General features: G+C 37.4%; 117 protein-coding genes and 1 tRNA gene (2 of these 118 cut by a window edge). 62 read left to right on the forward strand and 56 right to left on the reverse strand.

Annotation, left to right across the window (positions count from 1 at the left end; translation table 11 throughout):
* Positions 1-2,112, forward strand: partial view of a bifunctional aconitate hydratase 2/2-methylisocitrate dehydratase gene (locus tag D9O48_RS15425; protein WP_126973883.1) — the 3' portion only. It extends 687 nt beyond the left edge of the window; 2,112 of the gene's 2,799 nt are visible here — the last part of the coding sequence; its start codon lies beyond the left edge, outside the window; the stop codon is at positions 2,110-2,112.
* Positions 2,113-2,460: 348 nt separating this feature from the next.
* Positions 2,461-3,672 carry a S41 family peptidase gene (locus D9O48_RS15430; RefSeq protein ID WP_126973884.1) on the forward strand — a complete coding sequence of 404 codons (1,212 nt, stop codon included), beginning with the start codon at positions 2,461-2,463 and terminating at the stop codon, positions 3,670-3,672.
* On the opposite strand, the gene D9O48_RS15435 is transcribed toward D9O48_RS15430, so the two are convergent.
* The gene (locus tag D9O48_RS15435; RefSeq protein WP_126973885.1) at positions 3,669-4,355 is read right to left on the reverse strand and encodes a hypothetical protein; all 687 of its coding nucleotides are present in this window, start codon (positions 4,353-4,355) and stop codon (positions 3,669-3,671) included. The two genes, D9O48_RS15430 and D9O48_RS15435, sit on opposite strands and share 4 nt — an antisense overlap.
* A 479-nt stretch (positions 4,356-4,834) precedes the next feature.
* Between D9O48_RS15435 and D9O48_RS15440 the strand changes: the two genes are divergently transcribed.
* On the forward strand, positions 4,835-5,305 hold the full coding sequence (locus D9O48_RS15440) for an META domain-containing protein (RefSeq protein WP_126973886.1): 471 nt from the start codon (positions 4,835-4,837) through the stop codon (positions 5,303-5,305).
* A gap of 85 nt (positions 5,306-5,390) precedes the next feature.
* Here D9O48_RS15440 and D9O48_RS15445 read toward each other — a convergent pair whose 3' ends face one another.
* Together D9O48_RS15445 and D9O48_RS15450 are read right to left on the reverse strand one after the other, a co-directional pair.
* The gene (locus D9O48_RS15445) at positions 5,391-5,777 is read right to left on the reverse strand and encodes a DUF5856 family protein (RefSeq protein ID WP_126973887.1); all 387 of its coding nucleotides are present in this window, start codon (positions 5,775-5,777) and stop codon (positions 5,391-5,393) included.
* Between the two features lie 47 nt (positions 5,778-5,824).
* Entirely contained in the window at positions 5,825-6,034 is a 210-nt protein-coding gene (locus D9O48_RS15450) for a hypervirulence associated TUDOR domain-containing protein (protein WP_126973888.1), read from the reverse strand.
* 359 nt (positions 6,035-6,393) lie between these two features.
* Here D9O48_RS15450 and D9O48_RS15455 point away from each other — a divergent pair, with 359 nt between their 5' ends.
* The 8 genes from D9O48_RS15455 to D9O48_RS15490 all read left to right on the forward strand — a co-directional run bounded on the left by D9O48_RS15455 (position 6,394) and on the right by D9O48_RS15490 (position 14,264).
* Positions 6,394-7,308 carry a DnaJ C-terminal domain-containing protein gene (locus D9O48_RS15455; protein WP_126973889.1) on the forward strand — a complete coding sequence of 305 codons (915 nt, stop codon included), beginning with the start codon at positions 6,394-6,396 and terminating at the stop codon, positions 7,306-7,308.
* Positions 7,309-7,313: 5 nt separating this feature from the next.
* On the forward strand, positions 7,314-7,610 hold the full coding sequence (locus tag D9O48_RS15460; RefSeq protein WP_126973890.1) for a chaperone modulator CbpM: 297 nt from the start codon (positions 7,314-7,316) through the stop codon (positions 7,608-7,610).
* A gap of 116 nt (positions 7,611-7,726) precedes the next feature.
* A complete protein-coding gene (locus D9O48_RS15465; protein WP_126973891.1) occupies positions 7,727-8,383 on the forward strand; it encodes a DUF2461 domain-containing protein in 657 nt (218 codons plus the stop codon).
* A gap of 277 nt (positions 8,384-8,660) precedes the next feature.
* Entirely contained in the window at positions 8,661-9,530 is an 870-nt protein-coding gene (locus D9O48_RS15470; protein ID WP_126973892.1) for a DMT family transporter, read from the forward strand.
* Between the two features lie 131 nt (positions 9,531-9,661).
* Positions 9,662-10,012 carry a hypothetical protein gene (locus D9O48_RS15475; protein ID WP_126973893.1) on the forward strand — a complete coding sequence of 117 codons (351 nt, stop codon included), beginning with the start codon at positions 9,662-9,664 and terminating at the stop codon, positions 10,010-10,012.
* 91 nt (positions 10,013-10,103) lie between these two features.
* A complete protein-coding gene (locus tag D9O48_RS15480; RefSeq protein WP_126973894.1) occupies positions 10,104-10,952 on the forward strand; it encodes a DUF3347 domain-containing protein in 849 nt (282 codons plus the stop codon).
* A 52-nt stretch (positions 10,953-11,004) separates the two neighbouring features.
* Entirely contained in the window at positions 11,005-13,257 is a 2,253-nt protein-coding gene (locus D9O48_RS15485) for a multicopper oxidase domain-containing protein (protein ID WP_126973895.1), read from the forward strand.
* 308 nt (positions 13,258-13,565) lie between these two features.
* Entirely contained in the window at positions 13,566-14,264 is a 699-nt protein-coding gene (locus D9O48_RS15490) for an SMUG2 DNA glycosylase family protein (protein WP_126973896.1), read from the forward strand.
* Between the two features lie 69 nt (positions 14,265-14,333).
* Here the strand turns inward: D9O48_RS15490 and D9O48_RS15495 are convergent, their stop codons facing one another.
* Positions 14,334-14,726: a DUF1398 domain-containing protein gene (locus tag D9O48_RS15495; protein WP_126973897.1), complete on the reverse strand. Its 393-nt coding sequence runs from the start codon at positions 14,724-14,726 to the stop codon at positions 14,334-14,336.
* A 138-nt stretch (positions 14,727-14,864) separates the two neighbouring features.
* On the opposite strand from D9O48_RS15495, the gene D9O48_RS15500 reads away from it, so the two are divergent.
* Entirely contained in the window at positions 14,865-15,668 is an 804-nt protein-coding gene (locus D9O48_RS15500; protein WP_126973898.1) for a DNA alkylation repair protein, read from the forward strand.
* Between the two features lie 86 nt (positions 15,669-15,754).
* Here D9O48_RS15500 and D9O48_RS15505 read toward each other — a convergent pair whose 3' ends face one another.
* Positions 15,755-17,017 carry a DUF2264 domain-containing protein gene (locus tag D9O48_RS15505; protein WP_126973899.1) on the reverse strand — a complete coding sequence of 421 codons (1,263 nt, stop codon included), beginning with the start codon at positions 17,015-17,017 and terminating at the stop codon, positions 15,755-15,757.
* 2 nt (positions 17,018-17,019) lie between these two features.
* On the reverse strand, positions 17,020-18,216 hold the full coding sequence (locus D9O48_RS15510) for a glycoside hydrolase family 88 protein (protein WP_233589258.1): 1,197 nt from the start codon (positions 18,214-18,216) through the stop codon (positions 17,020-17,022).
* A 396-nt stretch (positions 18,217-18,612) separates the two neighbouring features.
* On the opposite strand from D9O48_RS15510, the gene D9O48_RS15515 reads away from it, so the two are divergent.
* Genes D9O48_RS15515 through D9O48_RS15525 form a run of 3 tightly spaced genes read left to right on the forward strand, consistent with a single transcriptional unit; the run spans position 18,613 to position 20,132 of the window.
* Positions 18,613-19,059 carry a MarR family winged helix-turn-helix transcriptional regulator gene (locus D9O48_RS15515; RefSeq protein ID WP_126973900.1) on the forward strand — a complete coding sequence of 149 codons (447 nt, stop codon included), beginning with the start codon at positions 18,613-18,615 and terminating at the stop codon, positions 19,057-19,059.
* 33 nt (positions 19,060-19,092) lie between these two features.
* Complete coding sequence (locus tag D9O48_RS15520) at positions 19,093-19,467, forward strand: DUF1304 domain-containing protein (RefSeq protein WP_233589259.1); 375 nt, start codon at positions 19,093-19,095, stop codon at positions 19,465-19,467.
* A gap of 29 nt (positions 19,468-19,496) precedes the next feature.
* A complete protein-coding gene (locus tag D9O48_RS15525) occupies positions 19,497-20,132 on the forward strand; it encodes an NAD(P)H-dependent oxidoreductase (RefSeq protein WP_126973901.1) in 636 nt (211 codons plus the stop codon).
* 46 nt (positions 20,133-20,178) lie between these two features.
* Here the strand turns inward: D9O48_RS15525 and D9O48_RS15530 are convergent, their stop codons facing one another.
* The 6 genes from D9O48_RS15530 to D9O48_RS15555 form a co-directional block, all read right to left on the reverse strand.
* Positions 20,179-20,517 carry a hypothetical protein gene (locus D9O48_RS15530; protein ID WP_126973902.1) on the reverse strand — a complete coding sequence of 113 codons (339 nt, stop codon included), beginning with the start codon at positions 20,515-20,517 and terminating at the stop codon, positions 20,179-20,181.
* 60 nt (positions 20,518-20,577) lie between these two features.
* Entirely contained in the window at positions 20,578-20,901 is a 324-nt protein-coding gene (locus D9O48_RS15535; RefSeq protein WP_126973903.1) for a DUF3817 domain-containing protein, read from the reverse strand.
* Between the two features lies 1 nt (position 20,902).
* Positions 20,903-21,361 carry a hypothetical protein gene (locus D9O48_RS15540; protein ID WP_126973904.1) on the reverse strand — a complete coding sequence of 153 codons (459 nt, stop codon included), beginning with the start codon at positions 21,359-21,361 and terminating at the stop codon, positions 20,903-20,905.
* A gap of 537 nt (positions 21,362-21,898) precedes the next feature.
* Entirely contained in the window at positions 21,899-22,498 is a 600-nt protein-coding gene (locus tag D9O48_RS15545) for a TetR/AcrR family transcriptional regulator (protein WP_126973905.1), read from the reverse strand.
* A 72-nt stretch (positions 22,499-22,570) separates the two neighbouring features.
* Positions 22,571-23,878, reverse strand: coding sequence for an alpha-L-fucosidase (locus D9O48_RS15550; RefSeq protein WP_126973906.1), 1,308 nt, complete (start codon positions 23,876-23,878; stop codon positions 22,571-22,573).
* A gap of 146 nt (positions 23,879-24,024) precedes the next feature.
* Positions 24,025-24,834: an SPFH domain-containing protein gene (locus tag D9O48_RS15555; RefSeq protein WP_158624909.1), complete on the reverse strand. Its 810-nt coding sequence runs from the start codon at positions 24,832-24,834 to the stop codon at positions 24,025-24,027.
* An 85-nt stretch (positions 24,835-24,919) separates the two neighbouring features.
* Between D9O48_RS15555 and D9O48_RS15560 the strand changes: the two genes are divergently transcribed.
* Positions 24,920-25,369, forward strand: a complete 450-nt coding sequence (locus D9O48_RS15560; RefSeq protein ID WP_126973908.1) for a rhodanese-like domain-containing protein — start codon at positions 24,920-24,922, stop codon at positions 25,367-25,369.
* A gap of 56 nt (positions 25,370-25,425) precedes the next feature.
* A complete protein-coding gene (gene dnaG / locus D9O48_RS15565; RefSeq protein ID WP_126973909.1) occupies positions 25,426-27,375 on the forward strand; it encodes a DNA primase in 1,950 nt (649 codons plus the stop codon).
* A gap of 132 nt (positions 27,376-27,507) precedes the next feature.
* On the opposite strand, the gene D9O48_RS15570 is transcribed toward dnaG, so the two are convergent.
* From D9O48_RS15570 to rpsO, 6 genes are all read right to left on the reverse strand, one after another.
* Positions 27,508-28,062, reverse strand: a complete 555-nt coding sequence (locus D9O48_RS15570; protein ID WP_126973910.1) for a hypothetical protein — start codon at positions 28,060-28,062, stop codon at positions 27,508-27,510.
* Positions 28,063-28,090: 28 nt separating this feature from the next.
* Complete coding sequence (locus D9O48_RS15575) at positions 28,091-28,900, reverse strand: M48 family metallopeptidase (RefSeq protein WP_126973911.1); 810 nt, start codon at positions 28,898-28,900, stop codon at positions 28,091-28,093.
* Between the two features lie 81 nt (positions 28,901-28,981).
* Positions 28,982-29,641 carry a glycerol-3-phosphate 1-O-acyltransferase PlsY gene (plsY, locus tag D9O48_RS15580; RefSeq protein WP_126973912.1) on the reverse strand — a complete coding sequence of 220 codons (660 nt, stop codon included), beginning with the start codon at positions 29,639-29,641 and terminating at the stop codon, positions 28,982-28,984.
* A gap of 111 nt (positions 29,642-29,752) precedes the next feature.
* The gene (gene prmA, locus D9O48_RS15585) at positions 29,753-30,580 is read right to left on the reverse strand and encodes a 50S ribosomal protein L11 methyltransferase (protein ID WP_126973913.1); all 828 of its coding nucleotides are present in this window, start codon (positions 30,578-30,580) and stop codon (positions 29,753-29,755) included.
* A gap of 613 nt (positions 30,581-31,193) precedes the next feature.
* On the reverse strand, positions 31,194-33,374 hold the full coding sequence (locus D9O48_RS15590; protein ID WP_126973914.1) for a polyribonucleotide nucleotidyltransferase: 2,181 nt from the start codon (positions 33,372-33,374) through the stop codon (positions 31,194-31,196).
* Between the two features lie 144 nt (positions 33,375-33,518).
* On the reverse strand, positions 33,519-33,791 hold the full coding sequence (gene rpsO, locus D9O48_RS15595) for a 30S ribosomal protein S15 (RefSeq protein ID WP_126973915.1): 273 nt from the start codon (positions 33,789-33,791) through the stop codon (positions 33,519-33,521).
* Between the two features lie 133 nt (positions 33,792-33,924).
* Here rpsO and D9O48_RS15600 point away from each other — a divergent pair, with 133 nt between their 5' ends.
* The 3 genes from D9O48_RS15600 to D9O48_RS15610 are packed head-to-tail and all read left to right on the forward strand — an operon-like array spanning position 33,925 to position 37,206.
* Entirely contained in the window at positions 33,925-34,923 is a 999-nt protein-coding gene (locus D9O48_RS15600) for a Gfo/Idh/MocA family protein (protein ID WP_126973916.1), read from the forward strand.
* Positions 34,924-34,927: 4 nt separating this feature from the next.
* Positions 34,928-36,022 carry a glycosyltransferase gene (locus D9O48_RS15605; RefSeq protein ID WP_233589260.1) on the forward strand — a complete coding sequence of 365 codons (1,095 nt, stop codon included), beginning with the start codon at positions 34,928-34,930 and terminating at the stop codon, positions 36,020-36,022.
* A gap of 56 nt (positions 36,023-36,078) precedes the next feature.
* Positions 36,079-37,206 (forward strand): glycosyltransferase, encoded by a 1,128-nt coding sequence (locus D9O48_RS15610; RefSeq protein WP_126973917.1) that lies wholly within the window; start codon positions 36,079-36,081, stop codon positions 37,204-37,206.
* Here D9O48_RS15610 and D9O48_RS15615 read toward each other — a convergent pair.
* The 4 genes from D9O48_RS15615 to D9O48_RS15630 form a co-directional block, all read right to left on the reverse strand.
* Positions 37,187-37,879, reverse strand: coding sequence for a cell division ATP-binding protein FtsE (locus tag D9O48_RS15615; protein WP_233589261.1), 693 nt, complete (start codon positions 37,877-37,879; stop codon positions 37,187-37,189). The two genes, D9O48_RS15610 and D9O48_RS15615, sit on opposite strands and share 20 nt — an antisense overlap.
* Positions 37,880-38,158: 279 nt before the next feature.
* Positions 38,159-40,411: an FUSC family membrane protein gene (locus tag D9O48_RS15620; protein WP_126973918.1), complete on the reverse strand. Its 2,253-nt coding sequence runs from the start codon at positions 40,409-40,411 to the stop codon at positions 38,159-38,161.
* 337 nt (positions 40,412-40,748) lie between these two features.
* On the reverse strand, positions 40,749-41,630 hold the full coding sequence (locus D9O48_RS15625) for a ChaN family lipoprotein (protein WP_126973919.1): 882 nt from the start codon (positions 41,628-41,630) through the stop codon (positions 40,749-40,751).
* 244 nt (positions 41,631-41,874) lie between these two features.
* The gene (locus tag D9O48_RS15630; RefSeq protein ID WP_126973920.1) at positions 41,875-42,246 is read right to left on the reverse strand and encodes a rhodanese-like domain-containing protein; all 372 of its coding nucleotides are present in this window, start codon (positions 42,244-42,246) and stop codon (positions 41,875-41,877) included.
* Positions 42,247-42,511: 265 nt separating this feature from the next.
* On the opposite strand from D9O48_RS15630, the gene D9O48_RS15635 reads away from it, so the two are divergent.
* Positions 42,512-42,584: transfer RNA gene (locus tag D9O48_RS15635), tRNA-Lys, on the forward strand.
* Between the two features lie 127 nt (positions 42,585-42,711).
* Here D9O48_RS15635 and D9O48_RS15640 read toward each other — a convergent pair.
* The 3 genes from D9O48_RS15640 to D9O48_RS15650 all read right to left on the reverse strand — a co-directional run bounded on the left by D9O48_RS15640 (position 42,712) and on the right by D9O48_RS15650 (position 47,972).
* Positions 42,712-43,743, reverse strand: coding sequence for a DUF559 domain-containing protein (locus tag D9O48_RS15640; protein ID WP_158624910.1), 1,032 nt, complete (start codon positions 43,741-43,743; stop codon positions 42,712-42,714).
* A gap of 416 nt (positions 43,744-44,159) precedes the next feature.
* Positions 44,160-45,857: a DUF262 domain-containing protein gene (locus tag D9O48_RS15645; protein ID WP_126973922.1), complete on the reverse strand. Its 1,698-nt coding sequence runs from the start codon at positions 45,855-45,857 to the stop codon at positions 44,160-44,162.
* 189 nt (positions 45,858-46,046) lie between these two features.
* Positions 46,047-47,972, reverse strand: a complete 1,926-nt coding sequence (locus D9O48_RS15650) for an ATP-binding protein (protein WP_126973923.1) — start codon at positions 47,970-47,972, stop codon at positions 46,047-46,049.
* 93 nt (positions 47,973-48,065) lie between these two features.
* Here D9O48_RS15650 and D9O48_RS15655 point away from each other — a divergent pair, with 93 nt between their 5' ends.
* The 4 genes from D9O48_RS15655 to D9O48_RS15665 all read left to right on the forward strand — a co-directional run bounded on the left by D9O48_RS15655 (position 48,066) and on the right by D9O48_RS15665 (position 50,290).
* Positions 48,066-48,350, forward strand: coding sequence for a hypothetical protein (locus D9O48_RS15655; RefSeq protein WP_126973924.1), 285 nt, complete (start codon positions 48,066-48,068; stop codon positions 48,348-48,350).
* Positions 48,351-49,037: 687 nt separating this feature from the next.
* On the forward strand, positions 49,038-49,667 hold the full coding sequence (locus D9O48_RS15660) for a DUF932 domain-containing protein (protein WP_233589262.1): 630 nt from the start codon (positions 49,038-49,040) through the stop codon (positions 49,665-49,667).
* Positions 49,668-49,806: 139 nt separating this feature from the next.
* The gene (locus D9O48_RS18795) at positions 49,807-49,956 is read left to right on the forward strand and encodes a hypothetical protein (protein WP_158624911.1); all 150 of its coding nucleotides are present in this window, start codon (positions 49,807-49,809) and stop codon (positions 49,954-49,956) included.
* 67 nt (positions 49,957-50,023) lie between these two features.
* A complete protein-coding gene (locus D9O48_RS15665) occupies positions 50,024-50,290 on the forward strand; it encodes a hypothetical protein (protein WP_126973925.1) in 267 nt (88 codons plus the stop codon).
* A 6-nt stretch (positions 50,291-50,296) separates the two neighbouring features.
* Here D9O48_RS15665 and D9O48_RS15670 read toward each other — a convergent pair whose 3' ends face one another.
* Entirely contained in the window at positions 50,297-50,845 is a 549-nt protein-coding gene (locus D9O48_RS15670; protein WP_126973926.1) for a hypothetical protein, read from the reverse strand.
* Between the two features lie 123 nt (positions 50,846-50,968).
* On the opposite strand from D9O48_RS15670, the gene D9O48_RS15675 reads away from it, so the two are divergent.
* From D9O48_RS15675 to D9O48_RS15695, 5 genes are read left to right on the forward strand one after another with little or no spacing between them, the layout of a single operon-like run.
* The gene (locus D9O48_RS15675) at positions 50,969-51,259 is read left to right on the forward strand and encodes a helix-turn-helix domain-containing protein (protein ID WP_126973927.1); all 291 of its coding nucleotides are present in this window, start codon (positions 50,969-50,971) and stop codon (positions 51,257-51,259) included.
* Between the two features lie 55 nt (positions 51,260-51,314).
* Positions 51,315-52,814: an SMEK domain-containing protein gene (locus D9O48_RS15680; protein ID WP_126973928.1), complete on the forward strand. Its 1,500-nt coding sequence runs from the start codon at positions 51,315-51,317 to the stop codon at positions 52,812-52,814.
* A gap of 4 nt (positions 52,815-52,818) precedes the next feature.
* The gene (locus tag D9O48_RS15685) at positions 52,819-54,273 is read left to right on the forward strand and encodes an argonaute/piwi family protein (RefSeq protein WP_126973929.1); all 1,455 of its coding nucleotides are present in this window, start codon (positions 52,819-52,821) and stop codon (positions 54,271-54,273) included.
* Between the two features lie 52 nt (positions 54,274-54,325).
* Positions 54,326-55,444, forward strand: a complete 1,119-nt coding sequence (locus tag D9O48_RS15690; RefSeq protein ID WP_126973930.1) for a hypothetical protein — start codon at positions 54,326-54,328, stop codon at positions 55,442-55,444.
* Between the two features lie 4 nt (positions 55,445-55,448).
* Positions 55,449-56,198, forward strand: a complete 750-nt coding sequence (locus tag D9O48_RS15695; protein WP_126973931.1) for a hypothetical protein — start codon at positions 55,449-55,451, stop codon at positions 56,196-56,198.
* Positions 56,199-56,340: 142 nt separating this feature from the next.
* Here the strand turns inward: D9O48_RS15695 and D9O48_RS15700 are convergent, their stop codons facing one another.
* The 4 genes from D9O48_RS15700 to D9O48_RS15715 all read right to left on the reverse strand — a co-directional run bounded on the left by D9O48_RS15700 (position 56,341) and on the right by D9O48_RS15715 (position 59,048).
* Entirely contained in the window at positions 56,341-56,982 is a 642-nt protein-coding gene (locus tag D9O48_RS15700) for a DNA alkylation repair protein (RefSeq protein WP_126973932.1), read from the reverse strand.
* Positions 56,983-57,059: 77 nt separating this feature from the next.
* Positions 57,060-57,536, reverse strand: coding sequence for a hypothetical protein (locus D9O48_RS15705; RefSeq protein ID WP_126973933.1), 477 nt, complete (start codon positions 57,534-57,536; stop codon positions 57,060-57,062).
* A gap of 124 nt (positions 57,537-57,660) precedes the next feature.
* Positions 57,661-58,242 (reverse strand): YdeI/OmpD-associated family protein, encoded by a 582-nt coding sequence (locus tag D9O48_RS15710; protein ID WP_126973934.1) that lies wholly within the window; start codon positions 58,240-58,242, stop codon positions 57,661-57,663.
* Positions 58,243-58,664: 422 nt separating this feature from the next.
* Positions 58,665-59,048 carry a winged helix-turn-helix transcriptional regulator gene (locus tag D9O48_RS15715; RefSeq protein ID WP_126973935.1) on the reverse strand — a complete coding sequence of 128 codons (384 nt, stop codon included), beginning with the start codon at positions 59,046-59,048 and terminating at the stop codon, positions 58,665-58,667.
* A 101-nt stretch (positions 59,049-59,149) separates the two neighbouring features.
* Between D9O48_RS15715 and D9O48_RS15720 the strand changes: the two genes are divergently transcribed.
* On the forward strand, positions 59,150-59,788 hold the full coding sequence (locus D9O48_RS15720) for an NAD(P)-dependent oxidoreductase (protein WP_126973936.1): 639 nt from the start codon (positions 59,150-59,152) through the stop codon (positions 59,786-59,788).
* Positions 59,789-59,905: 117 nt separating this feature from the next.
* Here the strand turns inward: D9O48_RS15720 and D9O48_RS15725 are convergent, their stop codons facing one another.
* The gene (locus D9O48_RS15725) at positions 59,906-61,237 is read right to left on the reverse strand and encodes a metal-dependent hydrolase family protein (protein ID WP_126973937.1); all 1,332 of its coding nucleotides are present in this window, start codon (positions 61,235-61,237) and stop codon (positions 59,906-59,908) included.
* Positions 61,238-61,396: 159 nt separating this feature from the next.
* Between D9O48_RS15725 and D9O48_RS15730 the strand changes: the two genes are divergently transcribed.
* Positions 61,397-61,600, forward strand: coding sequence for a YwbE family protein (locus tag D9O48_RS15730; protein WP_126973938.1), 204 nt, complete (start codon positions 61,397-61,399; stop codon positions 61,598-61,600).
* A gap of 202 nt (positions 61,601-61,802) precedes the next feature.
* Positions 61,803-62,888 carry a hypothetical protein gene (locus tag D9O48_RS15735; protein WP_126973939.1) on the forward strand — a complete coding sequence of 362 codons (1,086 nt, stop codon included), beginning with the start codon at positions 61,803-61,805 and terminating at the stop codon, positions 62,886-62,888.
* A 71-nt stretch (positions 62,889-62,959) separates the two neighbouring features.
* Here D9O48_RS15735 and D9O48_RS15740 read toward each other — a convergent pair whose 3' ends face one another.
* The 4 genes from D9O48_RS15740 to D9O48_RS15755 form a co-directional block, all read right to left on the reverse strand.
* Positions 62,960-63,418, reverse strand: coding sequence for a GreA/GreB family elongation factor (locus tag D9O48_RS15740; RefSeq protein WP_126973940.1), 459 nt, complete (start codon positions 63,416-63,418; stop codon positions 62,960-62,962).
* A gap of 79 nt (positions 63,419-63,497) precedes the next feature.
* Positions 63,498-64,340, reverse strand: coding sequence for an acyl-CoA thioester hydrolase/BAAT C-terminal domain-containing protein (locus D9O48_RS15745; RefSeq protein WP_126973941.1), 843 nt, complete (start codon positions 64,338-64,340; stop codon positions 63,498-63,500).
* Between the two features lie 56 nt (positions 64,341-64,396).
* Positions 64,397-64,852, reverse strand: coding sequence for a Crp/Fnr family transcriptional regulator (locus D9O48_RS15750; RefSeq protein WP_126973942.1), 456 nt, complete (start codon positions 64,850-64,852; stop codon positions 64,397-64,399).
* 162 nt (positions 64,853-65,014) lie between these two features.
* Positions 65,015-65,956 carry a PD40 domain-containing protein gene (locus D9O48_RS15755; protein WP_126973943.1) on the reverse strand — a complete coding sequence of 314 codons (942 nt, stop codon included), beginning with the start codon at positions 65,954-65,956 and terminating at the stop codon, positions 65,015-65,017.
* Positions 65,957-66,189: 233 nt separating this feature from the next.
* On the opposite strand from D9O48_RS15755, the gene D9O48_RS15760 reads away from it, so the two are divergent.
* Positions 66,190-66,621, forward strand: a complete 432-nt coding sequence (locus tag D9O48_RS15760; protein WP_126973944.1) for a GNAT family N-acetyltransferase — start codon at positions 66,190-66,192, stop codon at positions 66,619-66,621.
* 20 nt (positions 66,622-66,641) lie between these two features.
* Here the strand turns inward: D9O48_RS15760 and D9O48_RS15765 are convergent, their stop codons facing one another.
* Positions 66,642-67,883, reverse strand: a complete 1,242-nt coding sequence (locus D9O48_RS15765; protein WP_126973945.1) for an MFS transporter — start codon at positions 67,881-67,883, stop codon at positions 66,642-66,644.
* Between the two features lie 294 nt (positions 67,884-68,177).
* Between D9O48_RS15765 and D9O48_RS15770 the strand changes: the two genes are divergently transcribed.
* Positions 68,178-69,143, forward strand: coding sequence for a TolB-like translocation protein (locus D9O48_RS15770; protein WP_126973946.1), 966 nt, complete (start codon positions 68,178-68,180; stop codon positions 69,141-69,143).
* Positions 69,144-69,164: 21 nt separating this feature from the next.
* Here D9O48_RS15770 and D9O48_RS15775 read toward each other — a convergent pair whose 3' ends face one another.
* The gene (locus D9O48_RS15775) at positions 69,165-69,668 is read right to left on the reverse strand and encodes a DinB family protein (protein ID WP_126973947.1); all 504 of its coding nucleotides are present in this window, start codon (positions 69,666-69,668) and stop codon (positions 69,165-69,167) included.
* A 352-nt stretch (positions 69,669-70,020) separates the two neighbouring features.
* Positions 70,021-70,902: a class I SAM-dependent methyltransferase gene (locus tag D9O48_RS15780; RefSeq protein WP_199750597.1), complete on the reverse strand. Its 882-nt coding sequence runs from the start codon at positions 70,900-70,902 to the stop codon at positions 70,021-70,023.
* Positions 70,903-71,043: 141 nt separating this feature from the next.
* Between D9O48_RS15780 and D9O48_RS15785 the strand changes: the two genes are divergently transcribed.
* On the forward strand, positions 71,044-71,382 hold the full coding sequence (locus D9O48_RS15785; protein WP_126973948.1) for a winged helix-turn-helix transcriptional regulator: 339 nt from the start codon (positions 71,044-71,046) through the stop codon (positions 71,380-71,382).
* A 263-nt stretch (positions 71,383-71,645) separates the two neighbouring features.
* Here the strand turns inward: D9O48_RS15785 and D9O48_RS15790 are convergent, their stop codons facing one another.
* Together D9O48_RS15790 and D9O48_RS15795 are read right to left on the reverse strand one after the other, a co-directional pair.
* A complete protein-coding gene (locus D9O48_RS15790) occupies positions 71,646-72,617 on the reverse strand; it encodes a c-type cytochrome (protein WP_126973949.1) in 972 nt (323 codons plus the stop codon).
* Between the two features lie 107 nt (positions 72,618-72,724).
* Positions 72,725-73,852 carry a serine hydrolase domain-containing protein gene (locus D9O48_RS15795; RefSeq protein ID WP_126973950.1) on the reverse strand — a complete coding sequence of 376 codons (1,128 nt, stop codon included), beginning with the start codon at positions 73,850-73,852 and terminating at the stop codon, positions 72,725-72,727.
* 156 nt (positions 73,853-74,008) lie between these two features.
* Here D9O48_RS15795 and D9O48_RS15800 point away from each other — a divergent pair, with 156 nt between their 5' ends.
* Complete coding sequence (locus D9O48_RS15800; protein ID WP_126973951.1) at positions 74,009-74,551, forward strand: hypothetical protein; 543 nt, start codon at positions 74,009-74,011, stop codon at positions 74,549-74,551.
* A 31-nt stretch (positions 74,552-74,582) separates the two neighbouring features.
* Here the strand turns inward: D9O48_RS15800 and D9O48_RS15805 are convergent, their stop codons facing one another.
* The 3 genes from D9O48_RS15805 to D9O48_RS15815 all read right to left on the reverse strand — a co-directional run bounded on the left by D9O48_RS15805 (position 74,583) and on the right by D9O48_RS15815 (position 77,332).
* Positions 74,583-75,254 carry a MarR family winged helix-turn-helix transcriptional regulator gene (locus D9O48_RS15805; RefSeq protein WP_126973952.1) on the reverse strand — a complete coding sequence of 224 codons (672 nt, stop codon included), beginning with the start codon at positions 75,252-75,254 and terminating at the stop codon, positions 74,583-74,585.
* A 280-nt stretch (positions 75,255-75,534) separates the two neighbouring features.
* The gene (locus tag D9O48_RS15810; RefSeq protein ID WP_126973953.1) at positions 75,535-76,494 is read right to left on the reverse strand and encodes a fasciclin domain-containing protein; all 960 of its coding nucleotides are present in this window, start codon (positions 76,492-76,494) and stop codon (positions 75,535-75,537) included.
* Between the two features lie 169 nt (positions 76,495-76,663).
* On the reverse strand, positions 76,664-77,332 hold the full coding sequence (locus D9O48_RS15815; protein ID WP_126973954.1) for a MarR family transcriptional regulator: 669 nt from the start codon (positions 77,330-77,332) through the stop codon (positions 76,664-76,666).
* 261 nt (positions 77,333-77,593) lie between these two features.
* Here D9O48_RS15815 and D9O48_RS15820 point away from each other — a divergent pair, with 261 nt between their 5' ends.
* Positions 77,594-78,064, forward strand: coding sequence for an SRPBCC family protein (locus D9O48_RS15820; protein ID WP_126973955.1), 471 nt, complete (start codon positions 77,594-77,596; stop codon positions 78,062-78,064).
* A gap of 61 nt (positions 78,065-78,125) precedes the next feature.
* Here the strand turns inward: D9O48_RS15820 and D9O48_RS15825 are convergent, their stop codons facing one another.
* Together D9O48_RS15825 and D9O48_RS15830 are read right to left on the reverse strand one after the other, a co-directional pair.
* Entirely contained in the window at positions 78,126-80,768 is a 2,643-nt protein-coding gene (locus tag D9O48_RS15825) for an alpha-L-rhamnosidase (protein WP_126973956.1), read from the reverse strand.
* A gap of 179 nt (positions 80,769-80,947) precedes the next feature.
* Positions 80,948-81,844, reverse strand: coding sequence for a DMT family transporter (locus tag D9O48_RS15830; RefSeq protein WP_126973957.1), 897 nt, complete (start codon positions 81,842-81,844; stop codon positions 80,948-80,950).
* A 248-nt stretch (positions 81,845-82,092) separates the two neighbouring features.
* Between D9O48_RS15830 and D9O48_RS15835 the strand changes: the two genes are divergently transcribed.
* The 3 genes from D9O48_RS15835 (at position 82,093) to D9O48_RS15845 (ending at position 84,858) form a co-directional block, all read left to right on the forward strand.
* Positions 82,093-82,860, forward strand: a complete 768-nt coding sequence (locus D9O48_RS15835; RefSeq protein ID WP_126973958.1) for a methyltransferase domain-containing protein — start codon at positions 82,093-82,095, stop codon at positions 82,858-82,860.
* A gap of 117 nt (positions 82,861-82,977) precedes the next feature.
* On the forward strand, positions 82,978-83,973 hold the full coding sequence (locus D9O48_RS15840; protein ID WP_126973959.1) for an SDR family NAD(P)-dependent oxidoreductase: 996 nt from the start codon (positions 82,978-82,980) through the stop codon (positions 83,971-83,973).
* A 12-nt stretch (positions 83,974-83,985) separates the two neighbouring features.
* On the forward strand, positions 83,986-84,858 hold the full coding sequence (locus D9O48_RS15845; protein ID WP_233589263.1) for a helix-turn-helix domain-containing protein: 873 nt from the start codon (positions 83,986-83,988) through the stop codon (positions 84,856-84,858).
* A 10-nt stretch (positions 84,859-84,868) separates the two neighbouring features.
* Here D9O48_RS15845 and ligD read toward each other — a convergent pair whose 3' ends face one another.
* Positions 84,869-87,466: a DNA ligase D gene (gene ligD, locus D9O48_RS15850; RefSeq protein WP_126973960.1), complete on the reverse strand. Its 2,598-nt coding sequence runs from the start codon at positions 87,464-87,466 to the stop codon at positions 84,869-84,871.
* Positions 87,467-87,471: 5 nt separating this feature from the next.
* Positions 87,472-88,266 carry a non-homologous end joining protein Ku gene (gene ku, locus D9O48_RS15855; protein ID WP_126973961.1) on the reverse strand — a complete coding sequence of 265 codons (795 nt, stop codon included), beginning with the start codon at positions 88,264-88,266 and terminating at the stop codon, positions 87,472-87,474.
* A gap of 459 nt (positions 88,267-88,725) precedes the next feature.
* Between ku and D9O48_RS15860 the strand changes: the two genes are divergently transcribed.
* On the forward strand, positions 88,726-89,283 hold the full coding sequence (locus D9O48_RS15860) for a hypothetical protein (RefSeq protein WP_126973962.1): 558 nt from the start codon (positions 88,726-88,728) through the stop codon (positions 89,281-89,283).
* 22 nt (positions 89,284-89,305) lie between these two features.
* Positions 89,306-90,163, forward strand: a complete 858-nt coding sequence (locus D9O48_RS15865) for a thiol-activated cytolysin family protein (RefSeq protein ID WP_126973963.1) — start codon at positions 89,306-89,308, stop codon at positions 90,161-90,163.
* A gap of 58 nt (positions 90,164-90,221) precedes the next feature.
* Here the strand turns inward: D9O48_RS15865 and D9O48_RS15870 are convergent, their stop codons facing one another.
* Positions 90,222-90,629, reverse strand: a complete 408-nt coding sequence (locus D9O48_RS15870) for a hypothetical protein (protein WP_126973964.1) — start codon at positions 90,627-90,629, stop codon at positions 90,222-90,224.
* Positions 90,630-90,940: 311 nt separating this feature from the next.
* Between D9O48_RS15870 and D9O48_RS15875 the strand changes: the two genes are divergently transcribed.
* Positions 90,941-91,516 carry a DUF4256 domain-containing protein gene (locus D9O48_RS15875; RefSeq protein ID WP_126973965.1) on the forward strand — a complete coding sequence of 192 codons (576 nt, stop codon included), beginning with the start codon at positions 90,941-90,943 and terminating at the stop codon, positions 91,514-91,516.
* A 77-nt stretch (positions 91,517-91,593) separates the two neighbouring features.
* Here D9O48_RS15875 and D9O48_RS15880 read toward each other — a convergent pair whose 3' ends face one another.
* Positions 91,594-92,139: a hypothetical protein gene (locus D9O48_RS15880; protein WP_126973966.1), complete on the reverse strand. Its 546-nt coding sequence runs from the start codon at positions 92,137-92,139 to the stop codon at positions 91,594-91,596.
* 319 nt (positions 92,140-92,458) lie between these two features.
* On the opposite strand from D9O48_RS15880, the gene D9O48_RS15885 reads away from it, so the two are divergent.
* On the forward strand, positions 92,459-93,541 hold the full coding sequence (locus tag D9O48_RS15885; RefSeq protein ID WP_126973967.1) for a serine hydrolase domain-containing protein: 1,083 nt from the start codon (positions 92,459-92,461) through the stop codon (positions 93,539-93,541).
* A gap of 84 nt (positions 93,542-93,625) precedes the next feature.
* Here the strand turns inward: D9O48_RS15885 and D9O48_RS15890 are convergent, their stop codons facing one another.
* Complete coding sequence (locus D9O48_RS15890; RefSeq protein WP_199750598.1) at positions 93,626-93,949, reverse strand: DUF3817 domain-containing protein; 324 nt, start codon at positions 93,947-93,949, stop codon at positions 93,626-93,628.
* Between the two features lie 321 nt (positions 93,950-94,270).
* On the opposite strand from D9O48_RS15890, the gene D9O48_RS15895 reads away from it, so the two are divergent.
* The 5 genes from D9O48_RS15895 (at position 94,271) to D9O48_RS15915 (ending at position 99,121) form a co-directional block, all read left to right on the forward strand.
* Positions 94,271-95,278, forward strand: coding sequence for a bestrophin family protein (locus tag D9O48_RS15895; protein WP_126973968.1), 1,008 nt, complete (start codon positions 94,271-94,273; stop codon positions 95,276-95,278).
* A gap of 28 nt (positions 95,279-95,306) precedes the next feature.
* Entirely contained in the window at positions 95,307-96,881 is a 1,575-nt protein-coding gene (locus D9O48_RS15900; RefSeq protein ID WP_126973969.1) for a Na+/H+ antiporter, read from the forward strand.
* A 470-nt stretch (positions 96,882-97,351) separates the two neighbouring features.
* Positions 97,352-97,789, forward strand: a complete 438-nt coding sequence (locus tag D9O48_RS15905; RefSeq protein ID WP_126973970.1) for a hypothetical protein — start codon at positions 97,352-97,354, stop codon at positions 97,787-97,789.
* 53 nt (positions 97,790-97,842) lie between these two features.
* The gene (locus tag D9O48_RS15910) at positions 97,843-98,511 is read left to right on the forward strand and encodes a Rossmann-fold NAD(P)-binding domain-containing protein (RefSeq protein ID WP_126973971.1); all 669 of its coding nucleotides are present in this window, start codon (positions 97,843-97,845) and stop codon (positions 98,509-98,511) included.
* 28 nt (positions 98,512-98,539) lie between these two features.
* Entirely contained in the window at positions 98,540-99,121 is a 582-nt protein-coding gene (locus tag D9O48_RS15915; protein ID WP_126973972.1) for an ASCH domain-containing protein, read from the forward strand.
* Between the two features lie 38 nt (positions 99,122-99,159).
* Here the strand turns inward: D9O48_RS15915 and D9O48_RS15920 are convergent, their stop codons facing one another.
* A complete protein-coding gene (locus tag D9O48_RS15920) occupies positions 99,160-100,542 on the reverse strand; it encodes a serine hydrolase domain-containing protein (protein ID WP_126973973.1) in 1,383 nt (460 codons plus the stop codon).
* A 253-nt stretch (positions 100,543-100,795) separates the two neighbouring features.
* On the opposite strand from D9O48_RS15920, the gene D9O48_RS15925 reads away from it, so the two are divergent.
* Positions 100,796-102,022, forward strand: a complete 1,227-nt coding sequence (locus tag D9O48_RS15925; protein WP_126973974.1) for a hypothetical protein — start codon at positions 100,796-100,798, stop codon at positions 102,020-102,022.
* Between the two features lie 133 nt (positions 102,023-102,155).
* Here D9O48_RS15925 and D9O48_RS15930 read toward each other — a convergent pair whose 3' ends face one another.
* Entirely contained in the window at positions 102,156-102,683 is a 528-nt protein-coding gene (locus tag D9O48_RS15930) for a DinB family protein (protein ID WP_158624912.1), read from the reverse strand.
* Positions 102,684-102,951: 268 nt separating this feature from the next.
* Here D9O48_RS15930 and D9O48_RS15935 point away from each other — a divergent pair, with 268 nt between their 5' ends.
* Positions 102,952-103,620: a hypothetical protein gene (locus tag D9O48_RS15935; RefSeq protein WP_126973976.1), complete on the forward strand. Its 669-nt coding sequence runs from the start codon at positions 102,952-102,954 to the stop codon at positions 103,618-103,620.
* A gap of 119 nt (positions 103,621-103,739) precedes the next feature.
* Here the strand turns inward: D9O48_RS15935 and D9O48_RS15940 are convergent, their stop codons facing one another.
* Positions 103,740-104,105, reverse strand: coding sequence for a LytR/AlgR family response regulator transcription factor (locus D9O48_RS15940; protein ID WP_126973977.1), 366 nt, complete (start codon positions 104,103-104,105; stop codon positions 103,740-103,742).
* Between the two features lie 260 nt (positions 104,106-104,365).
* On the opposite strand from D9O48_RS15940, the gene D9O48_RS15945 reads away from it, so the two are divergent.
* From D9O48_RS15945 to D9O48_RS15960, 4 genes are all read left to right on the forward strand, one after another.
* The gene (locus tag D9O48_RS15945; protein WP_126973978.1) at positions 104,366-105,544 is read left to right on the forward strand and encodes a serine hydrolase domain-containing protein; all 1,179 of its coding nucleotides are present in this window, start codon (positions 104,366-104,368) and stop codon (positions 105,542-105,544) included.
* Between the two features lie 18 nt (positions 105,545-105,562).
* Positions 105,563-106,033 (forward strand): hypothetical protein, encoded by a 471-nt coding sequence (locus tag D9O48_RS15950; RefSeq protein WP_158624913.1) that lies wholly within the window; start codon positions 105,563-105,565, stop codon positions 106,031-106,033.
* A 157-nt stretch (positions 106,034-106,190) separates the two neighbouring features.
* Positions 106,191-108,140, forward strand: coding sequence for a tetratricopeptide repeat-containing sensor histidine kinase (locus D9O48_RS15955; protein ID WP_126973980.1), 1,950 nt, complete (start codon positions 106,191-106,193; stop codon positions 108,138-108,140).
* Between the two features lie 43 nt (positions 108,141-108,183).
* Positions 108,184-108,813 carry a response regulator gene (locus D9O48_RS15960; RefSeq protein ID WP_126973981.1) on the forward strand — a complete coding sequence of 210 codons (630 nt, stop codon included), beginning with the start codon at positions 108,184-108,186 and terminating at the stop codon, positions 108,811-108,813.
* Positions 108,814-108,863: 50 nt separating this feature from the next.
* Here D9O48_RS15960 and D9O48_RS15965 read toward each other — a convergent pair whose 3' ends face one another.
* Complete coding sequence (locus D9O48_RS15965; protein WP_126973982.1) at positions 108,864-110,177, reverse strand: hypothetical protein; 1,314 nt, start codon at positions 110,175-110,177, stop codon at positions 108,864-108,866.
* 320 nt (positions 110,178-110,497) lie between these two features.
* Here D9O48_RS15965 and D9O48_RS15970 point away from each other — a divergent pair, with 320 nt between their 5' ends.
* Positions 110,498-111,934, forward strand: a complete 1,437-nt coding sequence (locus D9O48_RS15970; protein ID WP_126973983.1) for a hypothetical protein — start codon at positions 110,498-110,500, stop codon at positions 111,932-111,934.
* Positions 111,935-112,017: 83 nt separating this feature from the next.
* Here D9O48_RS15970 and D9O48_RS15975 read toward each other — a convergent pair whose 3' ends face one another.
* Complete coding sequence (locus D9O48_RS15975) at positions 112,018-112,236, reverse strand: DUF4287 domain-containing protein (protein WP_126973984.1); 219 nt, start codon at positions 112,234-112,236, stop codon at positions 112,018-112,020.
* Positions 112,237-112,239: 3 nt separating this feature from the next.
* Positions 112,240-112,614 carry a DoxX family protein gene (locus tag D9O48_RS15980; RefSeq protein WP_126973985.1) on the reverse strand — a complete coding sequence of 125 codons (375 nt, stop codon included), beginning with the start codon at positions 112,612-112,614 and terminating at the stop codon, positions 112,240-112,242.
* A 268-nt stretch (positions 112,615-112,882) separates the two neighbouring features.
* Between D9O48_RS15980 and D9O48_RS15985 the strand changes: the two genes are divergently transcribed.
* From D9O48_RS15985 to D9O48_RS16005, 5 genes are all read left to right on the forward strand, one after another.
* Positions 112,883-113,302, forward strand: coding sequence for a hypothetical protein (locus D9O48_RS15985; RefSeq protein ID WP_126973986.1), 420 nt, complete (start codon positions 112,883-112,885; stop codon positions 113,300-113,302).
* 333 nt (positions 113,303-113,635) lie between these two features.
* A complete protein-coding gene (locus D9O48_RS19080; RefSeq protein WP_126973987.1) occupies positions 113,636-113,926 on the forward strand; it encodes a nitrilase-related carbon-nitrogen hydrolase in 291 nt (96 codons plus the stop codon).
* Positions 113,913-114,362 (forward strand): carbon-nitrogen hydrolase family protein, encoded by a 450-nt coding sequence (locus tag D9O48_RS19085; protein WP_262707392.1) that lies wholly within the window; start codon positions 113,913-113,915, stop codon positions 114,360-114,362. Before D9O48_RS19080 ends, D9O48_RS19085 begins: the two co-directional genes overlap by 14 nt.
* An 88-nt stretch (positions 114,363-114,450) precedes the next feature.
* Positions 114,451-114,924: a hypothetical protein gene (locus tag D9O48_RS16000; RefSeq protein ID WP_126973989.1), complete on the forward strand. Its 474-nt coding sequence runs from the start codon at positions 114,451-114,453 to the stop codon at positions 114,922-114,924.
* Between the two features lie 51 nt (positions 114,925-114,975).
* Positions 114,976-115,343: the 5' portion of a hypothetical protein gene (locus D9O48_RS16005; RefSeq protein ID WP_126973990.1), read on the forward strand. The gene runs 7 nt beyond the window's last position; the window shows 368 of its 375 coding nt (coding positions 1-368); the start codon lies at positions 114,976-114,978; its stop codon lies off the right edge, out of view.

Here is a 115,343-nt window from a genome sequence, read left to right on the forward strand (position 1 = left end):
ACCGTCATGCTGGTAGCTGAAAAAGGTACCATGGGAGTAGGTTCTTCAAGAATGTCCGGCGTAAATAACGTGGCACTCTGGATTGGTAAACCTGCCAGCCCTTATGTTCCATTTGTAAATATCGCTCCGGTAGTAGCAGGAACCAACGGTATCTCTCCGATTTTCCTGACCACCGTTGGCGTAACCGGCGGTATCGGTATCGACCTGAAAAACTGGGTGAAAAAGTTAGATGAAAACGGTAAACTGATCGTTGATGCAGACGGACAACCAGTTTTGGAACAAGCGTATTCTGTTGATACAGGTACATTCCTTACTATTAATACAAAAACCAAAAAACTCTATAAAGACGGACAAGAAGTGATGGACGTCAGCTCAGCTTTTACTCCTCAGAAAATCGAGTTCATGAAAGCCGGTGGCTCCTACTCCATCGAGTTTGGTAAAAAACTGCAAACCTTCGCCGCCACTACCTTAGGTATCACCGCGCCGAAAGTATTTGCGCCTTCTAAAGAAATTTCTATTGAAGGACAAGGCCTCACCGCCGTTGAAAAAATATTCAATAAAAACGCTGTAGGAACTTCAGGCGCTACCCTGCACGCCGGTTCTTATGTTCGCGTAAAAGTAAATATCGTAGGTTCTCAGGACACCACCGGGTTAATGACCGCTCAGGAACTGGAAGCAATGGCTGCTACTGTCATTTCTCCGATCGTAGATGCAGGTTATCAATCAGGTTGCCACACCGCCTCTGTTTGGGATAGTAAATCTCAACAGAATATCCCGAGACTGATGAAGTTCATGAATGACTTTGGTCTGATCACAGCCAGAGACCCTAAAGGGGAATATCATTCAATGACTGACGTCATCCACAAAGTACTGAATGACCTTACCATCGACGACTGGGCAATCATCATTGGTGGTGACTCACATACCAGAATGTCGAAAGGAGTAGCTTTTGGAGCAGATTCCGGTACCGTTGCACTGGCACTGGCTACAGGTGAAGCTTCTATGCCGATTCCTGAATCAGTAAAAGTAACTTTCAAAGGTGCTATGCAACCTCACCTCGATTTCCGCGATGTGGTGCACGCAACCCAGTTACAGATGCTGAAAGCATTTAAAGGTGAAAACGTATTCCAGGGAAGAGTGATCGAAGTACATATCGGTACTTTATTGTCTGACCAGGCATTTACCTTCACTGACTGGACAGCCGAAATGAAAGCAAAAGCATCTATCTGTATTTCTCAGTCAGATACACTGGTGCAATCACTGGAAATCGCGAAAGAGCGTATCCAGATCATGATTGAAAAAGGTATGGACAATGAGAAACACGTATTGCAAGGGCTGATCAATAAAGCGGATAAACGTATTCAGGAAATTAAATCTGGTGAGAAATTACCTTTAGCACCTGATGAAAATGCTAAATACTACGCAGAATTTGTAGTGGATCTCGATGCGATTGATGAACCAATGATCGCTGACCCTGACGTAAACAATGCTGACGCGTCAAAAAGATACACACACGATACCATTCGTGACCTCACTTACTACGGTGGTGAGAAACATGTTGATTTAGGTTTTGTGGGATCTTGTATGGTGCACAAAGGTGATATCAAGATCGTTTCGAAAATGCTGAAAAACTTAGAAGAGCAATACGGTAAAGTGGAGTTCAAAGCTCCTTTAGTAGTGGCTGCTCCTACTTATAATATCATTGATGAACTGAAAGCGGAGGGGGACTGGGAAATTTTACAAAAGTATTCCGGTTTTGAGTTCGACGATGCTGCTCCTAAAATTGCTGCACGTACGGAATATGAGAAAATCTTATACCTGGAGCGTCCGGGTTGTAACCTGTGTATGGGTAACCAGGAAAAAGCCGCTAAAGGTGATACCGTAATGGCCACTTCTACCCGTCTCTTCCAGGGACGTGTAGTAAAAGACTCTGATCGCAAGAAAGGAGAATCATTACTGGCATCTACTCCGGTGGTAGTTCTTTCTGCTATCTTAGGAAGAACACCTACTATCGAAGAATATAAAGTGGCTGTAAAAGGTATCGAGCTGACTCAGTTCGCACCGCCGGTGAAGAATATGAGCACCGCTCCTGCACATCAGGTTTCGTTCTAAGAATGTATTTTTATAATAGTGAAAGGAGCTAACTAATCAGTTAGCTCCTTTTTTATGCAATAGAATTGAAACATGAAGGAAATGAAGATAAAAAGGGAGTGAAAGACCCGAAACCCGTGGTGGGTGTCTCCACCCACCGCAAAAAAGACTCAATCCGTTTCATGTATGCTATATTCAAAGCCTTTCTTCTTTACCTTCATCCCTTCATTTCCTTCATGTTTCCCATTGTATTTTATAAATATTAATAAGTAAGGCGTCAGCAAAACAATCTTCTTAATTCCTTAATGTGAATTACTATCATCTCTGTAACATTCCCCATTTTCCTGCGTCTTTACTCTAAACACTACTATGAGAATAAACGACGCCCTCTACTCTATTCGAAAACCATTTACTTTTTTTGTATTTTCTGTCTGCCTGTTTTCCCTTACAAATGCGCAGTCGCTAACGCCTGATCAGTTTATTGATGATCTGAATCACTTCAAAAAAGAACTCCCGCAACGACATAAAAACCTGTATGCAAAAATCTCTGAAGCTGATTTTCTGCGGAAAGTGGATGCAATCGCCCAAAAAGCCAATACCCTCAATAATGAAAGTTTCGAAATAGAACTCTACCAACTCATCAAAGAAATCGGTGATGAACATACCCGCCTCGAACCCGCTTACAAAACTATCTATCCGGTTAGTTTTGATTTTTTTAAAGAAGGAATATTTGTGACAGGTACAAATGCTGAAAATGCCGGCTTACTCTATAAACAACTGAATGGAGTGAACACTAAATCAACCAAAGACATTCTTGATTTGGTAAAGACGATTGTGAAAGACGATAATGCTTCTTATTTTGATGTATACTTTCAGCAGTTTATCAATAATCCCCGCGTTTTAAAAGGACTCACCATTACTCCTGACGACCTAAAAGCAACATTTCTGTTAGATCAGCAAAAGGCAATACTAAGCGCAGTATCTAAGGAAGCCTACAAACCTGCGGTGAAACCGGATTTGCTGCGTTTTAAACGTTCAGAAAACTATTGGTTCGAACTGATCAATAACGGAAAAACGCTGTATTTCAATTATCAGGAATGCCGTGAGGAAGAAGATAAACCTTTCGCTGATTTTACAAATGAACTTTTCGCCTTAGTAGAAAAGGCAAAACCTGAGAAAATCATCATCGATCTGCGGAATAATATGGGTGGAAACTCAGGAATTATCCATCCATTTATGGAAAAATTGAAAAAAAGTCATCTCAATAAAAAGGGGAAGCTTTTTGTGTTAATCGGCAAATCTACCTTCTCCTCTGCCCTCATGAATGCCGTTGAACTGAAAAGAAACTACCACTCGATTCTTGTAGGTGAATCTACCAGCGGAACGGTAAACCATTACGGTGAAGTAAGAGGGTTTACTTTACCAAACTCTCAGCTGGTAGTCGGTTATTCTACCCGCTTCTGGGAAGTATGGAAAGGATACGACGGACCACTCAGGCCTGATGTTAAAGTGGAATATTCCATTCATAACTTCAGGAAAAATATCGATGAAGGCATTGCTTATATTTTAAAACAACCCTAGTCTTTTTTGATCAGATTGTTCTCAAAGAGCAGTTGTTTCCCATACGATTCAATGGCCTCTTCTTGTCTCTGAAAACATTCAGCGAGTAGCTTGAGGTTATTGGTGTATTTTAATACATGCAATAAAAGTTGTTTTTCAATATGCGACCACGGCTGCAATGCTCTTGGATATTTTTCTATGACCGTGTTAGGCTGTTCGGGATGATTTTTTGTTCTGTAGATAGCCAGTTTCTGTACAGCCCTTTGTAATGAAAGAACATCATTTGCTGAAAAGTTATTGAAAATTTTTTCTTCAAAAAAGCTGATGTTTTTCCACGGTTCCGGTACCGGAGTAAGCTTCACTTTCTCAATCAGCTGAAGATGTTCCGGTTTATTGAAATAATGTTGGAAATAATCCAGTAGTTCAATTTTGCTATAGATACCGATGTACTTTCCATACAAGTGATGTGAGGTAATAGCTTCACTTTTAAATGCAGAAGAGGTTAGAAAAAAACTTGCATATAAACGATACCTCGGAGCTACTCCCAGTTGTACAAAAAGTTGTGTGATTTCATTGATTTCTTTTTCAGGAATAGATATGTCTGGAGGATTGGAAACCATATTATTAATAGCATCTCTTCTTTGTTGAAAATCTGCTGCTGCAGAAGCTGATAACTGCAACCTTTTGTTTAATTCTATTGACATATTTTTCATGTATTAGGTGTGTTCAATGTAAACGACTTTATACAATTAGTCAGTAGGATAATGGAATAATTACCTCAATCGAGGTCATTGGTAAAATAACTAATTATACAAAGAATGATTACTATACGGGGTAAAAAAGTTTAACAATAAGGTCGATTTTAGGCTGTTTGATGGCGTTATTTAGTAGATATGCTGAAATGCCTTAATATGTGTTATGAAATAAGCAAGAGAGTATTGTTTCGTTTTGATGTTATTGCCTGTATGAACCGCCACTGATTGATGCGGGATGAGGATACTTCTAACCTTAAAAAGGGCAAACTATTTAAATAGCAATTGAAATAAATTATGTTTATGAGCTGTGTATACCGGAAGTATCACCTCTAACCGAAAACAGATATGCTTTGAAGGTGGTGGAACTTTGATTGTAGCGTATTACCGTAAAATTTAATATTTTGCAATTATAAAAATCCTCACACATTATGAAGAAAACTCTTTTTATGATTGCGATGGCTGCTGCAATAGCTGCCTGTAACGATTCGGGTACAGAAAATAATGCAGATAAACCTGCTGATAGTAATGCGCTGCAAACAGCAGCAAAACCGGAAGATCTTTTAAATAAAGATTGGAGGCTGAAAGAACTCAATGGTTCTTCTATTGTTTTAGATACCACTTTTCCCAACTACCCGCACATGAAATTTGAAAACCTGACGAATGTAGGTGGTAACCTGGGCTGTAATGGTTTTGGAGGAAATGTCAGCGTAGGCGGAGCCGATAGTATCACTATTTCTCAGGTGGTATCTACTCAAATGGCTTGTCCGAACCTGGATATCGAAAACCGCTTCAGAGAAGCTTTGGAAAATACTAAAACCTATCGTATTGATGGTAATACATTACTCCTGAACAATGATAAAAAAGAAGTAATCGCTAAGTTAGAAAATACCAAAAATTAATAATTGATTTATAATTTAATTATAGTGTATGGATCATGCTGTTTTAAAAAAGCATGATCCATATTATTTTTATGCTATTGATGATTTATTCTAATCTTTTCAGACGGAAAAGCAGTTGCTGAATAGCTTCCTGCGCATCATCAATTATGGATTGTGAAAAAGATTCAGGAAATAATTCTTCCCTGCGGTCTTCAATGTGCTGATATACACTCTCTATATGTTCAATATAATTTTTGGGACGGCTTGTTTCAGGTATTACAATGTTTAAAGTTCCTTCCAGTGCAAAAGTGGTTTCTACGAGCCGGTCGGTAATGTCTGCCAGTGAATCGATTGCCTGATCTAATGAAATATGCGCTTCATAACTACCTTTTCCGGTAATTGACCAGTGAATGAGTTTTAAAGAATTACGAAAAGAGATAAACTCTCCTAAAAAGTCGGCTACTGCTGTTTTGTTTTGTTTGGTATTGGCCATTATTATACTGTTTTATTAATTGTAAATAATTAGTATCTCCTGAACTGCTACAGTTTGGTAAGCGCAGTTCCTTTATGTGCTGCTATATGGCCTGTTTTACTGCTTTTAATTTCATATTGCGGGTCTTCTTTCGTAGCATGATGCGTGTATCCCTTATAATCAAAGTCCTGGGTATGTATTTTTATGATGGTTCCCGAAACCCTTCCAGCTTCGGAGTTCCAGCTTACCCGATCTCCTACTTTGAATTTGGTGGCCATAAAAAGATTTTTCGTTTAACAAATGTTACGATTAAGCCCGTAAATTACCCGCACCGCTGGTAGATATCCTGACATGGACTGATTTTCTTACAGTTATGAAATAAAACACTTAATAAGTGTTCTTGTATAAATGATACTGCAAAGAGCATGCTCATGCTTACATCCTATGAATACCCGGCTAAAATGTTATTATGGGAATCGGGATATCACTTTTTTTGTTCAAAAAGTCCTACACATTATAAAAGTAAGTATACTATCTAAAGCCGAAAATGGTATGCCGAAACCAGTTGATATATGATCACTCATAACGCCATTTCAGTGGCTTAAAAATTGTGTATACAAATAAGAAATTGTTTAGAATGGATTATATTGATTACTATAAAATACTTGGCGTCGCAAAAAATGCCACAGCAGATGAAATCAAGAAAGCTTATCGAAAATTAGCCCGTCAACATCATCCTGATTTAAATGCGGATAACCCAGAGGCGGATAAATTGTTTCAGCAGATTAATGAAGCGAATGAAGTACTGAGTGATCCCGAAAAAAGAAAAAAATATGATCAGTACGGTAATGACTGGAAACATGCTGACCAGTTTGAAAATGCCCGTAAACAACAGGGGGCCGGCTCTTATGGCGGGCGTAACCCGTTCGAGAATGGTTCTTTCAGTGAAGCGCATCACAACTATGGTACGGAGGAGGATGGCGGATTCTCCGATTTCTTTGCCTCCATGTTCGGTAATCGTGGCAGTGGGCGCCAGACCAGATTTAAAGGACAGGATTTACGCGCCTCGCTACAAGTGAATTTATCGGAAGTTTATAAAACCCATCAAAGAGTGTTTATGATCAATGGAAAGAATATCCGTATAACGCTGGCGGCAGGTATTGAAAACGGACAGGAAATTAAACTTTCCGGTTATGGTGCTCCGGGGGTAAACGGTGGTCCAAACGGTGATCTTTATATTACATTTGAGGTGAAGAATGATACTTCCTTTACCCGTAAAGGGAATGACCTTTATAAAAATGTTCCTCTTGATTTATACAAGGCAATTTTAGGCGGTGAGGAAGTAATTGATACCTTGTCAGGAAAAGTAAAACTAAAAATTAATCCGGAAACACAAAACGGCACAAAAGTGCGTATTAAAGGAAAAGGATTTCCTGTTTATAAAATGGAAGATACGTTTGGAGATCTTTATATCACTTACGAAATACAAATACCTACTAACCTTAGTGAAAAAGAACGAGAGCTGTTTAAAGAGTTATCTAAAGAAAAATAGAACTTATGGAAAATTCAAATAGAATATCTGTAGAAGAATACTGTACGTTTTACAGTATAGAAGCCTCTTTTGTTCAACAACTGAACGACTATGGTTTGATTGAAGTTGGTTATACAGAAAAGGAATCATTTATTACTTATGACCAGTTGCCTGATCTTGAAAAATACACGCGTATGCACTATGATCTTGAAATTAATATACCTGGAATAGAAGCTATAAATCATTTACTAAAACGGGTTCAATACCTGCAACGGGAAGTTAAAAGATTGCGGGAAGAAACCGGAAATAACCAGTCCGCTTAATTATGACCTGTATATTAAAACGATAAGGGCTCTACATTCACCTGTCTATATTTGTTCCATTTTTTTAATTGTATCTTCGCATTCTGATTCTTCACTATTTCGAATTTCATCTGTTTATGAAAGAAATCTTCAGCTTCTTAAAAGACCTCGATGCTAATAATAACCGCGAATGGTTTAATGATCATAAAGACCGCTATCTTGCCATTAAGGAGCAGTTTGATGTTTATATACAGGAGCTGATCAACTCTATCAGTGAATTTGACCCGGAAATGAGCATGGTTACTCCACAGGAAGCTGTTTACCGCATTTACCGCGACATTCGCTTTTCGCTCGATAAAACACCTTATAAAAACTATATGAGTGCTATCATCAAAAGCGGCGGTAAAAAAAGTTTCAGGTCTTGTTATTATGTACAACTTCAACCCGGGCAATCATTTTTTGCCGGTGGTATGGGAATGATGGATCCCAAGCTGGCCAAGGCATTAAGAAATGATATCTATTACAACATTGAAGAGTTTCGCGGAATTGTTGAACACCCCGATTTTGCCGGTAATTATTCCATGTACGGAGAAAGCTTTAAGAAAGTACCTTCCCCCTACCCGGCTGATTTCGAATACGCAGATTGGTTGAAATATAAACTCTACCTGCCTTTCAGCGTTGTTCCGGACACTTTTTTCACCGGAAAAGACATTGTTAAACGTAGTGCCGAAAGACTAAAGATTCTTTTACCCTTTAACAAATTCGTGAATTATACGGTAGAAGAGTCTATGTAATTGCATTTGGGATGGTTGTTCCGGCTATTTAAAAATGAAGCCTGCTCTTTGCAATTCGTTAATTTCTTTATGTTTTAATTATTTTATATATTTGAAATCATAACACAAGAATATGAACGCAAGGAAATCTATTTCGCCTCCACTGCCTTAATATTTCTCACACATTTATGGGAAGTATAGATCCGGTCTCTCACCCCGGTTCTTTGCTATGCTTTCAACTCAATCAATTTATTAAGTCAAATACTTGCCTGTATGGGCGGGATAGCTATGTAGTGTTATGAAAAAATCATACTTATTATTACACATTGCTGTAATACTGGCCGGATTTACCGGTGTTTTCGGTAAGCTCATTTCTTTGAACGAAGGTTTACTGGTTTGGTATAGGGTTTTCTTTTCCGCAGTTATTTTATTTGTTATTCTTACTCTTTTAAAGGTACCCCGTACTATTGCTTTTAAAGAGAAACTGAATATTGCCAAAGTGGGGATGCTGATAACGATCCACTGGGTATTTTTTTATGCGAGTATTAAATATTCCAATATATCAATCGGAGTGGTTTGTTACTGTTTAACCAGTTTCTTTACTGCTATTTTTCAGCCGGCGATAGATCGGCAACGCTTTAAAATATCTGAATTACTGTTGAGTGCTTTAACATTGGTGGGTATCAGCCTGATCTTTCATTTCGATACCTCTTATCAATCAGGAATCATTCTCGGTACCATTTCGTCTGCATTTGCCGCGCTCTATACAATTTACAGTGGCAGATTGGTAAAACAATACGATAGTAAAGTGATCAATTATTATCAGATGATTGGCGGTACGGTCGGATTAGGCTTGCTTCTTCCGGTTTATCTCTATTATTTCCCGGTTGAACAACTGGTTCCGGGTTGGAGAGACACTTTTTACCTGATTTTACTGGCACTTTTCTGTACTGTAGGATTGTATGTCATTTTTAATGAGGTACTCAGAAAGTTATCTGCATTTACCGTAAATCTGAGTTTTAACCTTGAACCGATTTATGCCATCATACTCGCTTTTCTGTTCTTTGGTGAAAGCAAAGAGGTAAATACCTCCTTTTATATAGGACTATTTTTTGTAATGGCTTCTGTGGTGCTTCAAACAATTATAGCATCACGAAAGAAAATATAAATAAGCATGTTGGTATGAGTGGCGGAAAGCTACCTCATACCAGCTTTTTTAGCTCTTCCTGCCCCAAATGTCAAAGAAATGCTAATCCGGTATTCATTATTTCGGAGATTCGTATCTTTATAGTTAGGTGTATGTCTAAGCGTTTCATCATATTATTGCTGGTTACATTTGGCTTCTTTTTGATGCCGAATGATACTTTTGCCTGTGATACCCAGGCAGCTATTTCAGCGAAGTCGTGTTGTGACTCTGCAGAAGAATGTGCTTGTGAAAAGCAGGACATCCATACACAGAAAAACAGTTGTAGCGGAGAAATGCAACATAGCTCCTGTCATTGTACGCCGGCTAAACCCCCCGTGGCTTTTATAACAAACCGCACTGATCAATACCCCGGATTTACTACCGTTTATTTATCTTTTCCTGATGTAAGAAGTTATATATTATCTGGTTTTCACTTCATCTGGTTACCGCCTAAAATAAGCTAACCTCTATACCTGATAGCCATAGGTATGTCTTATCAGAAAGCAAATTGTTGCTTTTAATACATTTATTGTCAACATTATTAACTTCTATACAATGAAATCAATCAATATATTGATAGCAGTACTATTATTATGTACTTCTACCATTACTGCTCAAATTAGAAATGCAGCTACTGCCACAGTTAAAATATATGGCAATTGTGAAATTTGTGAAAATACAATCGAAAAAGCCGGAAATATTAAGAAACAGGCTTCAGTAAACTGGGATAAAGATTCAAAACTGGCAACAGTTATTTTCGACAGTACAATTACTTCCTCTGATGATATTCTGAAACGGATTGCTATTGCCGGATATGATAGTGATGTATATCTTGCTCCCGATAAAAGTTATGCTTCCCTACCTGATTGTTGCCGTTACGAAAGAGTGAATAAAACAGCTTCTCATCAATCGATGAAACCAGGCGAAAGTCACAGCGTCCATACAAAGGGTGAATCGCCTTTGCAACAGGTAAATCCTTTATACAAAGTGTTTGAAGAATATTTCGCTGTTAAAGATGCATTGGTAAAAGCTGATGAAAGTACTGCCTCTGCAAAAGCAAAAGACCTTGATGCTGCTGTGAACAGCATTAAAATGAGTGCACTGGCTGAAAATGAACATGAAGTATTTATGAAGGTGATGAAAGATATTTCCTTCGATGCTGAACATATTGGCGACACAAAAGACGTTGGCCATCAACGTGACCATTTTACTTCCTTATCAAAGAATATTTATGAACTTCTAAAGATTACAAAGTTTAAAGTTACTGTTTATTACCAGCATTGCCCGATGTTCAATAATGGTAAAGGAGCCAACTGGCTGAGCAAAGAAAACACCATTAAAAACCCTTATTACGGTGCACAAATGCTCACTTGTGGCAAAACAGTTGAAACTATTCAACAATAGCTTTACCGGTTGATTTTTAAACTTAATACATCTTATAAATGAAGTTATTCAAATGGATATACAAAATATTTCTTCAAAAAAAGTGCTGTCGTTAGTACTTTTTCTGATCATAACACAACTGTCATTTGCTCAAAAAGTAGTTCGGTACGACCTGTACGTGAAAGATACGCTGGTTAATTATGCCGGTAAAGTTAAAAGAGCGATTGCTGTGAACGGGCAAATTCCCATGCCTACCCTTACTTTTACGCAAGGTGACACTGCTGAAATCTATGTACACAACGAATTAAAGGAGAGTACTTCTTTGCATTGGCATGGGGTATTTCTGCCGAATCAGGAAGATGGCGTTCCTTATCTTACTCAGATGCCGATTGAACCGGGTACTACACATCAGTATCGTTTTCCCGTTATACAAAACGGAACCCACTGGTATCATAGCCATTCCGGTTTACAGGAACAAATCGGCATGTATGGATCAATGATTTTTAAAAAGAAACAAAATGATCCCACTTTTAGAAGAGGCATAGACGATTTACCGACGGTACCGGTTATTTTGAGTGAATGGACAAATATCAACCCCGATAACGTACACCGGATATTGCACAATGCCAATGACTGGTTTGCTATAAAGAAAGGAGCTACTCAGAGTTATGCTGAAGCAATACGTGAAAAGCATTTCAACACCAAGCTGAAAAATGAATGGAAACGGATGCTGGCAATGGATGTAAGTGATGTTTATTATGAAAAGGTGATGATGAACGGAACGACGAATGAACAATTGACGCAATTCAAAGCCGGTGATAAAATACGCCTGCAAATTTCGAATGGTGGTGCTTCTACTTACTTCTGGCTTACTTATGCCGGTGGTAAAATAACCGTAGTGGCCAACGATGGCAATGATGTGGAGCCGGTAGAGGTTGACCGTCTGCTGATTGCCGTTTCAGAAACTTATGATATCATACTTACTATCCCTGAAAATAGAATTTCGTATGAATTGCTGGCTACATCTGAAGACCGTACTCAATCTGCTTCGCTTTATCTGGGCGAGGGTATCCGGCAATTATCAGACCGCTTACCACGCCTTAAATATTTTGAAGGTATGAAGATGATGAATGGTATGATGAAGATGAACGGTGACCTGGATGATATGGGTATGAAGATGTCGCTCAATCAGATGGATATGAATGTGGTGATGTATCCTGAAATAACCGGAGATAAAAAGTCGTCTGCTTCAGGCCATCGTAGTCATACCGGCCATGGAGAAAATCAATACAACGCAAACGCATTGTCTGATATCGTTACGCTGAACTATGCCATGTTAAAATCTCCTGAAAATACAAGTTTATCACCGGATGCTGCTGTAAAAGAACTCCGTTTCGAATTAACAGGAAATATGAACAGGTATGTATGGAGCATAGATAATAAAGTTGTATCGGAAGCAGATAAAATTCTGATAAAGAAAGGAGAAACCGTGCGGATAATTTTGTATAATAATTCTATGATGCGGCATCCGATGCACTTGCACGGACATGATTTCAGGGTATTAAACGGACAAGGTGATTATGCACCGCTAAAGAATGTGATTGACATTATGCCCATGGAAACAGACACGCTTGAATTTGCTGCGAATGTAGAAGGTGACTGGTTCTTTCACTGTCATATTCTTTATCATATGATGAGCGGAATGGGCCGGATTTTTACTTATGAAAATCAATCCCCAAACCCATTGATACCAGATCCTAAGTATGCGCAACGAAAACTTTTTGCAGACGATCGCATGTTCCATTTTATGGCGCAGAATGATTTTGCTACCAATGGTAATGACGGGTCAGTGATGTTGCAGAACACACGTTGGAGTATCGGTACGGAATGGCGTCTGGGATATAACAGTATGCATGGCTATGAAACCGAAACACATATCGGAAGATACCTGAACAGAATGCAATGGCTGATGGTTTTTGTAGGGTTTGATTGGCGGTATAGAAAAATGGGAATAGATGAACACGAGAAGAATATTTTCGGTCAGCAAAATAAAAAAGACAGCCGGTCGGCCGTGAGCCTCGGGTTCATGTACACGCTTCCAATGCTGGTCAATTTTCAGGCTGAAGTATACCACGATGGTATCGTACGACTATCGTTAATGCGCGAAGATATTCCGGTGTCAAAACGTTTACGGGCCGGTTTCATGCTCAATACGGATAAAGAGTATATGGTTGAACTAAATTATATATTCAATCGATTTATGCGTGCACGTACCCATTATGATAGTGATATGGGATTCGGTGTAGGATTGGCATTAAATTATTAGTAAATTTATTCATTCATTAAAAAATTTTTACCATTAAGGAATTAAACCTGTTACAAAAATATCTTTCATAACCATAATTGCTCCAATATTTGAGAATGTAATTTGAAACATGAAGGAAATGAAGAAATGAAGAGGACGTAACTTTGTTAATTCAGCAACAAATATGCTGATTGTTCAGTGATGGCTTGAATTCTTCATTCGCTTTTCAACTTCATTCTCTTCATGTTAAAATGGTGATCATAAGATAGAATAAGCCAAAGCGAAGCGGCAGGAGCTTCTTAATTCCTTAATGGTTTAAACTTGTTAGCATGTCAAAAACCTTTGCAGATAAAGTAATTCATTTCAATCGTCAATTAAAATATTCCGGAGACCTTCCGGAGGGTTTTCAGGTAATGAACCCTTACCTGGATAATCCGGAAACAATGAAAGTAATGCAGCAGTTCTACCATAAATTTTATGATGATTCAAAAGAAAGAAAATTTATCGTAGGTATTAATCCCAGTCGTCATGGAGCTGGTGTAACAGGCGTTCCTTTTACAGATACCAAACGATTAGAAAGTGCTTGCGGCATCAGGATGGAGTCTGCCCATACGCATGAAATATCTTCCGTATTTATGTATGATATGATAGAACAATACGGCGGAGCTGAAAAATTTTATCATCATTTTTACATTAATTCGCCTTTTCCTTTAGCCATTATTCGTGCGTCTAAAGACGGCAAATGGCTGAATGCAAATTATTATGATGATCCGTTGCTTTTTGAAATGGTGAAAGATTTTATGATCGATTCATTAAAGAAGCATATCAGCCTGGGTTTAGACACAAGTGAAGTATTTATTTTAGGAAAGAAAAACGAAAGTTTTATTCAGAAACTGAATAAAGAAGCTAATTTGTTTGACAGGCTGACAATACTGGAGCATCCGAGGTTTATTCAGCAGTATAAATCAAAAGAAAAACAGTTTTATATTGATAAATACCTATCCATACTGAACAAAAAAAGCATTTAGAAGTAAGAAGTTAAGGAGAGATTATGTTTCATGTATGATTGCTAATAAATAATTGCTGTTACTACTGTCCTATTCCTGGGGTATGATTTCTACTAAAACTTCATGGTGCTCCTGATCATAATAGGTGCAGGTCATTTTTTCAATAGATACCACCCATTTCAGTATACCTGATTTTGCACAATCATTACAAAAAGTCATGTAATCAGTTTGCCCCTGTTGATGTGCTTTCAGGTCATCTTTAAATTGTGCTGCATTAGTGAGTACGGCAATAACAAGGTCTGGATACATACCATCGCTGGAGGCAGTATAATCATAAAAACCGAAATAATCAGTATGACCGTTATTTACAAATGTCTCATAATGTACAACTCCTAACGCTTTCAATTCTCTGATATAAGCCGGGAAATCTGCTCCTGACTTAACTTTACTGTGGGCTTCTTTTATTTGATCGATTGTAAACATTTTAGTAATCTTTCTAATTAAAGTTACTGCAAATCTTATACTAGTACCCGGTATTGGAACATTGACTTGAATATAAATTGGCTATAATTTCAAACATTCTTTTGATTGTTTTGTTAACCAGATAGTTATACTTTGTTTATGGTAAATGAAAAACGTAAAGGTGCCCGGTCAACGAAAGAGATTCCCGCTGTGATTATGAAGCAGCTCAATGCCGGCGAAATAGAAACTGCAAATCTGGTGGAATGGCTGGCGGTTGATCAGCGCCTGTTATTGAAAAATCTAATGAATCAGCTTGACAGAACCGGATATCTGAACGTAGCGCTCAATGCAATTGATGAACTCAAGAAACCAACTGTAAATACGATTAATGAAGCGATAGGTATAAGTCTTTTGCAACAATCATTGGCTGCGAAGGATACAGAATTCTTTACATTATTGTTTAAACACAGTGCCGATCTGGTGCGTTGCTGGGCCACCTATATGGTGGGGAGTAATAATCGATTAACACTTGAAGAAAAGTTACATCAGATACAGCCATTTGCAGCAGACACGCATTTCGGGGTAAGAGAAATAGCCTGGATGGCGGTGAGAGGTTCTATTTCAAACCAAATTGATCAAAGCATCGGGATATTATCCGGCTGGACTACTCATGAAGACGCTAATGTCAGAAGATTCGCTTCGGAGTCTACAAGGCCACGTGGCGTATGGTGTGAACATATAGAGTCGTTGAAAAAAGATCCCAAACCTGCATTAATTATTCTTGATCCTTTAAAGTCAGACCCTTCCAGGTATGTGCAGGATAGTGTGGGTAACTGGTTAAACGATGCCAGTAAAACGCAACCGGAATTTGTAGCAGCACTCTGTAGTAAATGGCAACATCAACATCCAACCAAAGCTACTTTGTACATTATAAAAAAAGCAATGAGAACGATTGAGAAGTAATGTTATGTTTTTATGTGGTGGGCAAAAACACCCACCACAGATTTTACTCTCTTAATTACTTGTAATAAAATATAGTTATTCGGATATTAATAGTCCACATGATAATCCTTCGGAAATTGTTGTCCGCTCCATGCTTTTTTAGCAGTCCAGTCTGCCGGAGGATCAGCCCAAAAAGGGTCTGTTGAAGGTAGCCCCAGGGCAAGAAATGAAAGCGTTGCCATATATAAACTACCGGTATTGCTGTAGTAGTCTGCCAGTTCAGGGTAATGTCCGGCGAAGCCCAGTTGTAACCAGCCTTTATTATCGAATACACCTTTAGCTTCATACATATTATGTTTTACCTTCGTGAGGGCTGCACGAACCTGTGCAGGTTTTATTCCTTCAGGCAATTTATGCATGAGAGCCAGTTGACTTAAAATCTGGAAACTTCCTGTTCTGTAAATGATTGATCTACCGATTGGCGGATAGGTACCTTCAGGAGAAATCATGCGTTCCAGGCCTACTCCGAATCGTTGCATTCTTTTTAGTGCCTGGTCATACTCTTCCTGAGTGGCTTTACCATGTTTTAATAATACTGCCAGTGTATCAACCATCATCGGGTGGATAACATAGGAATTGTAGTAATCAAAAGAAAACTTAGGCCCGTCACTATACCAGCCATCACCTCGATACCATTCTTTTATTTTCGTGATACCTTCTGTTAAGCGGGGTTCATCACATTGCCCTTCTACAGAATAGATAAAAGCTTCTGTAATGGAGGCAAACAGTACCCAGTTGTTATTATAAGGTTTTCTGTCTCTTAAGCGCTTAAAAGAAGCGATGATTGATTTTTTGGTACTGTCTTTTAACGGTTTCCACAAAGCATCGGGGGCACGTAAAAACGATTGGGCCAGATAGGCGGCATCAACGATGGGTTGATGTTGTTTTTCGAACAATAAGGCGTCAGGGCTGCCGGCAGCAAAACAACTATCGAGGCCTTTAACAGCCTGCTCTCTGAATTTTTTTCTTTGTTTACCTTCTTCGGTATTGTCGTCGGGAAGTGTTAACCAGGGAGCAATACCAGCATAGGTGCGTCCAACAGCTTCCAGATAACCGACATCAATTCCGCGATTATCATAAGTGGGTGAAGGAACCATCACCATGTTTTGCCTGAGTTTTCCTTCTGCCAGATTTGTTACGACTGGTGATGCGATTTTCAATAGTAGTTTATACCAATAAACACGCTGATCGTTAGTCTGATTGATTTCATTGACAGCTGAATCGTTTCCACTGGCCATAACTTTTGATGGTGCGAGAAACGTAAATAGTCCTGCGAACGAAAACGTTCCGATAAAATTTCTTCTTTCCATAATTATAAATACCAGTTTTTATATCTTAAAAGGGCTTCTAAATAGTAATAGTCTGCATAAGTAAGCGGAACATCAATTTCCGACTTAAGCGGTAATGCGCCCACGCTGTGTTTTAATAAGAACCCGCCGTTGGTGCCCGGTTTTGCTGTGTATTCACTGCCTGATAAAGTTTGCAGCATTGTTCTGGCTTCGGAAACATACTGTTCACGTTCTTTTTTATTGGTATACTGACCCAGTTCCAATAAAGCGGAGGCCATGATGGCAGCTGCGGATGCGTCCCGTAAGGCATTAGGAATATCTTTGGCGTCAAAATCCCAGTAAGGCACTCTGTCTGCGGGTAGTGAAGGATGTTTTAAGATGAATTGGGCAATCTGTTTGGCCTGATTGAGATAGCGATTGTCTTTTGTGAAGCGATACATCATAGTATATCCGTATAACGCCCATGCCTGTCCTCTGGCCCAGGTGGATTCATCTGCATCCCCTTGCCAGGTGGCTTTTTTTACCACCTCTCCGGTATTCATATTGTAGTCTACAACATGATAAGTACCATAATCTTTGCGGAAATGATTCTGAATGGTAATATCTGCATGGTTCAGTGAAATCTGCTTCAGGTTATTGTCTCCACCATTTTGTGCTACCCATAACAGTAGTTCAAGATTCATCATGTTATCAATAATAACAGGGCCTACCCAGCGATTACCTGAATTCCATGATTGAATCACTTTTGCGTTAGGTTTATATCTGGTAATTAAAGAGGCGGCAGCTGTATCAATAGTAGGTTTATAAGCAGGGTCTTTGAGAATACGATATGCATTTCCGAAACTGCAAAACATCATAAAACCAAGATCATGATTACCGGTATAATGTTTTTCTTTTTCAAGTATCGCCAGCCTGCGTTTGGCTTCACTTAAAGTAGCCGGATCTTTGGTATACTCGTAAATATATAAAAGAGCGCCCGGAAAGAATCCGCTACACCACCATTTTGTATCACTACTTTCTGAACTGTCTTTTATAGGGTAAAAGGTTTTAGGCATTCTGTCGGCAGGTGTATTTTTCGCCAGTAAGTAATACTGTTCTTGTGCCAGTTTGAATTGGCGGTCGATAAGCTGGCCCATAGCCTTTTGATTAGTTTGTGCATTGCCGCTGATAAATGTAAACATTAGCAAGGCAATCATCCAACAATTAGTCTTTCTGATCATTTTTTGAGAATTAAAAACAGGATAATGTATGAATCATTCTCTGATGAATAACCGTACAACGATAATCATCTATAAGAACAATAGGAGCAGTTCAGAACTGCTATCAGATAAATTTATGAATTTTCATTTTGCTAATAATCATGAAAAGCAATCTATTGCCTGATGATGTATGATTGAAGTATAGTTTGCAGGCTGTGTAGTAGGATTAATGTAAAAATAAATAAAGGAGTCTCCCTTTATAATAGAATAATCTACCCTTTTCTACTGTTTGGTGATTTTAAAATTTATTGATAATCAATATTTTAAGAATAAGCGTTAATGTTTTCTAAAATTAAATTGTACACAATATAATTTGAATAAACTTATTATCTTTGTGTAGTAAACGTATTTGATCATATGAATGAGCAATTAAAACTAGACAATCAGGTTTGTTTTCCGATTTACGCTTTGTCGCGGGAAATCATTGGTTTATATAGAACCGAGCTGGAGGTATTAGATATTACTTATCCCCAGTACCTTGTATTGCTGGTATTATGGGAAGATGGAACTCAGACTGTGAATCAAATTGGTGAAAAGTTAAAGTTGGATAGCGGAACGCTGACTCCCCTTTTGAAACGATTAGAAGTGAAGGGTATTGTGAGTAGGTGCCGTTGTAGTGCGGATGAACGCGTTGTTCATATTGCCTTAACAGAAAAAGGTGCAGTGATGGAGCAGATGGCGGCCGGTATTCCTGAAAGAGTGATGAAGATGAGTGGAATTTCACAGGAAAGCCTTGATCAGCTGAAGGAGATGTTGGCGAGTGTAATGGGGCAAATGTGTGCTTTTCGTAAGAAGGAGCTATAATACTCATTATTCTTCATCCTATAAATTAACTGTATGGAAGGTACAATTGGTATCATCGCTAAAATTTTCGTGGCCATCGTTGCTTTAGAACATCTTTATATCTTATGGATAGAGATGTTTGCCTGGGAAACTGCGGGTAAAAAAACATTTAAAAGTTTACCGGCTGAATTATTCAAACCTACCAAAGGTTTGGCGGCCAATCAGGGCTTGTACAATGGTTTTCTGGCAGCTGGATTAATCTGGTCTTTATTGATTGAAAACCCCGAATGGCAAAAAAATATTGCTTTGTTTTTCTTAAGCTGTGTAGTGGTTGCCGGTATTTACGGAGCCATTACAGCATCTAAGAATATATTCGTTAAGCAGGGTTTACCTGCATTGATTGCTTTGCTACTGGTTCTTTTTAGTTAACCCGTTCATTAAAATATATAATTTTTGTTATGGCAGTTTTAGATTCGTTGAAGTGGAGATACGCAACAAAAAAATACGATCCCACCCGCAAAGTAGCACAGGAACATGTTGATAAAATTGTAGAAGCCGCGCGCCTGGCTCCTACTTCATCAGGTTTACAACAGTTTCGTGTAATCGTGATTACTGATCCTGAAATTAAAAAACAAATCGTTCCGATTGCGTCAGGACAAGAAATTGTGGCCGATGCTTCCCACCTGCTGGTTTTTGCAGCATGGGATAAATATACTGCAGAGCGTATTGATGGTGTATATGATTATACAACTGATGTAAGAGAATTGCCAAAAGGCAGATTTGCAGCTTATACTGATAGACTTAAAAACGCCTATCTGAATCAGTCTGATGAAGAAAATTTTGTACACACGGCTCGTCAGGCTTATATCGGATTAGGTTTAGCAATTGCTCAGGCCGCAGAATTACAAGTGGATACCACACCAATGGAAGGATTCAATAATGCTCAGTTAGATGAACTGTTAGATCTTCCGGCAAAAGGTTTAAAGAGTGTTTTACTATTACCGTTGGGTTACAGAGACAATGACAACGACTGGTTAGTTAGCATGAAAAAAGTTCGTATTCCAAAAGAAGAATTCGTGATTGAATATAAATAATGGTTATTCAAAAGGAGGTTTCGGCCTCCTTTTTCCTTATCTTCTTTTAGCTGAAAATTCTATAGAACAATATTGCAACAATGAGAATAAATAAACCGGTATAAATCGTTTTGGTATTTCTGGCTAACCAATTGGGAAGGTAAATATCAAAATTGTCATTGGTATCATCTGTATACCGGCGAGCCAGAATAGATAAGGGGCATGTCCATTTAAAGCATAATAATACAATTCCTTCTACCATTACCAATCCACACCCTATCCAAAAGTATCCGTCAATACTGTTGGTAATGACCGCATATAACATATAAAAAATGACGATGTTATAAAATATCCAGATAATAGTATGAATGATCTTTATGGTAGTCAGTTGATTGGGCCGCTCCATCTCTATTTTTAATATTTAAGGTTTACCAGTTATAACTGGCCTTAAATATACATATTACTATTACTGATTTAAATGATCTTTATCAATCATTTTACTTAGTATTTTTCTGTCTATATAAAAAGTACCAAAAGGAATCATACAGGCAATCAATACTTTCCAGGTTGTTTGTCTGAATTTCCAGTTGTATTCTACTCCTACACTAAGGGTGTTTATAACGAACAAGAGAAATAAAGCGCCATGAATTGTACCGATCAGCTTCGATCCTTCGGGTATATTCCACCAATATTTCAACGGAACAGCTATAAATAGTAAGAGTAGTAACGAAATCCCTTCCAGTAATCCGATCAGGCGTAACCAGCCAAGTTTTGTTTTTATAAGTGTCATGTTATCTGAAGTAAGGTCTGTTTGATAATGGAGAAAAAGGCCATGGAATAGCAACCAGGATGATCAGCAAAGCGAGACTAAACCAAAGCAGTATAATTTTATATTTCCGGTATGCTGTATTAGCCCGTTTGGCTTTTGCAGATCCGATGGTGAGCAAAATAATTGCCGTGAGCATGAGCAGTAGATGTATCAAAGCATAAAAGATATACTGACCATTCCGGGATGCTGCTGACACATTTTTCCAGAAATATTGTACCACCGGACTTTTAACATACAATAGTATACCGATTATCATTTGTATATGGGCCATTGTGGCTGTCCAGTGCCGGATGGCATTGTCTGCTTGATTGAACTCCCTTTTTTTCGTATAACCGGTATAAGCACGATAAAGTGCATATAAAATACAGATAAGGACCAACCATCTGACACCGGAATGTAACGATAGCAGTATTGAATACATGAAACTGGGTTTTAAGGGTCAAAGATATAAAAAAAACATACCAAGTGGTATGTTTTAAAAAATGATGACTTTTTTATGACTCTTCTTTTATGCGGGAAGTCAACAAAAGGAAATCTAAGAAGACTATGAAAAGAATTTCATCTTACTTCTTTCACAGAAGGCTGACAAATGATCGTACCTGCGGACAGAGTTGTATAAACAACCCGTGCAAACGCAGTTTCCATTGATTCTTGAAAATGTTCTCAATGGATTATAACAATAACATTATACTCCCAACTCCACCTTCATAATGTTATATAACGTACCCTTTATACTGTAGACTTATATTCCGCTCAGCTCCTGTCAATCCCTCATAGCGGTATTTAACGAGCTATCACGTTATCCCCAGTGTGATTCATTGATTTGTAGAAACAATTTAATGAATCATATAAGCATAAAAATGCCAATACCAGATACCTGCATGCGTTGGTATATACTATTATATACGCAATCTGCCGGCAGGGAGATGATCTGATCAATAAATTGAGTGGAAATTATTTATCCGGCAGTAGATAATGAACTCAAATAGTGTTTGAGCTGTTTCAGATAAGCTTTGTAGATAGCCGTATCTTTTTCCAGTTTTCCAAGGTTCCTGATACCCCAATAACCGGAGAGAATAAAAATGGTAGCCTGTTTGCTATTAACATCTTTCTGAATATAACCGTTTCTTTTACCCTTCTCCAAACTTTCAGCAATCGTTTTTTCCCAGGTAGCCGTTAGCTCTGATAATACTTTACTAAACTGCTCATGCCAGGGAGCCATTTCCTGTACAAAATTAGCCGCCGGACATCCCAGCTCTATTTTGAGAAATTCGTTTTTTAATAATAAATGCTGCATCATTTCATAAATAAGCTCTACCGGATTAGCTTCTTTTTCTAATGGAGCGATATAACCACTTGTTATCACCGGTTTGAGCATTTCTTCAATAATTGCAATGCCCATTTCATCCTTATTCTTGAAATGATAGTAGAAGGCGCCCTTTGTAACCTGTGTAGTAGCAAGGATATCATCCAGACTTGTAGTCTGATAACCCTGATTGTAAATCAGTTCAAAGGCTTTTTGTAAAATATGTAATCGGGTGGCAGCAGCTTTTTTCATAAAAATACTAACTGGTATTTTTACAAAGGAACTAAATTTACCGGTGATTTCAAATTCAGTTCCTTTCTATATTTAAAGTTGCAATTCTAACGCGGCCGTTTCCTGGTCGTCGATATGCAGCAAATAGTAATCTTTTTCTATTTTATCAAACCTGACCGTTTTTTGATTGGTAAGGTTTTTTATTGTTTTAATCTGATAAGGAACGTATAATACGAACTTTTTAAGTGGAGGTTCGATAAAGTGTACAAACACTTTACTATCTTTTTTCAATAATACAAACTCGTCATTTATCGGATAATTGACTGCACGGGTACCATATATCGCTGTTGCATATTGATTGATCCATTGCCCCAAACCGTTCAATCGTTCGATAATCTGCTCCTGTATTTCACCTGTTGCCAGTGGCCCCACATTTAATAGCATGTTTGAACCGTTAGCCAATGATTGTAGAAATAATTTTTTGAGTTTGGGAACAGACTTCCAGGCAGTATCGGTAATACTATATCCCCAACTGGTATTCATGGTTTCGCACATTTCAAGTGGAAGTCTGGATACTTTCTGTCCGCCGAATCCCGTAGAGTTTCCTCCCGGTAAATCTTTTTCAAAAATCTGAAAATCTTCTCCCGGCAAAGGATTCAAATGGTGATTGTTTGCTACCATGCAGGACGGCTGTAATTTATGAATCAGACTATAAATTTCTTCGTATTTCCAGTCTACCTTGGGCTTTAAATCTTTGTTATAATCATTGTCTAACTGATCCCAGTGTCCATCTAACCAGATAGCTCCTATTTCACCATAATTGGTCAATAATTCTGTTATCTGATTTTTCATGAAAGTGATGTAATTATCCCAGTTGCCAGACTGATATCTTTCAAACCCTTTCCCCGTTTTGCCGGTTTCAAAATGATAATCGGGATGTTTCCAATCGAGAATGGAATAATACAGGTGGAGTTTGATGCCTTCTTCCTTACAGGCAATGGCTAGCTCTTTCAGTACATCTTTTCCATAAGGCGTATTCATGATATTGAAATCACTATACTTTGTATCAAACATACTAAAGCCATCGTGGTGACGCGATACAAAAGTAATATACTTCATACCTGTTTGCTTAGCTAAACGCACCCAGGATTTTGCATCAAATTTATATGGATTAAATTGATCCATTAACCGGTCATATTCTTTTTCGGGAATGCTTCTGTTGGTTCTGACCCACTCTCCGTTACCTAAAATACTGTATAAACCCCAGTGTATGAAAAGACCGAATTTATTATCTAAAAATTGTTGCTGACTTTCTCGGATAGCCGGAGATGGCTTATACTCTTGTGAAAAAAGATATATTGTGGAGAGTATACAGCAGCAAGTGATGAGTAATTTTCTCATAGCCTGAAAATTTTAATGAATATACAACAATGCCTGAAACTTACTGATAAGTGATATTACTTAACAATCACACAACACAATTGATTCTGCAAATGATGGCAGGCGGCAATAATAAAAAAGCGGTAGAATTTTCTACCGCTTTTTTATTATTGAACATTTTTAAAGAAGGTGGGTGCGTTACCATATAATGGTGTTTTACCATCCCACTTCTCAATAAATTGTTGTTGAATCAGTAACGGATTTAGTGATGATCTTTTTAACTCATTCGCTTTGGCTTCAGCCTCTGCCTGAACAATAAGTTTTCTTGCCTGTGCTTCCACTACCTTTAACTCGTTTTCAGCCTGCTGTGCTTTTTGAATAGCAGAGTTTTTAGCATTGATCGCATCTGTTATACTGGTCGGATAACTGATACCTGAAGTCAACTGCTCTAACTGAAAACCTTCTTTTGTTAAAAAATCTATCATTTTTGCCTGAACATTATTCTCAAACAATTCTCTGTTAGAAATGATCGAATCAGTGGTAAACTTATTGAATTCTATACGGTATACATCTTTGATGTGGTTGTATAAAGTATACTTTAAAATTTCCGGAATTTTCTTACGATACTTTTTGAAAATTCTTGCACTTTCTCCGTCTATCACTTTTAATGACAAGGTAGGATCTACTGTGAATACTGAACCGTCTTTCGCATTTACTGTAAAAGCGTCGTAATTGACAGTCTGTACATAAGTCGGTACTTCATGAATTTCTTCTGTAAACGGATTGAACCAAACTCTACCCGTTACAATAGTAATATCCTGTACACCACGGTCAGTACCATATAATTTTACTTTAATACCGTCATGACCTGCATCGATCCGTTCAGAACATAAAAAGAACAATAAAAAGGCCGCGATTAAAATTAAAATAAAACCTGTACCGGCAAAAAGTCGTTTTGTGGGTATACCTGTGTCCATAAGCATTTAAAATTTGATTAATTAGTAGCTAACCGGCCGAATTTATTACATTTTATTGCTACATTTCTATTCTAAAACCTTTTTAATGAAAATAAAATTTCTTTTGTCGTTACCGGTACTGCTCTGCTGCACCTTATTTCTTCAGGCACAGGATACTACTGCTTTTAAAACGGTTTCGGTAAAAGCACTGGACAGTCTTTTTTCAAATGAACCGGTATTTCAGGTAATTGATGTACGTACCGACAAAGAATACACGGAGAGTCATTTGAAATCTGCCCTTAGTATGGATGTTAACCATAAGAAGTTTTTAAAGCGTTTTAAAGCACAGTTTCCGTCAAAAGAAATTACCTATGTCGTATATTGTAAAAGCGGAGGCAGGAGCGTTAAAGCGTCTAATATACTTACAAAAGCCGGATACAAGGTCATTAACCTGAAAGAGGGAATTAAAGGAATGCCCGAAGATGTTTTATGGATATCCCCTTCTAATAAGATACAAAATATTGCCGATACTACCAAATCGTCTAATAATCAGTAATTTATATTCTATTATTTGACTTTACCGGCAAGCGAAAGTTCTTTATCTTAGCAGCCATGATTTCTCAGCAAACCATACAGCAGATTTTGAGTAGAATCGACATTCTGGATATTGTCGGTTCTTATGTGAAGTTGAAAAAACGAGGTGCCAACTACCTGGGTTTATGTCCCTTTCACAATGAAAAAACACCTTCCTTTACTGTTTCTCCTTCCAAAGAGATTTATAAATGTTTTGGCTGTGGTAAAAGCGGTAACTCCATTAGCTTTATCATGGAGTTGGAAAAGTATTCTTATGTTGAAGCCTTAAAGTGGCTGGCAAATAAGTATAATATTGAAATTGAAGAAACCTATGTTTCTGAAGAATACAAACAAATTCAGCAAACCGCCGATAGCTTATATATCCTCAATCAATTCGCTCAGAAATATTTTACACAACAACTCCATCAGTCGGAAGAAGGTATTGATATCGCTAAAAGTTACTTAAAAGAAAGAGGTTTTACCGACTCGATTATTGATAAGTTTCAATTGGGTTATAACCTCAATCAAAGAGATGCTTTTTCGAAAGCTGCTGTTCAGGAGCAATATAACCCTGACCTCTTATTGAAAACAGGTATTGTGACGAATCGTGACGGACATCTGGTAGACAATTACCGTGGCCGTATCATTTTTCCTATCCATAACCAAAGCGGCAAAATTTTAGGATTTGGTGCCAGAATTATCGGTAAAAATGATCGTGCTCCGAAGTATATCAATACGCCCGAAAATGAAATTTATATCAAGAGTAAGATTCTGTATGGTACTTATTTTGCCCGGCAGTCGATCGATAAACTCGATGAGTGTTTATTGGTAGAAGGTTATACGGATGTGATATCATTGCACCAGGCAGGTGTTGAGAATGTTGTAGCTTCCGGAGGAACTTCATTAACTACAGATCAACTACGCTTAGTAAAAAAATATACAAACAATCTTACCATTATTTATGACGGTGATGGTGCCGGTATCAAAGCTGCATTGAGGGGATTGGATCTTGCATTGGAAGAAGGCCTGAATGTAAAACTGGTGTTGATTCCTGATGGTGAAGACCCCGATAGTTATGTTAATAAAGTAGGTGCTGATGCATTCAGAGATTTTGTAAATGCTAACAAAAAAGATTTTATCATCTTTCAGTTAGAAATTCAGTTAAAGGATGCACAGAACGATACGCATAAAAAAGCACAACTGGTTAATCAGATCGCTGAAACAATCGCGAAGATTGATAAAGCGGAAGATTTTACCAAGCAACAGGATTATATCCGTCAGTGCTCTCAAATGATGGGTATTGAAGAGGAAGGATTAACGAATCTGGTGAATAAACATATCCGGGAGAAATTACAAAAGCAGGCACAGAAACAGGCGAATCAAAAAGGCGCGCAGGATGCTTTTATTCCGCCACCCGAAGATGATTCTTTTGTATTGCCGATGGATGAGTCCGAATTTTTACTGCTGCTCAATAAAGACGAGCAAAACGAACGGGCGCTGATTCGTTGTTTACTCGAGTTCGGATTAAAACCATGGGACGAATCAAAAACCGTTGCAGAATATTTGTTAGGAGAAATTAATGATAATGATCTGGTAGAAAGTGCTAACCTGAAACATATTATGGAAATCTATGAACACTGGTATAAAGAAGGACTTGAGCCTACGGCGAAAAACTTTTTTTATCACGAAGACCAGAGTATCAGTACCCTGGTGGTATCGATAATGGATTTTCAACATGAGGTTTCTGCGAAGTGGAGTGAACATTACGATGGTAAAATTGCCACACGGGAAGACTTATATCCTTTGGAAATAAAATCGTGTTTAACTTATTCTAAGCTCAGAAAAATCAGACGGCTGATTGAGGAAAATCAACGGGATATGGCTAATACGACCGATTTCGAGCAACAGATTTTATTACTTCAAACACACCAGCATTTAAAACAAATGGAAATGGATCTGACTAAGTTAGTTGGAACAGTCATTCTGTAGAATTAAGAATTAATAGTTAAGAATGAAGAGTTTTTTGCTTAATTTATAAATTCATTGAAGGGAGTATTGCAAAAAAAAACTGTCTTTATTTATGAATAAAGACAGTTTTCAATTATTTATATCACTCAATAATTAATGAGCCATTGCTTCTGCGTTTTCATGTACTTCTTCACAAATCTCCACCAGGTCACGTACATTCCATTTACCTGCTACCCAGGTGTGGTCTAGTTCTACTTCTTCTGCTTTAGCAAAGCCTGCGTCAACTACTACGTCCCAGCTGGATTCTTTACTTAAGTTGGTGAGAATTTTTGAAGATGACTTTGGATGTGATATCCAAAACTTTGCATTTTTATGCAATGCTGGTAAAACATCTTTTAAGATATTACACAGTTGTTGTTCGTTCAGAGCGAAAATCAATGCAAAATCAATTTTCCTTGATCTCAACAAAGGCGTAACATTTTTAGCAAATGAAACTTTTACAAAATGCTTTTCGATGGAAGAAGGTAGTCCTTGAATAAGTACATTCTTTTCTTCTTGAAGCTGAAGCTTATCTAAAATACTTTGCGACATGCTAGAGAAGTTTTTTTTGTTGTAAGCAAGGGTTGCTTGGGAGAGCAAAGATAAGATAATATTTTGGTTTGTTCTAGTATATAGCAAAAAAATGACATTAGCAGCTACTAATGTCATTTAAAAAATATTAATATTTTGACTGAAATTACTTCGAGTTAACTGGTTGATAGTACTTTAAGGCTTCAGGCATCATTTCTTTTAATTTTGCAATACGGGTAGCTTCGGCAGGGTGTGTACTGAGTATTTCAGGTGTGTTACCCCCTCCTGCTTGTGACATACGCTCCCACAAACCGATTGCTTCTTGTGGATTATATCCTGCCATTGCACAGAAAATTAATCCGAATTTATCTGCTTCCAACTCTTGTTTACGTGAGAATGGTAATAATGCACCCACCTGTGAACCGATACCATAAGCTGTATTAATAGCAGCTTGCATAGCCGCAGATTTTCCGGATACTGCTGTTCCTACTACCTGTCCGCCCATTTGTTGAATGGCGCTCTGGCTTAAACGCTCGTTAGAGTGTTTAGCAAGTGCGTGTGCAATTTCATGGCCCATTACGGCTGCCAATGCTGCTTCGTTTTGAGCGATAGGTAACAATCCTGTATAAACGACAATTTTTCCGCCGGGCATACACCAGGCGTTTACTTCGTTAGATTGAACAAGGTTGTACTCCCAATTATATCCTTCTAATTCTGCAGATAAACCTTTTTGCGCATAGTAGGTATTAATGGCTTGTACCAGTCGTTTACCGATACGTTGTACCATCTCCGCATCTTTACTGCTGCTGGTTGATACTACTTTACTTTCAGTTAAGAACTGGCGGTATTGTGTGAGTGCAGCTGTTCTTAACTCATCTTCGCTATAAAATGATAACTGATTACGCCCGGTAATGGCGTTTTGTGAGCAGGCAGTAAATAATGTTACTGCGGAAAGTATAAAAAAGTATTTTCTCATTGAAAACGTTTTAACAAAATTACTTAATCAAAAAATAGACCAACCATTTTCAACAAAATTTTATAAAAAAAAGAGGGATGATTAATCCCTCTTTCTTTTTTCTCTTTTACGATCGCGGTATTTCAAAATTGGAACTTTGCTTTCGCTTCCTTTTAAAATCCGGCCAATATTTTTCTGGTGTGTCAGTATCACCAATAAAGCCACTGAAATGGCAAATGCTCTGTATAAAGGTTCTTCTTCATTAAAAATGAATAGAATAAACACTGCGAATGCTACAGAAGCTAAAATGGAAGATAATGATACAAACCTGGTTAGATATAGTACTAATAAGAACACACCCACGCAACAAAGTGCTACTACAGGCTGGATGGCTAACACCATTCCGAATAGCGTGGCAACACCCTTCCCTCCTCTGAATGAGGCCCAAACCGGGAAAATATGTCCCGCAACGGCAGCTAATCCTAAGCCCACCATTAAGTTGGTTCTTTCAAAAGTAGCTTCGTGCCCTAAATATTGTGGAAGAAATATATATAAACTAGTTGCAATAACTCCTTTTAATACATCACAGGCCATTACAAAACTACCCCATCTCGAACCCAGCGTTCTAAACGTATTGGTAGCTCCCGCATTACCACTTCCGTAATCGCGGATGTCAATTCCAAAGAAACCTTTACTGACCCAAACAGCGGTAGGAATTGAACCAATTAAATAAGCAATCAAGATTAATAATAACTCGGTCATCCAATTCAGATTATTGATATTTACGAATATACTTAAAAAAGACGAAATTTTCTTGTTTTGGGTTGGTATTAATGAAATTTAAGATATGTCAAACAATTGAATGTCTTTTCTTTAACATTTCTCAAATTGCAGCGCGATCCAGTTGTCACGCTCCCATCTTTTTACCAGATTCAATTGATTGTTTTTTGCCATGTTTACGATGACTTCTTCGTCACCTTTCAGTAAACCGCTCATAATCAATATACCATTAACGGAAAGTAAATGTTTTTGTTGTGGTATCGTATTTAATAATACGTTCTTGTTAATATTCGCCAGAATGATATCAAATTTTGCACCCTCAGGTACTGTATCTGCCTGGCTGATTTCAATTTTTGAACAATTGTTCACTGCTATATTTTCAACAGAATTTTCAATGCACCAGAAATCATTATCAATAGCTACTGTTTTGTCAGCCCCGAGCTTTTCAGCTAAGATCGCCAGGATACCGGTTCCTGTTCCGAAGTCAAATACTTTTTTATTGGTAAAGTCTAATGACTGCATTGCCTGCATCATCATATAAGTAGTAGCGTGGTGACCTGTTCCGAAACTCATTTTGGGTGTAATAATAATTTCATAAGGCGTATTCACTGCCGGAGGATGAAATGCTGCACGCACCATGCAAAAGCCGGGTACTTCTACCGGTTGAAAGTTGGCTTCCCACTCTGCATTCCAGTTCTTAGGAGCCAGTTTTTCCACTGTACATTTCCAATGCGGTTGTTGGATGTTTTCCCAATCAAGTTGGGTATATAGTTGCTCGGAAATATATGCGAGTAAAGAAGTGGGAGTGGTTTCTTCAAATCCATCAAATCCTTCGTCACCTAATTGTGCAATAATGATATCTGCTTCTCCCCTTTCAAGGTTTTCAATTCTTATTTGAATATAATGATCAGTTGTGGACATTGTTATGTTTTTAGAAACAGCAAATATACAAAACACCAACCATTAAGAAAATGCTCCTGCCGCTTGGCTTTGATTCATTCTATCTTATGATCACATTTAAACACGAAGGTGATGAAGCTGAAAAGCGAATGAAGTGCTGTCTTCCGCGCTGCTTTACCTTGATGCCTTCATTTTCTTCATGTTTCAAATTCGATTTTCAAACATCGGAGAAATTAAGAAGCGCCTGCCGCTTGGCTTTTATTCATTCTATCTGATGATCACCATTTAAACACGAAGGGAATGAAGATAAAAGCGAATGAAGTGCTGTCTTCCGCGCAGCTTTACCTTGATACTTTCATTTTCTTCATGTTTCAAATTCGATTTTCAAACATCGGAGAAATTAAGAAACTCCTGCTGCTTGGCTTTGATTCATTCTATCTGATGATCACCATTTAAACACGAAGGTAATGAAGCTGAAAAGCGAATGAAGTGCTGTCTTCCGCGCTGCTTTACCTTCATTTCCTTCATGTTTCCCATTACCATTTAAACACAGGAGAAATTAAAGGAATTAGATACGGCTTTGAATAAAAAAAGCTGATTCATTTGAATCAGCTTTTTTATATGAATGTTTTAATTATTCATTTGTTGCAGGAGGAGGCGGAGTATTTCCGGCCGGAGCCTCAGGTCTTTTCGGAGCTTCAGGTTTAGGCATTAAAGCTTTACGGCTTAATTTAAACTTACCGGTTTTGTTATCTACACCGATTAATTTAACCTTTACTTTATCTCCTTCGTTTAATACACCGTCCATTGATTCAAGACGTTTCCATGAAATTTCAGAGATGTGTAATAAACCTTGTTTTCCTGGTAAGAATTCAACAAATGCACCGAATTCTTTGATACCTTTTACAGTAGCTTCATAAGTAGAACCCACTTCAGGAACTGCTACAATACCTTTCACCCATGCTAAAGCTTTTTCCAGGCCTTCTTTAGCCGGAGAGAAGATAGAAACTTCTCCCTGGTTACCTACTTCTTCGATATTGATAGTAGTACCGGTTTCGCGTTGAATTTCCTGGATGATTTTACCGCCTGGTCCGATTACTGCACCGATAAATTCTTTATCGATGAATAATTTTTCCATACGTGGAGCGTGAGGTTTCACTTCTTCACGGGCTTTATCAACACAAGCATACATGGCGTCTAAGATATGTAAACGACCGCTTTTCGCCTGTGCCAATGCTTCACGCATTGTTTCCATGCTTAAACCGTCAATTTTGATATCCATCTGAACTCCGCAAATACCTTCTTTTGTACCGGTTACTTTGAAGTCCATATCACCTAAGTGATCTTCATCTCCTAAGATATCGGTTAAGATGGCATATTTGTTATCAGAAGCACGGGTGATTAATCCCATTGCCACACCTGAGATGTGTTTTGGAATAGGAACACCGGCATCCATTAATGCTAATGAACCGGCACATACAGTTGCCATTGAAGACGAACCGTTAGACTCTAATACATCAGATACCACACGAACAGTATAAGCATACTCGTTACCAGGCATCATTTGTCTTAAAGATCTTAAAGCAAGGTTACCATGTCCAACCTCTCTTCTACCAGGTCCGCGCATCGGCTTAATTTCTCCGGTAGAGAATGGAGGGAAGTTATAGTGTAAAATGAATTTTGAATATTCTGAAGTAGCAGCACTTTCAACCAATAACTCATCTAAAGGAGTTCCTAAAGTTACAGTAGTTAATGATTGTGTTTCACCACGGGTGAATAATGCTGATCCGTGCGGCGTAGGGAGGATGTCGATTTCCATTGCCAAAGGACGAACTTCATCCAATGCGCGTCCGTCTAAACGGGTGCGATCGTCTAAGATCATATTACGAACCAGTTCCCATTGAAGGTCTTCGTAATATTTTTTCGCCAGTTTCACAATAGCGTCTTCAACTTCTTCGCCAAGACTTTCTATCAGTTCTTTTTTAATTACATCAAAAGCGTCGCTACGATCGTGTTTAGCTGATTTTCCGCGGGCAATCTGATTTAATCTTTCAGTAGCAAAAGCAGCTACTTTAGCACGTAGTTCTTCGTTTTCTACAGGCTTAGTGTATTCGCGTTTACCGGTTACACCTGCTTTATCTCTTAACTCTTCCTGTGCTTTAATCTGAATTCGGATAGCGTCGTGTGCAACTTCTAAAGCTTTCACCAAGTCTTCTTCGCTACATTCTTTAGATTCACCTTCCACCATCATCAGGTTTTTGGCAGTAGCACCGATCATGAAATCCATATCGGCTTTAGCCATCTGAGGGCGTGTAGGATTGATTACATATTCGCCATCGATACGGCCAACACGTACTTCTGAAATTACTTCCTTAATAGGAATATCTGATACTGCTAATGCTGCTGATGCTGCCAGACATGCTAATGAATCAGGCATAATCTCAGGATCGCTTGAAATCAGGGTCACTAAGATCTGAACATCGCATAAATAATCTTCAGGGAATAACGGACGAAGTGCGCGGTCGATCAAACGGCTAACTAACACTTCGTAATCACTTAATTTACCTTCTCTTTTGAAGAAAGACCCCGGAATTCTACCGGCAGAAGCAAATTTCTCGTTATAGTCTACTGATAATGGAAAGAAGCTTTGACCTTCTTTCGGCTCTTTATTGGCTACAGCTGTTGCTAAAATGATACAGTTACCTTGACGAACGGTTACACTACCATGTGCCTGGCGTGCTAATTTACCCGTCTCAATAGTAACCATTCGATTGTTGCCAATATCAAATGTTACACTTATTGGTTGTGAGAGCATAGAATCTCAATTTTAAATGTGGTCGATAAGGTGGGAATGGGGTTCAACACACATCGGGTTAATATAAAAGGTCAGGGCGCAAAAACAATTATTCCCAACCAAAAGATAATAGTTGGGAATAGCTGTTTTATAAATCGTATAAAATTACTTTCTAATTTTTAATTTCTCGATTAATTCGCGATATCCTTGTAAGTTAGTTCTACTCAGATATACTAATAAACGCTTGCGCTGACCTACTAAAGTTAATAAACCTCTTTTAGTAGAGTGATCTTGCTTATTTTTTTGCAAGTGCAAAGAAATGTTGTTAATACGCTCTGTTAATAAAGCGATTTGGCCCTCGATTGACCCTGTATTGGCAGCTTTACCACCGTACTGAGTGAAAATATCTGCTACTTTTTCTTTAGTTAAATAAGGCATCTCAATTTTTTTTAAAAGACATCCGTGATTTTTCTTCTTCTTAATTTGGCGGCAAAGGTAGCGAATATAATTTTGATTTTTATATCTTAGCCGCAGTTTTTTTCAAAAAAAAGCTATTTTTAGACCAATTTTCATGAAAAAAGTTGTCTTTGCGCTGGTAGGCTGTGGTCATATAGCTTCCCGACATATTAAAATTATACAAAAAAGCGGAATTTTGCAAGCTGTTGTAGACGCCCACCCGGCTACTGCCGCAGCCTGGGGTGCTCAGTATAACTGCGCCTCATTTACCAATCTTCCGGATTTGTTTAAAAATACCGCCGTTCCGATTGATGTGCTGGTGATCTGCAGCCCTAACGGCTACCACTTTCAGCATGCCGAAACCGGATTATTGAATAATTGTAATATCCTGTGCGAAAAACCACTCACACTTCGTGCCAATGATGCTATTTTGTTACAACAACTGGCTGCCAGACAACAAAAACTGTTGTTCACCGTGCAGTCTATGCGCTACAATCCCATCATTCAATTCCTGAAAAACGCATTGGAGCAACAACAATTCGGTAAAACCCTGGGGTTTCAGTTGCAATGTATCTGGAACCGGCCTCCCGCCTACTTTCAGAACTTCTGGAAAGGTACTTTGTCACTAGACGGTGGCCCTCTTTTTACCCAATTTTCCCACTATATTGATGTTTTACAATGGTTTTTCGGAGAAGTAATCGATGCACAAGGGGTTCGTCAGAATCTTTTACACAAAGAAGTAATTGATTTTGAAGATCAGGGCATAGCGCAGATCAGTACCACAAAATTCCTGCACGGCGGCTTGTTCTGGTCGATCAACGCACATCAGAAAAACTACGAAATCGGTCTGACTATTAACCTCGAACAGCTGACATTGAAAATCGGCGGTGCGTACATGAATGAGATTATTTATTGTTCTGACCATAAGGTTTTGAAAACACTACAAACCGAGGCAGACAAAATTGATCCGTCACGGTTGAGTTTTCATCAGGAAGTTTATGACGATTTTCTACAGGCATTAGCCAAACCCGAACACTTTCCACCTTACACAGATGATGTGATTAAAACAATACGTAGCATTGAAACTATTTATCAGGCTACTCCGTTAATTTAGTACTATGAAAAGACTGGTTTTCTGTGTTACGAATGATTTGAACTATGATCAGCGCATGCAGCGGTGCTGCAGTGCTTTGCAGGAAGCTGGCTACGACGTATTACTCGTAGGAAGAAAAAGAAAACAGTCCCCCGCCCTTTCTTCACAATCTTTCAGACAGCACCGGCTGAATTGTTGGTTTGAAACCGGCAAACTCTTCTACCTGGAATATAATATACGGTTATTTTTATATTTGTTATTTGTTAAATCTGATGCACTTGTTGCAATTGATCTGGATACAATATTTCCCGTATATGTCGTTAGCCGGTGGCGGAATAAAGTAAGGGTTTACGATGCACATGAACTTTTTTGTGAAATGAAAGAAATTGTGGATCGCCCTGCTATTTACCGGGTATGGAAGAAGCTTGAACAATGGATGTTACCGCGTTTTCCTTTGGGATATACGGTAAATCAGCCAATCGCCGAATGGTTTAAACAAGCTTATAAAGTAGATTATGCAGTTATCAGGAATGTGCCCAAACCTTACCCTTATGAAATGCACGAACGGCAACCATTTATTCTTTATCAGGGAGCAGTGAATGAAGGACGTTGTTTTGAAACGATTATTCCGGCAATGAAATTTATTCAGGTACCACTCATTGTTTGTGGAGACGGTAATTTTATGGAACAGGCTAAAGCGCTGGTAAAAGAACATCAACTGGATGAAAAAGTAATTTTTAAAGGTATGCTCGCTCCGCAGGTATTAAAAGAATATACTTTAAAAGCTGCGGTAGGATTGAACATTATCGATTCAAAAGGGTTAAATAATTACTGGTCGCTCTCGAATCGCTTTTTTGATTATATACAAGCCGGCCTGCCACAGGTAACCGTCAACTACCCTGCTTACCGTCAATTACTGGAAACTTATCCTGTAGGATTGGGAATAACCGATCCGACTTCTACCGAAATTTCAATTGCCGTGAACAAACTTCTCAACGACAAAGCATTATATACATCTGCTGAACAAGCGTGTAAAATAGCCAGAGAGGAGCTAAATTGGGAAAAGGAAGCAAAAATATTAGTTAATTATTATCAAACTAAAGTATTTTGCAGAAACTAAAATGAACTTTTTAGTTTCTTTATACGTTGATATTGTATTGAAATCGATCATTGAGCTTGGAAAAACATTTACATATAGTTGCGTTTGATGTGCCCTTCCCTGTAAACTACGGGGGCATTATTGAGTTGTATTATAAACTGGTGGCGCTGCATGCGGCGGGTGTGAAAATTCACCTGCACTGTTGGGAATATGGAAAATCCGAACAGCCCTCGTTAAATCAATACTGCGAGCAGGTGCATTACTACCAGCGCCAGGTAGGACACAAAGGGTTTTCATTTTCTACTCCATATATTGTTGCTTCGAGATGTTGTCCTGAATTAAGAGAAAACCTCTTAAAAGACGAACACCCTATTTTATTGGAAGGAATACACTGTACGTCTTTTATCGATGACGAAAGGTTTGCCGGCCGTAAAATTGTTTTGCGTTTGCACAATGTGGAGTATAAATATTATCAGCAGCTTTACAGGTGTAGTAATAATGCCAGTTTCTTAAAAAAGCTATACTATTATTACGAAAGCCAGCTATTGAAAAAATATGAAGCGAAAGTAGCTAAAAAACTGCCGGTAGTAGCTCTGTGCGAAGAAGATGCCAAAGTTTATAAAGATGAATTTGGAGCCCGGGATGTAAAAACCGTACCGGTATTTATTCCTTGTAATTCGGTAAAATCTGAAGAAGGGATCGGTTGTTTCTGTTTATATCACGGAAATCTATCCGTATCTGAAAATGAACAGGCCGTATCGTGGTTATTGAAGAATGTGTTTCATGAATTACCCGTCCATTTTATCATTGCCGGTAAAGACCCTTCCGTTGAATTAACCCAATTGGCAAATTCTTATGATAATGCCTGTCTGATTCCTAATCCGAGCGATGAAGAGTTGCAGGATCTGATTCAGAAAGCCCAGGTAAACGTAGTTCCTTCCTTTAATAATACCGGAGTAAAACTGAAATTACTCAACTCATTGGTAAATGGCCGGCATTGTGTAGCTAATGACGCTGCCGTTAAGGGAACTGGTTTGGATGCCTGCTGCCATATCGGGTCGGATGCAGTGGCTTTTCAGCACCTCATATCAGAATTGTTCTATAAGCCGTTTACAGATGATGAAATTAAGCTGAGAACCCATTTACTGGATTATCGCTATAATAATCAAAAGAATGCTCAGAAGCTTATTGAATGTTTATGGTAGCGTTATCATATAGATGTGCCAGATGCGTACGTAACATTCTTCCCGGAAATTTATTAATCACCGTATAATCGTGCGTCGCCATTAAGATGGTGGTTTTGTAATCTTTTGAGATCTGAAACAATAATCTCATGATATCATCTGAGGTTTCAGGATCGAGGTTACCTGTAGGTTCGTCTGCCAGAATTAATTTGGGTGAATTCAACAGTGCACGTGCTATTTCTACTCTTTGCTGCTCGCCGCCTGATATTTCGAATGGAAATTTGAAGCCTTTTGATTTTAAACCGACCTTTGCCAGTACATCCAGAATTTTTTCATCCATTAACTTTTCATCTTTCCAACCGGTAGCTCTTAATACGAACTTCAGGTTGTCGTTAATGTTACGGTCTGTCAGTAACTGAAAATCCTGAAAAACCACCCCGATACTTCTTCTTAGATAAGGAACGGTTTTCCAGCTCATTTTACGCAAATCAAATCCTACTACCTGCCCTTCTCCTTCTTTCAGCAATAAATCACCATATAAAGTTTTGAGCAGGCTCGATTTTCCCGAACCGGTTTTTCCGATCAGGTATACAAATTCACTGGTACCAACGTGAAGATTTACGTTTTGCAATACGAGGTTACTGCCCTGATAAATATTCGCATTTGTTAATGATATCACTGAATCCTGCATCATAGTAGATCGATTTATTTCAAAAATAAAGAAAAATCTTAATCTTAGCTCTATAACAGTATGTTATTGGATATTTTTTGACTCATTCAGAAAATATGTTATCTCCGCAGATCTGCGCTGAAGTACATTTAATTTGTACTATAGCTTATCCGTGCAAATCAGCGGAAAATTTCACCTGTCAGACAGTGGAGGAATCAACTTATTCCCGAAAGAATTTACCAATCAAAAACGGGAGCAATTCAGCAATGAAATCAACTCTTTTCGTAATTGCCCATGCTCAATTTACTTAACCGATATTTCTTCGAGCTGCTTGTTATGGATTCTTTCGAGAATCCTTACCTGCTCTGTAATAATCGAATGAATGAGCTTAAACTGATCGGCCGTTGCTTTTAGTTCCGACAAAGCTTTTCTTACTGATTGCTCATTTTCTGCCAGCCCGCTCAACATCTCCTCTTTTCGTTTCACCATCAATTCCTGTAATCGTTGGTGTAATGCATCGTCGTAGAATGTATCGGTCGGAACTTTCTCAATTTTATTGTCTAATAAGTTAATGGCACGTTTAAACTGAATATCGGCGTGCTCTATCAGCGGCTGAAAGTCCTGAGAAGCTATTTCTTCTCCCGAACGTTGTGCATAATAAGAAAGCGACGCTATATGTGACGTGAGTAAATGGCTTACAGATATAAACTGGTGATATTGCTGCAGGTGCGGCTGTTTGCTTTTCGGTTCGGATATCATTCTTTGAAAGCGGTTCGACATGTTGGCTAATGCTACAAAAGCTTCTTTTCTGGCAGCCGATATGATATTGCTGGAAGGTTTCTTTCCCGAAAAAACAGACGCTACCACATCAAAATATTGCTGGTTGGCCTGCAAGGCGGTTTGAACTGTAGGAAGCAGCGTGGTATGCTCCCATTGCGGCAATACAAACTTGGCTGTAATAAATGCTATTACGGAACCTATTGCGGTATCTAATACACGGTCAGACAATACTTCGGTTAAACCTCCGGGGTGTAAAAAGTGGAAGTTCATCATTACATACATTGTAATACCCGCCGTTCCGATCAGGTAGTTTTTCTTTACAAAACTGTAACCGATAATCATTGACAATACCATCGCAATAAAAATCGGTGTATTATCATGAACCAGGTATAAAAATAAAAAAGAAATCGCTGCTCCGGAAATGGTACCGGATATCCGTTGCCAGTTCCTTTTTTGCGTAATACTATACGCCGGTTTCATAATGGTAACGATGGTTAATAATATCCACGAACCGTGCCCCAATTCAAAAAACAGCGACGCTCCGTAACCGATCAGCAACGCTATTGTTGTACGGAAGGCATGTCTGAAATAAGAAGACTGAACCGAAAGGTTATCTATAAACAAGTGCGGATCGAGGTCTTGCTGAACCACAAAATGCTCCAGGCTTTTTTCATCGAGGTCTTTAGGTTTTACAATAGAACGATCGTAATAGGTATATTTCTGAAGCAGTTCTATACGTTCCGCTACATCCTGAATAGAATAGAGGATATGGCGCAGGCGGATAAAACTTTCAATATTATCCGGATTGAGTGTATTGTCTCTCAGTTGAATGAAGGATTGTAGCGTATAATCTACCTGCCGGGCAATTTTATCGTTTTTCTTATAAGGAATCCCATCCTGTACGGCTAAACCGATCGCCCCCAGTTCCTCTGCCATCAGTAAAATGGTTTTCCGGTAAACTTCCAGAATATTCGTGTGGTCAAACTCTTTATGCAGTAAAGTGTAATCCTGTTGAGTAGTCATTACACGTTCAAAAAGATCAATACTGTCGAGGTACATGATCATGAGCATCCTTCCCTTCCCGATCGATTCCTTCTGGATACTGCGCATTTTGAAGAGCATTTCCTGCAATTCTTCCTGCTGGCTTTGTATATTGATCTGATGTTTAATCAGTGACTGATATTTGTCTTCATAGTTTACTCCTTTCTGATAAATAGCCGCTTTGTCTTGCAGGTACTCGGCAATCAGCATCAGGTTTTCACCCAATAGCTGTTGAATCGGTTTGTAAGGACGCAGCGAATACAACGTCATGGTAAGTAATGCATACCACACGCCGCCGATGGTAAACAACAATGCATCGTGAAGAATACTTTCTGAAGGGGATCTTGGATCCAGACAGAAAATGTATACGAGGATACCGATTAACCCGATAGAGTTAATTCTGGTACCGAAAACACCAGCCATCGAAAATAAGAAGCCGATAACGGCAATCTCAATTCCTACCAACCAGGGGTAATCTCTGCTCACTCCTGCCAGTAAAACAACAAAAAAGTAAAGAATGATAGAAACAATCAGACTATTTCGTCTGTGTTTAGGTGGGCCGGGTGTATCCGTAATGGCGAGGGATAAAGCTCCTAATGGAATGGCCATCATCTGGTCGAGCCAACCAAGCTGATATAAAACGATTGCAGGAATTAACGTACCGGCGGTGATACGAACTCCTGCATACAAATACTGTGAAGAGATAAATTTCCTAAAAGCTTTGGTATATTCCATAATACTTATACAAAAGTATTATAAGAATGTTGAAAGAAATCATAAAGTACGGATTAGAACTTCTTTATCATTAGTATCAGAGGTAGCACATGCTCTATTAAAACGCAGGTTTGTTTCCAAAATTGTAAGGATCTCAGGGATTATTATTGTATTGGTTAAAAAGAGGAGAATTAAGCTGAAAAAAATATAATTGGTTAAAAGAATGTTTAAGCGTTGACCGGGGTTAATAAGAAGATAAAATTCACTATTAAATAATGAAGGGCAATAAAAAATCTCATTCATCAGAATGAGATTTCAGGCAAATAATAGTAAAGTTATATGATGGGGTGATCGTTTATCAGAAGGTTCTTGGTATATCAGGTGAAGTGATAATGATAAAGTCCGCAAGATCTTTCCATTCGTTCCAATCCGGATTTTGAAAGTTTTCCGGACTGAAAGATGTTATCGTCATTACTTTCAGATTCGGGGAATATTTTTTCAACTGGGCAACAGTTCCGAGCTTTTCATCGCTATGAAAGCGTCCGTTCAGGTGCAGGATTTGTTGCTTCTTAAAGTTCTCAGCCCTACGGGCGATGTTCCATGCCATGGTAGCATCCCAAACATTTTGTGATTGGTAGATTTTCAGGTTACCCATATTCTCATGTCCGCCCATTAAACCGGCAAACTTATCGTAATAGCGACCGGTCAGCGTATCAATGGGCAAGGGTGCCAGAAAAGATCTGGAATGATCGTTCAGTACGTTTAGGCTTTCCAGTCCGTTGCGGGTAACCCGATTGGTGTACCGGGATGGTGCATTTGCTGCCAGTACATCAATATTATTGGCCCGGGCATATTCTACTAACGGACGGTAATCTTTGTAGTTTTTCCACAAACGGCCGTCTGCCTGTAAGTTCTTTTCCTGAATGATACCTTGCAGGTATTCGTCAAGAATAAATTGTACATCCGTTTGAAACATTTCCATCGATAATGTAATACCATTTTTATGTTGCTGGTGTAGCGCCTGTAATACCTGTAATTGTAATACATGTGCGATGGAGTCGTTGTGCTCCTCTCCAAAGAAAACCACATCGGCTTTTTTTAGTCCGTCAATCATTTTATCAAAACTGAGCACTTTCTTTTTTTCAACGCTGTAAATCTGAAAAAGAGGAATACTGTCTTGCTGTGCAAAAGCCAGTACAGGAAACATTAATAGCAGACTATAAAAGAGTTTACGGTGCATGTTAATCAGGTTTAGTGGATGAGCAAATATAGAGCGTGGTTTTCCGAATGATTGGCGATATCGGGAAAAATAGGTGTTGATATTGAAATATTCAGCAATGAAGAGCAATTTAATTGATTAAGTCTCTCTTACCTGAAGGTAATTGAAAGTTGAAAAAGAATTGAGAATTGAAAATTTGTACGTCCCTGATATAGGTTTACCGTTTTTATCTTAAAGATTGGTTATCAAAAATAGTAAATAAGCATTACTCATGCTGCAATAGAGTTTTTATAGTTTTTTTCAATTCGTCTATTGCTCCTCCATTTACAACCTGTTGAAATCCGCGCTCCTTTAGAATGGTAACGGCTTTTACACTTCTTAGTCCGTGTGAGCAGGTGGTAACATAAGCTTTAGAGGAGTCTAGTTCAATACAGCGTTCACGTAATGTACCCAGGGAAATATTGATTGATCCTTTGATATGCCCTGAGTTGTATTCGTTTTCAGTGCGAACATCCAGAATAATGGTATCATCCGACACTTTTTCGGCGAGTTGCTGATCGCGGGTAGCGGAACGATAAACACGATAGATTATATAAATTAATAAGAATACTACTGTAATAATTAAAACTATGTTCATGGCTTTGGTGTTTATAAAATGATAAATGAATAATGCCGGGGAAAGGCAAATGTAAAACTAAAAACATACCAACTAGTATGTTTATTGAAAACTTACAGTTTTTTGATAATGTAATATTTAGGGTAAAACAGGATTTTGAGCTTTCCGTTATTTTTTTTCAAAAAAACTTTGGCGGAAATAATTTTCTGTCTATATTTGCAGCTCCTTACGAGGAAATAACTGGTTAATAATCACTCATTTGACCGGTCTTCTCACAGTAAAGGATGATTCCGTAGCTCAGTTGGTAGAGCAATACACTTTTAATGTATGGGCCCTGGGTTCGAGTCCCAGCGGGATCACTGGAAATTCTGCAAACCCGCCATAGTGGCGGGTTTGCTATTTATACTCTATAATTTACTCTATAAAAGCCGTGAGGGGCTTTTCTGATGGACATAGCTTTATAAAGAACGAACTATCTATACGAATTTAAGATTTTTTAACTAATGGAATCGTTTCCTGCAGACAGTTTTCTATTTCATCTAATACTTTTTCTAGTTCTTCAGTTATCAGTTTTCCAGCAAAACGAAGAGATTTTACTCCTATTGCGTTTAAACTGTCATCTATTTTTTGGTCTTTTTCCTTGTCATGATAATCTTTACCGTCACAAAATATAGCTACCTTATGTTTGGGGTAATAGAAATCTGCTGTTGTTATTAGCCTATCCTCTGGTAAAAAAATTTCACTTTCCGCCATTCGATAATAGTTAGGAAAAATCTCCCCACTTCGATAGAATCCCATTTGTATTTCAGGGACAATCTCTCGAACATATAGACCTTGTAATAAGAATAGTTCTATTGGTGAATCACAGCCCCAAATTTGTCTAGGTTTTGTATCCGTGAATGGTTTGAAGTATCTGTTAGCTTTATACTTTTTGTATTTTGCATTGATAGCTTTACTGTAGGTTGTATTTTCAGGAATAACTATCTCTTTACTATTGAATACTGGCGTTAAAAAATACATCCCCCACTCAAAGCCTATACTATCGGAATGTTCATTTGTTGTAATATTTGAAAATAGAGAATAATGTGCCCCATAACCTTTCTCCCAAGGCTTAAATGGGCTAAATTCTGTAAAAACGGCTCCCCCTTCCTGGCATAATTCGCGCAAATCGAACTGCTTTAATAATTCAATATTCCAAGTATCAATTTTATTATCCTTGGTCATCGGAAGAAGCGAAACACAATAGGGTAGTCCTTTTAAGACTTTTGGGGCTGATTCTTCAAGAGCATAAAAATTAATAACTAAGGAAATCGCCTGGAATTCTGTTACACCAATGCTCTCGAAATACTTATATTCTTCTGGTAATGGATTAACTTCAACAACTGTAGTTCTCCTTCCGTCAACTACACCATTTTCTCCGATGAAATCGAATCTGGAAGTTGTTAGGGGCAAAATTCCGTTCAGGGTATGGAAGTCAAAACTTAACAATGGAGGGAGATGAGCATAATCAACGTCCATATCATAACCTTGTGGAAATTCAGAATAGAATCTAATATTGTCACTTAGGTATTTGGGTCTATTATTCATTGCTATATCATTCTTTATCTAAAAGCTAAAGTAGATTTTTACAGCTCGAGTAGCTAAAACGCAAAGTATCTGGGCGAATTTAATCAAAGCGCCAGGCTTCCCCCAAAAATCGTGATTGCTTACTGATGCAAATTGTACAGATTGAAGAACTTCAATAGTTGTTGTACTTCTTCTGTTTACAAAGTTATTGATCTCCCTAATTGTTCTTCTTCGGCTGGGTAAATGAAAAATGAAAAGGAATCTTGATTTTTCTCTACCTCTAAAATATTTTGTTCAGCGTCAATAAATTTTGCTATCATCTGAATTTTTTAAACTTTTTAGAAATTGCAACCCTCAGCTAAAATGTTTCAGACATTGTCAAAACTCCATTCATTTACTGCAAACATCACTATTGCTTCATGCCTTTTATCAATTGCCTTGGTATCCCATATTGGATTATCCAAAGTACCACTTGCAAAGTTTTTAATTTCTGCTTGTTGGTTTAATAAGGGGTTTTCTCTATACGAACTCAATTTTTTTTTAAAAGGTCTGTTACCAATCGAAGCATTATGGGAACCAGATATAAGCATCAAATTGCCTAATGAGTTTAAATAATCTCTTTTAAATTCATCAGTATAATTATTATTTGCATCAACTTCGTATCCAGAAGCAATTGCTTCGCCGTTAGGGGGTACTTGCGGTGATATGTGTTCTATTTGTTCCTCTTCCAATTTCATTGTACCGACAACATATCCTTTTTTTTGTATTTGTGCTTCGTATCGCCACAGAAGGTAATTTAAAACAGAATTTTCATACATCCATTCATCTAGTGTGTTTTTAGTTCGAGTATCCCCCCAATACCAAGTTTCATTCAATTTGTTCTTGAGTGATATCTTCAACGCCTCTATATCTCCATTAAAACTTAATAGTATTTCATTCAGTCGTGCAATTATATCTGCTCTGCTATTCATAAGATTATATCTAAAGACAAGTATTTCCATTAGGTGAAACAGTCTTGATAGTTTAGCTTCATTATCGCCCAAGTATTTATATCCTTTAATCAGAAATGCATAAACAAAAACAGGTATTTTTACCTTGTGAAGATTTTTTAAATGCTTATCGCTGCTACCTTCCATTTTCTTCATGTTTGAAAATGAAGTGTGGAGTTCTTCTATAAACTCCATTATCCACTCAACCTTATTCTTCGATTTTTTGAAAACTTCTTTTATGTCATCAATTGTACGATAGGCATACCCTTTTATATAAGCATTACAGTGATAAATGAGAATACTATCTTCATTTAACCTCCTTATATCATTTATTATAGCATAGATGTGTGTGAAAATATCGGATACATGCTCAATGTTAGTCTCTGTTTCCTCTGGCTTACTAAAAACATACATCTGATACATGAAGTATGACTTCAGCCTTTCCATATTGGTCAAGTCTTTACCTCTGTTATTTTGCAATTCAAACATCAACGCTGCATCCTTCTTGCCAACCAATTCAATACTTGTGATTTCAGTAGCCTCCAATTTTTCCAAAATACTAATCAACAGAGAAGTTGGCCTTTCCTGTAGTTCCTTTATAAAAAATGTCCGTGCTGCTTTAATGCGTTTTTGAGAAGCAGAAGATGTTTCAAAATTTGACTTCCCATCCATAATAAGGGTGTCATAACAAGCCATGTCATACGTTACGGGGCGTAGCTTTTTATTGCCGCCATCTTTTAAAAAAATCCTTTCTTTTTCTTCTATTGAAAAACTTAAATGCTCACCTTCTTTTACTCTTTCCGACAAAACTATAAAAAGAGAGCGCATAAAAATCGTTAGTGTTGTCAATCGTTGCTGGCCGTCAATTATTTCATACTGAATACCTTTCTTGATTGTTTCTAGTAGAATGTTTCCAAAAAAATAATTATTATCCCCCTCTACTTGTTCTACAATGTCTTCTAAGAAAGTTTTCCATTCTTTTTGCTCCCAAGCATATGCCCTTTGATATACAGGAATTATAAATGTCTTTTGAGAACTATCAAAGAATTCCAAGAGGTTTTTGTGATTGAAGTTCATAGTTAGTATAGGTGTTAATATTATATATTATATAAGTATTGTCAAAAAGAAAGACTACATTATCAGTTGCTTCAACTCTTTTATAACCTATTTGAGAAACATATCATAAGGGGCGATTGAGTTGTCTGAAATCACTTTCACACCAGACTTCCTATTTTCGTCCTATGAAGCCCATTTGTTACAATACATTTAAAAGTCATTTGGCAGATACTCTTTATATTTGGCTCTCAAATAATTCAACCCTTGTTCATTGTCTAGCAAATTTATACTTAGTTTTTCTTTTATAAACTCGTGCCTAATTTTTGCATGAGTAATTATCTCTCCCCACGTCAAAATGTAAACATCGAAATTATCACCCTCCGATACATACCCATACCTACGGTGCTTTTGCCTCAAAAGTGGTTCAATTTCTGGTTTTACGTCTTTAGTAATCAAAATGAACTTCCACCGAGTTTTGTCTTTCGGAAATCTGGGATCATTAGAAACTTTGGAGGCGTAAGATTCAATTTGGCTTTTTTCATCAAAACCCGCATCAACTCTGGGTTTTTTAAGTTCAATAACAAGATTTTCTTTACCTGCGTTACCCAAGCTGTATTGTTGCCATAAGCAAACGTCGGGTATTGTTTGAAGGGCAGAGTTATCAGCGGAATTTACTATCTCTTCAAAATCTTCTCTTTTAAGTGAATCCTTCAAGTATGCTTTTAAAACATTCTTTAGAGAAATATCGTCCACTCCATATGTATATTCATCGCCAAAAATCCAAGTTTCGCGAACAATAATTTTGTGTAGATGCTTTCTCTCCTTAAATGTTTTATTTAAATCACTTTGATATATTATTTGTTCAAGACCATTAAGAAAAATTAGTCTATTCCTAATTTCGGTCATTGTATCAATTATACATGAAAGAGAAGTATCTCCCAATAATTCAGCTAATTCGTCCCGTTTCTCTCTGGGAAGTTCAATAATCTCCGTTAGTATCTTACCTAGGTTTTGAGCATCATTTTCAAGTGCTTCACTAATTAGAGCTAAAGTTAACTTTTTCGTTTGGTCATCTTGCTCATTAAAATTCGGCAAATGCTCATTAATCTGTAAGGCAACGATATCAAAAACATGCCTTTTGGATTCCTCTATTATATTTTCAGCAGGCTGTAAGTATGGATAAATACCTTTTTCTTTTAATCCGTCAATAAATTCTTTGGAATGCTTATGTAATTGGTTCCGTACGTAATCTCTTGCAAAAGCTTTTGCCGCCTTATATACATCGGTAAGGAATTCATCAAACTCATTTATTGATAAAGTATTATCCCGGTGAAGTTTTTCTATATATACAGATTGAATAAATATTGATATTGGCAGACTAGACCTAATCCCCAAATTGGTCTCAAGAAAAGGAATACCTTTAGTATTACACAAGTATGTTCTTTTTTTGTTTTCAAAGGACCATTCAATTATTTTGATTGTAAAACTATAAGTAAGTTTACCAACTTCAACCTTATGCTCCTTTTGATCTGTATTTTTAATTAACGAACTAAATTCTAGCTTAGAGCCATTAAAGAAAATTGCAAAATCTGGGTAGCTTATCCAGTATGATGCAAACTTCTCCTCCAACTCCCTTCTGCTTTCTAGCTTAAAGGCTGTTTCTGCATTCTTAAAATCTACATTCTGTATTTGAACGGTGAACCCAGGAGTTATGCCTTCTCCTTTAACCTCTGTGATATTCCCTATTTCTGTTCCAGATAATTGGTTACGATCAATTTTTATGCTGAACTCAGACAATGACCCATTAGACTGGTATCTGCTTCTAAATTCTATTAAATCGCCTAAGGCCAAGCTCTTGTATCTGCCCTTAGGACTTTGGCTATTCAGTTTCTTTTCGGAACCACCCAGCTTTGAAAAAACCTCCTTAGCTTTCGAGTAAGCTAAACCGTGTCCATTATCATTAATATTAATATATTCAAACCCATTTAAGCCGTTATTTTTGTAATTTATATCAATTTGAGTTGCATCAGCATCTAAGCTGTTCCAAATGAGCTCTGATAACGCAGTAATACCGTTCGCTTTAGTTAGGGACTCTATATGATCCCTTTCGACGCCAATGTCGATAATTGTACTCATTGCTGTGGATTCAAAGAAGGTAAATTAGGTTAGGGTTATTTTTGTCTATAAGTTATAAAATTAGTCGTAAATTAAGAAAAAAAGGCATTGTGTATGAAAAAGATTTTGATGCGGTTGGAGTCCTTTACTACCTTCGATCTTCCCCTTAGAAACACTTACATTCAGACGGCATTTGTAACCACCCATAAGTCTTACCGCAAAGACTACCCCGGCCGGAGCCTAAACGCTACCCGGAAAAAAGTCATTGCTGACTACTGGATTAAACACGTTTTAACTCATTTTGGTGCTTTTTATCTGGTAGCGATGCTCATTGCCTTACCATTCTGTACCAATTTTAACCAATTTGCATTATACCCGGCGTGTTGTTGGCAGGATTGATTAGTCTGCCAGTCTTAATCTTAGGCCCCTACGGCCAGCACTTTTACTTCGATTTCCTTCCCAAGCTGGATACCATAATGGAAAATTATGAAAGTAGACAGTTACAGCACCTTAAAAAGTGCCAGCAGGCGCAAATGTCCAATTTCGCGGCGGCGGTCGTTTATTTCGCTCTCGCTAATGCCAGTGGGTTATCGATTTCAGGGACAAACCGTCAGTATGGGGAGCAGTTAATGCATTTATTCGGCAAAGACCCCGATGATATGTCTAAAGCCTTAAAATTGATTACCTGTAAAGCATCGAAGCTTCGGGAAGGCTGTCGTCTATACGCAAGCGTTTTAGGTTCCAATAGGCCGGGGGAATGGCGATGCTTGAATTTAAAAGGGTTCGCTTATCAATGGAATGGCAGTACTGGATAAAAATTACGCTTGTTCCGTCCCGGCGTACAAATTTCTTTTTACATACAGGTTTGATTGGAAGCATAGTTACTCTATAATTTACTCTATAAAAATGCTGTCGGCCTCTATAAAGATAGTTTACAGAAAAGCTCAACAGAGTTATAGAATATTGAAAATCATATAGTTAGTGTAATGTTATGTAGTTTTCCGTCTAGCGGAAAACCGTGAAGGAAATCCCAGCGGGATCACTTCTTGGGACAAGTCTAAAACAGAAAGATTTGTCCCTTTTTTTATGCCCTTTATTTTCTTGTCAATCAAGCATATAATCCTTACTACCTCACACGATGGAACCGGTAGCATTACCGCTGCATTTACACCCATACGTATCGTTTGTCAAAACACCCTTAATGCCGCATTGGGTAATATGTCCAACGTTGTGCGCATCCGTCACACATCAGGGGCCAAACAACGTTTGGAAAATGCGCATAAAGTAATGGGACTTGCCAACGCATTGAGCCCCCGCCTTGAAGGATTGTTTAACCAGTGGGCAAAGGTGCGTATAAGCGATATAGAGGTAAAAAAACTTATTCAATTGGCACTTTGTCCGAATAAGGAAACATTGGAAGCGCTAAAAAAAGGCGCAGAAGATGAACTGTCTACTATGTTTAAGAACTCTGTAGAGGATGCTTTTTCATACGCTATGATTTCCGATACACAGCAAATGGAAACCACAAAAGGAACTGTATTCGGTGCTTACAATGCCGTAACAGGGTATTTTCAGAATGTACGCAACTATAAGGATGATGAAAGCAAGCTTCAATCTATTGTTATGGGTGGCACTGCACAAATGAAGACACAACGTGCATTTGAGCTTTGTGGCCAGTTTGTACATGATGGTACAGATTCACTTTTACTTAATTGAGAACCGAAGGGCGGGCGGGTAATACCGCCTGCCTTTATTAAAAAATGACAGAATTATGGAAACGCTTGTGAAAATATTTTATGGGTTATCTTGTTCCGCGATATTTTTTATCGGGTTAGGCATAAGATTGATCATTGGCATGCGACAATTCAATCGCAGGGGGCTGGGTGGATTACAGCATTTCAATAATTATTTCGCCGGGTTAATTATATTATTCATGGAGTGGGTATTAAAATGGGCAGCTACTGTTCTGATCATCTGGAGTGCCTGGGGATGGTGGTTTAGATAAAAAAAGGTAATGGTTTCGTGCGTAAAATTCTCAATATTTTCTTACATTGAGAATCAAATTACGTACTATGAAGCAATCAGGTTCAGTGAAAGTTGACAAATCGGTCAAGCCAATTCATTACAAGCTACGCACAGCCCCAAAACTCGAAATTGGAGGGAACTATTTTGTGTCTTTTGGCAGTCACAAAGCGATTCCTTGCATCTTAAAAGAAATCCATACAGACACACCTCAATTGCGGGTATCCGTTGAAATGAGTGATGGAGTTTCTTATTTATATGCTGATGAATTGGGACTAACGCCTGAAGAAGCAGTAATTAACGAGGTGACATCCTGACGAGGATTATGTATTCACCCTGGCATGTACAAACACAACCACCGCTCTCAATAATTGGATTGCGGGCAGTAAGAGCATTTCCTGGTATTGATGCAGTCCTTTCTCTCCATGAACGATATTGCACCGTATTGAATAGAGTGTTTTCATTAGCGCAAGGATCTTTCTGGCAGGATCTGCTGATTGTAATCCATTAATAAGTTGTCGGTCGCGGTTAGGCTGTGGCGTTCCTCTGTTCAGGTCAATATTAAAAAGGGGCATTGCCTGATATAATGCCTGAATTTGATCGTCAAGTCCCTGTTGCGTCAAATACTGGGCAATGGCACCAGCTCCAACAAAATTAATTGTAAACGTAGTAGCTCCCGCTCTATCACCAACTTGCTCCCTTGCGTTACCGGTTTCCTGTGCTTTTTTAAGCGGTACGATATTGTACAGAAAATTGTAGTTGATAAACAACGTTACATATTTGTCAATAAGGCTGGCAACATCCCCATCCACTATATTATCGGCCTTCTCCAGCCACCTGTTATAAAAATCCTGTTGATCTGGTGATAGCATATTAATTACAGAATTTAGTTTCTGTCTGTTTCAAATCTACATTATATACGGCTTTATATCAACTAATTAATTTAGCATATATTCAGTATATTTGTCATAATCTGTCAAGTCAAAAAATGTAAAGTGAAAGAATTTGGAGCAACCATTCGTGAATTGAGAGAAAAGAAAGGGCTGTTATTAAGGCAAGTAGCGGCTGAACTGGATATTGATACCGCTTTATTGAGTAAGGTAGAGCGTGGAGAACGGTCTATTAAAAAAGAACAGGTGATACGCATAGCAGAGATAATAGGAGCTGAAGAAAAGGAGTTGCTTGTTTTGTGGTTATCGGCAAAAGTGAATGACCTAATCAAAAATGAAGACTATACTCAGGAGGCATTAACTATAAGTTTGAAGAAACTTAAAAAAGAAATTTGAGGTGTAACAATAAACCTAAAAGCCATTTACTGTGGATGTAAATTAAAATAAGCGTATGAATCGGATTGGGTACATAAATAAAATAAACACGTATGCGGCGAGATTCGTGTTAGAGGTGGAAGGGTTTAATGCTTCAAGCTTGTATGATATAAATATACATGCTGAGAGCTTTTTAATCCCTGTGTTAAATGAAGTATTTGGTATTCGGTTAGAAAATTTGAATAGTTCTCAGAAAAAAAATTATCCGGCAGTTGACCTTGCTGATTTCGCTAATAGGGTAGCCTTTCAGGTAACTGCAACGAGTGATCTGGAGAAGATAAAATCTACCTTAGAGAAGTTTAAGGAGCATAAGCTAAATGAGGCGTTCGATGTGCTTTACATCTATATCATTACTCATAAAAAAGACAAGTACAATGAGGAGAAGCTAAAGCCGTTTATACCCGCGGATTTTGTTTTCTCTGCCACAGATAATGTAATTGACAAAGATGATATTCTTCAGAAGATTTCCGCTTTAAGTTCCACTCCGAAGATAGAAGCTATTGCGAAAATCTACGGACATGAGTTCTCCGATTTTCAAATTCAGATGAGAGAGAAATCCTATGTTAATGGATTTCTTAACACGGAAAGTGAGGGGATTTGTCCTAATTTATTAGAAATCTCTTTTCCTCAACATCTTTATCAGGCAGAACTGAATATTGATGAAAAATCAGTAGTTGATAATCTTAATGCATATTTGGTATCCATCAATAAAAAACCAGTAAAAAAACTCAAACCTGGCAATCTTGTAAAGAAGGCATTAAGAGCTATTAATATAAGATCCGGAGAATGGGTATTGCATGAAAAGTACATTTATACTTTTAGAAATCTTGATGATAATAAAGAGCCTTTTAGAAAGATTGTAGACATCGGAACAATTACAAGGCTTGAATGCGGAGAGTTTTACGAGGGCGATGAAAATCGTTTGAGAGTTTTTAAGCACCTGCTGCGCAATACTTTAATTGAATTATGCAAATTAAAGGAAATTGAATGGTTTGGTCAAAGGGAACTTTTCAGATTCGCAAACAGCCAGATTGTTCCCAATCAAAAACGCATAAAATGGAAAGGGAAGAAAGAGGCAACTAAGACTGTAATTTTTGAAATGCACAATAAGAAGGAAGGCCATATAGTTTGCTTTAGAAGCCTTGCCTTTAAATCTTCTTTTATCAACATAGATAAGTCCTGGTATTTGGTGTTAAACCCAACATGGAGTTTCACAAATCCAGGAGGCTATCACCAAAGCCGATTTGAGCCAGCATATATGGCAGGAATTAAAAGGCTGGAATCTAATGGGTCGGTGTACAACTATTTCAGATTTTTCAGTTACTTCTTTTCCTACAAAGATCTGTTTACCCCTGCATATCCTTACCTGGAAATACATGCAGCAGAAGAACTAAGCATAACCCCTAAGTTAGAAGAAAAAGCGTGGAAGCCGGTAAAGTTAACGGACAAAAAGGCCACAGATATTGATATTGACATTAAAGCGGATACTGAATTAGTAGACAATACTTTGTTTTAATTTTATGAAAGTTAGATATATAGAAGAACCCTCTTTGCAGTTTGGTCACGAACAACACATTTGTCCCAAATATGGCATCTATAATTATAGCCCATTTGATATAAACCAGGTAAGACCAGAAAGGATTACCATTGGTATTATAGGCAAGGGTGAAAGTGTAGATAAGATTTTAGGCTGGATTGAAACGTGTAAAAAGCATATTGATGGGAAACAAAGTAAAAATCCGCATCCAAATCTATTTCTGAACTTCTGTGGATTCAACAAGGATGTTGGATTTCAAAGTGATATTGTCTATGATGACACGTACATAAGGAAAATAAACAATTCAGAATTTGACGCTATCATTAAGAAGAAAGATAATCTTGAAGAACGTATCAATGACATAGCTGAGCTTTATTTAACTGAAATAAAATTTCTTTCCAAGAATAAAAAACCTGATGTTATTCTCTGTGCGCTTAGTGAAAACTTCATTACTTATATTCAGGAAAAAGAAACAGAAGCAACAGAGGATGAAGAGGATGAAAAAGAAAAGAGTGCTGAAGAAACAGATCTTGATGCAGAGGAAGTTTCAGAAAAAGAGCAGAATTTCAGAAGATATTTAAAGGCTAAGGCAATGCAATATAATATACCTATTCAGATAGTAAGGGATAGGATTGCTAAGCCTACTGCGGATATGCAGGATGAGGCGACAATTGCCTGGAACTTTTTTACAGCATTGTATTACAAAGCTTCGGGAACTCCCTGGGCCTTAATCCGAAAAGATGTTGCGGAAACTACTTGCTATGCGGGAATTAGTTTTTTTAAAAGCAGAGACAGATCTACTACTCAAACAAGTATAGCCCAGATATTTAATGAATTGGGGAAAGGCGTGATTCTTCGTGGAGAAGAAATTACATTAAAAAAGAATGATAGAGTTCCACGACTGACCGAAGAGCAAGCATTCAACTTGCTGACGCTCTCTTTGAAGGAATATTATGACGCGGTAAAAATATTTCCCAAGCGTTTAGTACTTCATAAAACATCCAGTTTTAGCGAAGATGAGGTTTATGGATTTACGCAAGCTGCCAGGCAACTACATATAAACCAGATTGATTTGGTTTCTATTCAACACTCTGATATACGTTTATACAGGCAGGGCAATTATCCTCCCATGAGGGGCACTCAATTCAGTCTTACGGAAAAGCATCATGTATTATACACAAGAGGTTCCGTTCCATATTATGAAACTTATCCGGGCAAATACATTCCAAGCCCTGTTGAGATTAAGTTAGCTTATTATGATGAATCACCCAATCTGATATGTGATGAAATTATTGCTCTAACAAAAATGAATTGGAACAATACCCAATTTGACAGAAAGTATCCTATTACTATAGAGTGCGCAAGAAATGTAGGAGAAATACTGAAGTATTTGCAGCCTTCGGATTCAATGCAGTTGAAATATAGTTTCTACATGTAATGGGCAATCAATTATTAAAATAAACTATTGCAAAACCTGTAAAGAATATTTGATGAGCGAATTGTTACTTTTTGAAGTTAAGGAGAGAACATTGGAAGGCCCTGCTAAATATAATACGGATATATACCAGTATTATAATGACAGCTCCAGGGAGGATGTAGATGTAGTAAGGCAATTACTGGAAAAGTGGTTTGCTCAATATCCCGACGATGAGAAACAAGATATAAAGTCCCGATTTAAAGCTTCATTTAATGCTGCTTTCTATGAGTTATATATTTATACCTTATTCACGAAACTCGGATTTTCATTAACTATACATCCTGAAATACCCGGCACATCAAAACGTCCGGATTATTTGGCAACAAAAGATGGTAAGCTTCTTTACATCGAAGTTAAACACATGACAATGCTATCTCAGGATGAGCAGTCACTGGAGCGAAGAAAGAATACACTTCTCGATTCCTTAGATAAAATTGACGCATCTAATTTCCTGCTAAAATTGGATGAAATAATTTTCAAAGATAACAGTCAGCCAAGTGGGAAAATGATCACTCGATACTTTAACGAAGTCATTTCATCTCATGATCCTGATATGTACACTGATCTTTTAACTCAAAGAGGATTTCAGGGACTGCCTAAAATTACATACGATGATGATAAGGTAAAAATACAATTGCAGCTTTTGCCGAAGTCACCATTGCATAGGGGAACCAATTCCCGTTCCATAGGTACTCATCCTACGGTAACCCAAATTGGAAATGATAGTGACAATATTATTACAGCTCTGGAATCAAAAGCTACCCGCTACGGAACGTTCAATGCACCCTATATCATTTGCCTGAATAAACAGAGTGTTTCTCTTGATATTATTGAAGTGCAGGAGGCACTATACGGCTCATTGGTGGTTTCATGGAGCGATAATCCAGCTAACCGTGATGAAAGGTTAGAACTTTCAGGAAATGGTTTTTTTGGCTCAAAAAGCAACCCAAAGTTTACAAGGGTATCTGGAGTGTATATAACCAACGCCAATACTGCGAACCTGGGGACAACTGTAGGTCATGCCTTTCGTCACAACCCCTTTGCACAGTTTCCGACTGATTTAGTAATTGATCAACTTGTTCCGGAATTACTGAGCATCCCATCAGATTACCCAATGCCCCGTAAAATATAACTCAATGACAGACGCAGAATTAATGGTGAGATCATCCATTCAGGTTTTTTTGGCAAAGGCAGACCACCCCAAACCTGAAGGCTTTGGCTCTTGCTGTGTGATTATTTACCAGGATCGGAGATTTTTTGTTTCGGTTTCCCATGTTACAGATGCGGAAGGATATACCACCTTTTTGGAAACAAATCAACCCTTTGACGAGCGGGGGCCTATTATACAGCCCATTGGAGGTATTTGCTACTTTGACCAGATAAAGGTTACTGAAGATATGTCATTGGAGGATTTTGAATCAGTATTGCAAAAGGGCAAACGGTTAGACATTGCTTTTGCCGAAATTAAACATGACGTAGAACTGTTACAGCCTGAAATAGATTTTAAAGCTTTCAAGGTGGAAGCTTCCCCGAAATTACCTTTGTTTATGGAGGATGCTGTCATACCAACGAAGGAAGAACGATATGGCTTTTACGGAAAGGTCAGACCGAGTTATAATGGGAAGCAATTGACAATGACCCCGACCTTGAAGCATAGCTTACAGTTTTATCGTATTAAAGGAGAATTTTATATGTTCCTGGCTCCACAGATAATTTCCGATAGTCAGGACTATGAGGGGTGCAGTGGCGCACCAATTTTGGACAGCGAATGTAGGATTGTTGCGCTGGCCTGCGCAGTACACACTGGAACCAAAATTATTTATGGATTCCCTATTCAGAAGTGCAAGGAGCTTTTAGATTATGCCCTGCAAACCGGGATGTTATAATTTAATATATTGATTATCATATACTTAATCCGCCATAATGTCTATTGTTAGCTTCAAATCAGTCAATAAAAAGTTCGAGTTTTGTACCAACGGGTTCACAAAGACCTCAGTATTTGCTGGGGTCTTTTATTTTACAGTTAGTTTACTTTTTCTGTTTACCTACCTGTATCGCTATAAATTGTGGTAAATAGTTAGGGGTACAGTTTTTAGCAACTATTTCATCTTTGTACAACCCTGTACGTTCCCCCAGTGCAATACATCTCGCTCGATATTTTTCTTCAAAAATACCTATTTGAGCGGCAGTAAAATTCATTGCCCATTGTACTTCCGGCACTTCTTTTTCTATTTGTGTTTCAATTTTAGAAAGTAATACTTCTGTGTTGGGCGGTGGTGTTTGTCCGACCCAGCGCAACCGGGCCTGATAATACCAATAAGTTCTCCTTTGTAGTGAAGATTGGCTGTTTTCCCAGGTTTCGATTAATGCAATTGTGTTTTTGTCTTTGGATAATTGGTTTGCCATTAACCAATCAATGAGTTGAAGTTTTTCATCTTCATGATGTTTTTGAATGTCGGTATCAAAATTGTCAATGACTTTTTGCGACAATTGTTTTTTATCCATTATCAAAATTGCCAGTTGGCGCGGTAAAAACTGTTCCGTTGACCAAAGCTCCAAAGCCAGTTCATGGTTCTTTTTAATTTCACCCGCAATCTTTCGCAGGTCTCCCAACTTAGTTTCGGTATTGATTTGAGCCAGGATATTTTCTGCTTGTGAAGAGCGTTTCATATGAATATTTTACTTTATAACGATTTACATTATCAGGTCAGTGCTTTGGATATATTTTAGAATAACGATGCTTATATTTATTTTAACTCTACCTTATATTCTGTCCGGTAAGCCAAGAATGTATCTACACCAATATTTTTAATTGAATGTGGATGTTCGGGCTCAACCATCTGTCCTTTATCTAATATTTCTGCCGGAAATCCTTTGATTTCAGTACTGTCATTTTTAACCAGTTGATTGTTGGAGTCAAGTATATAATTGTAATAGATAAAGTGGGCACTTTGTGTAAACCACATTACACTTTTATATTTATGAGTATGTATGGGTTCTTCGACTCCGGGCAGACAAATAACTTTTAGAATTCTTACAGTACTGTCTTCATAAACAATATTGTGGCTTTCAGGGGCCACAACTATTGCATCAAGGGAATCGGCCCAATTCCAGCGCAGAGATGTTGGCAATGTTTCGTTTACAGGATACACGGTTTGCTCTTTTTCAAAATTATTACAGGCTAAAAAACAAATCATGGCCATTAATGGTACAAAAATTCTCATATTTAAAATTATTATTCGTTGTTTTCTGTTTCGGTTATAGGCCGGATGTTATTGAAATTTTAAGCTTCATAGGTTACCTATGCATTTTTTCAGCGAAAAATAAACATAATATTTCTTTCTCCTTTTACCCAAACTGCTTCGGTCTCATTCCTTTTGCAGCCAATCGGGCTATTTCATCAATTCGCTTTTTTCTTGTTTCAGGTCTTTTAGCAGTTACCACCCAATGCAGCAATATCTTTTTTATTGATTTTGACTGACTCTCAAAAAAAATAACTGCTTTTTTACTTTTATTCAATACCGAATTTAAATCTTCCGGTATAATCAATTCTTCAATATCGTCCATTAAGAACCAGGTACCATTTTGTTTAGCGGTTTCTATGCTTTCAAAACCCGCTTTTGTCATCAGGTTGTTTTCAATGAGCTTTTCTATTTTTGTTTTGTTCACTTTTGACCAGGTACTATTGGGTTTTCTTTTGCTGAAATATTGTATATAGCTTTTCTCGTCAACAGTTTTTTTAGTACTGTCTATCCACCCAAAACAAAGTGCTTCATCCACTGCTTCACTCCAGGTAATGGAGGGGATTTTTGTGGATGATCTGTAATAAACCAGCCAGACAGCTTCTTTTAACTGATGATTTTTTTCTAACCACTTTCGCCAGTGTGACCGGCTCTTCGGATAATATGTTGCTGTTTCCTTTTTAGACATTTCAATGATGAAAAAGAATAGGTTTTAGTTGTACTGTTTAGGATATGCTGCAATGGTAGTGAATCTACCGGAGATTGACTATCCGTATTAAAACCGGTTCATTGAAAGAACTCTCATCCAAAAACTTCACTGTTCTTCCAAAACCAGTAGCCCGAAGTTTAACCAGTGAATAGAGATCCTGCTTTTCATGTGTTAAATCATTCATTGATGCAAACTTAAAGTAGGTGTATGACAGCCTTGTGTCAGGATGATATTGTGTTTTTTAATATTCTTGTTGACACGTCGGAGTTATTGGTGATTTTATTCCATCAGCTATGTGGGAGGTGCTGCGATTAATAAGGTTATTATATTGCTTTGTTCAGATTGTTAGGATGTAGAATGTTGGTATCTGGGAATGGAAAATTTGGAAAGGAATATTTAATCTAAACCTTGGAACGAAGTTTTGCCTTAATTGTTTTGCGGTGCGCCAATCCCCATTGTAATAGTTGCTCTGCCACCGGAATAAATGACTTCCCATACGCTGTAATAGTATATTCCACTGTAACAGGTTTCGTGTCGTGAACTATTCTTCTTACCAGTTTATTCATTTCGAGATCTTTTAATTCTTTAGACAACATTTTACCAGAAATACCGGAGATTCCTCTTACCATTTCCATAAAGTAGTTTTTTTCATTGACTCTTATAGTCAGGTAAAGTAAAATCATCAACTTCCATTTTCCTCCCCAGATTTCAATACTGTCTCTTAATGCCAGCATTGCTTCATTGCATTGATCCGGCGATACGTTTTTTCGTGGTTTAACCTTCATAATCAATATAGTTACCTTTTGTTAATTAGTTACCAAAAGGTAACCCATTACAAAATTACACTAAATAATTCAGAGCTTTGCATACAACATAATACAATTATATGATAATTACAATTTTTGGAGCCACAGGACGTATGCAACATTTACTGATACAACAGGCCCTTGACGAAGGATTTAAAGTAATAGGTTATGCCCGAACACCTTCTAAAATGAGCATCCAACACCCTGATTTAATTCTAAAAAAAGGAACCATGCTTGACCGTGCCGCAATTGAAGAAGCTGTAAAAGAAAGTGATGCTGTTATAGAAACAGTTGGTTGTGTAAGCGAAGGAACAAAACTTATTATTCAGGCTATGAAAAAATTTAATGTTAAAAGACTTATAGTCGTCTCAACTACGAATGCAAAAGATAAGAATGATTTACCTGACAAAAAATTTAACCGGTTACTTACTGTTACGAGAATAGCGTTGAAGTTTTTGGGCTTATTTAATTCACAATACCGCAATGCTGTTTCTGAACTTCGTAAAATAGCCGAAATTGTAAGGATGTCGGATTTAGACTGGATTTTAGTAAGAGTTGCAGGTTTGACAAACAAACCTAAAAGCAGTCATGTGAAATCAGGATATTTAGGACAAGGTATTATTGGTTTTACAACTTCACGTGCTGATATGGCAGATTTCATTTTAAGTCAGGTAAAAGACAATACTTACATAAAAAAAGCACCTGCTATCAGCAGTTGAAATTAAGTAAAAAATTAACCGTTAAAATAATTCTATCAATAAATACGCTGCAAATAAAAAGCCTCACAAAAATGTGAAGCTTTTTATTATAAACTTATGTTAGTACTACTTATATGTTTATTTTTTCAACGTATTTTTATAAATCTTACCATCTTTCATAATTACTACAAAATTTTTGGTGGGATCTGCCAGTAGTTTTAAATCTTTTAAAGGATTACCATCCACTAATAACAGATCTGCTAATGCCCCCTCTTCTACTACACCGAGTTTGCCCTGGTAAGGACTTCTTAATCCTGAAAGTTGTAATAGTGCAGCATTATCGTGGGTAATCATCTTTATGATTTCGGCATTAGTGAACCATTTTTGTAAACGCAGAATGAATTCGTTTTGCTTTTCATTAAGCTCCGGTTCAAAAAGGAAATCTGTACCCCAGGCAAGTTTTACTTTGTGTTTCTTTGCCAGCGGCCATACTTTTTCCTGTCCTTCAATAACCGGTTTACGTTTTTCAACCCGTAGTGGGTCCATATCTGGTGTACTTTCTACCAGATTTTGAAGACTTAGCCAGATATCTTTTTCTGCGATCAGTTGGAGGGTTTCTTCGTCGAGTAGTTGACCGTGCTCAATACATTTTACTCCCGCTTCTATAGCTCTTCTGATGGCCCTGGGTGTGTATGCGTGTACAGTTACATAGGTTCCCCAGTCTTCTGCAGCTTCCACCGCAGCTTTCATTTCATCTAATGTATATTGTGTTACGTCTACCGGGTCATAAGCTGAAGATGTTCCACCTCCTGCCATGAGTTTGATCTGGCTTGCGCCAAAACGCAGATTTTCTCTTACTGCTGTTAATACTTCGTCACGTCCGTCTGCAATGAAAGTAGCGCCGTATTTCTCGGCACGTGATGCCTCGCCAAAGAAGCGGCGTGATTTTTCATTAGGTGTTCTGAAGTCGCCATGACCGGCAGTCTGACTAACGGTAGCACCCGAAGGCCAGATTCTTGGTCCGGTAATTTTTCCTGCATCCACTGCTGCTTTTAACGGAAATATTGGTCCGCCAACATCACGAACACTGGTAAAACCGCGCATGAGCATATTGTGAGCAGATTGTCCGATACTTTTAAACAGAAATTCTTCAGTCAGATCACTGGTCATCATCTGAGCCATTGTAAGCGATCCGAATACCATATGTACATGAACGTCGATTAAGCCGGGCATTAAGGTTTTGCCTCCCCCATTGATTCTTATGACTTCTTTATTGTTTAAAGTAATGGTTGAGGTACTGATTTTTTGAATTACATTACCGGTTATCAGTACATTACAGGCGGCAGTAAGCGACTGCGTTTTATGATCCAGTATTCTTACATTTTCTAATAAGACCTGTTTTTCTTGCGCTTGTGCCGAATAAATGGAGATTACACTAAAAAGTAAAGCGTATAAATAGGTTCGTCTCATATGCAGATATTGTTATTGTATACACTAAGTTACAGTTTTACGTTTTATCATATGCCTCTATTTTGATTTAAAACATTTGTTCCTGTACCTCAGGAGAAGACGGATGAAACATTGAGGCTGATTAGTTTTGCTTACCTTTGATATATAAATTCAAAGAATATGAGTGATCCGAATTACAGAGCGAATATCAAACCCGGAATGTTGGTAAATATTATTTTAAAGAAAGATCAACGCTCCGGAGATCTTACCGAAGGTATTGTGAGAACTATTCTTACTTCCGCAGCTTACCATAGCCGTGGTATTAAGGTCAGGTTAACTGATGGGCAAATCGGAAGAGTGGCAGAAATTCTGGAAGAAGATTAGATTTTATTTAAAGCTGTGTATTTTCCGTGCAAAACTTCTGTATAATATTTTTTTAATCAACACGTTATAGCTTATTTGATTTTAAAATTTATGAGAACAAGTCTATAGTGTTGATATATGTCAATGTTTTTATTTGATAACAATCAATCTGATGCAGGTTTTCTAAAAACACACTCTACCTATGTTGATTAAAAACTATTCTGTGCCTCGAATTTTGTTGTTTACTGTTACATTTTTTACATTGGTATTAACCGGTTGTAAAAAAGACGATGTAATAGACCCTTCACTTTCTGAGTTACCCGCTTTTGTGAATTTCTCTATTGAATCAGAAACGCAGGCAACCGTTATTAACCGTAATGCAAAAACAGTCAGCGTAAAGCTCGGAAACCTTGAAGACTGGTCAGCACTTAAGGTAAACTTTGATTTATCAGCATCAGGTCAGGTTTTTTTCAAGAATGAAGCACTGATCAGCGGAACCAGTACACTTGACTTAAGCAAACAGGTAGAAATAGAGGTTAAATCACCTGATGGAACACAATCTACAACCTGGAAAATAGAACACACTTCTGCATTGGAGAATTATGGATTGGGAAAATGGCTTACAAGTGCCACCAGCCTTCCTGCCTCTTCTAATTTTTACTTCGATCAGGGTGGTACCGGTGCGTATCAGTTTATCAATTGCGGTCCTACTGTAGCTACCATGGCCATTAAATGGAGTGATCCTGCTTTTTCATTAACACCATTAGACGCACGTGAGGCTATTCTGCCTGAAGGCGGATGGTGGTATACTAATAATATTGCCAACTACCTGAATTCATATAATATCAGTACCGGTTATTTTGGAATGCCTGATACACTTTCTGATGAAGGCTATGCGAAAAGAATAAAGGCAATTATGGATAATGGATATGCGGTTATCTTTTGTCTTGATATGTATTACGTAGCGGCCGAACCTGATTCAGCTAAAAGAGTTAATAAGTTTTACCGAACAAATGCGGCTGATTGGGGGCATTTTATTTTAGGGAGAGGTTACAAAGAAGTAGACGGCAAGCTATGGATTGATATCTATGATCCTTATTCATTAGGTGCAAAGTATACCGGAACCAATCAATTGAAAGGTGAAAGTCGTTATTATGATGTAGCCGAACTGAAGAAAGGTGCTGACATCTGGTGGAAATATGTAATGGCGGTAGCTCCAAAAGGCAGAACTGTATCTGCTATTTCAGCTGTCAGACCTCAACCTGACCAACTGATTTTCCATCAGCGTGGTGGTATTCGTGTACAATAACCCTTTAAAATAATATCTTTAAGTTCTTATAAAAAGAGGCTGTCTCAAAAAAATGAGATAGCCTCTTTGAGTTAGTATATTTCCAGAATATTATTCTTTCCTTTAAACTCAAATTCATCTCCCGTCTTTTTCTGCATCAGTTGTTTTGCAAGTGGAGAAACCGGTGATAGAAAAATAATATCTTCTTCATTGACTGTTTGTTTTCCAAGTCCGGCCCCGATGAAAAAACTGACTGTGCTTGCTTTCACGAATGCACCAGCCACTGGCAAGAAATAAATGGTTTGAACATTGATGGCGCGTATAGCCTGTAAGTCTTGTTGATGTGCGGCCAGCTGGCGGGCATGCATATCTTTTTCGAGTTGGCTCATCGCGCGAGCGGTTTCGTACTTATCTCCGACCGAGCTTTTACTCTCTTCATTGGCAGCAGCCTGCGCATCATTCATCGCGCGTTGTGTTACTGCAATCCGTTCAAGAATGATTTGTTCACAATGTTGTTTTAATAAAAGTTTGTAGGAGATTTTTTCTTGCATAAGCTCAATGGCAATTGATGTATTTCTAGTCAAAGTTAGAAATATGTGACAAATAAAATGCTGACATAATTCTGAAACTTTAACGGATAGATTCAAGAAAATCAAATATTATATCAAAATGTTTAGTAGGTTCTGCATGATTACCTTTGTAAATGATATGCTTATACAGGTGTTTAAAATGATTATTCTTTAAACGAAGTATCATTTTTTCACCCATTGTTACGGCTGGAATAATTTCATCTTCAATAGCTGAAAGTAAAAGAATAGAACCGTTTATCTTTTCTATTTTTATAATTGCTTTTTGTTCAGCGAGGGTATCTTTCAGCATTGCCTCAAAAGCGCCACGCAAATCTCTGTTCATTAAAAAGGGAATAGCTTCTTCATTTACAGGAATAAAAGGTAATTCTTCTCCACCGAAAGTCCAGCAGGAAGTATTAAATTCTTGTGTATGACCAGGAAAGACGGCATGGCTGGCAGACATTCCTATAACCGCAGAAATATCTTTATAATAACTTCCTATCAATAAAGCCAGATCGGCCCCTCGGGAGCCTCCTATAATAATAATTTTGCTACTGTCTATTTTTTCATATTTTTTAGCTATTCCGACGGCTCTGTAGACATCCTCGATAGCAATTTTATCCAGGAGTTCAGGTGTTTCTTTACACCCAAAATATCCGATAGCTAAAAACGCATAACCTCGCTCTAAAAAACCGTCTCTTACTTTTTTCCAGTGATCTCCAGCCCATGCATTTCCACCTTCCGAACCACCTAAGCCTACAACTAAAGGTTGATTTTCAGTATTTCCGGTATACAAAATCGCCTCAACATTAGCAGCAGGTAATATATGCTGAGCAAATCCAACGCTTGTTATAAAACTAAGAAGGAGAGCAGTTAATAGCTGTTTTTTTGTTAACAGTTTCATTTTTTTTGTAAAGATGATGAATTGGAATGTATAATTTTTTGATCTGTATCAAAAAGTTATTTATCGCCTCTTATCCGGCTTAATGTTTCCTGTGTAATTCCTAAATAAGATGCAATCATTCCCAATGGTATGCGGTGATGTATATCGTGATAGGTTTTAACAAAATGATCGTATTTTTCTTTTGCTGTTGTAAACCGGAGAGAAACTATGCGTTCCATCAGATGGCCGAAAACAGTACCCATTGAAAGTCTTGAATAACGTTCCATTTCAGGGAAGTTGTCAAATAAAAAGACAAGGTCGTTTACATTAAGACAAAACGTATCGGTGTTTTCGATGGCGTCTATGTAGTAAATGTCTTTTTGACGTGTTATAAAACTTTTTGGCGAGTTGCACCATTCATTTTCTGACGGGAAGAAATCACTTATTTCTTTCCCGTCTTTTAAAAAGTAGGCCCTAAAAAGCCCTTTCTGAATAAAGTATGATTTTGTGCATACTTTATCAGCATCCTGCACGATATCACCCTTTTTAAAAGAAACAAATGTTATCCTTTCGTCTAAAACTGATTTTAGCTCATTACTTAGTTTAATATATTTTTCGAAATGTCGGAAAAGAGTGATTTTGTTGTCGATAATTTTAGATTTTATTTAAATATACTGTTTTAATTTAAATTAGCTTTAACGTAACATTGGCTGTGCTTTACTTGATAATTCTGTATATTCCCTGTCGTTGTCGTTCCGGGGCCATTTTTCATATAACATGATTGCATCCGTACTGTTTTCCGATAACTGAATTATTCCTTTATTAGCCGGTACGAGGTAAACTTTTGGAAAACTCAAATGGCTTTGCTCCTGACTGGCACCCCAAAGTACAGCCAGATGATTACCATCTTTACTCCACGAAGGCATAAAGCACTCTAATGAAGAATTGGTAATCTGTTGAAGATTGTTACCGTCTATGTCTAACGCCCATACATTACCTGAACGGTAAAAAGCTATTTTCTGACCATCATTACTAACATCTACTTCTTTTACAGGAGAGCCCAGCGTTGCAATAATGTTTGCCGACGAAAAATCATTGTTAGATACATATATTTCACCTCTTTCATTAGAAAATACTAATCTGCCATCTGGTGTCCATGCAGCACTGATAACATTTGTAAACCCACCTATTATTTCACCATTCCGCTGAATAACAACAATCGTATTTTCTGTCAATCTTTTGCAAACAAATTTGCTCTTATCGGGTGATATTTTTATTGAGTTGTATTGATTAGTTAAAGGAATTGTTTCAATTCGTTCACCTGCATTATTCATTATACGTATTTCTCTCACCGTACCATTTTGTAAAGAATAATCATAGAAAATGAAAGCTATTTCAGAGCCGTCTCTTGAAACATCCACTGCGCGGCTTTGATCAGGTTTGTCTTCCGACCCACCTATTGTATGCAGCTCTCCATTTGATAAGTTTAATTTTTGAATGTTGCCGGTACTATAAATATATAAATCTGATTTTACAGGTAAGTTCGGCCAGTTTTTGTTTCCGCTACTATCCGATTTACCACACGACAACAATACTAAAGTTGCCATCACAAAACTATATTTAATACTACTCGACATAAATATTATCTTTATTAGAGATGAATGATACTGTTTCTGCCTTCTATCTCAAAACTGGTGCCATTAAGATAATTTAATAAGATGCAATAACATGCTTATTGAAAGCATTGCAGTGATTTTATTATTGATGGCTCTATTACAATAATATTTTACATTTATGAAATAAAAGATGCTGATAATTATAGTTTAATGAAATTTTTGCCTGGTCAATGGGAAGAATATAAAAAATCAGGTTGGAGGCATTACGAACCGACCCCGGAATGTTTGGTAGTAACTATTTGCAAGAAGAACAATATGATCAGCAACATTGGATATCTTTATTAGAAAATAAGTCACGGGCAATTTTTGGTTTGTACAATGAGCAACAGTTGATTGGTTTAACCGGGGTGGTATTAAACAAAGAAAATGCTTCAAATGCTATTTTCATTGCCTCTTTCATCAGGCCTGCTTATCGCGGTAAAGGATTGTCGAGGTTGTTTTATCAGGCAAGAATAGACTGGGCAAGGCAACAAAAATGTCAAAGTATCACAGTTTCTCACAGAGAGGGAAATACTGTGTCCCGCGCAGCCAATCAATATTTTGGGTTTAAATATTCACATGCTGAAAACATTGATTGGCCGGACGGTGTACAGGCAAAATCATTAATATACACGTTGCAATTATGATTCAGCTTTTTTTGAAAAAATCAGGTTGAGGAAGCTGTCTGACGCCGCTCTTTTTTTGCCAACCGCATCAAAGCGGGGGTAACAAAGGAGATAATACCAATTATTACTACTAACGCTCCCGATATAATAAGTGAGTTGGCAACTCCTATCCGTTCAGCAATCAGGCCGGTAAATAATAGTCCTATAATGCTCGGTAAAATAGCCATACTAAAATAGAGCGAAAATACGCGCCCAAGCATATGCGGTACTACTTCTTCCTGAATAATGGTCATAAAGGCGGCCGAGAAAATAGACATTGCTACTCCTGCTATTGTTGTTGCCAATACAAAACCGACGAACCACGACGCAGGAAATCCTCCGCACAATACAAAAGACAATCCGAGTATAATATGCATGGTATTTATCAGTATCACTTTGGCTGTTTTGATACGAAAAACTCCCAATACAGAGCCTCCTACCAACATTCCGATTCCCCAAACGATTTCTATCAAACTCATCTCCCATTTACCTCCTCCATAATGGCCAGTGGTTAATAATGGAAACATAATTGCTGCAGGCATTACACAAAATGTTACCAGCATTGCATAAATAAAAAGATATTTCAACCCTTTATTCTGATGAATAGCCTGAAGACCTTCTTTCAATTCTGTAAAAACTGCTGAAACAGATGATGTATCTTCTCTTTTCAAATGTGGAATACTTACAAATAAAAGTGAAGTTATGGCAGCAACAGCGCCTATAATATCCAGATAAAGCACATTGGAAATTGAAAAGTATGTAATTGCCAATGTTCCTACTGCCGGGCCTATAATGGTACTAACAGATTGTAACATCTGATTAATACCTGATACACGAAGCAGTTCGTTTTCAGGAACAATCAATGGCGCTATTGCCTGCATGGCGGGTGAATGAAATGCATTTCCAACAGAACGGCATCCCAGTAAAACATAAATCCAAAACAGGTCTGGATTGTCATTCCTCAATATAAAGACCATGATCAGGGTACAGAAAGCAATGAATGCGTCTGAAAAAATCATAACTCTTTTTCTGTTCCAACGGTCAATAAACACGCCAGCAAAAGGGCCGATTAACGCCTGTGGCAAGAGTGCTGCGATACCGGCATAAGCCAGTACTTCAGCCGATTGATGCTCTAAACTTAGCCAGATTATTACCGCAAAATGAACGGCATAGCTGCTGAGCATTGATATGAATTGTCCGCTCCATATAAATAAATAGGTTCGGAACCATTTATTATTTTCCATAAAAATTTAATGAAATAATTGTACAACAAAATTGTGAAGAGCAATCAATGATTGTCTTCTTTTAAAGGAAAGATTACCGGATTGTTCCGGTATTTAATAAATCCAAGGCTTAGCCATGTTGATAATTGTTGTATATGTTGAAGACTTCATAATAGTAAATGTAGCAAAAAGTTTTGGAAAAACAACAGTCCTCTGAATTTAGTTAGTCGCAGTTTGTGCTGTTTGGATTAGTTTTTGTTATACGCTGTGGCAGAAAGGATTTACCATTTTATTATTCACTTTAAATCAGACCAGATGAAGCAATTGAAAATATTTCAGTATTGCGTATTTTTTTTATTACTGACTACCTCCTGTAGCAAAAATGATAATGAAAATGGAAACAATCACTATCCTTCTTCTTTGAGGGGTACCATTTATTACAAATGGGCAACTCAGGGAATTTTGAAAATGAGTTTTCCCGGTGGCGAAGGTGGAGCTTTTATGGACGATTCCAAGCTGAATAATTTTGATGTTTCAAGAGATGGTAAATTCAAACTTACTGCGCACAATGCAAGTACAATAGGAAACTACCCCGTACAGTTCACATTGAGTAACCTTTCTGACAATGCAATTGTTGAACAATTTAACTATACCAGTCCGGCCGGTAATAGTTACTGTGACGGTTTTTTATCTCCCGACAATACCATGATTCTGGTTCAATCAAACGATACAGAAGAGGATGGCATTACTATTTTAAAAACAAATGGTGATTTTGTAGTCAGACTTGACGGTATCGATGGGGTTCCTTTTTCAATGCATGATGTACAATTCTGGTTGCCCGGCAATGCGTTGTTACTGACACATGGTAATAATATCATTCGTGTGGATCCTCCCTATACCAGCGGTACTTTAGTGCGCACCATGCAATATGCAGATTGGAGTGATCTGACGGTGAATCATCAAGGCACTCAGCTGGCCGTGAAAATTGGTAATCATATTCATACTATGGATATGAATGGTGAAAATGTTACGCAGATTACTACCAGTAATTTTGTTGAAGCAAGACCTGTTTTTTCACCTGACGGAAATTATCTGTTAGTAGGTACACATTACCGTGTAACCGGCCCGATGGGGCATTCCTGGGATCTGAAAATTATTCCCAATGACGGAAAACAATATAATGTAGACCCCAATCAGGAAAATTCTCCCGGGGTATTACCTGTTATCTGGAACAATAAAGACAGAATAGAAACCGCCAGCGGCCATATCATCTGGAAATAATGTATTTAAGTATCCGGGAGTTTATGCTTTTCTGCTTTCTTCGTATGTAGGACCATATAATCCCGGAACTTTATTTCCTGTTGCACGCAGATACACTATCATTTCTCCCCGGTGGTGATATATATGATTAAACAAAAACTCACGCGCTACAATACCTCTTGGCAGAGGACCTATTAACAGATGTTCACCTGATTTCATTTTCCAGTGTTCCTGCAGGTTTTCTTCGCTGATTGATTCCAGTGCTTTTCTGGCTTTCGCTACATTGCTTTCAAATAATTCAATTGTAGCCCCTATATCATTGACATCACCTCTTTCCAACTGATCAGCAGCTATATCATAAACGTCTTGCGTCAGTGTACCCACATACCAATAATAAATGGTGGCAATGTGTTGAGCCAGCTCGCCCATTGTCCAGGAAATTTCAGAGGGTTTGTAACCCAGGTCTTTTTCGGGAATGGCCTGTAGTAATTTACGGGTACTATTCACTTCGTGTTCAAACTCCTGAAGTAATGATTGTAATAGCATAAAATCAATATTTTTGCATTTAAAACTGAAAAGCAATTATTTATACTTTTAAGAAGTGTAAACTTTATAAAGTAATACAATCATTTCACGCAATTTTTACACCTCTGTTATTAACTGTATTTTGTACCACAAGATCCACAAAGTATCATTCGTTTACCTCTCAAAAATAATTGTGAGTACTATTTATATGCTGTTATTTTTTAGGATTGTATTTTGGTAAATCGTAAGTTCGAGCAGCAATTAGAGGTAAAAGAATATCCTGAACCGGAATTTCTTTTCTTATTTTTTATTAAGAAAAGAAATGAGAGACTGTTCCGGTATCTGATAATTTTATTGTGGAGTAGAAAATATGTTAAGTGATTTGTTTTTTGTTGCAGCTGATCCATAAAAAACTAAAAGTTGTAGTTGGATTAGCCGGTTCTTCTATTTCGAAGTAATTGTAAAGACCGTAATGTTCAAAATCTTCTTTTATTTTCTCAACATCATAAAAGAAAACTTCTATTCCTTTTGCTGCTTCGAAAGTATCTTTACCTACACTTCTACCCTTTCCATAGTTGACTGATTTTTTTGAAACGACGGAAAATACCATCCAACCACCAGGTTTTAATTGGTTATAACAATCTTTGATGAATTTAAGTCTTTGTTCTGCATTTAATAAGTAAAGTAGTCCATAACAGAAAATGCCATCGTAAGTCTTTTTCTCAAAGGGCATGCTGGTTACTGATCCGTGAAAAACTTTTACATCATTTCCATAATATTCTTTAGCGAGTTCAATGGCACTGCCGGATAACTCGATACCCGTTACTTCTATATTGTTTTTTATAAAGAGGGCAGCATTTCTACCATATCCGAAACCTGGTATGAGAATCTCTTTAACTCCGTGCTGAAGAAATAATTCTTTAGCTAAAACTGCTGAGCCGGAAGGTTCAAAACCCCATATGGCTTTGTTTTCGTTAAAGCTATGGTTCCATGAGTTTTCCGAATCCTTTAATGATGTGTCACTGTCTGTACAAACTTTATCAGGTATTGCTTCACAATAATAACCAAGTTCCATTACGGTACTGACAACCATACCGGATGGGGTTGAAATACCTTCTACCCGAAGTATTTTATCGCAATCATCTAGATCAAAATTGATCTGTGCCTGTGGTAATACTTTTTTTACTGCATTTATAACCTGGTCAGCTTCTTCTGAGGTTGATACATTTGTTTTAAATATTTCTACACACTTCATTAGTACACTATTTAGATAAAAGAAAGCTCATTTATACCGAAATCGGTTGTAGCTACAAAAATAACTATCTTTACTATCCAAAAGATAGTGCTTTCCTGCGGGAAAGTATATTCCGAATATTGAAAGTTAAACATTAAGAATATGTTGCCGGAAAAGGATTGTTCAAAAGCGATGCGCTCTATTAAGGATGCGTTGGAGGCGGTGGAAGGAAAATGGAAGCTGCTTATCTTATATGCTTTGTGCAGTGGCCCTAAACGATTTAGAGAGCTTTCGCGAGAGGTAACTGGTATTACTGATAAAACATTGTCAAAAGAGCTGAAAGTATTACAAGAGAATAAGCTGATTAAAAGAGAAGTGAATGATTCATTTTCTCAAACTATTGAATATAGCATGACTGAGCATGGAATGTCGCTGAGGAATGTATTATTTGAATTGTGGAACTGGGGATTAGCTCACCGGAAAGAAGTTATCGGACGTTAATAGTCATGAACCATTTAGAAATTAAGGAATTAAGAAGAAGCCGGTTCTACTATTTGAAAATAAAGTACTTCATTTCTCCTATGTTTAAATTGTAATGGGAAACATGAAGAAAATGAAGGTATGAAGGTATGAAGGTAAAGCAACGCGGAAAACAGCACATCATTCGCTTTTCAACTTCATTCGCTTCATGTTTAAATTGCAATCATAAGATAGAATAAGCCAAAGCGAAGCGGCAGGAGTTTTTTAATTCTTTAATGCTGAAGCTAATTTTTCTGAAAACGTTCTATTGCATGATCAATCGGCTTCAGGCTCTTTAAGTAGATATACATTGCTTCGAGATCTGATTCTTTCATTCCTGCATACATACCCCATGGCATTGGTGTATTGAAATCTGCAAGTGTAACCGTTGGGGCTTCATAAGTACTGTCTGCATACAATTTAAATCTGCTTACGAAAGCTTCCTGCGACCAGCTGCCGATGCCGGTTTTTTCGTGTGGGGTAATATTCGGTGTGCGAAGTATACCTGCCGGCTGTCCAAATTCCATTCCTCCACCAAATTCTGTTCCCGGTACAGTTGCTCCTTTATCTCTTTGGCTATGGCAGTGCACACAACCCGAAGCACTTACCAGATATTGTCCGTAATTCAAACGGTCACTTTCGGCAGGCTTTGTTCTGTGTTCAGCTTCCACCGGCATTGTATTCACCAGTAAACTTACCGGAAAATCCAATTCTCTTTCGGGATTAGTTGTTTCAACACTTTCCAATGTTCTTATATAAGCAATGATACTATAAATATCTTCTTTATCCATTTTTCCATAATCATGATAAGGCATTACTGGAAATAGTGCTTTTCCTTCTCTGTTAACGCCGGTAGTAATAGTGCGATAAAGTTCGCCGTCTGTCCAGTCTGCTAAATTATACGGCGTAATATTAGGTGAGTAAATGGTACCGGGAAATCCCATCTCCTGATCAAATCTTTCCCCTCCACCTCCAAAGTTTCCTGCTAACGGGCCGGCAAATTTAGACCAGTCTCTGGTACTATGGCAATCCATACATACGGTAATATGATTAGCTAAATAACGTCCGCGTTCAACTCTTTCAATAGTTTGTTCAACAGTTATTTCGGGTGATTTTGCAATGTCTGGTAAGTAAAATTTCAGATAGGCTGCAGTGGAAAAAACTGCCACCAGCACCAATCCGACGATGAATAGCAAAGCAATGTAAATCTTTTTCATGATGTAAGTTTAAAGCGCTCAAGATCGTGTGATTGTTTTAAATGACATAACTTTCAGGCGCTTTTCTTACTGCTTACTACTAAAATGTAATCGGATTGTATTCACTTTTATTTATTCTCTTGTGTTTTTAAGGTGATTAATTGACTCAGCAGGTTTATTCCGGTAGCAATTATCCGGGCCTGATCAGTGTTTTCATTTACAAAGATGATTACTCCAACCCGTTTTTCTGCAGAAAACAAAATGATACTATTACAGCCCCAACCAGAACCCGAATGATAGTAATAGCGGTCTCCGTTTTGTGTGTGGGTTATTCTCCATGCCATTCCGATCTCAATGTTGTCGTCATTAATAAAGGTGGTTTTATGAGTAAGTAAAACCGCCTTATTTTTCTGGGTGATGTTGATGGCTAAATATTTCAACATGTCGTTTACGGAAGAGGTCAGTGAAGGGCCACTGGTAAAATCATCTATATCTTTTGTTGTTTTAAGTATTTCGGGATTCTGCGTTCCTGCTGCAAATCTTTTCCATTTTTTTTCGTTTAGAAATACCTGAGTGGCGGGCATTTTAAAATCATTGGTAATAAATTTTTGCACCAATTTTTCATAAGGCATTTTATAAATTCTTTCTAATAGGAGGCTTAGTAATTTAAACCCTGCATTGGAGTATTCATATCGAATACCCGGAGTCGTATCTAACCTGATTTTTTTAAGATCGTCTAAAAAAAAGTCTATTGTATACTTTTTTTTGAATAAATATTTTTCCTGTACTGAATACTGATTCCATTGAACGGGCAGTGTGGCCAATTGTGATGGAATGCCGGAAGTATGATTGCTAAGGTGTAGAATTTTTATGGCACTGCCATTATATTCAAGGTTTGTAAAATCTGCTGAATCAGGTAAATATTTTCTGATATCATCCTGCAAACTGACTTTATTATCTATTACTGCGCGCGCCAGCAACATAGTTATAAATGTTTTAGAGATAGAACCCATGCTGTAAATAGAATTTTCCGTGGGTGGTTTTTCTGTGGCAGATGTTGCTATTCCAAAATTGTAAGTATATTTTTTATCCTGTAATAGTACGCCTACCGATATTCCGGCCATACTATTTAGTGTTATATATTGTTGTACGGCATTTTTGACAATGGTATCAATCTGGCTTTGACCATAAGACTGATTGTTTAAAAGAATTATACCAATTATTGTACAAAACTTTTTTATGGATGGAATATTCATAAAGATGCGATAGATTACTTTGGGGAAATAGCAAAACAATACTCTTTTATATAAAAGACTTCGAAAAACTTAAAATGTTTCAACAGGTTATTCTTAGCTTAAAAAGTATTTATATCTTTATATTTTGCTTCAATTTTATGATATCAAGTATCTAGTATGAGTGACCGATCTATATCAATTGTACCCAGAATATCTGTTTTTCCGGATAAAGAAAAGAAGGCCGGTGAAATTGTGAAATGGTTGATTTCTCTTAATGTAGTGAACAGTATTCCCACTCATTGTTTATTAGGCCGTGAGGATGGCTTTGCAGTGGCGGAGGGAGCAAAATTAGTAGTGGAAGAATCACAGTATTTACCATTTAATATTGATACTTGTGGATTAGAAATCATTACGCAAAGGAATGTGTTTCATACAGGAGAGTATGCAATGGATTGTCTGATCTGCCCTTGCTGTAAAACAGATATTGTAAATGAAAGTTGGGACTTTTTGGGCGAATGGTACAGTGTGCTAAGTGATGAAATAACCTGTCCTGCATGTAGCATACGCTCGGATATTCACAGTTTCTCGTTTTTCCCTCAATGGGGCTTTAGTGATTTAGGATTTACTTTCTGGAACTGGCCTTCATTCAAACGAGAATTTTTGAATGAATTCAGTAATAAACTCAATGTTGAAATTGATGTAGTTTACACGCATGTTTAAATAGTATTCAGCAATTGATAACATCTACTAATTAGTTACTAGTCAGTGAATATTTTTTTATCACACTATCCAGCAGTTCAGGCGTATCGACGTTATCGGTAAAAATCGGGTAGTGAAAATCGTTTAATTTATTGAGGATTCTAATCAGCGACATTTTTTCCTGGTGAGTTAAATTACCGGCAACAATCTGAGTTGCCTGCCGTATCTTAATCATTTGCTGATCTAAAACTGTGAGTCCTTTTTCGGTTATGTTGATCATTTTGCTGCGTTTATCAACCTCAGATTCGTTTTGTTCTACCCAGCCATGTTTAATTAGCCTGTTGATAATTTGCATTCCGGTAGGTTTATCCTGAATATTTTTTTTAATCAGTTCAATTTTCGTCATAACACCGAATGCTTTTAAATTAATCAGGTAAACAAATTCTTCCTGCGTAGAGAAACCTGAATCGTATATAGCAGACTTAGCATAAGTTTTTGCGTATCTGTTCAGGTGTACGATTAATGTGCTAATCACACTTTCTGCTGTTCTGCCTTTGTCTTTTCCCTCCCAACCAGGTTCGGATTTTTCTATTTCAGTTGTAAAATTATCTGATATCCAATTCCTGAATCCATTTGCATCATTGGTGTATAGTTTTTCTCGTTTTACAGCCGATTCAAAATCTTCCACAAGGTCTAACACATTTTTAATGAGATCATAGTTCATGATATAAAATTTAATGCATAAGTATGAAAGTAAAGAAGTGTTTAGTTTAGTGAAATTACATAAAACCAGGCATTTTTGAAATGAGCAGGATCAGGTATCGGCGATAGCTTTCCGGACGAACGGAAATGTTATCTTATTACTTTCGGGCTCCTGATTTTCATTGCTGCCAGGTAGCAACAGTAGTTCAGGTTCCGGATAACGGATCTGCCCCAATCCTGCTCATTGCCCGGGGTTTTCTTTCAGGCACACTAAAATATTGCAATAAAAAGTTTTGTAAAACTTAGTTCATTGATGGCATTAATACCTGATCAATCACATGCACCACTCCATTATCTGCAACTATATTGGCTTTTATTACATTGGAAGCACTGCTGTTACCCATTCCCTTAACAGTAGCACCTGTACTTACGCCGATTGTTACAGTAGCTCCATTTAATGTTGCAGGCATTGCCCCGTTGGTCAGGTCAGATGAAAAAACACGTCCTGACAAAACGTGATAAGTCAGTATACCTGCCAAAGTGTTTGAGTTCGCTGACTGTATAGATGCAATGGTAGCAAAGCCGGCATTCCTGAATGCCTGGTTAGTAGGAGCAAAAACAGTAAAGGGTTCACTTCCCGATAATACCTGCGCAACATTTGTACTTCCTTCACTGGCTCTTAAAACTGCGGCAACCAGGTAAGTAAAACTCGTATCCATTACGGCAGTTTCCACGAGGTTTCCCATAGGAGGCATCAATACACGTTCAATAGTGTGAATGGTTCCGTTTTTAGCTGCAATATCAGCCTGAACTACTTTCACGCCATTAATATATACGCCACTACTATTCCGTGTAACATACAGTTTATCACCATTCATGGCTTCAACAACTGCGTTAGGCCCAGGGGGAACTGCTGATGCCATTACATTCATTGCCAGCGTATGGTACAACAGAATGTTTTCAAGCGTAGAAGCAGGTAAACCACTGATGGTTGCATTGGTTACTCCTGATGCGATAAAAGCATCATTGTTAGGAGCAAAAACAGTAAATGGACCATTACCATTAAGTGTGGCGGTTAAGCCGGCTTTTTGTACAGCTGTAGCCAACATACTGAAATTGGTATTGGTAGTAACTACACCGCTGATAGTCTTGTCAGTCATGTCTTTATCATCGTCTTTATTGCATGAAGACAATAATGTAGCTACCAAAGTGGTTGATAATAACCATCCACTTAATTTCAAGCACGCAAATCGAGTTTTCATTTTACTAAATTTTGAATGAATAATTACATGGAAATTTAGTTTAATAATATACTATTATTGTGCCATAAAAGTATTTAAATATACCAAATATTGTTATTTATATGAAAATTTGAAAAAAATAGAGTAATAAAATACTATTTTAAATATGAAAAATTTGAACGATGAGGTTTTATGGAAGGAAATCCTCTAGATTATTAAGACTCTTATTATTGTAATTATTAAAATGAAACTGGTCTAATTTCTTTAAAATCATCGCCAGCTGTACCTTTTCACTTGTATTCAAAGTGCCTGTAGCAATCAAGCCTAGTGTATTCATATTTTCGAATGTTTTAAACAACTCGAATTTTCCCTGATCTGACAAACCAATCAATTGGCTGCGATGATCATCCGGATTATCAGTTTGGGTCAATAAACCAATCTTAATCAATCGATTAATAATTTCAACGCCACTACTTTTTTCAATTACATTTTTTTTGATCAGATCGGTTTTGGAGATGGATTGATATTGCAATACCGTCATTGCCATTCCAAACTCTTCAATACTATTAATGACACTTTCTTTAAGTGCAATTTTTGAGTAGTATTTAATATATCTGTATAGAAAAAGAAAGTTTTGAGAAATGACTCTTTCAATATTTGTTTCAATAAAATGTTTTCGATCAGCAGCATCTGTTTCTGGCACTTCTCCGATAAACGAATTTTTAAGCGCTGTTAAGTTTACTTCACCGCTGATAGATTGATAAAACCCCTCCATGGATAAATTGTTTTTATCCTCTGCCGCATTTTCATAAGCCTCCAACTTACCAATGAGTTGCTCGAGCAAAGCAAAACTGTTCATAATTATACTATTTTTTTGATATTTCAGTACATTTTAATACATAAATCATATCTTAATTACAAAAATAGTATATTTTCGTACAAAATATTTAATGAAAGTGGTTTAATGAAGGATAAAACTGTTGATTAGATAGGTAATGCCTTGCTTAAATGTGCAAATATTTTTATTATCAATGACACAACAGCTACCATTGTTCCGGCAGTTGGATTCATTTTTGAATTTTAATATTAAATTATTGATATACTACTAACATACGTTATAATGCCTTTTTATCAATTTACCAGAATACAGCCTATACCGGCAGATATCAATGAAGTGTGGAACTTTATCTCGAATCCCGACAATCTTGCCAGGATAACACCTGCTTATATGGATTTCAAAGTAACTGGTAATTCAGGTGGAGAAAATATGTATCCCGGAATGGTCATCACTTATACGATCAGGCCTTTGTTAAGAATAAAGCTAAACTGGATGACAGAAATAACTCAGGTAAAACCCGGAAAATATTTTATCGATGAACAAAGAATCGGACCTTATAAATTCTGGCATCACCAACACCACATTGAAGAGGTTGACGGAGGTGTTTTAATGACCGATATCGTTACTTATGCTCCACCCTTTGGTTTTATCGGTGCTATTGCGAATCGTTTATTTATCAGAAAACAACTGGCTGCTATTTTTGATTTCAGAAGAAAGTTTCTCGAAGATAATTTCGGGAAATTTAAAAAATAATGATTCTCTGATCTGATAGAATGATCATGGCGGGTGTATTTTTATTATCCTGCTGCCATTTTTATTTAAGTTTCAGTTTTAGAATATGTTTTCCCGCCTGCAGCGATATTATTTCATTGTTTAATACATTTTCCGGAGGGTAAAATGTTGCCGTAGAATTCGCCGGAATCATTACTTCATATGTAATATTTTTCTTCGTTTTTTTCCAGCTTGAGGTAATTTCTCCATAAGGTGAGCGATACTTTACCTCTGAATGATCGAGTGTTTCGGGAAACACCGGACGTAACCGTATGTGTTTGAATCCGGGGTAATTTTCATCCGGTAATATACCTCCCACTGATTTAAAAAACCACGCACCGATTTCACCGAACATCATATGGTTATCAGAAATATCTCTTTTGGCATCCAGGTCCCAGTTTTCGAGTAATGTGGTAGCTCCGTTTACAACCCACCATCCCCAGGAAGGATAAGTATCCTGAACTGCTACTTTGAAGGCGGTTTCACCATAACCGTTTTCGGTTAATGCATTTAGTAATGCTTTTGCGCCCAATACACCTACGTCCAGGTGATAATTGGTAGCTTCCACTTTTTTATTGAGATTTGCTGCAACACTTGATTTCATGTCTTCAGGAACAACTCCCCAATACAACGGAACACTTAATTCTGTTTGTGTTCCGGTTGCGTATATTCCTGTTGAACGGTTCAGGTATCTGGTATTGATAGCCTGTTTTATTTTTTCACTAAGTTTTGTATACTTTTCAAAGTCTTGTTCATATCCGAACATTTTTGCAGCGGCAGCCAATATCCGGGTGTCTGTATAAAAATAAACCGATGAGGTTAATTCAAGGTTAGAGGTAGATTTCACCGGCACCCAGTCTCCCCGACCGAAAGTAGTAAGTCCTGAAGGACTGATGCGGTCAACATAATCTACATATCGTTTAATATTTTCGTAAGTGTCGTGCAGCAGTTTGTTATCACCATAAAACAGGTAAATCTGCCAGGGAATAATTGCGATGGTGCTCGTCCAGTCGAGCCCGTTTGCTGTGGTGTAGCCCCATCCTCCGGTAGGAACAATGTCTGGTAAAACGCCATTAGGTTGTTGTTCATCACGGTGGTCGGCTATCCATTTTTCGTAAATGGAAATTCCGTCAAAATTGTATAGACCTGTTTCAATAGCCAGATGCCCATCTCCTGTCCAGCCGTTTTTTTCACGTTGCGGGCAATCTGTAGGATATCCAACCAGGTTAGACAGGTAGGCATTATTAGTAACTTTCCATAAGTTATTGATGAGCTGATATGAGGTATTGACTGATCCAACCGGCTTAACATCACTATGTATAAAGTAGGCAGTGATAGAGGATTCATTTAACTGAATTGATTCGGTGCTGCTGATCTCTACATACCTGAATCCTTTATAATTGAATTTAGGCATAAAGTAGTCTTCTTTTTTACCGCTTAAAATCATAATATCCGTTTGAAAAGGATCTGCTTCTTTATCGCCCCGATAGTATACATCGATGTTAGAGAGATCAAGGCGTCCATTCGAATCAAGCCGTTCTCCATGTTTTATTTTAAGCACGGTACCTTCTTTTCCTTTCACTTTTAGTTCGGTGACACCGGCCATATTCTGTGCCATATCAAACAGGTAGGTTGTATCATCTATCTTTTTTACTGATTGCGGTTTGAACTTTTTTACTAACCGGATAGGTTGAAGTTGTTGTGATACGATATTGATGGAAGGCGCACTTCTATAGCGGATACTTTTCCAGGTGGAATCATTGAAACCTGCTTTGTTCCATCCTTCCTGTTCAAGTCGGGCATCATAGTGTTCACCGGTATAAATGCTGTTACTGATAATGGGGCCTGATGATGTTTTCCAATCACGCTCAGAAACAATTGTTTCTGTAGTTCCGTCTTTGTAAACAATACGAAGGTCGAGGCAAAATGCCGGCCTTGCCCGCCAGGGTGCGTTGTGAAAATCCCATACTGCCAGCGATTGATGGTTATACCAACCGTTTCCTAATATTACACCAATTGCATTCTGTCCCTGTTGAAGCTGATGTGTAACATCGTGTGTTACATAAAGAGTTCGCCTGTCGAAACGTGTATACATCGGATCTAAAAAGTGATCTCCCGTCTTGTTTCCGTTCAGAGATAGTTCATACAATCCGGCAACGGCGATGTAAGCTCTTGCAGATTGTATGGGTTTAGTAATGCGAAACTCCTTGCGGAAATAGGGTGCTGCTTTATGATGAATGTTGTTGTAATCGCTGATCCAGGTACCTTTCCAGTTGGTTATTTCCATTACGCCGGTTTCAAAACTACTGATAGCTGAAGTAAGTGCTTGTCCGTCTTTATCCCAGGTAATTACTTTCCAGAAATATTTAGTGAAGGGATATAGTTTTTCTCCTGCATAACGGATTTGTATATCATCCTGTAACACTTTACCAGTATTCCAATTTTTGCCGTTGTTATTTACAACGTCGATTGAATCAGTAGCAACAATTACCTGATAAGCGGTTTGTTTTGCTCCTTGCCTTTGATCGTTTATTCTCCAGGTAAGTCGTGGTAATGGCTGATCGATACCTATCGGATTTATGAGGTGTTCGCACTGAAGGTCAGTAGCCACGCCATTTTTCAATGCATTTTGTGCATAAAGGTTTGCTGAGACACTTAGAATAAGGAAGAGTAAAATGGATTTCATTGTACCGTCAATAAGTTATACCTCTAAAATATACTATTCTTGCCGGATTTTTTTGAATCTATAGTGAAATAAATCGATTTAGCAGATATATTTTCGAATAAGCTAAGTGATTAAATAGAAATGCCTTTACCATTTAATGCGAATGGTAAAGGCATTTGTAACAGTTCATTTCTATCAACTTATTTTGTTTTGTAGCCTCTGTTAATAAAGTAGATACTTCCTGCAGCTGCGATCAGTGCTACACCGGTTAACCAGGTCAATCTTTCCTGCAAAAAGAAAAAGCCCAGCAATAGTGCTATGAACGGGTTAATATATGCATATATAGAAGCCAGTCCTACGGGTAACTTTTCCAATGCATATACAAAACACGGATAGGTCAGCAATGATCCGAAGATAATCAGGTAAACCAACGACCAGATACTGTCATTCGAAATCTGATCCAGTGCATCGTAATTATCAAGGAATAAACTGGCTAATAAGAGGAAAAGTCCGCCCGATAACATCTGAATGGCAGCACTGGTCAGGGCATTGGTACCTGCAGTTTTATATTTAGAAAATACACTACCGGCGGCCCAACAAAGCGCTGCAAAAAATGCGACCACCATACCGGTAAAATATTGCGGATTTACCAAATCGGATAAGTTATCACGGAACATCAGCACAATTCCTAAACTCCCTAGTAGCAATCCGAACAGTATAAACCTGTTGGGGCTTTTTCTGTCGGCTCCGCTGACGAATGCAATTAATACAATGTAAACAGGCATGATCGAAACAATCAATGCCGCCAGACCACTTGGAATGTATTGTTCACTCCATCCCACCACTCCATTACCCAGTGCAATCATTAAAACGCCGGGAATGGATTGTCTGATCAGGTTAGACTTATTTAAAACGCTGAGTTTACCGGTCATTTTCAGTATACCGAGTAAAATGAATCCGGCGGTTGTTTGACGGATACCTGAAAACAGAAAAGGTGGAAAAGTGCTTACACCAATCCTCATGAAGAAATAAGTGGTTCCCCACACAATGCAAATCACGGCCAGGGCTAAATAAGCTCTTGATAATTCATTTTTCATGTAAAGTCAGTTTTTCTTCGATGGTATGGGCAAGCAAAGTTTTCTTGTTCAGGAGGGTTCTTGCATGAACTTTCTCTAAGGCTGCAAATGTCTGTAATTTATCAATACGAGTACAGGTACAATTTTATTATTTTTGATGAGTATAGCTGATGTTTCAAATGTTATAATACTGCCTGACAGATTGCAGGCATAAGAATCGCAGGAAGTATTCATTCTATGCATTATTTGTTAAATAAAATTGAAACGATATGCCCTGGAATCCGGAATTATATGATAGTTTTAAAGATGTTCGTTACCTGCCTTTTTATGATTTGGCAGCCATGATCAGGCCTGAAAAAAACATGAAAGCCATTGACCTCGGTTGTGGAACAGGTGAACAAACATCTATTCTCACAGAACAATTTGAGGTAGCAAGCTTTGTAGGAATTGATTCTTCTGCCGAAATGCTGGAGCAATCGAAACGTTTCGAAAACGATCGATTGCATTTTGAACAAAAAACTGTGGAAGCGGTGGCTGATTCAGGAGAAAGTTGGGATTTGATTTTCAGCAACGCCGCTTTACAATGGATTGATGCGCATGAAACACTTTTTCCGAAACTTATCAACGCCCTCAATAAAAACGGACAGCTGGCGATACAGATGCCCGTACAAAATGATAATGTATTAAATCAGTTGCTGATGGAGCTGATTGACGAGCAACCTTTTGCCTCCTACCTGAATAACTGGAAGCGCTTATCTCCGGTTTTATCACTGGATGATTATGCTCAGCTCTTATTCGACAACGGTATAAAAGATATGCAACTGTTTCAAAAAGTATATCCGATTATTGCCGATGATCATGAAGCCTTATATAAATTCATTTCCGGAACTTCACTGGTTCCTTATCTGGAGCGCCTGGAAGGAAAAGAGAAAGAGCTATTTATTAAAGAATATAAAGCACGTATTGCTAAAAGATTTACAAAACTACCCGCTATTTATGCATTTAAGCGGATACTGATTTACGGGAAAAAAGTGTAGTTTTTTGCTTAAAAAAGGGAATGATGGGCCGGACTTTTAAACAAAGTAAAATCGGACTTTTGAACAAAGTTCGATTCGTTGCTGCCTGGTAATTTTGTTTTATTAAATACAAGTCAAATGAAACAAAACAATTATCAGGGAGCTTTACAAAGCCCCATTCATTCGGGATTTACAGCGAAATCTACCAGTACTGAAGTGCTCAAAGGTATAGACTTAACCGGTAAAATTGCCATTGTAACCGGAGGAAATACAGGAATCGGTTTAGAAACCGCTAAAACATTAGCCAATGCAGGTTCTATTGTTATTGTACCGGCAAGAGATGTTGAAAAAGCGAGAAAGAATCTCGAGGGGATCGATAATATAGAAATTGTTGCAATGAACCTGATGGATCCGGTATCGATTGATGCGTTTGCCGGGCAATTTTTATCATCAGGCCGTCCGTTGCATCTGTTAATCAATAATGCCGGTATCATGTGGGTACCTTTCCGCAAAGATAACAGAGGTATTGAATCACAGCTGGCTACCAATTACCTGGCAAACTTTCAGTTGACCGCCCGCTTATGGCCGGCGCTGGTAAAAGCCAAAGGTGCGCGTGTTGTAAATGTTTCTTCAGCCGGACACCATTTTGCCCCATTTGATTTTGAAGATCCGAATTTTGAACATCGAACTTACGAAACCTTACAAGCTTATGGTCAGTCTAAAACTGCGTTGAACCTGTTTTCGGTAGAATTAGACAATCGCGCAAAGAAGTATAAAGTGCAGGCATATTCGTTACATCCGGGAAGTATTAATGGAACTGAACTGGCCAGAGAGGCTTCTGTTGAAATGTTTCAAAAACTTGGCATTTTTGATGCGAAGGGTAATATCTTACCAGAGGTTGCGCTATCTTTAAAAACAATTGCACAAGGAGCAGCTACAACCTTGTGGTGTGCTACGAATGATATACTGAATGAATATGGAGGTGTTTATTGCGAGGATGTAAATATTGCCCCAGTGTCAGACGCGGCCTCCAATCATGGCGTTGCAGCTTACTCGCTCGATGAAAACAATGCCAGAAGTTTATGGAGTCTGAGTGAAAAGCTAACCGGTATAAAGTTTTTAAGCGGCCATTAATGATGCTGGTTTTTGATCTTACAGATAGAACAGGAAATGTATTACTATATGGAATATCAGGCTAAATATATTACGGATGATATTAAATTGTCTTCGTATGAAGACAAGTTTTTTAAATCGGACATTATGTTCGATCAGCATATGCTGGTATGGTTTATTTCAGGAGAAACAAAAATAATACAAGCAGACGCCACTTATTTTTTTAAAAAAGGAGATATATTTCTGATTCCCAAAAACCAGTTGGCAACGATTATTAATTACCCGACAAACGGATTACCACATAAAACAGTGGTGATGCATCTGACAACTGAGGTACTAAAGAAATATTATGAATCAGTAGAATGCCAGACAAACCTTCAGAGTGGTAAGAAAATATATGTTTACAACAATCATCCGTTATTAGAAAGTTGTCTGGCGTCGCTCATTCCCTATTTTGATATGAATGAATTACCGGAAAGTATAGCTTCTTTGAAAATTACGGAAGCAATTACGATTCTTCGTACGATTGATAAAAGTATTGACAGTGTGCTCACAAATTTTGAAGAGCCGGGTAAGATTGATCTGGCCGGCTATATGGAAAAGAATTTTGTGTTTAATCTTCCGCTGGAAAAATTCAGTTACCTGACAGGAAGAAGCTTAACTACTTTCAAAAGAGATTTTAAACGTATTTTTCATACAACTCCACAGCGTTGGCTTACTCAAAAACGACTGGAGTTGGCGCATTATGAGTTTGTTGAAAAGAAAAAAAGACCGGTAGAGGTATGTTATGAAGTCGGCTTTGAAAATCTTTCTCATTTCTCTTATGCCTTCAAAAAGTTTTTTGGATATACTCCTACTGAGCTCATTGAAAACGCTGCAGGAGCAGTTAAGAAAAATAATAATTGATAGCATCCTTTTACTTTATTTTTTTCAATACCTCATTCAGATCTATAGCATCATTAAAGAAGTTTTTCCATAAGTCCCCTTTCTTTTTAACGCGTATGGGAATTGTTTTAATAGTAAATTTTTTCGGATCAAGTCGTGCATTTAATTCTTTCCAGTTCAATGGTGTACTTACGGTTGCACTTTCCCGGGGACGTAAAGAATACGGAGAGGCCATTGTTTTGCCTTTTCCATTTTGCAAATAGTCAAGGTATATTTTTCCTTTTCTTTTATCAGGGCTTCTTTCTAAGCTGGTGATATCAGGTAAAGCGGCATGCACTGCTTCGCTGATGGTTTGCGAAAAATTGCGCGTTTGCGTATAGGTGTAAACCGGTTTAACCGGTATGTAAATATGAAGGCCTTTACCGCCCGATGTTTTTAAATAGGCATTGATACCTAACTGATCCAATATTTCTTTCACTTTTTTGGCCGTAGTAATCAGGTTTTTTAAAGATGCTTCGTTCGGATCGAGGTCAAAGATGATATAATCGGGATGGTTGATAGTTCCCACCCTGCTACTCCAAGGATTAATTTCAATGCATCCCCAGTTGGCCATGAATAATAAAGTGTCTTTATTCTGGCATAGCATATACTCAATGGACTCTTCGGTGGACTTTGATTTTATCTTTTGTGTTTTGATCCAATCAGGAACCTGCCCGGCTACATTCTTTTGAAAGAATCCGGTGTTTTTTATGCCATCAGGATTTCTTCTCAAAGATTGTGGCCGGTCTATTACATATGGCATCACATAATCTGCCATTTCGTTATAATAATTGATTACATCTCCTTTGGTTATTTTTTCCTGAGGCCAGTAAAGTTTATCCGGATTAGTAATATTTACTTTATCGTTAGCGTCCCCGGTTTTTTTTACTGTCTTTTTGCTGGCAGCTGTTGACTTTGGTGCAGTAGCATGTGACTTATTTTTAACCGGTTGATCGTCTACAATTTTTTCAGTAATCATTGATACCTCCCTTTTTACTGCTGTAGGTTTTTTGTCTGTTCTGAGTGCTATAAATACCGGGTGCCGTAAACTTCCGTTTTCAGTCCATTCACTGTATTTGATCTGTGCTACCAGTTCAGGTTTAAGCCAGTGTACGTTTTTTTCCAGTGGTGTAGTATTGAAAGGATTAGTTTTTCGTTCTAACTTTTTAAACGTCGCAAAAAATTCCTGTAGCTTTTCATCATTAAATCCCGTTCCAACTTTACCGGCATACCTGAATTCTTTTCCCTCATAATATCCCACCAGTATTGCTCCGAAGCCAATTCTTTTACCGGTAGGTTCGGTATAACCGCCGATTACCATTTCCTGTTCTTTGTTGATTTTAATTTTAAGCCAATCTTTAGATCGCTTATTGGTAAGATATGGAGCTTCTTTTCTTTTAGCGATAATGCCTTCAATTCCTTTCTTATCAGCTTTCTTTAACGCTTGTTTTCCTTTACCAGAAATATGTTTAGAATAAACAATCGTAGCTGACTCGGGCAGAACAGCTTCCAGTATTTTTTTTCGTTGAATATTCTGTAAAGAAGTGAGATCAAATCCATTAAAATAAAGTATGTCGAATACATAACATTTTAAAGATCCCTGGTCAGGGTTTTCGTGATAGTATTGTAGCCATTGAAAATGACTGTTACCTTTTTTATCTTCGACTACTATTTCACCATCGAGTATTACATCTTCCTGAATAATACTCAGTGCCTCTGCTATAGCCGGGTACTTTTCATTGAAAGATAATCCGTTACGGGAAACAAGGTTCACTTTGCCTTTGTTAATCTGGAGTAAAGCACGGTAACCGTCATACTTATCTTCAAAAAGCCATTCATCATTATCAAATACTTCATCAGTAAGCGTAGCCAGCTGAGGACGCCATTTTGCGGGAAAAAATTTTATTCGTTTAGCTGCAGATAATTCTTCAGCCGTAAATACTGAAGGGCTTGTTACTGTTGAACGCTGTTTTTTAGGAGCTGTCTTTTTTTCAACTTTATGGCTACTCCATACAGCATTGGCATCTTTTTCAATTCTAGTTAAGTTACGGCCGGTAAGTACTGAGTTTTCATTAAAAGCTCTTTTCTTATTAGCGAAGCTGTCTTTTCCTTTTAACAGCAACCATTCTTTCTCTTTCCCTTTCATGCGTACAAGATGCCATGTTCCTTTCATTTTTTTGCCATACATTACAATTTTGATATTTCCTTCGGTCAATTGTTTTTTTATAACTTTTTTACTTTCTGCAACAGTATCATAACCTTCGGCCAGAAAAGTACCCGTGTCCCAAACCATAACGGTACCGCCGCCATATTCCCCTTTGGGAATAATGCCTTCAAAATTCATGTAATCGAGCGGATGATCTTCCACCTGCATTGCTAATCGCTTTACGGAAGTATCGGTAGAAGGACCTTTAGGTACTGCCCAACTTGCCAAAACGCCTTCAATTTCTAAACGAAAGTCATAATGTAAACGTGAAGCCTGGTGTTTTTGAATAACGAAATGTAATTCTTTGGCAGACGTCTTTATTTTTCCCTTAGGCTCATCCGTTTTTGTAAAATCTCTCTTCTTATTATATTCCGTGAGCTTCATATCGTTTAGTTTTTAATGATTTCAAGACTCGCTTTTAATTGTTCAATCAGGTCATCTTTTGCTGTAGCTCTCTTGGTGGTTTTACCGGTGGAGGTTCCGTTTTTTGCAGCTTTTGAAGTGGTTTTAGCACTTGATTTCTTTTTAATCACTTTCATCAAAGCAGCTTTGTAGGTATTTTTGTATTTCTCCGGATCGAATGTTTCAGTGAGTTGTTCGATAATGGAAAGTGCCATATCTAACTCCTTTTTAGTGATTTTTACATCTTTTGGCGCAGCCGTTGCTGGTGGCTCCCGTAATTCATCATTGAAACGTATTTGTATTAAGAGAATCGCATCTTCTTCTACCTTCAATATGCCAAGGTGTTCTGCGGTGCGCATGATAAACTTGCAAAGCCCTACCTTACCCGACTTTGCTAAAGCTGCTCTCAATAAAGCGTAGCTTTTTTTAGCTTCCTTAGCAGGTTCAACGATATAAGGTTTTTCGAGATATTTAGAAGGAATTTCTTCTTCTTTGATGAATTCGAAAATGTCGATAGTTTGTGTTTTTTCGGGAGCAGCTTTTTCAAAATCAGAATCGTCTATGATAACATAGTCACCATTTTGTTTTTTATAGCCCTTGGCAATGTCATTCCACGGAACTTCTTTTCCATCTTTCTTGCATATACGAACAAACTGTATCGGGCAATGATCTTTTTTGCGAACCATATCGAGGTCGATCGCATGCGGATTGGTACCGCTGTATAATTTAATTGGTATGTTAACCAGCCCGAAGCTAATACTTCCTTTCCATAGTGCTCTCATACATTATACTTTTAAGTGTATTGGTACGGTTCAGGAATGTAGTGCTTTTATAAGGGGAATATTATTGATGTACAGACAAAAAATATGCCGCCGGGAAAAATAATACGCAGCTGTAATTTATGGTGTTCAAACCTTGAACCAGAAGAATGGGTTGCCAACAGACGACAACAAAGTGTAAGAATAAGTGAAGTTATTAGCTTTCAAAACTAACAATAGAAAATAAGGTTTTATAATAAAAAAGTGAGTGAGAACTACTCTTTTGAGTAGTAAATGATTGGTTAGTGTTGTTTTTATGCTAAAAAAAACTAATACATAGTGAGTTTTTGCTAACTTTGAACTCCTTATCTATTGATTGCATTTCCTCATTTAAATGCATTCGTACTTCCTGCCTGTTTCAGTAAGAAGTATTTACTATGTTTTGAATTTAGCAGCATTTTTTATAATAAAAACACACTACAAATGGTAAAACGTTTGATGGCTTTACAAGCTGTATTTATAATGGCAGTGGCTGTTTCTTGTAAAGACAAGGATGAAGACACTATTCCGGTACCCACTAATGAAGACCCTGTTCATTTGAAATTCGATACGAAAAATGTTGTTGCTTTTCAAGTCATTTCATCGGGTAATAGCTCCGATTTGAACGAAAGTGAATTGGAGACACATTTTGGAAATCGGGTGGCATTGTTTATTCCTACAGAAATAATCATAAAAAAAGATTCTCTTATTCTTCTGAAAGAAAATGACCTGCAGGAAGGATATCAGGCAAAATGGGAAAATGATAATCAGTTGTACATTCTGAACGAGGGTGATAATTCATGGACATTCATCGGTGAGAAAACAAATACCACTTCATTTCATATGAAATTTGCTTTTTATAGTAAGCGGGTAACTGGTATATCACGTAATTATGTTGTGCTCGGAAATGAATATGCGCTGGATAATCATGATGAGTTGATGGCGGCGGATGAAACTCAATCAAGCTTAGTTTGGTTGAAAATTGAAGCAGTGTACCACTAAACAATTTATTAAAATCAAAGACATGAGAAATTTTCTTTTTATACTTACATTCTGCTGCGGAGCAATGTTACCGGGTTTGTTGAATGCGCAACAAAGGTCGTCGGTAATTACAGCAAAATCTCCCGACTTACTTTTTATTGGTAGTGTATTAGATAAAAATAGCCTGAATACAAGCACACATTCTACTTTCAATATCATTAATCAGGATATTACGATTACTTTCGGCACACTGGGTATCAGTAGTAAGAGCATTTTTCCTAACCGTGATGCAATGAATACAGCAATCGGCGAAGCATTAAATGCCAGCAGTAATCCGGGTAATACTTCTTTTGGTTTTTCTATTAGAGACCTGGATTCGTATAAACAATTGGAATTATTGCTCGGACAGCATATTGACCTGAAAGAATGGTTGAATGTGGCTGATACGAAGCACCAGGCAAAATCTTTAATAGCTATTGATATATCAAAAATTGCTTTTACTGTAGAAATGGATTTGCCTGAAAGTGGCAGCTATCAGACTGACGAGGTTGAATTAGCAAAACATCAGCTGGATGACCTCATTTATGTAAATACCCTTTCTTTCGGAAGAAGAGTAATTGTAGTAGTAGAATCAAATATTATTTCGAATGAATTGAAACAGGCAGTAAGAAATGCATTGGACGGAACGGCACTTTCTGATAAACATCAGGCTATATTAGCAAATTCTACGTTCAGAGTAATTCAGTTTGGGAATGAAGATTATGTGTTTGATCCGAACTCACCTTTAAAAGGTATCATAGAATATATTGATGCTAATATAACTGCCGGCAACTATGGTTTGCCGATCAGTTTTGGAGCAGCTTATTTAAAAAATAATGCGATGTTTGAGAATATGTATTAAAATGATTCAAACTAAATGATAGATAAAAGCCTTCACTTTTGGTGAAGGCTTTTATTATTTAATAGAGGTTATCATCAATTTTAATCAGCTTTTTATCTGTGTTACCATCGTGCGGGCTGGCATTTGTCCATTGCATTTCCCGGTGGTTTAATTTTACAATATTGTATTGTTCAGAATAATACTGTCCATCATAAATGGTCAATAATTTGTGGTCATTGCTTATAATGTAAGTCCGGTAAAGTGTAGTATCATGATTTGATAAGGCATTGTATATACTAATCTGACAGTTTTTATCTGCCTGGAAAGTGTAATGTACAGAGCCTTCCATTACAATCAAAGGGTCGTCGTTATAAATGCTCCAACTACCGATCAGGTGATCGATATTGATATTTTTTTCTTTTTTGCACGAAACAAATACAAAACAGGTTGCTGCAGCAAACATGAGTGCCAGTGATCTTTTTCTCATAATTGTAGGGCTATATTTGAATTAATATTAATACTCTGACACCAATTGCAAATAAAATGTTGCTTATCATGAAAATTTTTTGCCTGGCTGATTTACATTTTCTGCTTTTGCTCATGAATTACATTCGCTTTTGGTTGTAAGTTGCTACTTATCAGCCTGTTTGGTGTGATTGCAAGATATGCTAATTTATCTGTACTAAAACTTTGATCAGCAACTTTCCTACTGTTCGATTATATTTTTTACACGTTTTGATCTACTTTTATAGCAACATCATTTTATTACTGATTTGAAAATTCAGATAATTGCCACCTATGAGTAAAAGTTTTGCTACTAAAAAGAAATTATCCGCTGAAGAGCGCGACACCTTATTGAAAATATTGAAAACCCGCTTCGAGAAAAATATGAATCGCCATAAAGGCTTAAAGTGGGAAAACGTACAGGAAAAACTGGAAGGCAATGCCACCGGTTTATGGTCATTGAATCAAATGGAGCAGAGCGGTGGTGAACCTGATGTAATAGGTTATAATAAAAAAACAGATATTTACACTTTTTACGATTGTTCACCTGAAACACCCAAAGGCCGTAGAAGTATTTGTTATGATCATCAAGCACTGGAATCGCGTAAAGAACACAAGCCTGCAGACAGTGCAATGAATATGGCAAAGGAAATGGGTGTTGAACTGTTAAGTGAAGAAGAGTACCGTGCTTTACAGGAATTGGGAAATTTCGATCTGAAAACATCCAGTTGGGTATTGACGCCTGCTGATATCAGAAACCTCGATGGTGCGCTTTTCTGTGATCGTCGTTACGGACATGTTTTTGTTTATCACAACGGCGCTTCTTCTTATTATGGCGTCAGAGGTTTTCGTGCTTCGCTGCAAGTGTAGAAACTTAAAATATAAAAAGGCTTTGATTTTATCAAAGCCTTTTTACTGTGAAAATTCAAGAGGTAAGGTTTAACAACTTATTCTGCAATACCCAAAGACGAGCAGAATGTTTTATAATCCATCACATTTAGTTGATTGGTTGTATACAATTCATTATTGGCTCCTTTTACGATTAAATCAGTTTTATCTGCTCCATTTCTAAAATTGCCACCAACGGTTATTGTACTGTTCACCCGCACTGCTATTACTCTCATCGCAGAAAATGGCTGTGAGCCGCTACCTGCCAATCGGTTGATAAACAGGTCTGTAGAGTTTTCCATAGGTCTATAAAACACACGATAACTGTAAGTTGAACCAATAGTTCCGGGTAAAGGATACCAGAAATTGTTGTATTGCACAAACACGTACACCATGCTCTGTTCAAAATCATTTTTTGACAAAGCAAAGTTTTGTTGAACTTCTGCTCCTGAATGATTAAATGCCCCGAAATTATACTGTACAACGTTGGCATTACCATCTTCACCCGGAGGACCCTGATCGCCTTTTTTAGAACAAGCCATCATAGCAACCAATAATACAAGCGTAAATATTCCCCTGATTTTTTTAATGTTTTCGAATTTCATGTAGGATAAATGTTGGTTTCAATCCGCAATAATAAAAGAGAAAAGAGGAATAAAATAGTAAAAAATGCCAAATATTATCGGTGTTACTATTTTATATTTCTGAGAAACAAAGATTTATAAGGTGTTCTAACGAAGTATTTCACGCGTTCAGTTTTTTAAAGGATAAATAACATTGATAATTTTGAATTTCCATAAAGAAATAGTATCTTATAAGAAGGACCTTTTCTTATTTTTTTATTACGCGTGTAATAAATTTTTCTTCTCGCCTACTTATTAATTATCCCTTGTAGTTATTCATCGCGTAAATGTTATTGATAATATGTTCAGATATTTAAAACAGCCAATAATACTGTTATTGATGGCGATTGTTATGCCACAGCTTTTTTTGTATGCACAAACATTGAATGATAAAATTGATCGACTGGTGTACACCGAACTGGGGGATACTACCGGCCCGGGAGCTGTATTTTTGGTAGCACATAATGGAAAAGTTATTTATGAGAAAGGGTTTGGTAAAGCAAATATAGAATCCGGGGTGGCCATGAACCCGCAAAACGTATTTCAATTAGGTTCTATTACCAAACAGTTCACGGCCATTGCCATTGTAATATTACAGGAGCAAGGTAAACTATCAGTAAAAGACCCGGTATCAAAATATATTCCTGATTATCCGGGTGGAAACAAGATTACGATACACCAACTGCTGACACATACATCCGGAATAAAAGACTTTACCAAAATGAAATCATTAGGGGAAATAGCACAAAAGAACATGACTCCAAAGATGATGGTAGATTTCTTTAAAAACGAACCGGTAGACTTTATACCTGGTGAAAAGTTTGAGTACAATAATTCAGGATATGTATTACTAGGATATCTGATTGAATTAGTATCAGGAGAAACATATGAAAACTTTATTCAAAAACATCTGTTTGAAAAAGCAGGAATGTGGGATTCACGTTATGCAACCGATCGTCTGATCGTTCTGAAAAGAGCTTACGGTTACCATAAAAAAGAGTATGGATATGTAAATAAAACGCAGATCAACTTTAGTGTTCCGTTTGCATCCGGATCATTAATGTCTACTGCCGGCGACATGCTTAAATGGCAAAATGCGCTCAACAATCATATACTGATCAACCCCAAAAGTACTGAGAGTGTTTTTAGCCAATACAAATTAAACAATGGGGATACTTTTACTTATGGATATGGATGGCATTTGAGAGAAATGGAAGGACAGCCGGTGAGAGAACATGGGGGAAGCATATTCGGATTTAAAACAATGGGTGTGTATTTACCCAAAAAAGATATTTATGTCATAGGCCTGAGTAATTGTGATTGTTTTTCACCTACGCAACTGGCCAGAGATATTGCATTACTAACAGCTGAGTCTGTTCAATAAAGCATTGATTGCTGAAATGGTTATTAATACAAAACCCTGCGTAATCGCAGGGTTTTGTATTAATATGATGGAGCTTTATCAGCATTAAGATTTTTCTACAGATAATTTATTATCGGATAATGCACCGTATTCTTTTTTAAGTTCCTTCTCCAGATAAAACGGAACGAACGGAATTACAGAAGCTATAAAATAAATAATCATTCGTTTAAGTGTCCATTTATACTTAATTGCCGCTAACAACAACAAAGCAATAAACGCTATGAATAAAACGCCATGTATCCAACCAAAATATTTTACCGGTTCAGGAATATCGAAAATATATTTAAGCGGCATAGCTATAAATAACAAAATCAGGTACGAAACACCTTCTATCAGAGCTACTTTACGGTAAGAATTGAGTATCATCATTATCTTGGTTAAATTATTTCCGCTATTTGCGGATAGAATGGTGCAAAGATAGAGCTAAGTAACATTAAAGTGCATTAAAAAGTATGGAGTGATGGCAAATGAAGTAGAAGTAAGGGATCTTATTAGTATTTATATTTTTTGTTGAACTTAATTATTTGATATGCAATTAATTGGACTTTATTGTCGTTTTAAATCATCCTTCATTTTTCAGTAAAAAACTCTAATAGCACTATTTTACCGGCCATCGGACCGTTTCTTTTAACAATAACCGGGCTGGTATGTAATTCGTAATAATAATTGAATCAAAACTAAATAGCTGCCATGCATACGGGAAGACGGTACTCGCCTATCGAGTTTTTTAAATGGACATTAAGAGACACTCTCTGGTTACTGCTGATTGCAACCGTTCCTACTCTTTTATATGTTGCCGGTTGGAGATTTATTGCGATTCCCTGGCAACCGATTGCTATACTGGGAACAGCTTTAGCCTTCATTGTAGGCTTTAAGAATAACGCCAGTTACGGTAGATTGTGGGAAGCCCGTCAAATTTATGGTGCTGTCATCAACAACAGCAGAAGTTTTGCTTACACGCTCAGGGATGCATTGGGGCCTGAACATATGAATAAAGTAAAGTTGATATATAATCGTCACTATGCCTGGCTTACTGCTTTACGCTTTCAGTTACGTGAACCGCGTAGTTGGGAAAACATGCAAAAACACAGTAATAAAGATTTTCTGAAAGGAAGATACATCGTATCTGAATGGAATACTAAACTGGAAACTGAAATCAGACAATACCTGTCTGATGATGAATATTCTTATATCCTCTCAAAGAAAAACAAAGCCACACAACTGATCGCGCTTCAATCGAAGATGTTAGACGAATTAAGAAAAAGCGATACAATAAATAATTTTCAATGGAAAGAATTACAGGATATCATCATGAAATTAACAGATGATCAGGGCAAGGCAGAAAGAATAAAAAACTTTCCTTATCCAAGAAACTTTGCATCAATCACTTCTTACCTGTTATTCATTTTTATTCTGTTAATGCCATTTGGTTTATTAAAGGAATATGAAAAATTGGGTGACGGTACTTTTTTGCAAGGGTATTCTATATGGTTAAATATTCCTATGTCGGCAATTATTACCTGGGCATTTCACGTATTGGATACGATTGGTGAAAGTTCAGTAAATCCTTTTGAAGGTGGTGCAAACGATGTTCCTGTTACACAAATCAGCAGAATGATTGAGATTGATATGCGCGACATGTTAAATGAAAATCCTCTCCCTGATCCGGTTTTACCTCAAAACAACATTGTATTATAATTATAGTTTACCTAACAAGAATTAATATATGCTGGAGCACTTCCCTTTTTATTTAGGAGTAATTGTTCTGATCGTATTACTGATCATGCTGGCGAATAAGATTAAAATAGCTTATCCTGTTTTATTGGTACTGGCAGGATTACTTATTTGTTTTATTCCGGGTACGCCCGTACTGAAAATAGATCCGGAACTCATTTTTATAATTTTTCTGCCTCCATTATTGTATGAAGCTGCCTGGGCGAATTCGTGGAAAGAGTTATGGCATTGGCGCAGAATCATTAGCAGCTTTGCCTTTGTGGTGGTTTTTTTAACGGCTATTTCCGTAGCTATTGTAGCGAATACGTTTATTCCCGGATTTTCACTGGCCTTAGGCTTTTTATTAGGAGGTATCGTGTCTCCTCCTGACGCAGTAAGTGCGGGTGCTATTATCAGATTTGTAAAAGTTCCGAAAAGAATGTCTTCTATACTGGAAGGCGAAAGCCTGTTGAATGATGCTTCCTCCCTGATAATATTCCGCTTCGCTCTGGTAGCGGTGGCTACCGGACAATTTGTTTGGCATCAGGCCGCATTGAGTTTTCTCTGGATGGTGATAGGTGGAGTCGGTGCCGGTTTGCTGATTGGTTTACTTTTTCTTAAAGCACATAAATGGCTCCCGACTGATGTGAATATGGATACTATTCTGACATTGGTAACACCCTATGTAATGTATATCGCTGCAGAAGAAGTACATGCATCCGGTGTATTGGCAGTAGTGAGTGGCGGACTCTTTCTTTCTTATCACCGGCATCGCTTTTTGAGCAGTTCCTCGAGGTTAAGAGGAGAAAATGTATGGCAGAGTTTTGTTTTTCTATTGAACGGTTTAGTTTTTATGCTGATTGGTCTCGATCTGCCTGAAATAATGTCGGGTTTAAAAGCTGAAGGTACTGGTATTTATGAAGCAACGGGTTACGGAATACTGATAACACTGGTATTGATTGGCGGCAGAATGCTGGCAGCTTATGGAGCATTAATAATAACCAGAATTGCGAGTAATTTTATTACAGTGGCAGATGCCAGTCCGGGCATGAAAGCGCCACTGATAATGGGCTGGACGGGTATGCGTGGCGTGGTTTCACTGGCTGCGGCATTGTCTATTCCGGTAGCGATCAACGGCGATCCTTTTCCTCAACGTAACTTGATATTATACATCACATTTATTGTAATTCTGTTAACGCTCATAGTACAGGGATTAACACTCCCCACTCTGATTAAAAAAGTAGGTCTGCCTGAATTTGATGACCATCTGCCTGAAGAGGAAACTGAAAAAATGATCAGGCATGAGCTGACAAAAGTTTCATTAAATTACTTACAGCAACACCACAAAATGGCGCTCGATAATAATTTTTATCTCCGGCACCTGGAAAAAATATGGGAAACTCAGCAACAAGCGCCTGAAGAAGAATTGTTAACGAAAGAGGTAAAGCTTGTATACCTCAGAATTCTGGAACAACAACGTCAATTGTTGCTCGAAAAGAATAAGAAAGAAGCACGTATTGATGAAGAAATCATCAGAAGATTTTTACACCGGATAGACCTGGAAGAAGAAAAAATAGCATCTAAATAAAAGGTATATCATCTAAATAGCTTGAATACACGTATATAATAGTGTACCGAATGCATGCGTGTATAATGAATGGATTCATTTGAATGTTTCTACTTTGAATGTATCCGACTGGGGTTTGTCGTAATTGCTCGTTAAAAACCGCTGAGTGGGATTGACGTGAGCAGGCGGGATACAAATTTGCAGTATAAAGGGTAACGATGAGGTAGCACTATAAAGGTGGTTGGTGGAATTTGGTGTTACCGGTCAATAAAAGATGAGGATACTAAAAGTAACCTATCAATTTATTGAAAACAGCCAATAATATTGGAGGCATACCGACGTGTACCTATGGCAGCAAAATTTATCATTATTAGATAATGCAGCAATGAATATCCGCAAAACGATCGGTTTATTTCAAAAACCTTTATATATTCGATAGCAATTGATCAATCTGTAGTAATAATTAACCCAATGACTCCTTTACTGAAAAAATGAACTTTAAAGATCAAAAACAAATTTTGATCCTACAACATCCGGAAGAATTTGAGCCTGAATTGAAAGAAATGCAAAAAGTAACTACAGTCATTACGTCTGTCAGAAACTTGAGTAGAATTGAATTTGTATTAATTTTTGTAAAAACAAGCACAGCCATAGAGAACACCGTAAAAGAGCTGATTCATAAGATAGAAGGTGACGGTATTTTGTGGTTTGCCTACCCTAAAGGAATTTCCGGAAAGTATAAGGTGGAAATAAACCGGGATAATGGTTGGGAATCACCAGGAAATGCCGGCTACGAAACAGTACGGGCCGTTTCAATCGATGAAGACTGGAGTGCACTACGATTCAGAAAAGTTCAATACATTAAAAATATGAACCGGCAGGAAAGTTTTGCTATGACGAAAGAAGGTAAAGGCAAAACAAAGAAATAGGTTGGGGGTTTGACGTAAATGCAATTATTCTTTAACAATACAAACATGATCCAATGTCTCTGAAAGTGATTATAACCGGCGCTACCGGAATGGTAGGAGAAGGTGTTTTACAGGAATGTATAGCCAATCCCATGATTGAAAAGATATTGCTGATTAATAGAAAACCAACCGGTGTGGTTCATTCAAAAGTGCAGGAAATTATACATCAGCATTTTAACGACCTTTCAGCTATACTCGATGAACTACGAGGTTATGATGCCTGCTATTTTTGTCTGGGTATTTCATCACTTGGTGTAAAAGAAGATACCTACTATGAAGTGACTTATAAACTCACTATCGATTTTGCCAGACAATTAACTGCTGTAAATGATAAGATGACTTTTTGTTATGTTTCAGGTGCCGGTACCGATAGCTCAGAAAAAGGAAAACTGATGTGGGCCAGAGTAAAAGGTAAAACAGAGAACGATCTCACTAAACTGCCTTTTAAAGCTGTTTATAACTTCAGGCCTGGTTTTATGCGTCCTGCTAAAGGTGCAAAAAACATAAAAGGATTTTATAAAGTTATTGATTTCCTGTACCCTGTTTTCAGAAGTATTAGTCCCACTTATTTTTTAACACTGGAAGAAGTTGCAAAAGCAATGATCAATGTAACAATGAAAGGTTATCCTAAAACTGTTATAGAAGTAAAAGATATTGCTGTTCTTTCAAAAATGAATACTTAATACCATTCATCTCCTCTCCTTTTTTATTATGTTGTTTAAACAAAAAATTCTGAACGAAATAAAATCGGGAAACGTTACACTTGCTTTTAGAAAGTGGGAAAAAGCTTCTGTGAAAAAAGGAACGCTTTTAAAAACATCTGTCGGGCTCATTGAAATTGTAAATATTACCCTCATCGCAGAAGAGAAAATTACAAAAAAAGATGCCATCAGTGCAGGTTTCCTTACCAAAGAACAGCTAATAGAATCTTTCAGAAATAATGAAAACGCCGAATTATATAAAATAAAAGTTAAATACCATTCCGAAGATCCCAGAATTGCTTTACGGGAACAAAAGTATATCACTCATGAAGAATTTCTCTATATCAATAGAAAATTGGAAAGGTTAGATGTGTTGAGCAAGCAGGGCTCCTGGACAACCACAGTATTACAGGCGATTCAACAGCATCCCCGTATGCGTGCTATAGACTTATCAGTCATAACAGGTTTTGAAAAAGAGTGGCTTAAAATAAATATTCGAAAGCTAAAGAATATTGGTCTCACTGCCAGTCATGAAGTAGGTTATGAAATAGCTCCTTTGGGCGTTGCCTATATGAAAAAACTCTCCCCATAACAGAGAGATTTTCTATTCTATTAAAATTAATTGGTGTATTACTCTTTTTTAAATCTCACATTGTTTTTTCCCTGGATGTAAATCATCACATTTTCTTCAGGAATAAAAGTCAGCTCAATTCTTGCCGGTGCAAATCTGAAAACATTTTTCGGATAAGCAGATAATGGAAAAGGATTTTGTCCGGTAGCTCTTGCGTATAAAATATTACCTTTCGGAAAAACAGTGATTTTCATTGGAAAACTATCACTGGCATATACACCTCCATATTTTACTAATTCTTCCGGTGTTGCGGCAATCGATGAATCAATCACTTTATCAAAAGGTTCGCTATATAAAACCTGTCTGATACTTTTTGAAGGAATTTTGGTAAGTGGGCCTGAATGATTTTGTAAAACGATAATTGTTTTATCATTATCCAGATGGCGCTCAATGTAGGTAACATATCCTGCCCAACCACCTGAGTGACTGGCAGTTTTACCATACTTTTCCTGCGTATTTACTATCCAGCCAAAACCATATTTATTTTCTTTTCCGTCGGTTGTTTTGGATGCGCCGAAAATCAGTTCCTTATCTTTCTCATTTACCAGGTTATTGCCATAGAGTGCCCGATCCCATATCAATAAATCATGTATGGTAGAGTTGACCATTCCGTCTCCTACAATACCATCCAGAAAATAAGTATAGTATTCTTTCCCGAATGTATTTGTCAATACCATATTGGCCATGCTATCCATTACATATCCGTAAGCATAATTATTAACTTTCTTCGGTTCATATCTGCTGCGGTAGATGAAAGTGTTTTTCATCTGAAGCGGTTTGAAAATATTTGCGTGCAGATATTCTCCAAAAGACTGCTTAGAGGTTCTTTCTATAATCGTTGCCAGAAATGCATAACCCGTATTACTATATTCGAATTTTTCACCAGGCATAAATTCCAGTGCAGGCTTATACTTTGCGAATTCATTTACAATATCCTGATTAGTAGCAAACTTTGTTTTATCCCATTTTTGGTCAAATAACTCCATATAATCAGGTAATCCGCTGGTATGAACCACCAGGTTTCTTATAGTAATGACCGGATAAAAAATTAATTCAGGAATGTATTTGGATATTGGTTCGTCGTATTGAAGTTTTCCCTGTTTTTGTAGTAAAACAATTGCCATTGCTGTAAATTGTTTTGAAACAGACGCCAGTTCGAAAATTGAATTTGTGTTTAATTTTTCCTGCGTTTCAACATTGGCCAGTCCATAACTCTTTTCAAAAATTACCTTGCCTTTGTCAGCTACCAGCACATTACCGTTAAATTGCTTTTTGTTGTATTCCGATGTAAGAATGCTATCCAGTAATTGAGCTTCTCTTGTTTGAGCAAAAGACGTATAAGATAATAGCATTACAGCCCCCCACAAAAATCCTTTTTTCATAAATGCATTTTAGTTAGATAAATATTGATACCCGGCTTGCAATCGATAACATTCAAAAATATACAAAAAAGAAGTTGAATAGAAGAATTATATAATGAATCTTATCTTGTATATTATTCATTATGAGTACGGTATGTTTTTAACAAGAAATCTTCAGTGTTTTTTTTTCGTTGTTGGAGGTTAAAATATACAGTTTTTCTGTTTGATGACCTTTTTCATTACCGGCGATATATAAATAAATAATCACTCAGTTATGAAAAAACGATCTATAAAGTTCGGCCTGGTAGTCTTCATCTTCTTACAGGCCTGCCAACCTACAAACGGTCAAAAAAATACTAATCATAAAGACAGCCAGATGGAACCAACAAAAACTGCCTCTAGTTATAAATCAGGCAAAGATTATATGGAATTTACCAGAGTGAAAGTGCTCGATAAACAGGGGTTTGACCGGCCGGCTGAGGCTGTGAGTATTTTAATTCCTAAAGGCTGGACGGGTCAGGGTGAAGTAATATGGACTGCTCCCGGTCAGGCTTGTTCAGGTACAAACATGTATTTTAATGCACAGTCTGCCAATGGAAGTTCCGACTTTGTAATATTACCGAACCTGACCTGGTCATGGAGCTCAGATCAGCAAATGAATGCGTTTAATCGCCAACATGCGAGCGGGCAGTTTTGTACAGTGGGCGAACCGTTGGATGCCACTCAGTTTTTACAGAATGTATGGGCGAAAGAATTGGGCAATGCTACTGTTTCAGATATAAAGATCAATCAGGATGCCATCGCCACCATGGGAAAAGAAGATTCGAAACACAGGGCTGAATTGATGCGTTATGGTAGTGCAGGTGTTGAATTCAGACATACAGCGGTAACTGCAAAAGTGAAATGGCCGAATGGTAAATCAGGTTTTCTCTTTTGTAAAGTAACCAATATTGCTAATTATATTCCGAACATGTATAATGGAACTACCAGTGTGTCTTATGTAAGTTCGGCTACAAGAATGATTTATTCTTTTCCGGAAACAGAAAAAGATAATTCAGAGCTCGTAATGACAGTGGTTTTGGCAAGTTTCAGAACCAATCCTGAATGGAAACAGGCTTCTGATGATTATTGGCGTAGTGTACGTGAAAAGAAGAATATCGAACACATCGGTAAAATCAGATTAATGGATGAACAAACAAAACAGATCGCTGACAGAGCTATTCAGAACGGTAATCAGCGACTGGCTGCTATGGATAATCAAATGCGTACCTGGGAAGCACGTCAAAGTACCAATGACAAGATTCATAATGACTTTATAAAAACGATCCGTGAGGTGGAGAATTACCGGGATGTGAATGGGAAAGTAGAATTGGCTTCAGGATATAATCATGCCTGGAGCCGTGGCGATGGTAACAATTTTATCATGACGAACAATCCGAACTTCAATCCCGCTTCAGTGTTTTTAGATCAGAACTGGAAAGAAATGAAAAAAGTTGATTAACCATCCACCTTTGATAAGAAAAATGGGGCTGTCTGAAACAGAACAGCCCCTTCTATTAAGATACTAAAAAAAGAGCAAGCTTTCTACAGCAATTAAGCTGAAAACATTGCTTTTAATTTTTTCTAAGACTTTATCACTTCTTTGGTGTTGTTCCATCTGCAGCCCAGTGAAAACCGCTAAATCCTTTTGCTTTTAAACGCTCTATTATCTGACCTGCATGATGCTGTATGTGGCGGATATTGTTAATGTGAAACTCAAAACGGGTATACGGATACCAGTCGAAACCAGTATATTCTTCAAAAGGAAGTGCTTCTACAGATTGATTCAGGATAGCCTCTGTATTCTCAATAAATGAGATAATTTCTTCTTTTGACTGATACCCTGCCACTACTACACCTGGTTCCGGATTTTCCCATTCTTCTTTTCCGCCCAGATGTTCAGCACCGGCAATACTCCCTGGCCATGGCATTAAGCTTTCAGGATTTGGGCCTAAATAAAATTTAGTTGTCCAGATTGTATGATACGCAATTTGCCAATGAGGGTTTTTATACTCATTCGTATTCCATTCGTCTGCCGGTACTTTTTCAATTGCCTGTCGAAACATATACAAGGCAGCTTTGTATTGTGATACCAAAATTCCTGCAATAACTTTATTGTTCATGTGTACTTCAATTTTGAGTAAAATTATTTTTAGTAAGGTTACCCGATTGTACAAAATAGACATTTTAGTAATATGCCGAATAAAAATCTAAATGTAGCTAATAACTGTTTATTCATTAGTTCTCTCTAATCGTTTAAATGATTGTAAATCAATATTATTTTATTTTCTTCATCACTCACATCAATTAAATGTTACGTCAGCCTTAGCGATGGTGCAAAATGTTTATAAAAAAAATCTATATTTATCAGAGATACATAGAATAGAAGCTATGAAAAAAATATATCTTTTGGTGTTCACATTGTTATTAATGACTGCTGCTATTGCACAACAGAAGAGTGACAGCCTGATTGTATTTGTTGGTAAGAAGATTGAGGTAAAGGAATGGCCCGAAGAGCCGGTGAAAACAATTACCGATACCGCTACAACTGCCGAAGGTATTGTTTATACAACATCTGTTGTTTTACCAATGGATGCCAGATATCGTGCTACTTATGAAATACTCGAGTTGATTCATGGCTCTTATGAAAGAGACACTATTGAATTTACTGTATTTGACCATTATGGAGTTCCTGCGTTCTCGGAATATGAAAATGTGCTCTTATTCGTAGCCAACGAGAACGGGAAGCTATATCATGAAAAGTATCAATACTTCGATTTATATAAAACTACAAACGGTAAATGGGCCAGCCCTTATCATTCTTCAGAATATAATCACCCTTACAAAGACAGTATAACGGTGAAGCCTGAGAAAATCTCTTTTGAAAAAGATGCCTGGTATGCCACCGGAAAAATGAATAAAAAATCTATTTATTTCAGATATCCTTCAAAGTATTATGCTTTCAAAGCAAATAAGGCAATTCCTCTTTACGGTAATTATGTAAAGGATCTATTTAAGCTTAAACAACAAACAATCTTAAAAGCAAGAGGCTACTTTTAAGTGATGAAAAATCTCTCCTTTACCCAAAAAAGTAAATGGAATTGCCATACATCTTAATCAGCTACCTGTGTTCTGAAAGGTATAATCATTTGAGCATGTTATAAAGTTTGAATCGCAAATCAAATCAACAATTGCTTCAGGTTTTCACCATAGCATCTGCCTACATTCAACTCCACTCCTCCTTTCATTACCAGATAAGTTTTTCCAAATTCACGATGCAGTTCATTCACATGATTCAAATTAACGATAAAAGAACGGTGTACTCTTTTAAATAGTTGTGGATTGAGTTTGTCTTCCAGATAACCGATTCCCCAGGAACTTAAATATTTCTCTGTTGCCGTATAGATAAGGGTATAGTCTTTAGCCGCTTTCAGGTATACAATATCTGTTACTGCCACTTTTTTAAAGCAGGTACCGGTTGATACAAATAATGTAGGAGAAAAGTTAGTGTCCTGAACTGTTTGAATGGTTAATGATTCTGTCATAATATGGTTTTGTATTTAAGTGAATTCATTCATAAGATCACTACAAAAGTAAATAGCACTTCATTGCTGATTAAGCGTAGTTGTTGGCAGTTAAAATTTTACGTAGTACTACTTAAAATTTATTTCTTGATAAGTTGTAAAGCGTGGTGTATATCCGTATTACTACGTAAAAAAAATATTCAGTTCCGGCACGTATAAACTGATCTGCAACAGACATTAGTTTTGTTCTTCATTAACCATTTTACTTTATCACTATAGCCATGAAAAAAATTAAATCACTTTTTATAACACTATTATGTGTTGCTGTGGTGTCTTGCTCAAAAGACTCACAAACAGGTGATGAACCTGTTCGGGATAATTACGACCTGCACCCTTATAATTCAATGTATAGTACCATGTTGAACCGGTATTATCAGAACACGCAGGCGCCGGGTGCAATCATGTTGGTGTCAAGATTAGGACAATCGGTTTGGATCGGTTCCAGAGGTGTTTATGATATGGATCTGGAAATAGATATGACCAATACTACCAGGTTCAGAACTGGCAGTATTACCAAAGTTTATGTAGCGGCTTATATTCTGCATCTGATAGAACAGCGTAAACTTAATTTAAACGATCAGCTTTCCGAACTACTACCGGAAGTAGCAGAAATGATACCCGGAAGCGCAGAGATAACCGTAAAACAATTGCTCTCTCATATGTCGGGTATAGTTGACCCATCCAATGAAAGTAGCTTATATACTTATGATCTTATCAGCGATCCGGTTACTTTTAGAAAACTTAGTATCTATGAGCTTTTAGATCGTTATGTGTACGGAAACAGTTTGCATTTTGCACCCGGTACACAGTATCAATATTCTAATACAGGATACTGGTTATTGCAATTGATTGCTGAGAAAACAATGAATAACAATCTGCCGGATCTTTTAAAAACTACTTTTTTTGACCGTTTGAATCTGAAAAACACTTATCTGGATAGCCGTAATGATGAATATGTTTCAAAAGGTTATGCAACCGTTCAACATAATACTGACCTGATGGAAGTCAGCGCATATGATAAAGCCGATAGTGATGGTAAAGCTTCAGGCGGTATTGTTAGTACTACAGAAGAAATATCAATTTTTATGACAGCGCTCTTCAGAGGCAGGCTGATTTCGCCTCAAATGCTGGAACATATGAAAAAGTCGCAGTTACCAGGGTGTGAAACAGATGATTGTCGTTACGGTTTAGGATTGGAAATATGGAATGTGAATGGCCTTACAGGTGTAGGCCATAACGGCTCCTCGGTTGGATATGAAACGAATGCAGTTTACTTTGATGCAACCCAAACCCTTATCGTACTGTTCAAAAATAAAGGTGGAGGCTCTGATAAATCGTTCTTTTACGACATCGCAAAAGCATATGAAATAAATGACGATGATCCGGGTAATACAGTATAAATCATAAATAAATACATTATGCAATTTTCTGATTTAATTAAAAGCGTACTATTCTCCGCATTTATGATAAGCATATTGTCAGCGTTTAATATATACAGTTCCTTATCACCTTTCGGCAATAAATACTGGTTGATCGAGTCAAGCACTATTCAGCCCGCACTTGATGTAAACATGGATGGAAAACCTGATACCGATTTATTAGTCATCAGGGAGGTTTGCGAAAAAGATGATGCGGATTTGTTCAGAGAAGACGGCATCATCATAACTCACAGAGGTAAAGTACTTTGCGATGAATACGAAGAAGAAGAAGAAACCGGTACCTGGCTATATGATGCTAAAACAAAAAAAATGACCGTTAAAAAAGATGAAAGCAGAAAATCAATAGAATATACAGTTAAAGAAGCTAACGCTAACCGTATTGTGCTGATTACCCAATATAAAAGCGCAAATAATATACATACCATCACAACAACTTTTAAAGCCAGATAATAGGTAATTCAGCAGATATGTTACTATTCAGTAAGTCAAGATAAACTTATCAAAAAAAATATAAAAAATAAGTGATTAAATTATTAGAACAATCAAGCAACCGTGTATTTTTATAGCACACAATTTATTCTGACTAATCAAATAAAATTTCAGTTGAATGAATACCGGTTTTTTCAATAAATTATTCTTCCTTTCAGGTTCTTTATTACTGTTTTGGGTACCCGTAACGTCGCAAAATACCGCCAGTGACACGGCTGAAGTTTACCGGTTACTTGCACTGGGCGATGAAAAGAATACCGCTAACCAGCCGGATTCTGCCGAAAGCTACTACCAAAAAGCCGGCGAATTGGCCGATAATTTGAAATTTTACAACGGATTCTTTGAATATACTGCAAAGTATACATTGTTTTTATATCGTCAGTCGCGCTATCAGGATGCTTTGGATATTTCAAAAGTTCAATATGACGTTGCAACAAGGAATGGAAATGTAAAAAAAAGGGGTAATGCATTAAATAATATGGCTGTACAATACCAGGCGATGGGAAACAGACGGGAAGCAGCTACAAGCCTGTTAGAAGCACTGGATATTGCAGTATCGCTCAATGATATTGTAAACGAACACAAATGTAATACAAACCTTGGATCCCTTTTTATAGATATGAAAGACTATAAAAGGGGATTACTATATGCAGGCAGAAGCTATGAACTGGCAGTTAAAATGAATGACTCAATGGTCATCGGCAGAAGCCTGGTAAATCTGTTAGTAGCAGAAACTTATAGCGGTAATCTTGAGAAAGCAATGGAGTATGCGAATATTGTATTGCTGATTGGTGAGAAATATAAAAATATAGACCTGATCCTTACTGCATACTGTAATCTCGGAGACCTTCATTTACGAATGCATCATTATGAAGAAGGTTTAGCGATGTTTAAGAAAGCCGTACCGTTATTCAAGGATAGCCCACCGGAATATGAACCCTATGTTTTACAGGGATTGGCATCGGCTTATAAACACCTGGGTAAGTTTAAAGAAGCGGATTTTTATTTCGATAAAGCTTTTCCTTTAGCAAAAGAACTTTTTCCGCAAACCGAACTTTCACAATTGTTATTGTCCGGAGCTGATATAAAAGAAGCTGTAGGTAATTATAAAGCCGCATCAGAACTCAGGAAGGAGTTTCAAATATTGAAAGACACTTTGTGGAGCCAGAATAATCAAAGAACTATCCATGAGTTGGAAATTCAATACCAGACAGCCAAAAAGGAAGCTTCGATCGCAGAGAATGAAATGAAAATTGCTGTGCAGCAAAACCAGTTAAACCGTAGAATGCAATGGATCATTGCTACTTCACTGGTCACTTTACTATTGGTTACATTATTGATCTTTAATTATAAAGTTAACTTACAGAAACAACGTGCAACTGCTGCAAATCACAAAAATAAATTACTCGAAGCACAACTAAGTGGCGAAGAAGAAGAACGATCACGAACTGCCAGAGAGCTGCACGATGGCGTTGCCAGTGTATTATCGGCAGCAAAACTGCAATTGAATATTTCAGGAGAGAAAAACTCTTTGCATAAAGACGCTAATGGTCATCATTTACAGGAGCTGATTGAACTAGCGTTACAGGAAGTTAGAAACATCTCTCACAATCTGGCAGCTGAAGTAGTATTAAGTGACGGGTTAAGTTATGCCGTAAGCGAATTTTGCAATCGTGTATCGAATGAAAAACTACATATAGAATATTATAAAATCGGCAATATTCCTGAAATTAAAAAGAATGATCAGTTATTGATATACCGGATTATTCAGGAAGCGGTTACCAATATTGCCAAACATGCTGAAGCATCTGAAGCGATTGTACAATTACAGGCTGAAGAAAATAAATTAATAATCACCATTGAAGATAACGGAAAAGGTTTTGACATGAACCATTTACCTGGATCTGCAGGAATCGGTTTACGTAGCCTCGCTTCACGGGTGCAATTGCTGAACGGAAAGTATGAAATACAATCGGCAGCAGACAAGGGTACGTCTATTTTTATGGAGTTTGAATTTCAGCCGTTGCACGAACAGCCAATCAATACACTCGATGTAAGCTATTCGTAACCCGGAGATAATGAATGATTTTGAATTTATAACCTTTTATAGAATGATAAAAATCGGAATTGTAGACGATCACGCGCTGATCTTAAACGGATTGGAACGCATGTTAAATGATCAGCAGGTTTGCCGGGTAATTTTTATGGCGAACAGTGGCGCTGTATTATGGCAACAACTGTTGAATACTGTTCCTGATATTTTGCTATTGGATATTGAACTACCGGATGCTAACGGAACCGACTTATGTAAAGAGGTGATAAAAAAATATTCTTCCATAAAAGTCATTGCTTTAACGAATCATGATGAAACGATGTGGGTGAGAAAAATGATTCGTGGTGGCGCCAGTGGTTATTTATTAAAAGGAACCGATAAAGACAACCTGATGTCGGCTATTATTGCAGTGAGTGAAGGCAAACAGTTTTTAGATAGTCAGGTGGAGAAAGCCATCCTGCAACAAACAATTTCTGGAAAGAAGAGCTCTTTTCAAGTGAAACTGACAAAAAGAGAAACCGAAATTCTGGCATTAATTGCCAACGAACATTCCAATCAGGAAATAGCAGATAAACTATTTTTAAGTATCCGCACAGTAGAAACCCATCGAAATAGTATTAACCAGAAACTCGATATTAAGAATACAGCTGGTTTAGTGAAAGAGGCAATGTTACGAGGTTTAATTTAATCTTCGCCTCGTAACAATTGCCATTGTCTGTCTAATTCAAAACCAAATTTTTATGCAGATCTTGGTATTTCAAATGCTACGCTGATTGTTTTACTTACATTATCACATTCACCGGTCATATTGTATAGCTTTGCACTAAAATTACCACTTGTTATATCTCCTTCCGTATGACTCCATCTTAGAATATTTACCGTTCCCTCTGTACTTAATCCCCGATTCACACTACAATCATAATAACTGCTCATCCAGTCATTGCTGTTGTTAAATAATACTGCAGTAGCAGTACCTGCCTCCAGAAAACCGAAATTATAAATACCCGCTTTTGCTTCTCCTCCTTTTATAACAATTGCCAGACTAAAATCTAACGAACTGTTTTCATTGGTACCTGCTATACCAAAACTGTATTGACCCAATTGTGTGGCATTCAGGTTATGCGTAAGCAGATGTGTAGTTCCGTCCATAGTCAATCTGACCCATCCATTGGTAAGGTGGATCTTTTTTCTGAGAATTAAAGTACTATTCTGAGAGAACCTACTCTTGATACCCTCAACTCTTACCTGAACAGTAGCTTCCGGGTGTGATAATGTATTGGGGGCTGTATAAGTAGCAATCGATTTGAAGCTGTTTTTGGCATTGACTGTTCCGGATTGTTCTACCACACTCCAACCCGAAACCAGATTGGCCATCCGTTGATCTAATACAAAATAACAGGAGAAATCATTCAAAAAGTGAGGGTGTAACGGAGCCAATAAGCCGTCATAATCTTCGTAGATTATACCGATATACAAATCTGTTTTTTCACCACTGCCGATACTGCTTTTGTTTGCATGTAAAATAAATTTTTCGAAGAATTCGAATTCACTGAAGCTTTCCTTACTAACTGTAATCGTGTGGTTGTCTTTATTGACTTCAGTAGGTAAGCTATGCCATGTTCCTGTTTCTTTACGGTAGGCTACCTGTATTGCATCTTCAGAACTGCCAAACCACTCAGGATCATATGAAAAAGTTATTTTAACCGGCTTGTTGAAAGTGACATTGTGGGGTAACAATTCATAATTTACTTTACCGGCCTTGGGTTGAATGCGGCTTTGAACCGGTTGAATACTGAAAGTGGTAGGAACGTCTACAGCTCCGGCCGGAACTTCTAGTATCACATCGCCATTGAAAGAGAATGTACCACCCTCCGGCCCAATCACTTTTGTTAATAATGCGCCGGCAGCTGCTGCTTTTTCTGTTCTGAGAATACGGGTTTCTTCAGAAAACGGACTGTCGTTTTTGTCGTTATTGCGATGACAAGAAAGAAGGAATAATATTCCTGTCATACTTATTGTTACCAGACGTAACACATCATAACCTCTTTTCATAAAATTTGCAGGTTTGTATTAAATATTTATGGCAAGTTAGACTGCTTTTAAAGCCGTCAGAGAGGATTTAGATGAGTTACATTTAGCATCGACCAATGTATGTTTAGGAAGATAAATTCACACCATCTTTACATGTTCATTATTGTACCCATGCAAACAGTAAGCTCAATTGCCTGAAAATATTTTTGTCTGCTTCTGTTGTTGTTGATATTTCATATTCACGTATTGGTCGAAAAGAAGCAGAATGAGTAATACTGATGAATATTTTTGCTTTTCAATCAAAAAAAATTCACTCTTAAAATTGGCTTACGGAAATTTTCATGGATACTATTTTATTCAATACAAGCACGCGCCCTGGTATAAGGATATATCTGTTGTTGATTTTTTTTGTTTTCACATATATCAATACTAATGCTCAGGAAAAAGATTCTTCCGTTATTAATCCCTTACAAATTGATTTACCGGTATTTGATCTGCCGTTTATGTGGAAAGCATCAAAAACTGGTGTATTAGGAGATAACTTTTCCATGGAACAATCTCTTGCAGTTACGCAAAATATACATCGCCTGAACTATCATTATAATAACCGGTTATGGTATAATATCATTCAACCAACGAACAAAAAAAAGAAAGTGTTCAATAGAATTGCAGCAAATGTTTCTGCCGGAATAATTGATTACGCTTACACTTACTACTTTGTAGCTTTTTCTATTCAATGGATGCATGAAGAGTTTCACAGAAGCGATTTAACTCTAATGGGTATTTCTTCTTATGATGAAACTTATAACAGATTTACCGGTGGTTATGCAAACGGATCTGTTAGTAAAGTAAAAGATGAAGATCTTATCCGTTTAAAAAGAGAAGCACCTCAGAAAATGGTCAGAAGTTTTGCAGCCGGCATTGAAAGTGAATTCTTGCTCCTAAGAGGTTTACAACGCGATAACTTCTTTGAAAAATCAAAGTATCCGAATATTCTGCTCAATATCTTATTAACAAACCATGCAATCGGATATGTAAACCAGTTCAGAAATAGTGATTATAATGCCAGTATAGACAGCATGAATAAATACGGTACCAGTATAGCCGACCGAGATTATGTTGGTTGGGATTTTACTCCGTGGGTATATGACCTGCATCGTCCCAATGAAGCATATGATGCCCGCGGTATACACCCAGGTGGTAACGGTATCAACAGAGCGATCAAAACAACTGATCTGAACAGAGAAGAGCTTGATTACCTGAAAAAGATGGGAAGAATGCAGTACCTCAACTATATTTCGCCCTTTATGATTGGTATTAATCGTATTCCAATTGGTAAAAACACAACTTTTAATTTTGCTGTAAGGCATTACCTCAACTCTTTCGGTTATGATTTAACCACCGATTTTTTTGTTGATCATAAGGGTAAACAGTTTTTGCTCTCTCTACATGGTTATAGCAGTAAAAATCTTTTTTTGCCGGGTATTGAAATGGAATGGGCACCGGTAGAAATCAGGCAATCAAAAAACAATAATCGCTGGTCAATACAACCGTCTGTGATGTTTTGGATGCAGCCAGACGATTTTTATGCATCCAAAGGCAACGCCGGAGGATTACTTCGGGTTAAAACAGCCTATTCAATGAATGACCAATGGAAGATTTATACTACAGTGGAAGGAAAAACAAAAGGCTGGGTAGCCGGTAACCCCTTCTTAGATGCCAACCTTAGTGTACGGGCCGGTATTTATGCCAGATTAAGAAAAAAAATGAAAGTGTAATTGTTTAGTAAGTAGTGTTTTGTTATACTACTTGTCATATATGGGAAGCCCTCCAATTCTTTGGAGGGCAATTTTTTTGAGCCTTATGAAGTCTTCCCTTTAAATGTGGCATAAATGGCCATGGCATGACCGTGACCTAAATCAAACTCTTCTTTGAGCCAGTCGGTTATTTGCGTTGCTTTTACTGTTTTAGGAATTTCACCTTTTACCAGAAAGCCTTTTTTAACAGCTAATTTTTTGAAATCTTCAGGTGTCTTTCCCGTTTTTGAATGAATGTTATCTATATATGCTTGAAACGACATATGCTAAGCTTTTGATGTGAAACGTAGTTTGTGATAATAGTAATAAGAAACGACCAGTACTCCTAAAATTATAAGTGGCATGAAAGTCTGAAAATCGATACCGTCGACCGCCGCATGACTGATGCAGGCAAATAGTAATGTAAAGGTAAATCCGGCATAGGCCCATTCTTTAAGTTTAACCGGCAGTTTTGGAAGAATCAACACCAGCGCCCCCAACACTTTAAAAACGACTAATGCATTTCCAAAGTACTCAGGATAACCCAGATGGCGGATTCCTTCTTTTGCCAGTTCGGTCTGTGACGTAAATGCAGGCATTACTCCTTCAAATAAAAAGAAGAGAATAGTACTGACCCAATAAATTATTTTTTCTTTTTTCATAGTAAGGTTAAGTGAGCTATTTTATTGAATAAAAACAATACCAGGCTATCTTTCAAAATGCAACTGATTGGTTGCAAGATAGGCTTCTTTTTTTATTTTACCAAAAAACAGTTATAAAATAGTTGTTGATCAATGGTACACTCAATCACTTTGTTAACAGAACTTTGCTCCTTTTCCAGAATATTTCTACCCTTTTGATGTTCTAATCATACAGTTACTTATTTTTATGAAACGATCGTTTTCTTATAAATACCCAAACCTTCAACCTATGCCCCGTCTGTTATTATTTACGCTCCTCTCCTTTTTTGTGATCACACTGACTGCTCAACAATCCAATACTGCTTTAGGTGATACGTTGGAGCTAAGAAAAGTTGGTGCAGGCTATCAATTTTTTCAGGGTACTCAACAATTGAAGATGAAGCAGGTACAGGATATACTAAAAGTGAATGAAGAAGCTTTAAAAGAATTTAAATCAGCAAAGAGCTCTAATACGTTCGGTCAGATATTGGGGTTTGCCGGTGGCTTTATGATCGGTTGGACGATTGGTACAGCCATCTCTGGTGGCGAGGCAAACTGGACTATCGGAGGAGTTGGTGCAGGATTAGCTATCATTTCTTTTCCTATTGGAAACGGATTCAAGCGAAAAGCCAGAAACGCTGTAAATATCTATAACTCATCTTTACGATAAGCTTATACTATTTAATAAATCCACCTCGTTTTTGCTGTAATAAGTGGGATGTCTGATGAAAATTTAGTATTTACACTTATTGTTTTTTTGAATCAGGTATTCTATTTTTATGTAAATCTAAATCCTAAAAACCTATACCATGAATAAAATCTTACTCTTTACTTTGATTACCCTCTTCACCATCGGTTTAATTTAATATTCGTTTCAATTTTTCAACTCTAATCGTTCCAAACATATTGGTGCTGTTAAAATACTGCGTTCATTTATTTCATTTTTTTGATGAAATAAAATATTAAAATTTGTGTGAATTTTTACTTCGGAAAAATCACATCAATGAAAATAGCAGTTGCGCAGCTAAAAACAATAAAAGGAGATTTAAACGCAAGTATTCAATCTCACCTAAAATTGATTGACCTGGCTTCAAAAGCAGAGGCTGATGCCGTATTTTTTCCGGAATTGTCTTTAACCGGTTATGAATCTGCTTTGGCTCGTGAAATCGTATTGTCTGTTAACGATCCTCGTCTGTCGGTTTTTCAAACAGCAAGTGAGCTTCAAACTAACTATTGCATTGGGCTTTCCTACCCGTACTGCTGCGGGCATCTACATCACTATGATGATATTTGAACCACAGCGGCCACCTCAATATTATTCCAAACAATTACTTCACTCGGATGAATTACCTTATTTTGCAAACGGACATGAGCAACTGATTCTGAACAGAGGCAATCATCGTTTAGCACCTGCTATCTGCTATGAGAGCATGCAGATCAAACATTTGGAAAACGCTGTTTCTTTAGGGGCTTCTATTTATGTTGCCTGTGTTGCAGATTCTGAAAAAGGTGTCTGCAATGCCTTTAAACATTACAGTACCATTTCACAAAAGTATTCCCTCCCGGTTTTAATGTCTAATAGTATTGGATTTTGTGATAATTTTTTTAGTGTCGGACAATCAGGCGTCTGGAATAAAAAGGGTACCCTGCTAGCTCAGCTCAATGATCATGAGGAGGGTGTAATTGTGTATGATACGGAAAATGAACAAGCGGTTGTTTTCTTCCTGTGATATTTACTTCCCGGCTTTTATTCTTCTTTTACAAATTAATGCAACGAAAATGCAACATAAAATGTCACACACTATTAAAGTACATTTTATGACCAGAACTTTCATACCTGTTATACTACTTTCATCCTTTCTGTTGATACTTTCCTGCAGTAAAAAAGAAGTAGACACTTCTGAAAAGCAAGAAATTGTTACGTGGCGGGAAGTGTCTGTTAAATACGGTGACCAGGAGTTTATTACCATCGATGACGGAAAAATATTCACGATGAATTTACCGGTGAATAATAACACTGAAAATACTCCATTAAAAGGAACCTATTCGTACGATGCTTCAAACCTGGGGCTGGAAATAGCCTATACCGGACATATCATAGGCAATCTGTCTAAACAATGGCTGGCATTTGTAAAAGTAGAAGATAATAAGGTTATCGATACGATTGCAAAACTCTCTTACTCGGCATATTATGGTGCACCGATAATGATATTGAAGAATGAAAAGGCTGATCCGGTAATTGAAGTTCGCTATGAAAGTCAAACTGCTATCCCTTTACCGCATGGTCATTAATGAACCATAGTGGCATAACAATTGATATATTCTATTTCTAACATTCGTATTATGAAACTTACAAAAATTACTTTTCCGCTCGTAGTGTCTGTGTTAACCTTAACGCTGTATTCCTGCGATTCTATGCAACAACAACCTGCTCCTGAAGATGTTGCTCCTGTAGAAGAGGTAAAACAACCTGAAGAAGAACAAACCATCAGAATTTCAGGGATAGTAACCAGTATAGAAAACGGAAAAGATGGTTATATGGCTACTATTAAAGCGGCAGATGGTCAGGAATATATTGCTACGATCAGTGTGGTAAATCTAAATAAGTATGGTGGTACTTATAAGAAAAAAGAATTGAATGATAGTGTAACCGTAGCCGGACCCACCTGGGCTGATGCAGAAGGCAAAAAATATATCATGGCTAAAGAACT

Source organism: Gynurincola endophyticus (assembly GCF_003991195.1).
Taxonomy (GTDB): domain Bacteria; phylum Bacteroidota; class Bacteroidia; order Chitinophagales; family Chitinophagaceae; genus Gynurincola; species Gynurincola endophyticus.

Excerpts from the sequence above, each read along its gene's own strand:
- D9O48_RS15430 (WP_126973884.1), top strand. The coding sequence starts at position 2,461 with ATGAGAATAAACGACGCCCTCTACTCTATTCGAAAACCATTTACTTTT.
- D9O48_RS15435 (WP_126973885.1), bottom strand. The coding sequence starts at position 4,355 with ATGTCAATAGAATTAAACAAAAGGTTGCAGTTATCAGCTTCTGCAGCA.
- D9O48_RS15440 (WP_126973886.1), top strand. The coding sequence starts at position 4,835 with ATGAAGAAAACTCTTTTTATGATTGCGATGGCTGCTGCAATAGCTGCC.
- D9O48_RS15445 (WP_126973887.1), bottom strand. The coding sequence starts at position 5,777 with ATGGCCAATACCAAACAAAACAAAACAGCAGTAGCCGACTTTTTAGGA.
- D9O48_RS15450 (WP_126973888.1), bottom strand. The coding sequence starts at position 6,034 with ATGGCCACCAAATTCAAAGTAGGAGATCGGGTAAGCTGGAACTCCGAA.
- D9O48_RS15455 (WP_126973889.1), top strand. The coding sequence starts at position 6,394 with ATGGATTATATTGATTACTATAAAATACTTGGCGTCGCAAAAAATGCC.
- D9O48_RS15460 (WP_126973890.1), top strand. The coding sequence starts at position 7,314 with ATGGAAAATTCAAATAGAATATCTGTAGAAGAATACTGTACGTTTTAC.
- D9O48_RS15465 (WP_126973891.1), top strand. The coding sequence starts at position 7,727 with ATGAAAGAAATCTTCAGCTTCTTAAAAGACCTCGATGCTAATAATAAC.
- D9O48_RS15470 (WP_126973892.1), top strand. The coding sequence starts at position 8,661 with ATGAAAAAATCATACTTATTATTACACATTGCTGTAATACTGGCCGGA.
- D9O48_RS15475 (WP_126973893.1), top strand. The coding sequence starts at position 9,662 with ATGTCTAAGCGTTTCATCATATTATTGCTGGTTACATTTGGCTTCTTT.
- D9O48_RS15480 (WP_126973894.1), top strand. The coding sequence starts at position 10,104 with ATGAAATCAATCAATATATTGATAGCAGTACTATTATTATGTACTTCT.
- D9O48_RS15485 (WP_126973895.1), top strand. The coding sequence starts at position 11,005 with ATGGATATACAAAATATTTCTTCAAAAAAAGTGCTGTCGTTAGTACTT.
- D9O48_RS15490 (WP_126973896.1), top strand. The coding sequence starts at position 13,566 with ATGTCAAAAACCTTTGCAGATAAAGTAATTCATTTCAATCGTCAATTA.
- D9O48_RS15495 (WP_126973897.1), bottom strand. The coding sequence starts at position 14,726 with ATGTTTACAATCGATCAAATAAAAGAAGCCCACAGTAAAGTTAAGTCA.
- D9O48_RS15500 (WP_126973898.1), top strand. The coding sequence starts at position 14,865 with ATGGTAAATGAAAAACGTAAAGGTGCCCGGTCAACGAAAGAGATTCCC.
- D9O48_RS15505 (WP_126973899.1), bottom strand. The coding sequence starts at position 17,017 with ATGGAAAGAAGAAATTTTATCGGAACGTTTTCGTTCGCAGGACTATTT.
- D9O48_RS15510 (WP_233589258.1), bottom strand. The coding sequence starts at position 18,216 with ATGATCAGAAAGACTAATTGTTGGATGATTGCCTTGCTAATGTTTACA.
- D9O48_RS15515 (WP_126973900.1), top strand. The coding sequence starts at position 18,613 with ATGAATGAGCAATTAAAACTAGACAATCAGGTTTGTTTTCCGATTTAC.
- D9O48_RS15520 (WP_233589259.1), top strand. The coding sequence starts at position 19,093 with ATGGAAGGTACAATTGGTATCATCGCTAAAATTTTCGTGGCCATCGTT.
- D9O48_RS15525 (WP_126973901.1), top strand. The coding sequence starts at position 19,497 with ATGGCAGTTTTAGATTCGTTGAAGTGGAGATACGCAACAAAAAAATAC.
- D9O48_RS15530 (WP_126973902.1), bottom strand. The coding sequence starts at position 20,517 with ATGGAGCGGCCCAATCAACTGACTACCATAAAGATCATTCATACTATT.
- D9O48_RS15535 (WP_126973903.1), bottom strand. The coding sequence starts at position 20,901 with ATGACACTTATAAAAACAAAACTTGGCTGGTTACGCCTGATCGGATTA.
- D9O48_RS15540 (WP_126973904.1), bottom strand. The coding sequence starts at position 21,361 with ATGTATTCAATACTGCTATCGTTACATTCCGGTGTCAGATGGTTGGTC.
- D9O48_RS15545 (WP_126973905.1), bottom strand. The coding sequence starts at position 22,498 with ATGAAAAAAGCTGCTGCCACCCGATTACATATTTTACAAAAAGCCTTT.
- D9O48_RS15550 (WP_126973906.1), bottom strand. The coding sequence starts at position 23,878 with ATGAGAAAATTACTCATCACTTGCTGCTGTATACTCTCCACAATATAT.
- D9O48_RS15555 (WP_158624909.1), bottom strand. The coding sequence starts at position 24,834 with ATGGACACAGGTATACCCACAAAACGACTTTTTGCCGGTACAGGTTTT.
- D9O48_RS15560 (WP_126973908.1), top strand. The coding sequence starts at position 24,920 with ATGAAAATAAAATTTCTTTTGTCGTTACCGGTACTGCTCTGCTGCACC.
- dnaG (WP_126973909.1), top strand. The coding sequence starts at position 25,426 with ATGATTTCTCAGCAAACCATACAGCAGATTTTGAGTAGAATCGACATT.
- D9O48_RS15570 (WP_126973910.1), bottom strand. The coding sequence starts at position 28,062 with ATGACATTAGTAGCTGCTAATGTCATTTTTTTGCTATATACTAGAACA.
- D9O48_RS15575 (WP_126973911.1), bottom strand. The coding sequence starts at position 28,900 with ATGAGAAAATACTTTTTTATACTTTCCGCAGTAACATTATTTACTGCC.
- plsY (WP_126973912.1), bottom strand. The coding sequence starts at position 29,641 with ATGACCGAGTTATTATTAATCTTGATTGCTTATTTAATTGGTTCAATT.
- prmA (WP_126973913.1), bottom strand. The coding sequence starts at position 30,580 with ATGTCCACAACTGATCATTATATTCAAATAAGAATTGAAAACCTTGAA.
- D9O48_RS15590 (WP_126973914.1), bottom strand. The coding sequence starts at position 33,374 with ATGCTCTCACAACCAATAAGTGTAACATTTGATATTGGCAACAATCGA.
- rpsO (WP_126973915.1), bottom strand. The coding sequence starts at position 33,791 with ATGCCTTATTTAACTAAAGAAAAAGTAGCAGATATTTTCACTCAGTAC.
- D9O48_RS15600 (WP_126973916.1), top strand. The coding sequence starts at position 33,925 with ATGAAAAAAGTTGTCTTTGCGCTGGTAGGCTGTGGTCATATAGCTTCC.
- D9O48_RS15605 (WP_233589260.1), top strand. The coding sequence starts at position 34,928 with ATGAAAAGACTGGTTTTCTGTGTTACGAATGATTTGAACTATGATCAG.
- D9O48_RS15615 (WP_233589261.1), bottom strand. The coding sequence starts at position 37,879 with ATGATGCAGGATTCAGTGATATCATTAACAAATGCGAATATTTATCAG.
- D9O48_RS15620 (WP_126973918.1), bottom strand. The coding sequence starts at position 40,411 with ATGGAATATACCAAAGCTTTTAGGAAATTTATCTCTTCACAGTATTTG.
- D9O48_RS15625 (WP_126973919.1), bottom strand. The coding sequence starts at position 41,630 with ATGCACCGTAAACTCTTTTATAGTCTGCTATTAATGTTTCCTGTACTG.
- D9O48_RS15630 (WP_126973920.1), bottom strand. The coding sequence starts at position 42,246 with ATGAACATAGTTTTAATTATTACAGTAGTATTCTTATTAATTTATATA.
- D9O48_RS15640 (WP_158624910.1), bottom strand. The coding sequence starts at position 43,743 with ATGGACGTTGATTATGCTCATCTCCCTCCATTGTTAAGTTTTGACTTC.
- D9O48_RS15645 (WP_126973922.1), bottom strand. The coding sequence starts at position 45,857 with ATGAACTTCAATCACAAAAACCTCTTGGAATTCTTTGATAGTTCTCAA.
- D9O48_RS15650 (WP_126973923.1), bottom strand. The coding sequence starts at position 47,972 with ATGAGTACAATTATCGACATTGGCGTCGAAAGGGATCATATAGAGTCC.
- D9O48_RS15655 (WP_126973924.1), top strand. The coding sequence starts at position 48,066 with ATGAAAAAGATTTTGATGCGGTTGGAGTCCTTTACTACCTTCGATCTT.
- D9O48_RS15660 (WP_233589262.1), top strand. The coding sequence starts at position 49,038 with ATGCCCTTTATTTTCTTGTCAATCAAGCATATAATCCTTACTACCTCA.
- D9O48_RS18795 (WP_158624911.1), top strand. The coding sequence starts at position 49,807 with ATGCGACAATTCAATCGCAGGGGGCTGGGTGGATTACAGCATTTCAAT.
- D9O48_RS15665 (WP_126973925.1), top strand. The coding sequence starts at position 50,024 with ATGAAGCAATCAGGTTCAGTGAAAGTTGACAAATCGGTCAAGCCAATT.
- D9O48_RS15670 (WP_126973926.1), bottom strand. The coding sequence starts at position 50,845 with ATGCTATCACCAGATCAACAGGATTTTTATAACAGGTGGCTGGAGAAG.
- D9O48_RS15680 (WP_126973928.1), top strand. The coding sequence starts at position 51,315 with ATGAATCGGATTGGGTACATAAATAAAATAAACACGTATGCGGCGAGA.
- D9O48_RS15685 (WP_126973929.1), top strand. The coding sequence starts at position 52,819 with ATGAAAGTTAGATATATAGAAGAACCCTCTTTGCAGTTTGGTCACGAA.
- D9O48_RS15690 (WP_126973930.1), top strand. The coding sequence starts at position 54,326 with ATGAGCGAATTGTTACTTTTTGAAGTTAAGGAGAGAACATTGGAAGGC.
- D9O48_RS15695 (WP_126973931.1), top strand. The coding sequence starts at position 55,449 with ATGACAGACGCAGAATTAATGGTGAGATCATCCATTCAGGTTTTTTTG.
- D9O48_RS15700 (WP_126973932.1), bottom strand. The coding sequence starts at position 56,982 with ATGAAACGCTCTTCACAAGCAGAAAATATCCTGGCTCAAATCAATACC.
- D9O48_RS15705 (WP_126973933.1), bottom strand. The coding sequence starts at position 57,536 with ATGAGAATTTTTGTACCATTAATGGCCATGATTTGTTTTTTAGCCTGT.
- D9O48_RS15710 (WP_126973934.1), bottom strand. The coding sequence starts at position 58,242 with ATGTCTAAAAAGGAAACAGCAACATATTATCCGAAGAGCCGGTCACAC.
- D9O48_RS15715 (WP_126973935.1), bottom strand. The coding sequence starts at position 59,048 with ATGAAGGTTAAACCACGAAAAAACGTATCGCCGGATCAATGCAATGAA.
- D9O48_RS15720 (WP_126973936.1), top strand. The coding sequence starts at position 59,150 with ATGATAATTACAATTTTTGGAGCCACAGGACGTATGCAACATTTACTG.
- D9O48_RS15725 (WP_126973937.1), bottom strand. The coding sequence starts at position 61,237 with ATGAGACGAACCTATTTATACGCTTTACTTTTTAGTGTAATCTCCATT.
- D9O48_RS15730 (WP_126973938.1), top strand. The coding sequence starts at position 61,397 with ATGAGTGATCCGAATTACAGAGCGAATATCAAACCCGGAATGTTGGTA.
- D9O48_RS15740 (WP_126973940.1), bottom strand. The coding sequence starts at position 63,418 with ATGCAAGAAAAAATCTCCTACAAACTTTTATTAAAACAACATTGTGAA.
- D9O48_RS15745 (WP_126973941.1), bottom strand. The coding sequence starts at position 64,340 with ATGAAACTGTTAACAAAAAAACAGCTATTAACTGCTCTCCTTCTTAGT.
- D9O48_RS15755 (WP_126973943.1), bottom strand. The coding sequence starts at position 65,956 with ATGTCGAGTAGTATTAAATATAGTTTTGTGATGGCAACTTTAGTATTG.
- D9O48_RS15765 (WP_126973945.1), bottom strand. The coding sequence starts at position 67,883 with ATGGAAAATAATAAATGGTTCCGAACCTATTTATTTATATGGAGCGGA.
- D9O48_RS15770 (WP_126973946.1), top strand. The coding sequence starts at position 68,178 with ATGAAGCAATTGAAAATATTTCAGTATTGCGTATTTTTTTTATTACTG.
- D9O48_RS15775 (WP_126973947.1), bottom strand. The coding sequence starts at position 69,668 with ATGCTATTACAATCATTACTTCAGGAGTTTGAACACGAAGTGAATAGT.
- D9O48_RS15780 (WP_199750597.1), bottom strand. The coding sequence starts at position 70,902 with ATGAAGTGTGTAGAAATATTTAAAACAAATGTATCAACCTCAGAAGAA.
- D9O48_RS15785 (WP_126973948.1), top strand. The coding sequence starts at position 71,044 with ATGTTGCCGGAAAAGGATTGTTCAAAAGCGATGCGCTCTATTAAGGAT.
- D9O48_RS15790 (WP_126973949.1), bottom strand. The coding sequence starts at position 72,617 with ATGAAAAAGATTTACATTGCTTTGCTATTCATCGTCGGATTGGTGCTG.
- D9O48_RS15795 (WP_126973950.1), bottom strand. The coding sequence starts at position 73,852 with ATGAATATTCCATCCATAAAAAAGTTTTGTACAATAATTGGTATAATT.
- D9O48_RS15800 (WP_126973951.1), top strand. The coding sequence starts at position 74,009 with ATGAGTGACCGATCTATATCAATTGTACCCAGAATATCTGTTTTTCCG.
- D9O48_RS15805 (WP_126973952.1), bottom strand. The coding sequence starts at position 75,254 with ATGAACTATGATCTCATTAAAAATGTGTTAGACCTTGTGGAAGATTTT.
- D9O48_RS15810 (WP_126973953.1), bottom strand. The coding sequence starts at position 76,494 with ATGAAAACTCGATTTGCGTGCTTGAAATTAAGTGGATGGTTATTATCA.
- D9O48_RS15815 (WP_126973954.1), bottom strand. The coding sequence starts at position 77,332 with ATGAACAGTTTTGCTTTGCTCGAGCAACTCATTGGTAAGTTGGAGGCT.
- D9O48_RS15820 (WP_126973955.1), top strand. The coding sequence starts at position 77,594 with ATGCCTTTTTATCAATTTACCAGAATACAGCCTATACCGGCAGATATC.
- D9O48_RS15825 (WP_126973956.1), bottom strand. The coding sequence starts at position 80,768 with ATGAAATCCATTTTACTCTTCCTTATTCTAAGTGTCTCAGCAAACCTT.
- D9O48_RS15830 (WP_126973957.1), bottom strand. The coding sequence starts at position 81,844 with ATGAAAAATGAATTATCAAGAGCTTATTTAGCCCTGGCCGTGATTTGC.
- D9O48_RS15835 (WP_126973958.1), top strand. The coding sequence starts at position 82,093 with ATGCCCTGGAATCCGGAATTATATGATAGTTTTAAAGATGTTCGTTAC.
- D9O48_RS15840 (WP_126973959.1), top strand. The coding sequence starts at position 82,978 with ATGAAACAAAACAATTATCAGGGAGCTTTACAAAGCCCCATTCATTCG.
- ligD (WP_126973960.1), bottom strand. The coding sequence starts at position 87,466 with ATGAAGCTCACGGAATATAATAAGAAGAGAGATTTTACAAAAACGGAT.
- ku (WP_126973961.1), bottom strand. The coding sequence starts at position 88,266 with ATGAGAGCACTATGGAAAGGAAGTATTAGCTTCGGGCTGGTTAACATA.
- D9O48_RS15860 (WP_126973962.1), top strand. The coding sequence starts at position 88,726 with ATGGTAAAACGTTTGATGGCTTTACAAGCTGTATTTATAATGGCAGTG.
- D9O48_RS15865 (WP_126973963.1), top strand. The coding sequence starts at position 89,306 with ATGAGAAATTTTCTTTTTATACTTACATTCTGCTGCGGAGCAATGTTA.
- D9O48_RS15870 (WP_126973964.1), bottom strand. The coding sequence starts at position 90,629 with ATGAGAAAAAGATCACTGGCACTCATGTTTGCTGCAGCAACCTGTTTT.
- D9O48_RS15875 (WP_126973965.1), top strand. The coding sequence starts at position 90,941 with ATGAGTAAAAGTTTTGCTACTAAAAAGAAATTATCCGCTGAAGAGCGC.
- D9O48_RS15880 (WP_126973966.1), bottom strand. The coding sequence starts at position 92,139 with ATGAAATTCGAAAACATTAAAAAAATCAGGGGAATATTTACGCTTGTA.
- D9O48_RS15885 (WP_126973967.1), top strand. The coding sequence starts at position 92,459 with ATGTTCAGATATTTAAAACAGCCAATAATACTGTTATTGATGGCGATT.
- D9O48_RS15890 (WP_199750598.1), bottom strand. The coding sequence starts at position 93,949 with ATGATGATACTCAATTCTTACCGTAAAGTAGCTCTGATAGAAGGTGTT.
- D9O48_RS15895 (WP_126973968.1), top strand. The coding sequence starts at position 94,271 with ATGCATACGGGAAGACGGTACTCGCCTATCGAGTTTTTTAAATGGACA.
- D9O48_RS15900 (WP_126973969.1), top strand. The coding sequence starts at position 95,307 with ATGCTGGAGCACTTCCCTTTTTATTTAGGAGTAATTGTTCTGATCGTA.
- D9O48_RS15905 (WP_126973970.1), top strand. The coding sequence starts at position 97,352 with ATGAACTTTAAAGATCAAAAACAAATTTTGATCCTACAACATCCGGAA.
- D9O48_RS15910 (WP_126973971.1), top strand. The coding sequence starts at position 97,843 with ATGTCTCTGAAAGTGATTATAACCGGCGCTACCGGAATGGTAGGAGAA.
- D9O48_RS15915 (WP_126973972.1), top strand. The coding sequence starts at position 98,540 with ATGTTGTTTAAACAAAAAATTCTGAACGAAATAAAATCGGGAAACGTT.
- D9O48_RS15920 (WP_126973973.1), bottom strand. The coding sequence starts at position 100,542 with ATGAAAAAAGGATTTTTGTGGGGGGCTGTAATGCTATTATCTTATACG.
- D9O48_RS15925 (WP_126973974.1), top strand. The coding sequence starts at position 100,796 with ATGAAAAAACGATCTATAAAGTTCGGCCTGGTAGTCTTCATCTTCTTA.
- D9O48_RS15930 (WP_158624912.1), bottom strand. The coding sequence starts at position 102,683 with ATGAACAATAAAGTTATTGCAGGAATTTTGGTATCACAATACAAAGCT.
- D9O48_RS15935 (WP_126973976.1), top strand. The coding sequence starts at position 102,952 with ATGAAAAAAATATATCTTTTGGTGTTCACATTGTTATTAATGACTGCT.
- D9O48_RS15940 (WP_126973977.1), bottom strand. The coding sequence starts at position 104,105 with ATGACAGAATCATTAACCATTCAAACAGTTCAGGACACTAACTTTTCT.
- D9O48_RS15945 (WP_126973978.1), top strand. The coding sequence starts at position 104,366 with ATGAAAAAAATTAAATCACTTTTTATAACACTATTATGTGTTGCTGTG.
- D9O48_RS15950 (WP_158624913.1), top strand. The coding sequence starts at position 105,563 with ATGCAATTTTCTGATTTAATTAAAAGCGTACTATTCTCCGCATTTATG.
- D9O48_RS15955 (WP_126973980.1), top strand. The coding sequence starts at position 106,191 with ATGAATACCGGTTTTTTCAATAAATTATTCTTCCTTTCAGGTTCTTTA.
- D9O48_RS15960 (WP_126973981.1), top strand. The coding sequence starts at position 108,184 with ATGATAAAAATCGGAATTGTAGACGATCACGCGCTGATCTTAAACGGA.
- D9O48_RS15965 (WP_126973982.1), bottom strand. The coding sequence starts at position 110,177 with ATGAAAAGAGGTTATGATGTGTTACGTCTGGTAACAATAAGTATGACA.
- D9O48_RS15970 (WP_126973983.1), top strand. The coding sequence starts at position 110,498 with ATGGATACTATTTTATTCAATACAAGCACGCGCCCTGGTATAAGGATA.
- D9O48_RS15975 (WP_126973984.1), bottom strand. The coding sequence starts at position 112,236 with ATGTCGTTTCAAGCATATATAGATAACATTCATTCAAAAACGGGAAAG.
- D9O48_RS15980 (WP_126973985.1), bottom strand. The coding sequence starts at position 112,614 with ATGAAAAAAGAAAAAATAATTTATTGGGTCAGTACTATTCTCTTCTTT.
- D9O48_RS15985 (WP_126973986.1), top strand. The coding sequence starts at position 112,883 with ATGCCCCGTCTGTTATTATTTACGCTCCTCTCCTTTTTTGTGATCACA.
- D9O48_RS19080 (WP_126973987.1), top strand. The coding sequence starts at position 113,636 with ATGAAAATAGCAGTTGCGCAGCTAAAAACAATAAAAGGAGATTTAAAC.
- D9O48_RS19085 (WP_262707392.1), top strand. The coding sequence starts at position 113,913 with ATGATGATATTTGAACCACAGCGGCCACCTCAATATTATTCCAAACAA.
- D9O48_RS16000 (WP_126973989.1), top strand. The coding sequence starts at position 114,451 with ATGACCAGAACTTTCATACCTGTTATACTACTTTCATCCTTTCTGTTG.